Origin of the sequence: Marinomonas piezotolerans (genome assembly GCF_003362755.1) — a bacterium.
Classification (GTDB): Bacteria; Pseudomonadota; Gammaproteobacteria; order Pseudomonadales; family Marinomonadaceae; genus Marinomonas; species Marinomonas piezotolerans.
In genome coordinates, this window is sequence record NZ_QKRA01000005.1 from 57,672 (window position 1) to 173,014 (window position 115,343).

The following is a 115,343-nucleotide window of genomic DNA, read 5'->3' on the forward strand; positions in this document are numbered from 1 at the left end:
ATCGATATCATGTCCTTTTGCAGCTCGAACCCAGCCTTGTTTTGACAACACCACGGTAATCGGATCATTCGACAACAAGTCTTCTTCACTAAAGGCTTGCGCTTCTTTACGCTCGACAATTGGTGTTCGACGCTCATCACCAAATGCCTCAATCGCCTCTTCAATTTCTGTTGTAATAAGCTTTTTCAGTTTACGATCCGATGCAAGTAAGCCTTCAAGCGTCTTACGTTCTTTTTCTAATTCATCTTGCTCACCACGTATACGCATTTCTTCGAGCTTTGCTAAGTGGCGTAACTTTAACTCCAATATAGCTTCTGCTTGCGTATCCGTAAGATCAAATCGGGCCATTAAAACAGGCTTCGGTTTGTCTTCTGAACGAATAATCTCTATCACCTCATCGATGTTTAGAAAGGCAACCAATAACCCCTCTAAAATATGAAGGCGATTCATTACCTTATCTAATCGATATTGCAAACGCTTACGGACCACACCAATACGAAACCGCAACCACTCGCTAATAAACGCTGCCAAAGGCTTCACTTGTGGCAAACCATCCAAACCGATCACATTCATATTAACTCGGTAGGATTTTTCCAAATCTGTTGTTGCAAACAAGTGCGTCATGACGCTTTCAACATCAACCCGATTCGACTTGGGTACAATTACGAAGCGAGTCGGGTTTTCATGGTCTGACTCGTCCCTTAAATCAACCACCATTGGCAGCTTCTTAGCCTGCATCTGTGCGGCTATTTGCTCCAGTACTTTGCTACCTGACACTTGATGGGGGAGTTCATAAACAACTATTTCTCCCTCTTCCATCTGATAACGAGCTCGGGCTTTTACTTGTCCTTTGCCAGTTTCATATAAACGACGCAAATCGGCGCGAGGCGTAATGATTTCGCCACCAGTGGGAAAGTCTGGCCCCTGAATGTACTCCATTAGTTCATCCAGTGTTGCCTTTGGATTTTGCAACATATGAATACAGGCCTGACCGACTTCTCTTAAATTATGAGGGGGTATATCGGTGGCCATACCTACGGCGATGCCAGTCGTGCCATTCAACAGCAGGTTAGGAAGCCTCGCAGGTAATACTGATGGCTCTTGGAGTGTGCCATCGAAATTCGGCACCCAATCTACGGTACCTTGATTAACCTCTTTGAGCAGGACATCAGAATATTTCGACAGTCTGGACTCTGTGTAACGCATTGCAGCAAAGGACTTCGGGTCATCAGGTGCCCCCCAGTTTCCTTGACCGTCCACTAGTGGGTAGCGATATGAAAAAGGTTGTGCCATCAAGACCATCGCTTCATAACAAGCACTGTCTCCATGAGGGTGGAATTTACCCAATACATCACCCACAGTACGAGCTGATTTCTTATACTTTGCCGACGCTTTTAAACCCAACTCGCTCATTGCATAAACAATGCGGCGCTGCACGGGCTTTAAACCGTCACCGATATGAGGCAAAGCACGGTCTAGTATCACGTACATAGAGTAATTCAAGTAAGCCTTCTCGGTATAATCTTTCAGAGAAAGCGTCTCGTTAGCTTCAAAGTTTAACAAGTCACTCAAAAGCGATATCCTTTAATTAACGGGCTGGAGGCGAAAAGCCTAACTATTTCGATAACTTATCAATGCCGACTACTATAATCAGGCGCCATTTAGCCTGCAACCATTGGAGTATTTGAATTAACGAATAGTCAGTTTTTTTTTTACGATGTATGCTCTATGATGCTCGGGCATAGGGAGTACATTACATGAAAACTCAGTTAGGTAAACAAGGCTGGCAATGCATTCTATATAATACCCAGCATTTTAGAGTGTACGAAATACAACTGACGCTGAATGATCATGCAAATCACAATATTGTATTTCCATATGACGCGCTTCTATTCACAGCAGAAGGGCAAGTCTTCATTCAGTCGAATTTAGAAGAAGTATCCTTGAAAGCGAATCAGGCTGTATGGGTGCAACATGCGCTTCCCATACGGTGTGTCACAATATCGCCCATCACACGCTTATTTGTAGTTGTGTTTTTGGGTCAGGCTAAACGAAGCAACCCAAGGTTTGACCGCTTTGCGAGTGGCACTGAAGACAAAAAGCAACACTCTAATGGCACCACGCAATGGACCGCTAAAAATAAAGATGTTGCCAAAATTGACTGGCATATGTTCCCAGCCCTTCATCAAGAGCCATTTTATTACCTTAAAGCATCTGAGCAATTTATCTTGCCGGTTAATACGAAAGATGACCTACATATTCAGCTCCCAAGACAGTCCTCACAAAGCGTCCATGATGCTGGGATCTTGATCGAATCAGGAACCACTCGTCGACTCATCAATCGGTCAGAAAAGCCAATTACCTTTCTGACGATTGCAACCCCATACCCTAAACAAAGCCGGATTATCAAACTTGGTCGATCATCTTAAAGTCAGAGCGGTAAGAATGTGATCTTCCCATTGATTGTTAATTTTAAGGTAATTGCGTGCCACACCTTCTCGCTCAAATTCTAGTTTTTCTAACACCGCAGCACTGCGTTTGTTGCGTGGCATATAACACGCCTGAATGCGATCAATGTTGAGCTCCTTGGATATGTATTCAATACCATATCGTAAACATTCATGCATGAGTCCTTTACCCTGTTCCTCTGCAGCAATGCTGTACCCTAAAAAACACGATTGAGAGACTCCTCGAACAAACTGAGAATAGTTACTGTAGGCAATCATTTTGTCCTGCTCTGGATTTAAAAGACACAGGACACATCCACGATCTTCTATAAAATCTTTACGCATTTCCTTGATACGCAAATAACAAGTTTCTTGAGTATAATAATCGTCGTTCCGCTGTGGCTCCCAAGGAGCTAAGTGCTCTTTTTGGGCATTAACATATCGTAGCAGCAGCTCCGTATCCTCGGTATCGAGCAGCTTCAATATCCCCCTTTCTGTTTGTATTACAGGAAAACGCCCTCGCTGCTCCCAACTAGTTTGATTCACAGAAATGTCCTCCTGCAACACTTCGATCAACTTTAAACGGTATTGGTCAAACCAGCACTGGTTCCCCACAGACAGCGTTCGACGCATCATAGTATGGTCGATCCACGCCGTTGCGTGCTCCTTAGATTGCCAGTAAGTCACAAATTGAGATACTTCTTCAGACACCCAATCGAAATACAAAAATCCCGGCTGACTCTGCGCTAGCTCGATCACCTTTTCTGTCATCACTCGATACATCACATCCTCACGCAATGCTGATGTGGTAACACTCACTGCGTAATAGGGTGTTGGAAAAGTGTCTTCCATGTTATTGATCCTCTACATCAAAAATAAAAATGAACCAACTCTTCAAATGTTTGTCTATAATTTAAGCAATCTGAGATTATGGAGTCAGAGCGATATCTCAGTTGAGGAAACGTTCTAGCGTCATTTAGAAGATTTCCATGAAATGTTTTGCTCCCACATCGTTACGCGGCGCTCCCCTTTGCGCCCCCAGGGAAAGTATATTAGCCCGCTGCATCTGTAGCGGGTTTTTTTTGCATAAAAAAAGCGAGAGGCTACTCGCCGCTCGCTTTCTATAAGTGCGCCATCTAGATTAAGACACACGCTCGCCATGAGCCTGTTTATCAGCATGATAAGATGATCGAACAAGTGGGCCACACGCAGCATGCTTGAAACCCAAGTCCTTCGCCACAGCCTCATAGCGCTCAAACTCTTCCGGGTGAACAAAACGGTCCATTGGAAAGTGATGCTTAGAAGGCTGAAGGTACTGTCCAATAGTCAACATATCCACACCGTGAGCACGTAGATCTTTCATAACCTCTACGATCTCTTCAAACGTTTCCCCCATGCCAACCATTAATCCAGATTTTGTTGGCACATCAGGACAACGCTCTTTGAACTTCTTCAGTAAATCCAACGACCATTGATAGTCAGAACCAGGTCGCACTTGACGATATAACCTTGGAATTGACTCCAAGTTGTGGTTAAACACATCTGGAGGAGATACTTGCAAAATATCTAACGCAACATCCATGCGACCACGAAAATCAGGCACTAATGTCTCTATTTCGATCTCAGGACTCAACGCTCTAGTTTCATCAATACAATCTACAAAATGCTGCGCTCCGCCATCACGAAGGTCATCACGATCTACCGAAGTAATTACCACATATTTTAAGCGCATATCCCGAATGGCAACGGCTAATTCCTTTGGTTCATCAGGACTCAAAGCGTTAGGACGGCCATGAGCAACATCACAAAACGGACACCGGCGCGTACAAATATCACCCATGATCATAAAAGTCGCCGTCCCATTCGAGAAGCACTCTCCCAAATTGGGGCAATTTGCCTCTTCGCAGACAGAAGATAATTTGTGTTCACGCAATGTGCTTTTTATACGTGCGATTTCTGGCGATGCAGGCATCCGCACACGCAGCCAATCAGGCTTACGCGGAATTTCTTCCGTTGGTATTACTTTTACAGGAATACGCGCCATTTTATCGGCACCACGTAATTTTTCTCCCTGTACCACTCGCTTTTGCTGAGTTGTCATTCTAATTCACCCTTGTTGGATAGTCGGATGAGCATATCCGAGACGTTCAGCCAGTATATTTGCTAGCTGAATCTTCACCTGCGCCATAGTCGCTTCTGACTTAAGACGCTTCATATCAATCATTTGTAACCCTTGGTACCCACAAGGATTTATTCGTAAAAATGGAGTCAGGTCCATATCCACGTTAAGTGCTACGCCATGAAATGAACAGCCTCGCCGCACTCTCAACCCCAGTGAGGAAATCTTCATTTCATCAACGTAGACACCAGGTGCATCTGGTTTAGGGTAAGAAGCGATACCATTGCAATGCAGCACATCAACGATGGAGTTTTCAATCAAGGTCACTAGATCTCTAACGCCAATACCCAGACGCTTAAGATCTATCATGATATAAGCGACCAATTGACCTGGTCCATGGTAGGTGACTTGGCCTCCGCGGTCCGCTTGAACAACCGGAATGTCTCCAGCATTTAGCAAGTGCTCCGCTTTGCCTGCTTGCCCCTGAGTAAACACTGATGGGTGTTCAAGTAACCAAATTTGGTCAAGGTCCTCTTTAGAGCGAGTCTGCGTAAAGTCTTTCATATCTTCCCACGTAGACTCATATGGCACCACACCTAAATCGCGGCAAAGAAGTGTTGTCGGCATTTATCAAATAACCATTTTTACAGCAGGAATCGCCATTAGATCCACATGAAGCTCGGATAATTGGCGCTCACTTTGAGCGTGTATACGGAAACTGTAACTGACAAATCGCCCTTTAGAAGAATGCTTCGCACTAATGGTGCTCTCGTCAAAGTCTGCCGCGTGCGTTCGCACACAATCCATGATCGATGCCTGTACGTCGTTAGCATCCATTGCCACGACTTTAATCAGGTAATTTGCACAAGGGAATTCGATCTTAGGTGCTTCTTGAGCACCTTGTGCAATATCACCTGTTTTACTTATTAAAGCCATACTCGCTATTTCACCATCGGTTAGAACAAGTTCATAAAGAACAATTTCACTTTATCAAATAGGCGCTTAAAGAAACCACCTTCTTCCACAGCCTCCAACGCAACGACATTGCGCTCAAGTAACACATTGTCAGAAGAACCCACAATCACCTTTCCAAGCACATCTCCTGCTTGAATTGGCGCTTCAATTTCGGGGTTAAGCTCTAAAGCTGCTGGGATTGAGTCTGCATTTTGACGTGGCATCGTCACTAAAACATCATCTGTAAAACCAACTTTCACAGCATCAGTTTCACCACCCCAAACACGAGCATCCGTTAATACTTGACCTGCACTATACAACTTACGTGTTTCGTAATAGCGAAAACCGTAATTCAATAGCTTTTGCGATTCGGCGGCACGCGCTTCATCTGAATCAGTACCCATCACAACAGTAATCAAGCGCGTACCATTGCGGACCGCAGATGCGGCTAAACAGTATCCTGCAGCGTTAGTATGACCTGTTTTAAGCCCATCTACTGTTTTGTCCCGCCAAAGTAATTTATTACGATTGGGCTGTCGAATATCATTAAAAGTAAAATATTTTTCAGCATACATTTTATAGTTTTCTGGGAAGTGAATGATTGTTGCACGAGACAACAATGCCAAATCGTAAGCTGAGGAGTAATGATTTTCTGCGGGGAACCCCGTTGAGTTCACAAAGCGAGAGTTTTGCATACCCAGTAACTGAGCATGTTGGTTCATCAAGTCTGCGAAGGCTGACTCACCACCTGCAATATGCTCCGCAACCGCCACACTAGCATCATTACCTGATTGAATAATAATACCGCGCATAAGATCTTCTAGGCGTACCTGAGTCCCTTCACGAATAAACATTCGCGATCCTTCCATACGCCAAGCTTTTTCACTGATGGTAACTTTATCATCCATCGTGATATTGCCCTTAGCCAACTCATATTCCGCAATATATGCAGTCATGAGCTTTGTTAAGCTCGCAGGAGGAAGCTCTTCATGACTATTGTGCTCTACTAAAATATCACCAGTATACGCGTCCATGAGTATATAACTCTTGGCAGACAACTGCGGTGGCGCTGGGATTAATGACGGAGCCGCATAAGTAGCGGACGTTACTAAGGATATTGCAACAATAAATAAAGATAACAGTCGTTTCATACTCGTCAACGTTTGGCCTGATACTGGAAGGTTGAATAATACTAGAGCGAGGTTGGAATCTCTAGCCTAGTAAAAGTTCCCTTAGGGTGTTAACGCTACTTTTACACTTTTCCCAAAGCCAGCAGATGCAAGCTTTTGCTGCCAAGCTTCCAGTTTTGCATCGCTGTCGTAAGGCCCGACAAAGACTCTAAATAAACCATCATCAAGTTGCTTCACTTGGATGTTAATAGAGGTATCAAACTGCTCAAATAATGCCTGTTTCAATGAGTCGGCCGAGCTTTCTTTGGAAAAAGCACCCAGCTGTAAATGACTGAACAACAAATCATTTGATAAATCTGGCTTACTCGGCACTGCCGCCACTGGCATTGACCTGGATCCTCCATCCGCTGATGTCGTTTCAACCGATGCTGTGTCTCCGGGTTTTGGAGTAATTGCCTCAATACGCACCCTCGCTAATCCCTTTTTGTGATAACCAAGGCGCGCGGCGGCGGCGTATGAAAGGTCAATCAAACGATCACCATGAAATGGGCCTCGATCGTTCACGCGAACAATGACAGTACGGTCATTATCTAGGTTTGTAACTTTTAAGTAAGTCGGTAATGGTAGGGATTTGTGTGCAGCGGAAAACGTGTACATATCGTACGTTTCACCGTTAGATGTTTTATGCCCATGAAACTTTTGCCCATACCATGACGCAGTTCCCTCAGCTTTATAGCCTTCTGCTGAATCCATAACGTAGTATTTCTTTCCCCAAACCTCATATGGGGACTTATTACCACCGCGGCTTTTAGGTTCATACTTGGGCACTAAGTCTGGTAGATGATCAACTTTTATATCTCCCGTTGGAGCATGATCTTGCAAGATTGTATAACGACCACCCCCTGAAGCCTTCTCGTAGTCTATAGAACTTTCAGATGAACTCGGACCAGAACCATTAATATGCTGAGAACTCATACATCCAGATAGACCAATGGCGCACAACAAAAAGACTAACTTAACTTCCTTCACTCTGAGCAATCCTATTGGCAAGTTCTAAAACAGACATGGCATAACGGCGGCTGGGGTTATAGTCCATAATAGTAAAAAAGTTTTCATAGGCTAGCCAGTACGCGGTCGAGCCCTCTTGATCCCGAAGACCGACCAACCCCGCTTTACCATGCACATAATCCGTCGTAGCCCATACACCAAGCTTGGACCATTCTCTCAATGTAAACATAGGTGAGCGGCCTTTATTGACCCATTCTTCAACATTATCTAAATCATCAACCCGTGCTCGACTAACGGTATAACCGTCACGCTGCCATCCATGGTGCTGTAAATAATTGGCTACACTACCTATGGCATCCGCTTCAGATCCCCAAAGATCAATATGCTCGTTACCATTAAAATCCTTTGCAAGCTTTAGGTAATTGCTGGGCATAAATTGCACCATACCCAATGCACCGCTGTAAGAGCCTTTTGTCTCACCGACGGTCCACCCTTCTTGACGAGCTAGTAATAAATACGACTCCAACTCACTGCGGAAATATTTACCGCGTCGAGGATAATCAAACGCCAATGTTGTTAATGAGGTAAACACATCTCGATTGCCAGTGACACGCCCATAAGCGGTTTCCACCCCTATAATAGACACGATAATCGGCCAAGGGACGCCAAACTCTAATTCAGCTTTATCAAGCCATACTCGATTCCGATTCGCGAATTCAACCCCACTATCAATACGTCCCTGATTCAAAAATCTTGTCCGGTATTCATAATAAGGTGTAATCACTTCTGGCTGATTATTGGATTTAGTAATGACCTGTTCTCTCTTCTTAATTTGGGAGAACACATCAACCAACAGTGCGCGATCGTACTGATGCTTCGAAGCCATGTAATCAATAAACGTTTGTACTTCTGGTACTTCGATATATGTTTGGTCTTGCCGCTCTGCACTCACCTGCTTCGAAGTATTTGAGCCGCCAACTGCAGAGCACCCTGATAGAAGTAAAGCAGCAGCTAAAGAGATCATTTTTATAGACATTACAAAGCCCTTTTATGCGTTTGTATCGACATCAAGATACCAAAGGTCGCCATAATGGTAATAATTGAAGTACCACCATAGCTAACCAAGGGTAACGGTACACCGACCACGGGCAAGATCCCAGATACCATGCCAATATTTACAAACATGTACACAAAGAAGGTCAAAGTAATACTACCGGCCAATAATCGCGCATAGTTATCTTCGGCATACGCAGCAATATAGAGCCCACGTGCGATGACCAACAGATATGCACACATCAACAACACACAACCCAGCATGCCGAATTCTTCAGCTAAAACTGCAATAATGAAATCCGTATGGCTTTCCGGTAAGAAGTTTAATTGAGCTTGGGTGCCTTCAAGCCACCCCTTACCGTATACCCCACCTGATCCAATTGCGGTTTTCGACTGAATAATATTCCATCCAGATCCTAAAGGGTCACTCTCTGGGTCCAGAAACGTCAGTACACGCTGCTTCTGATAGTCACGCATGACGTGCCATAAGCTATAAACAGCCACAGGCGCCGCTGCTGCTGCACCCAGAATATAACGCCAACCTAAACCCGCTAAGAACAGCGCAAAGATACCCGATACACCAACTAATAGTGCAGTACCCAAATCAGGCTGTTTCGCAACCATCAACGATGGCACTGCTATGATAACTAACACCGTAACAATTTCTTTTAGGCTCGGAGGCAATGGGCGATGCGCGAAGTACCAAGCCACCATCATCGGCATCACTATTTTCATGATTTCTGAAGGCTGAAATCGCAGCCCCCCCGGCAATGCTAACCACCGCTGAGCGCCCTTTGCACCAACCCCTGCAACCAAAACTGCAATCAATAGCGCAACCAAAATAACAAACAAAAGCGGAGACGCTCGACGCATATATTTGGGTGGTAGTTGAGCGAGGGCTAAGCAAGTCGCCATGCCAACACCCAGCCTCAGCATTTGGCGCTCAACGGTGGCGATATCCTGTCCGGACGCAGAATACAAAACGAATAATCCACCCGACATTAGCAGTAACAAGGCCAACAGCAGCAGAATATCAACGTGGGCAAGCTGCCATAGTCGAGCATTCGTAAACGCGATCAGCCTTCGATACAGTGAGACATTCATCGACGCCACTCCTCAAAATAGTCATAGCGATCTGGATAATCATCGTATAGATACGCGTCAAAAAGCGCTTTAGTTAAATCCGCTGGCTTAGAACTGCTACCACCGTTTTCAAAGATAGCAAATACGGCTATTTTGGGTGCATCCGCAGGTGCAAAGCCAATAAATAGCGCGTGGTCATGCAAACGCTTATCTAAGCTTTCCGCGTCATATTCCTGGTCTTCTTGCAAACTAAAAACTTGGCCTGTTCCTGTTTTACCAGCGATTGAGTACTCTGTGCCCTGCAATCGTCGGCCCGTGCCAAGTGAGTCTGTTATGACTTTTTTCATTGCATTAACCATGCGCTGCCAATTTCGCTCATCTTTAAGCTTTATCGTATGCTCTGTTATAGACGCCTCATCCTCCAGAAAAGGAGAATGCCCACCAACAGACATTGCCATACGTGGATTGTACATATGCCCTCGAGCTGCTAAAGCAGAGGTGGCTGCCGCTATTTGCATAGGAGTCGCTACCATAAAGCCCTGCCCTATACCCACGTTTACAGAGTCACCAGGATACCAAGGTTCTTTATAGCGAGCTTTTTTCCACTCATTTGATGGTAATAAGCCACGGCTTGCCCCATGAAGATCGAGAATAAGCTCTTTTCCAAAACCAAACTTTGATAAGAAAGTGTGTATTGGGGTAATCCCCATTTTATGAGCCAATTGGTAATAATAGGTATCCACTGACTCGATGATGGAGCGTTCTAAATTAATCCAACCATGCCCGCTTCTTTTCCAATCTCGATAGCGACGCCCATTGGGATTGATTTGATAATATCCGCGCGCATAGTAGCTTTCTTGCCAAGAGGAAAAACCATACTCTAGCCCTGCTAACGCCATGAAAGGCTTTATTGTTGAAGCCGGCGGATAACCGCCACGCAAGGCACGATTAAACAATGGCAATCGTTTATCATTGCGCAATCGGGCGTAGTTTTTAACCGAGATACCACGTACAAATAAATTTGGATCGAATCCAGGTTTGGATACCATTGCGAGTATTCCCCCTGTATTCGGGTCGATTGCAATAACAGAGCCTTTATAATTTCCAAGTAAATCAAACGCATACTGTTGCAGACGTGCATCCAAATATAGTTGGACATCTTCACCGGGAGTTGGGTTCTGTCGCTCGATTTCAGACATGATACGACCACGGGCATTGACCTCAACCTTGGATAAACCAGGCTTACCGAAAAGTGCCTGCTCGTAATACTCTTCTATACCTGTTTTACCAATGAACAACGCGCCTTGATACGCTAGCTTATCAACACGCTCTAAATCTTTAGCCGTAATACGTCCAACATATCCCACGGCATGAGCAAAGGCCTCTCCAAAAGGGTAATAACGAGTCAATTGGGCTTCAACTTGAACGCCGTCCAATTGATAGAGGTCCACAGACACTTTCGCCCACTCCACATCAGACAACTGAGACTTCAATGTGATAGATTGATAAGGTCGGCGGTATTCTTTAAGCTTTGCTCGGAAGTTCTCCCACTCTTCCTCTTTAATATCAATAACAGGATCTAGCTTCTTGCGCAGCTCTTCTATACTGCCAGCTCGTTCGGGAATAACCGTTAAGCTGTGGATCGCTCGGTTGTCGGCCAACACAATGCCATTGCGATCATAAATAAGCCCTCTTGGAGGAGGCTCCGTCACCAACATGACACGGTTTTCATTAGCTTTTGTCTGATATAGGTCGTATTGCATCACCTGTAAATAGAACAGGCGAGATATCAATATTCCCATCATCAATAGAACCAACAACGCAGCGACGATCAATCGACGCTGCGTTAGACGCTGTTCTTGGCGATAGTTACGGAAAACTTGATGATGCTTGCCCAAAATTAAACTCTAGCGATGGTAAGGGTGATTGTTCATTAACGTCCAAGCTCGATAAATCTGCTCGGCTAGTAGAATGCGAACCATTGGGTGAGGTAATGTTAACTTAGATAACGACCACGCTTGATCTGCTCTGGCCGTACACCTTGGATCTAGACCATCAGGCCCCCCCACTAATAGCGAAACATTATAACCATCCATACGCCATTGCTCGGTTCGCTCGGCCAGCTGCTCCGTCGACCAAGTTTTTCCCAATACTTCCAATGCAATGACTTTGTCGCCAGAAGGGATAGCAGCCAACATCGCGTCCCCTTCTTTTTGAATGGCTTTCGCAATATCAGTATTTTTGCCTCGTGGGGACATAGCCAGCTCAACCAGCTCAAGAGCAAAGTCTTTTGGTAAACGCTTAGCGTACTCTTCATAGCCTTCTGTCACCCATTTTGGCATTTTCGTGCCAATAGCGATTAAACGCACTCGCATTTGCCGTGCCTTAACGTTTCTCTGGTTTGATGTCCCATAACTTTTCTAAGTCATAGAAAGAACGAGCTTCTTCGGTCATGACATGAACAACCACATCATACAAATCAACTAACACCCAATCACTCCCCATGTCACGCCCTTCACTGCCCATTGGCTGAAGACCTTTACTTTTCGAGTGTTCAACAACGTTTTGACCGAGTGAGTGCACGTGACGCTTAGACGTACCTGTACAGATGACCATAAAGTCCATCATGTCAGTTAATTCGCTTACGTTAAGCACCGTGATGTTATCGCCTTTCACATCCTCTAATGATTCGATTGCCAATTCGAGAATTTGTTCAGCAGATAATTGATCTTGGTTCATAGTTTCGGATAACCCTATTTATATAAAGAATGCGCTTCTATAAAGCGCTGTATTGTCTCTGGTACAAGATAGGCGATTGATTTGCCTTCTCGACACAGTTTTCGAACTTGGCTAGAAGAAATAGCTAATGGTGTAAAACTCTCCATCCAAATTTTTCCAGCGGGCGCGCATTGTAACTCAGCTACGTGCTCCGCTCGATGTTTTTCATAAAACTCTTCTAAAGATGAAATGAAATCAGGCTCCCAGCCAGGTCGAGAAATAACGAGTATATGAGCAAACTGTAGTAAGTCCTGCCAGTGAAACCAAGTCGGTAAAGATAGAAAGCTATCCATCCCCACGACCATTATAAGAGGCTCCTCGTCACCAAGCTCTTGTCGTAGCTCTTGCAAAGTATCTCTAGTGTAACTAGCACCTTCACGTATTATTTCTCGAGGATCTACTTCCAACCTGACATCGGCCTGAATGCCTAGCTCTACCATTTGCAAACGCTGATCAGCAGTCACTTCAGGCTGATCTTTATGCACAGGCTGAAAACAAGGCAGCATCCGCACCGTTTTAAACTGAAAGTGCTCTAATATATCGACAGCCGATCGCAGGTGACCGTGATGGATCGGGTTAAATGTCCCGCCCATCACGGCAGTACCACAGCGTCCGCTAGGCATTCGCAGAGGCGACTCAGTTATCACGCGTATGCCCATCCCCAAGCACAATGTATTTTTGGCTAGTCAGTCCCATTAAGCCAACTGGGCCACGAGCATGAATCTTATCTGTAGAAATGCCAATTTCAGCACCCAGTCCATATTCAAAACCATCAGCAAACGCCGTCGACGCATTTACCATAACAGACGACGAATCAACAGCGGTCATAAAGGTCCGTGTTTTACTATAATCTTGAGATACAATGGCATCTGAGTGATGAGAGCCATAATGATTAATATGATCAATCGCCTCCTCCATATCAGATACCAATTTAATAGATAATTTTGGGGCTAAGTATTCTGTATGCCAATCTTCTTCAGTCGCTTCGTTTGCGTCAATGATAGATCGCGTAGCTTCACACCCAACTAGCTCAACACCTTTCTGTGTTAGAGCATCCGCCAAGCGTGGCAAAAATTCGTTGGCAACGGACCTATTGACCAGTAACGTTTCCATCGCATTACACACGCCATAACGTCGGGTTTTCGCATTCATCGCAATATTAAACGCTTTATCTAAATCTGCTTGGTCATCCACATAAACGTGGCATATACCATCCAAGTGTTTAATAACAGGCACTCGAGCATCTTTACTAATGCGTTCAATCAAGCTTTTACCACCACGAGGAACAATTACATCAACAAAGTCTGGCATTGCGATAAGATGCCCTACGGCCTCTCGATCTGTTGTGTTAATAACTTGAACAGCTTCCTGAGGTAACGCCGCAGCCTCCAAACCGACTTGAACCGCTTGCGCAATCGCTTGGTTTGAGTAATATGCTTCGCTACCGCCACGTAATATTGTGGCATTGCCCGACTTCAAACAAAGGCTTGCGGCATCAATTGTTACGTTTGGACGCGACTCGTAAATAATCCCAATAACTCCAAGCGGAACTCGCATTTTACCCAAGTGGATGCCCGACGGACGGTAAACCATATCCGTGACTTCACCAATTGGGTCTGGCAAAGACGCCACTTGTTTAAGGCCTTCTATCATGCCATCAATTCGAGCATCGGTAAGTGCCAAGCGGTCTAACATTGCTGGATCAAGGCCTTTGTTCTGGCCGTTCTCTAGATCCTTAGCATTCTCCTGCTTAAGTCGAGGTCGTGCTTGCTCCAATGCTTCTGCCATCGCGTATAGCGCATTGTTTTTCTTTTCAGTAGACGCAAGCGCCAAATGGCGCGACGCTGCGCGTGCCTTTTGACCGACTTCTTTCATGTAGGATTCTAAGGACATTGTTTACTCTCTTCTTTTACCCAGCGATTTGTTTCCCTTATTGGGACGCTAAAAATACAGATAAGCGTTATACTAACACATCTTACTCAATCCCATTCTCAATTATTTTTTGTAATTAATCTTATTCAGCCATGTCCAAACACTTTCAATTTCAACAGATTGGCATTGTCCACTCATGCTATAAAGAGAAATTCGGCATCCCTCGCCAACCAGGTTTGGTAACCGAATCTTCCGCGGCGATTGAACTACTACCTCCTTACAATAGAGCTGATACATTAGACGGGTTGGAAGGTTTCTCACATATCTGGGTGCATTTCGTTTTTCACCAGTGCATACAAGAAAACTGGAAAGCCAAAGTTCGCCCTCCTAGACTTGGAGGTAAAAAAAAAGTTGGAGTCTTCGCGTCTCGAGCAACCCACCGCCCCAATCCAATCGGGCTGTCTGTGGTAGCTTTAAATGGCATTCGTATTGAAGGAAAACGCGTATTTATTGACATACTGGGAATCGACCTACTTGATCAAACACCTGTGCTGGACATCAAACCCTACCTTCCTTATGCCGATTCACTACCGAATGCCACTGGCGGCTTTGCTCCAACTCCCGCACCACTTAAGCCAGTACACTTCACAGAACTCGCACAAAACCGAATCAACGTCTATAAAGAACAATACCATCGAGATTTACGACCACTCATTGAGCAGGTTATAGGGCAAGACCCACGTCCTTCATATCTAATATCTAAGCTAGACAAGAAGCATGGGAACAAACTTTGGAATACAAATGTTATTTGGACGGCAAAAAAAGATGGCCTATGGATAACCGATATAGAATTCCCAGAAGAGGTAAACAATGAACAAGTCAAAAATGCTCAGCGCTTACAAGACTGTGAATAACTTATCAAAAGAGTCCAAAACAATTGATGAAAACGTCTCAAACAAACATCAACTGTATCGCTCTGAATACGACGAAAAACTGATAAAAGAGTACCATTTCGCGAAGTTTAGGAAGAATTTAGACCAAATTCAGAACAATAAAGCACTAGCTGAATTGCTTGAAAAAGAGCATTGGTCTGACGAAGACATCAAAACCTTATTGGCAGCGATGCGTTAAATATCGATCTATACCCACATTTATCCACATCTTCTGTGCATAGTTTATTTGTCAATCGAAGTCTTACAAAAACGCAAAAAAAAGCGGACCCATAGGGTCCGCTCTTGTTAAACATAATTCTAAATTAGAATTAGTTTTGGTTCTCAAGTTGAGCCTTGATTAGGTCACCGATTGTAGTCGGACCACTCGCTTCACTTTGCTGCTTCTCAGAGTGAGACTTGATAGCCGCTTTCTCTTCAGAAACATCTTTTGCCTTAATAGACACAGCGATTGTACGAGCTTTACGATCAACGTTTGTGATCGCAACTTCAACAGATTCACCTTGCTTAAGAACGGTAGAAGCATCTTCTACACGATCACGACTGATCTCTGAAACTTTTAAGTAAGCTTCAACACCTTCAGCCAGAACCACAACAGCACCTTTGGCATCTACTTCACCGATAGTACCAGTAACGATTGCGCCTTTGTCGTTTTCAGCAACGTATGCAACGAAAGGATCTTGCTCTAGTTGTTTAACACCTAGAGAGATACGCTCGCGCTCAGCATCGATAGAAAGAACAACTGTTTCTAACACGTCACCTTTCTTGTACTTACGTACAGCTTCTTCACCTGCTTCATCCCAAGATAGGTCTGATAAGTGAACAAGACCGTCGATACCACCGTCAAGACCAATGAACACACCAAAGTCAGTGATAGACTTGATTGCACCAGAAATCTTGTCGTTTTTGTTGAATGAAGTAGCGAACTCTTCCCATGGGTTTGGAGTGCACTGCTTGATACCTAGAGAAATACGACGACGCTCTTCGTCGATGTCAAGGATCATAACTTCTACTTCATCACCGATCTGAACAACTTTAGATGGGTGGATGTTTTTGTTAGTCCAATCCATTTCAGAAACGTGAACAAGACCTTCTACGCCTTCTTCAAGCTCTGCAAAGCAACCGTAATCCGTTAGGTTCGTTACACGTGCAGTAACTTTAGTACCTTCTGGGTAACGAGCTTTGATTGCAACCCATGGATCTTCGCCAAGCTGCTTAAGACCTAGAGAAACACGGTTGCGCTCACGGTCAAATTTAAGAACTTTAACGTCGATCTCATCACCTACAGCGATGATTTCGCTTGGGTGCTTGATACGCTTCCAAGACATGTCAGTGATGTGTAGAAGACCATCAACACCACCCAAGTCAACGAACGCACCGTAATCAGTAAGGTTCTTAACGATACCTTTAACTTCTTGACCCTCTTCAAGGTTAGCAAGAAGTGTTTCACGCTCAGCGCTGTTAGTCGCTTCCATAACGGCACGACGAGATACAACAACGTTGTTACGTTTCTGATCAAGCTTGATAAGTTTGAACTCAAGTTCAACACCTTCAAGGTGAGACGTGTCACGGATAGGACGAACATCCACCAAAGAACCTGGCAAGAAAGCACGGATGTTAGCGATATCCACAGTGAAGCCACCTTTGACTTTACCGTTGATGACACCCTTAACGATTTCACCTTCTTCGTAGGCTTTTTCAAGTACAGCCCATGTTTCAGCGCGCTTAGCTTTCTCACGAGAAAGTTTAGTTTCACCGAAACCGTCTTCTACCGCATCAAGAGCTACTTTAACTTCGTCGCCGATGTTAAGAGTGAATTCGCCGCTCTCAGATAGGAATTGAGAACGAGGGATAACGCCTTCAGATTTTAGACCTGCATGAACAGTTACCCAATCGCTGTCGATATCGACAACTAGACCAGTAACAATCGAGCCTGGAGCCATTTCTACGGTTTTAAGGCTTTCTTCAAACAGTTCTGCGAAGCTTTGAGTCATTGTGATTCCTATATATACGGAACAAATAAATGCTCCCTGCCACATCACCAGCTATATGTGGGGTTAATTTACATTGAATGCGACGATGGTGGTTGCTGGTCCCAAGGTCGACTTATCCTTACTATTTTAGCACATTATTTGAGTACAAAAATAGATCAAAACCTAAATGTACGATGCTTTAGCCGCTTCCGCCAAAATCATATCAACAACCTGCTCAATAGTAAGCTCAGTGCTATCGATCACTAGCGCTCCTGGTGCAGGAACAAGCGGAGCAACTGCACGATTAGCATCGCGCTCATCACGTTCTTTGATCGTCTTAACAAGCTCTTCAAAATCCACTTCATCGCCTTTTTCCTGCAATTGCAACAATCGGCGCTGAGCACGTTCTTCTGGGCTCGCTGTTAAAAATATTTTGACCGGCGCTTCAGGAAAAACAATTGTCCCCATGTCCCGACCATCAGCAACAAGACCTGGCATTTGCGCGAATGCACGCTGACGCAATAGTAAGCCTTCTCGCACTTCTGGAATGGCTGCAAGCATAGACGCCTGATTGCCTACAAATTCGGTGCGAATTGCTTGAGTAACGACCTCACCCTCAAGAATGATCTCGACCTTCTCGTCGCCTTTTTGCTCAAACTGAATATCCAGATGCTCTGCTAAAACTTTCAATGCATCCACATCTTCGACAGACATACCATGATGTGACACTGCTAATGCAAGCAGGCGATACAACGCACCACTATCAAGCAACTGCCATCCCAGCTTCTCGGCGACTAATTGACTGACAGTGCCCTTACCTGCACCACTTGGGCCATCAATCGTGATAACTGGGGCTTGATTCAACATAATTGTTCCTCTTTATTAGATGTGCAAAGAGCTTTTAAGCCCCAACATCACCATAATTTCTTCTAAATTTGGAATTTGGTTTAGTAATTTTTGGCAGTCTCGAACCGTCCCACCTTGTCGGCACCGAGCGGATAGCAAAAGAAACGCCAAGGCAACTAAATCATTGCCCGCACTATCAAGGTCACCACCTTCTGGTATCTGTCCATTAATTTGCAACATACCTTTATCCCAACGACAGTCACCGCCGACCTGATTAATGCCGTCAACAATCGCCGACATACGGTCTTCATAAAAATATGGCAGTTGTGATACACCAGAAAAAACACTTACTCCTTCTGCATACACAGCCGCTACCGCAAGCTGAGGCAAAACTTCACGAAACTCATAGACTTGCAAGGCACTCAGAGAAACAGGGGTCAACTTACTAAATGACACCCCTAACACTCGTGCCCCAAACACTCCACTCGGATCATCCATCCAATGAAGACGCACCCCCATCTTAGCCAGAAGATCAAACAGCGACTGCATCCGTCCAATTGATGAAACCCCATACAGCCTTATCGAAGACCCTGGCAAGAGGGCTGCCAAAAGGACATTCCATACCACTTGCTGTAGATCTGCAGGCAACTCAAATTGAGCACCGCACAAATTATTGGACTGGACCTTTAACAATTGATCTCCAGATATTGAGACACCGAATGCCTCAAATAGTGCGCGCATTTTAGCGTCTAGCGGAAAATGTGTTTTGAATTCACTTACTTCTTCCGCAAACAGGCTCAGTAAAATAGCAGAAGATATTAAACGTGATGAAGGCTCACCAGGTAATTCGCCGCCTACAGATTTGATATCAGCGGGAGTAACCCTAAATGGCAAACAGCCTGCCGCGGCAGAAGATACGCTCGCACCAGATAAATTCATCAGAGAAAGCAAATGAGTAAAAGGCGTATTCAATAAAACACCCTCACCAATAACCTCTACCGAAAAATCTTGGCCAGCAAGTATAGGCAGCAATAAATACAAACTTGTTGCAGAATCATGAACGTTTATCGGTGCAATAGGCGCTCTTAACCCTTTACGGCCGACTCCGTGAACACGTACCGTGCCATGTCCGAACTCTTCAATAACAACGCCCATATCACGCAAAGCCTGCATAGTCACCTTCACATCACCAACAAGGTCAACATTCGCAAGCTCACTAACACCGTCTGAAAGAGCGCCCATTATAAGCGCTCTATGTGATAACGATTTATCACCAATCAAGGTTATCTGCCCCTGAACTGATGAAGCAGGGGCAACCGCGATAGAAACCTGTTTTTCTTGCGCTTGCCCCAACGTTCTTTGTTCAAGTAGCCGTAAAAAATGATCTCGTGCAGACTTAGCACGAGTAAAAACCCCATACATGGATGCGCCATCTGATTCCTCGATGGCCTTACGCATATCCGCTAGTCGGTCAGTAAATAAGTCTAGTGTCGCCAGTGTAGCGTCTTTATTTGCCAAGAAAACATCACGCCACATAGTGGGGTCACTAGAAGCAATACGTGTAAAATCGCGGAAGCCGCCTGCCGCAAAACGAAAAATATCTTGACTCCGATCAGCATTGGCTAACGCATCAACTAACGTATAAGCCAATAAATGAGGTAAGTGGCTTGAGGCGGCAAGTACATGGTCGTGGTGCTCAACGTCCATACTTACTACATCGGCCCCAACCGCCCGCCACAATCGATGCAGTCGGTCTAGCAAATCAGGATCGGAATAAGGTAAAGGAGTCACGATAGCCATATGCTTTTCAAACAACCGAGGGTTCGCTGCTAGCACACCACTTTTTTCTGCCCCTGCAATAGGGTGACCGGGAATAAAGTTTGCGGGAACCTCTCCAAACACCGCAGCAGCAGCTGCCACAACACTTCCTTTCGTTGAGCCCACATCCGTTAGCAGCGTATCTTCTCGCAAGTAAGGTTTTATTTCAGAAAGCACTGATTCCATAGCCCGCACAGGCGTTGCTAAGATAATAATGTCCATCTTCTGAATAGTTTCACCATCCAGCTGAGCAGGATAATCAATAACGCCGGCAGACACTCCCAGTGTAAGCTCGCCTGACCGCCTATCTGCGCCATATAATGTAGCCAGACCATTCTGCTTTAAACTCTTTGCAAAAGATCCACCAATCATGCCTAACCCAACGATCAGTACATTACCAAACTCTTTATTATCTTGCATAAATAACGTCTTTATAATGCATTAGGAATAACGACTTATAATACCGCGATTGGGTACGAGCCAAGCACCTTAACCTCTGAAGCTCTACCACGAAGCTCCTCTATCACCAGACGGCAACTTTCATCTTCACAATGCCCTACAAAGTCGATATAGAACACGTACCCCCACTTACTGATCAAAGAAGGACGAGTCTCGAGCCTAGTCATATCAACCCCATGTCGCTCAAATGATTCAAGCAAGTGATAGAGTGCGCCCGGCTCATTCTTAGCACTGACAAGCAAAGATGTTTTATCTTTGCCACTTGGTGGTACCTTTTCATTCCCAATAATCAAAAAGCGGGTGGTATTATCTGGCTGGTCCTCAATATTGGAAGACACTACCGTAAGACTGTATAACTCACTGGCTATGTCACCTGCAATCGCCGCAACAGCTTGACCTCGCTTGCCAGCCTCTTCCGCTAAGCGCGCCCCTTCCGCATTAGAACTCACTGCAACACGTTCAACATGCGGCCAGTTTCGATCAAGCCAAGCACGACATTGAGCCAAAGATTGTTGATGCGAATAAATATGAGTGACATCATCTGGGTTGATATTTGGTGCAACCAACAAATTGTGATGGATACGAACTTCTACTTCACCACAGATTTTTAGACGTGAGCCACGAAAACTATCTAACGTATGATTCACAACACCTTCTGTGGAGTTTTCTACTGGCACAACACCGTAGTTTGCAGACCCAGCCTCCACCTCACGAAACACTTCATCTATCGCAGCCATCGGCGCACTGATGATTGATTTACCAAAATGCTTTAACGCGGCTTGCTGGGTAAATGTACCCTCTGGCCCCAAAAAAGCAATTCGCATGGGCTTTTCTAAGGCTAAGCAAGACGCCATTATTTGGCGAAAAATTTTAGCCATTTCCTCGTTATCTAGCGGGCCTTCGTTGCGCTCCATCACCCTACGCAAAACCTGAGCTTCTCGTTCCGGTCGATAGAAAACAGCAGATTGAGCACCCTGTTCAGCCATTTTTACTTCAGCTACTTGTTCCGCACAGATTGCTCGCTCATTTATAAGAGCTTGTATCTGCGAGTCCAAGGCATCTATTCGATCACGCAATATCGGGAGTGTTACAGGCGTCTCACTTTTATTTGTTGTCATGGGATCTCTTCCTACTGCCACTTATCCGTATCGTTTTTCGAATGAGCTCATGAATTCTATTAGCGCTTCAACACCAGACTTCGGCATTGCGTTGTAGATACTTGCACGCATACCTCCAACAGAACGATGTCCCGCCAAAGTTCGTAGCCCTGCACGCTCAGATTCTTCCAAAAATGTAGCTTCCAATGACGCATCAGCCAGAACGAATGGAACATTCATACGTGAACGATATTGCATATCAATTGGGTTGGAATAAAAATCACTTTGATCAATTGCGCTATATAGCAGTTCCGCTTTCTCTATGTTGATCTTCTCCATGGCTGCCACACCGCCTTGAGCTTCTAGCCACTCAAATACAAGATCAGCCAAGTATATAGCGAAAGTCGGTGGTGTATTGATCATCGAGTCATTCTTAGCGAGGGTTTCAAACGACCATACAGTTGGCAGCACTGCATTATTACTACGCGCCAAAAGGTCTTTTCGAATGATATTTATAACTACACCGGCGGGGCCAACGTTTTTCTGTGCGCCAGCATAAATCAAACCATATTTACTCACATCGATCTGCCGAGACAAAATTGTTGACGATAAATCTGCAACAATTGGTAACTCAGTATCAGGCAACGCATCGAACTCCAAGCCGCCAATTGTCTCATTGGGAGTCACATGCAAGTACGCGGCTTTTTCATCTAACGTAAGCGCATCAAAGTCTGGAACCGTTGTATAATTTTGCTCTTTACTGGAACCAGACAAAATAACATCTGTATATTTCTTCGCTTCTTTGATCGCCTTTGACGACCAAGCTCCGGTATCGAGGTAGCAGGCACGGTCAAAGCCATGAGTCAAATTCGCAGGAATTTGCGCAAATAAAGTCGACGCACCACCTTGCGCAAACAAAATTTCGTAATCATCTGGGATGTTAAGCAAACGGGACAATCGAGCTTTTGCAGACGTCAGAATAGAGACAAATTCATCACTACGATGACTCATTTCCATAACTGACACACCAGCGCCATGCCAATCTAGCAATTCTGACTGTGCTTTTTCTAAAACAGCTTCTGGAAGCGCAGCGGGACCAGAACAAAAGTTATAAACTCGGCTCATTCTGCCTAAATCCTCAATAGATAGGTATCTCTATACAAAAGAAGGCGCACTCAAGGTGCGCCATGGAACTCTATAAATCAGAGTCTGGTTCATTATTTTCGGGGGCGTTTTCAGTGACCTCGGCGTTATCTAAATCAACCTCCCCTTCGCTATCAGCAAGCTCAGCATCATCGTCTTCAACAACTCGCTCAACTCCCACAAGCTTTTCTTCATTCGAAAGACGAATCAAGGTAACACCTTGCGTATTTCGACCCTGACACGATATCTCAGAAACACGAGTCCTGACCAAGGTTCCCATATCAGTTATTAGGATCACTTCATCATTGTCTTCAACTTGCGTGGCACCGACTACAGGGCCATTACGATCGGATACTTGGATACCAATAACACCTTGTCCACCTCGACCGTAAACAGGAAATTCATTAATCATGGTGCGCTTACCGTAACCGTTCTCACATGCCATAAGAACAGCGGTTTCAATATCAGCACTAGGCACAATTAAAGAAACAACTTTAGCTTCTTCCGCCAGCCTAATGCCTCGAACACCGGCAGCCGTACGCCCCATTGGTCGAACATCCGTTTCTTTGAATCGAATCGTCTTACCAGAGCTGGATACAAGCATGATGTCATCATTGCCGGAGGTTTGCGCAACCCCAACCAACGCATCGGTTTCATCCAATTTCAGCGCTATCAGGCCACTTGAACGAGGACGAGCAAAGTGCTCCATAGCTGTTTTCTTCACCGTACCGTTTGCGGTAGCCATAAAGATGTAACTGCTTGCAGCAACGTCTTCAGCATCTTCCAATTCAACATCAGCGTCATTATCAACATCTGTTTTTTCAGGTGCGGTAAGTGGCAACAATGCCGATATGTGCTCACCTTCAGCCAATGGTAAAAGATTTACAATCGGACGCCCTTTGGAAGCGCGACTGCCAACAGGTATTTCGAATACACGCAACCAATAGACTTTACCGAAGTTACTAAACAGCATGACGGTATCATGACTACTTGTGACCAATAGGTGACTAATGTGATCTTCATCCTTCATTCCAGACGCTGACTTACCTCGTCCACCCCGGCGCTGTGCTTTGTATTCTTCTAATGGCTGAGTTTTCGCATAGCCCGTATCCGAAATAGTAACAACCATTGGTGCTTCGTCTATTAAATCAGCAATCGTTAAATCTTGCTTAGATGTCAATATTTCCGTACGACGCACGTCACCAAACTGATCTCGAGCATCCTCAAGCTCGTCGCGGATAACTTCCATCAGACGATCAGGGTTGCCAAGAATTTCAAGCAGCTCAGCGATGGTCTCAATAAGAGCTTTATATTCACCAAGAAGCTTCTCGTGCTCTAGCCCCGTCAAACGATGCAAACGCAAATCAAGAATCGCTTGGGCCTGCTCTGGAGACAATCGGTACACTCCGTCGTTGAAACCATATGCTGGGTCGAGATCATCGGGGCGGCAAGCATCGGCGCCCGCACGCTCAAGCATTGCATTCACATTGCCTGGTTCCCAGTTTTCTGCAATTAGTTTCTCTTTCGCTTCGGCAGAGGTTGGAGATTGACGGATTAGCTCAATTACTCGCTCAATATTAGCAAGAGATACTGCCAAACCTTCTAGTACATGACCTCGCTCACGCGCTTTACGCAGTTCATAGATTGTTCTGCGAGTCACAACTTCACGGCGGTGCTTCACGAAACATTCAAGAATCTGCTTGATGTTCAAAAGTTCAGGGCGGCCATCAACTAGGGCAACCATGTTGATCCCGAACACACTCTGAAGCTGTGTCTGTGTAAAGATATTGTTTACTACGACATCTGGGTTTTCGCCTCGTCGAAGCTCAATAACGATACGCATACCATCTTTATCCGACTCGTCGCGGAGCTCGCTAATGCCTTCTAATTTTTTCTCTTTCACCAGCTCAGCAATTTTCTCAATCACTTTAGCCTTGTTTAGTTGATATGGGATCTCGGTAAAGACAATCGCTTGGCGATTCCCTTTATCCATATCTTCTACGTGGTGTCGAGCACGCATGTAGATGCGGCCACGGCCAGTTTTGTAAGCTTCCACAATACCAGCACGCCCATTAATGAACGCACCCGTTGGAAAATCAGGGCCAGGAATAAACTCCATCAGTTCATCGATGGTAATGTCTGGATTGTCGATAACATTTAAGCAACCATCAATCACCTCACCCAAATTGTGGGGGGGAATGTTAGTTGCCATACCCACAGCAATACCTGCCGAGCCATTAATCAAAAGGCCAGGTATACGTGTAGGCAAAACTTCAGGCATGAATTCTGTGCCATCGTAGTTGGGCACAAAGTCAACAGTCTCTTTTTCTAGGTCCATCAGCATATGGTGCGACATGCGCGCCATACGGATCTCGGTATAACGCATAGCTGCTGCGCTATCACCATCTACGGAACCAAAGTTACCTTGACCATCAACTAAGGTGTAGCGCATCGAAAAAGGCTGCGCCATACGTACAATTGTTTCGTAAACTGCCGAATCACCATGTGGGTGATATTTACCTATCACATCACCAACAATACGTGCGGATTTTTTATAGGGCTTATTCCAGTCATTCTTAAGCTCGTTCATTGCGTACAGAACTCGACGGTGAACTGGCTTCAGTCCATCTCGCACATCTGGCAACGCACGACCCACTATTACGCTCATTGCGTAGTCAAGATAAGAACCTTTCAGCTCATTTTCGATACTGACGGGAATAATTTCTTTGGCTAATTCACCCATAGATACGACCGTTCCTTATGTTTGGAGCGCGTTATGCTCGTCATGAAAGGTCGAGCGACTCCGACCATCTTTTTGTAAGCGCGGCATTATACCACAACCATTTGTCGAACACCCATCCTCTAATACCTTTTATTGTACGCCAACTGAGCCACACCCCCACCTCTTGATACCCCTCTAAACCGACTTCAAATGAGAGCTCACCAAAATCAAGACTTAGTGAAAAAGCGACGATAATAATGACGCTTTAGTTTGTGGGTATATCTATTATCTATATAATGCAAGTCATCCAATTCGCAGCAAAGTATCGAATAACAAAGGTAACTAACAACCTTTATGCTGCAACCACAGATTTAATTAGGAAACCAATATGACCACCAAGCAATCACATACAGCCAACGTTGACTTAGATGAAGTTGCAAAATTTGAGGCGCTAGCAAGTCGCTGGTGGGACAAGAACAGTGAATTTAAACCACTTCATGACATCAACCCACTGCGCGCCAACTACATCAACGATCGCGCACAATTGAATGGAAAAAAAGTCATTGACGTTGGCTGTGGCGGTGGAATTTTATCCGAGGCACTTGCTCAAATGGGAGCCTCGGTGAAAGGGATCGATATGGGTGAAGCGCCTCTCGGAGTGGCCAGATTACACCTTGAAGAAAGCAAACTCGAAATCGATTACGAACGCATTACTGCTGAAGAAATCGCAGATCGTGAAGCTGCTCAATACGATGTTGTTACATGCCTAGAAATGCTTGAACATGTTCCTGACCCAGCATCTGTCATTCAAGCTTGCATGAAACTCTGCAAACCGGGTGGACACATTTTCTTTTCTACGATAAACCGCAACCCGAAAGCTTACCTCTTCGCCATTGTCGGAGCTGAATATATTTTGCGAATGCTACCTAAAGGCACCCACGATTACGCAAAATTTATCCAACCATCCGAGCTTAGTGGCTTTGCTCGGGAAGCAGGACTAGAGCTGATTCACATGACAGGGCTAACTTATAACCCATTAACCAAAGTTTACAAGCTTAACGAACGTGATGTTTCTGTGAATTACATGATGCACACACAAAAACCAGAAATACGCTAGGAGGCACTCAATGCTAGATTACCAAGCCCTGAAAGATTGCTTAAAAGACAAAGTCATTCTTGTGACCGGCGCAGGCGATGGCATTGGTAAGGAGGCCGCCCTCACCTATGCGGCTCATGGTGCCACCGTTATTTTGCTGGGCCGAACAACCAAAAAACTGGAAACCGTATACGATACCATTGATAGCGCGGGTTACCCTCAGGCGGCAATTGTCCCACTAAACCTAGATACAGCTGTCGAGCATGATTATGTCGAGCTCGCAAACACCATTCAAAAAGAATTCGGCCGCCTCGATGGAATCCTACATAACGCCAGTATTTTAGGCGCTCGAACACCACTGGCTAACTTTGATCCCAGTACATTTGAGCAAGTCATGCGCATAAATGTGAGCGCTCAGTTTTTACTCAACCAAGCACTCATTCCGCTACTACAAGAAGCACCTAACGGCTCTATCATATTCACTACCTCAAGTGTAGGGCGCAAAGCACGAGCTTACTGGGGCGCCTATGCGGTATCCAAGTTTGCCACCGAAGCCATGATGCAACTGCTCGCTGATGAACTAGAAAACATATCCAATATCAGAGTAAACGCCATTAACCCTGGTGCCACACGAACTAACATGAGAGCGTTTGCCTACCCAGCGGAAGACCCAAACACACTCAAAACGCCAGCCGACTTAATGCCTCTGTATCTTTACCTGATGTCCGACGATAGTCACCAATTAAATGGTCAATCGATTGACGCACAACCCAAATAGCACCATAAAAAACTAAGGTTGCACTGCATCATGAGTTCGAGCTAACCTGAACTCATGATGCAAATTATACGCAACCTTAGAACAATCTTCATTTTTCTAGGTGTTTGCTTGAGCCAAACACTCATGCAATCATCCATAGCAGCCACCTCTATGCAGATCATTCCCGGCGAAAGCCAAACAAGCCTATCTAAGTACGCACACGTCACACTTTCAAATGAACTTGCGGTCATTCTCGTATCCGATCCCAAAGCTGAGCGATTCGCAGCCGCCCTCGCAGTAAACGCAGGCAACTTTCAAGACCCCGACGAACACCCAGGCATCGCTCACCTATTGGAGCACATGCTATTTTTGGGAACCAAAAAATACCCTGAAGCGAACAGTTATCAAGCATACATTCGGCAACACGGTGGCTCGCACAACGCTTTCACCAGCAGCCAAGAAACAAATTACTACTTTGACGTATTACCCGACGCCTACCCAGAAGCGCTTGACCGCTTTGCGCAGTTTTTCATCGCTCCCACACTTGATCCAAATTACATTGCTAGAGAAATCAATGCTGTAGACTCTGAATACCGAGCTAAATTAAATGACGAAACTCGTCGCAGCAATGAAGCCTTCAAAACACTCATTAACGAAAACCATCCAAGCAGCCGCTTTACCGTCGGCAATTTAGATACCTTAGGGAACATGCCTACGGATACTCTAAAGGCTCGCCTGCAAGGCTTTTATGACAACTTCTACACCCCGGACAACATGACCCTAGTATTGGTCGCCAACAAACCATTGAAGACCTTGGAGACTTACGCAAGAACCTATTTTTCAGACATCCCCCTACGCAAGCACACACAGAAAGCTGAGTTACCTGTATTAGTACAAGCCCCCCATAAAATACAAGTCTTTCAAACAGACACTGAAAAGAGCCTTCTGTCTTTATCATTCCCTATCCCAAGTCAAATCCAAAACTATGCCACTCAACCGACGCGCTATATAAGCTACGTTTTAGGGGATGAATCAAAGAACTCACTCTTCTCAGATTTGAAAACAAAGAATTGGGCGCAATCCCTACATACCGGGATCACGAAAGACGATGGCAACAATGCGCTATTTAAACTTACCATTAGACTTACTGACGAAGGCGTTACTCATCGAAATGAAGTGGTTGCTCGAGTTTTCAAAGCAATAGATAATCTAAAGCAAACCGACATTAACCCTGCATACATAAAAGAAACACGTACACTAAGCCAACTTAACTTTGCTTACCATGACTATGTACCACCAATGCACCTTGCCCAACTACTCGCATCCAGATCTAGAGTCGTCTCCCCAAACCAACTCTTAGAAAGCTTTAGAATAACTGGTGATGCAAAGGAAAAAGACATTGAACTGCTACTTAAACAGTTATCAAAAAAGCGGGTACTTGTGCAATGGCAACACCCTAGCATTTCACCTGACGAATGGGCAGCAGCCCCTCTTAAATGGCAAGTAGAACCGTTATATCAAGGCAAATATGCCAATGCCAATCTCAGCGAAAAGTGGGATAACGAAGTGGCACAGGACTTACCCAATAACTACGGCCAACCAAAAGAAAATCCGTACATTCCCGATAATTTAGCTATAACAAACCATAGCGATGCATCTCCAATACATATCGTAAACACACCTAAACTCGATTTCTGGCACAAAACCAATAGTCAGTTCAAAAAGCCAACAGGTATGATTTTCGGGTATCTGGGATGCACACAAAACGACTCAGCACGTGACAAATTGTTGCTTCAGCTTTGGGCGATACTTTTTACAGATGCGATGAGTGAAAGTTCTTACCAACCCTACAATGCCGGCCTAAATTTTAGCTTATATGCACATAAAAATGGGTTAACCTTACGCACAAGTGGATACACTGATAAGCAAATGGTTTTTTTCAAAGACTTACTAAATGAATTATTAGCATTTAGAGCGGAACCAGAGCGACTCACGGTTGCCAAGCAAGAAATCCTGAAAAATTTAAACAATCTAGATAACCAACCGCCCCATGCCTTGGCACGCCATTACTTTTCAAAAGCTACCACGCTTGGCAACTCAACGCGGGACGCCATTCAAAATCATCTTATTAGCGTTACCGCAGATGAAATCAACCAATTCATTCAAAAACACATCCAACGATTTCGTTACATCGGCTACGTGACAGGAAACTTTGAACGACAAGAATCGGAAAAGCTCGCCAACACACTACAAAACACTCTTTCTAATCGATTAAGTGAGCATCAATATCAAACGGTAAAAGTAAAATCACTTGCGCCGAATGGTCGTTACGTCTACCAATTTAATACTCGTAGCTCTGACAGTGTCGTTCTATATAGCTTGATTTCAACGGATGGTAACAACGCCGACCATGTCGAACGCTCTTACTTTCGGATACTAGTACAGCTACTCAGCCCACGCTTTTACAACGAGTTTCGCACCGAGAAGCAATATGGCTATATTGTCGGAGTTACTAACCAAACCATTGATCAAACTCCAGCAATCGGCTTTCTGGTGCAATCGCCTAATACCGACAGCGATACGCTTATATCGGAAATTGGACGCTTCTTGGAAGAAAATAGCGAATGGGGTAATAGACTTTCAGATCAAGAGTTTGAGCAGGCTCGCAGTGCAGTACTCTCTCAATTTTCCCTGACACCAAAAACTCTTCGCGAAAGCGCATTAGAAGAATGGCCCCATATTGTTGAACCTGAGCATAATTTTAACGATAGAGAAACTTGGATTAAAACACTTAAAACGCTGTCAAAAGATGACTTTATCGTCTTTATCGAAAACAAAATAGAACACAATCAGGCCGCCAGAGTTGTCACCACCAATCAATGGCAAGACACCACTAACTGGCAGCAACTTTCGATTCAATAACAAAGAGCAATTACCCGCCAATTAACTGCTCAAGCTTTTGCTCATCCGTCATTTCCGCTTGATTCGGTGGGCTTTCAGGCGCCACTTGAGGCGCAGGCTCACCAAAGACGCGATTACCTGGTGTTACTTCTGTAAACTCACCTTCGCTCGGCTCAACTGATTCTTCTGGATTTAGTGCCTGCTGGTCTGCATTCAGCTTATCAAGCTGATCACCAAAAATACCCACCTCAGGCATCATATTTAGACGACGCTGCTGAATCTCCTCCGGAATGTTCCCTGTAAACAACACCGTAAACGGCGCGTCACGTGTCCTTCGATTCACCTCGTCATAGATTTCCTGCTCTCGCTTGGCTAATGCCGATTCTTCTAGGTAGGAGGACTTATTCGCACTCGCCGACACAACCATGTTAATAGTGGTATCCGGTTGAGGTTTCTCTGCAGGAATGATTGCAACCTCTTCTGGCGAACTGCGAACAACTTGATGTTGACCACGATAGACCTTATTGCCATACAAAACATCAATCGTCTCCACTGATACGGTTTGAGCAATGGCTGAAGAAGCAAACATCGCTAGAGAGCTAACTAAAATCGATTTACAAAAATACATGAACCACTCCGAGACTCTAAACACTATAGAAGAATCTCAAAATAAAAAAAAGGAGGCTTTGTGCCTCCTTTGTTATCGACTAGGGTTCATTTTTCTTAAAGCGAAATGACATCAAACTCTACTTGGGGATCAACATCTGCTTCGTAATCGACCCCATCAATACCGAAACCAAACAACTTCAAAAACTCATCTTTGTATAATTGGTAATCTGTCGCGTCAAATAAATTAGCATCTGTTACTTGAGGCCACAACTCTCGGCATGCTTGCTGCACATCTTCACGCAGCTCCCAATCATCAAGGCGCAGGCGATTTGCATCATCAACCAACTCTGCTGGCTTGTTGCCATTATACAAACGCTCAGCAAACAGACGGTAAACCTGATCCATACAACCTTCATGCAAGCCTTTTTCTCGCATCACTTTAAAGACCATTGACAAATACAACGGCATGACAGGGATGGCCGAAGACGCTTGTGTTACAACGGATTTCAGTACTGCTACGTTAGCACCACCATTACGCTTAGCCAGCTCACCATCAATCGCTTTTGCTGCTCGATCTAAATCCTCTTTCGCCTTGCCTAGCGCGCCATGCCAATAAATTGGCCAAGTGATATCAGAACCGATGTATGAATATGCAACGGTTCGCGCACCCTCTGCTAATACACCAGCTTCAGACAGCGCAGACATCCAAAGCTCCCAGTCTTCGCCACCCATAACAGTAACTGTTTGTTGGATTTCTTCTTCTGTAGCCGGCTCAATCTCTGCATCGATAATCACATCACGATTTGTATCAATCGCCGTAGAGCGGTATGGTTCGCCTATAGGTTTTAGAACAGATCGAATCACTTCTCCAGACTCCGGCATCTTACGAACTGGTGAGGCCAAAGAGTAAACTACTAGATCGATTTCACCCAAATCTTCTTGAATTAACTGAATGACTTTGTCACGTGCTTCATTTGAGAACGCATCTCCGTTGATGCTTTTCGCGTAAAGCCCTGCTTCATGCGCAGCCTTATCAAACGCCGCAGCGTTGTACCAACCAGCAGTCCCCGGCTTCTTCTCTGTTGCAGGCTTCTCGAAAAATACACCAATTGTTGCGGCACCAGAACCAAATGCAGCGGCAATTCGAGACGACAGCCCATAACCACTGGATGAACCGATCACTAGGACCTTCTTTGGTCCATCTTTAATCTCGCCATTAGCTTTAGTTTTGGCAATCTGATCTAAGACGTTCTGTTCACAACCAATAGGGTGAGTGGTTGTACAGATAAATCCGCGAATTTTCGGCTTAATAATCATAGTTAAGTCTCAACGTTATGTTTCGATAGCATGCTGTGTACTCCATCATGGGCACCAACACAAAGTTGCCGCACATGATACAATATCTCATTATCCTTGTCCCTTTTCTTTAACTTCCAAGACCTTACGCTTCATGAACGTTTTAATTATCGGTTACGTTTGGCCTGAGCCAAACTCATCTGCTGCTGGCAGTCGCATGATGCAGCTAATTCACACTCTAAAGGGGGCTCAGGCAAGCATTCATTTTGCTTCCCCAGCACAGACCACTGATCACATGGCAGACCTTTGTGCGCTTGACGTTAGCACATCAGCTATCACTCTTAACTGTGATTCATTTAATAGTTTCATTGAAGATTTGTCTCCCGACATTGTTATTTTTGACCGCTTCATGATGGAAGAGCAATTCGGGTGGAGAGTAGAGAAATACGCCCCTGAAGCATTGAGAATTCTCAATACAGAAGATTTGCATTCGCTAAGAGATGCTAGGCACACCGCTCTCAAAAAAAATAGGCCATTTGCCATTGAAGACATGCACTCTGATTTAGGCGTACGTGAAATCGCAGCCATTCATCGCTCAGATCTAACCCTGATGATTTCAGAGTTTGAACGCGATTTACTGCTAACACATTTCCACGTTCCTGACACACACGTCATGCATCTACCGTTCATGCTTCCAAGCGCCTATACGCCATTTACTCCCTTTGAAAAGCGACACGGTTTTATTTTTATCGGCAACTTCCGCCACGCTCCTAACTGGGACGCTGTTTTACAACTTAAACAGACTTACTGGCCGATCATCCGCAGCAAACTACCCAACACAACACTGAATATTTATGGTGCTTATCCGCCACCCAAAGCGACGCAGCTACATAATGAAAGGGAAGGATTTTTAGTGAAAGGTTGGGCAGAAAACGCCCTTGAAGTTATTGCTGACAGTCGAATTATGCTTAGCCCATTGCGATTCGGCGCAGGCATCAAAGGAAAACTGGTCGAGGCAATGCAAGTAGGAACGCCCAGCATTACAACCACCGTGGGGGCAGAAGCAATGCATGGCAACCTGCCATGGAATGGGGTAATCACCGACGATATCAAAGAGTTCTGCAACGCTGCTGTGAGCCTTTACAATGACCATGAGGCCTATCAGCTTATGCAAAAAAATGGCGAGCAGATAATCCAACTGCACTATCAACAATCACAGTGGGCCAGCAAGTTTCTACAAAGACTTAAAGTTCAACAGCAATTGAAACAGACCCTAAGAAACAATCATTTTTTAGGTAAACTTATGCGCCATCATTCAATGAAAAGCACACAATATATGTCCCAATGGATCACCTTAAAAAACCAAAAAAATAGCTCTTAGCTAACGAAGGCACTGGCTTTTTCTCGCTGCTTCACCAATTCAATTACCGCTAACTGTTGCTCGGGCTTCATTCGCCCCCATTGACTGATTTCTGCGCCGGTTCGGTAACATCCAGAGCACACATCGTTTTCATCAAGAAAGCAAATGTTTACACAAGGTGATTTAATTACCTGATCATTTTCTTTCTTGGTGCTCATCTTTTGGTTCTACCTTTTTTTCAGCGTTACTCAGCTGTTTTTGTTGCTCATTCCACTCGCGCAGATCCTCATAGTAGGTATCCCACACACATGGAGTGCACTCACTTTCACAACACTCCCAATCTTCTGGGGGCGTCGGTCGTCCAGTTATCATTACTTTAAACTCCTAACAGCGATAAAAAAGCCCCCTGTAACCACCATTATGACAAGTGATTGGCGGGGGCTTTCTACAATGATTTGTTTAGTATTCAGCGTTATGGTAAACGTTCTGAACATCATCTAGATCGTTCAACAAATCTAGAAAGCGCTCAAACTGCTCCACATCCTCGCCTGAAATTTGAGTCGTCATTTGAGGAATAAACTGGATCTCGTCAACATCAAACTCCACGCCGTCAAAGGCATCGAGAATGGCTTGACGAGCATGTCCATACTCAGTATTTGGAGTAAAAACCGTCGCTTTACCTTCTTCGTACTCAATATCTGTAACATCAACGTCCGCTTCCAATAACGCCTCCATCACACTGTCTTCATCCTCTGCAGCAAATACAAAAATCGCAGAGTGATCAAACATGTGAGATACGCTACCTTGCGTACCTATTTTGCTCTTTACTTTGTTAAAGCAAGTGCGTACGTCGCCGAACGTACGATTAGGGTTATCGGACAAACAATCAACGATAACCATGGTATTACCTGGACCAAAACCTTCATAACGCGCGGTATCAAAGTCTTCTCCACCGCCACCCTTTGCCTTATCAAGTGCTTTCTCAATGACATGTGCCGGAACTTGGTCTTTTTTGGCGCGATCCATCAAGCTACGCAATGCTAGATTACCGTTTGGATCAACACCTCCTGATTTAGCACACACATAGATCTCACGTCCGTATTTACTATAAACCTTGGCCTTTTGATCCGAGGTTTTTGCCATAGACTCTTTTCGGTTTTGATAGGCTCTGCCCATTACATATTCCTACTGTTCTATTCATTGTGAAAATTGAATTTTACCGTTTACTGCGACGATAGGAAACTACTCGACATCGAAATACTGATTCATACCATGCACTAAACATCAGTTTTTACACTATATAACTGACCAACCCTTATACCTAAGAGCTCATATCCTTTACCTGACAGCTTTCAACACCCTATTAAAATATCGTTATTTCTTTATAATCATCCGTCATAAATATTCCCCCATAACGGAGACTCTTAATGCCTACCGCCCTGTATCGTTGGTTACCTTGGCTTCAACTTGTAAACAAATCAACGATTAAGGCTGATATAATCGCTGGAATTACCTGCGCTTCTATGTCGATTCCTCAGGGTATAGCCTTCGCTGCAATCGCAGGATTGCCGGCTGAGTACGGTTTTTATAGCGCCATGGTTGCGCCGATTATAGCGGTACTGTTCGGATCATCTTGGCATATGGTATGTGGGCCAGCGACTGCAATTTCTGCGTTACTTTTTTCATCTCTATCTGGTTTGTATACGCCAGGCTCCGCAGAATTTATCCAAGCTGCGTTAACCATTACCTTCCTCGCCGGAGCTATTCAATTAGCGTTAGGGTTAGCCAAACTCGGCAATTTAACTAACTTTGTGTCTCATGCGGTTATGGTTGGCTTTATAACAGGCGCGGCATTGCTCATTATGCTGAGCCAAATACAACATGCTCTAACCGCTCAATTACCACGCCCAGATCACCTATGGAGCTTTAGCAATGCTATCTTGCACGTTGCACCCCAAACAAATCTATTCTCTCTGGGAATCTGTGTCGCAACTATTTTATCAGCCATCATTATTAGACGACTGTCTAACAAACTCCCCCACTACCTTTTGGCACTTGTAGCGGGAAGCGTTGTTGGTTATGTCTTACATGCTGGCAAACATGGCGTCCCATTAGTCGGAGAACTTAGCCAAGCTATTCCCCCTTTTGCCTTAATTGATTTTTCAGCATCAACGCTACGGGAACTGATTCCTGGAGCTGTTGTGTTGGCTTTAATCGGTCTACTAGAAGCCGCTTCTATATCTAAAGCCATTGCTTTAAAAACCCAACAGGAAATAGACACCAACAAGGAGTTTGTTGGGCAAGGTATGTCAAATATGATTGGCAGCTTATTTTCCAATTATATGAGTTCAGGCTCATTTACTCGCAGCGGGATTAATGTCGAAGCTGGCGCTAGAACGCCACTTGCGATTATCTTTTCAAGCGCATTTCTGCTGCTTATTCTGTTGCTCATTGCACCACTATTTTCGCATTTACCTATTCCAGCCATGGCTGGCATTATTATCTTAGTCGGCTGGCGACTTATCGAATTCAAAGAGCTATTGCATTATGCTAAAACAAGTCGCAGTGAACTCGCTATCGCCCTCGTAACTCTCTGTAGCACTATTGGCATCAGCTTGGAGTTTGGTATTTTGGTTGGCGTTGGCCTTAGTCTCGCGCTATTTCTAAACCAAACAGCAAAGCCAAATGTACGCATTATGGCACCAATGCAAACTGATGAAGGACGATACTTCCATAATATTGTCCATTTTAATTTAACAACCTGTCCACAGATACACTTTATAAGGCTCGACGGCCCTCTATACTTTGGATCTGTTGACTTTATGTCTAAACAGTTCCAAGAAATTGAGCACTCAATGCCTCATAAAGATCATTGGGTAATACTTTGCCGAGGGATCTCAGCGATTGACATGCAAGGTGCTCATTTTCTAACTCAGCTCATCAAAAAACAAACTGAACGAGGTACCCAAGTACATTTGGTCGCGCGCTATCTCTGGCAACTTGAGCGTTTAGATAGATTTGGAGTTATAGAGGCAGTAGGTGAACAGTATGTGTACCCCGGAAAAGGCATTGCCATTAAGCAAATTGAACGAGTTATGGATTTACAACAATGCGCTCAGTGTGACAAATCTGTCTTCTGGGAGTGCTCAACACGGCGTGAAAAAGGCCAAACGGAGACCCCTCTATCAAACAATTAGAATCAATAGTAATTCCTCATTGTTTACTAATGAAAAGATAGCCAAGAAGACAGATATCTATATATAGTTGCGTCTTAGTAATTGAATTGCTAAAACAAACATTTTGTAAACGCATCGGGACGGCAATAACGACTTTATGATAGGTACCAAAGGTATTCAGATCCGCCACAAGCTATTTGTCGTTTTTGTCTTGAGCAACGTCTTATTGATCGTTTCCATGTGGCAGGTTTTTCAATGGAGTTTTGACCGAGGTTTTGTTACCTACGCAACTGAACGAGATCGAGACTTCCTACAGCAAATGGCAAATCGCACGGCTAACCTATATATCTACTACGACGATTGGTACTTTTTAGTTCAAGAAAGCCGGCTTGAGAAGGAATGGCAAAAAGCTAAACTAGATAATATACGGGATCTCATTCCGCCTCCAAGCACACCTAATTTAGACCTTATTTACCCCTCGCAGTACTATCGCCAGCGTTTTCTTTTATTCGACAAGAATAAGCAACCATTGATTGGTGAAATCCCTTTCCCAGAAGCTGAAACCCACGCAGTTTTAGTTGATGACCAGCTAGTTGGATATGTTGGGCTAAGATCAATGCGGGCGCTTGTTCAAGATCAAACTCTACGGTTTGTGAGACAACAAGGTGAAGCATTCTTATTGATTTCAGCGTTTATGCTTACCATTGCCGCATTACTCACGTGGCCACTAGCACAATGGCTTAGCCGCCCTATTTGCACTGTACGCCAAGCAACCAAGCGCCTTGCTGCCGGTAAATTTGATACTCGAATCAAGATAAAAGGCTCTGATGAACTGGCTGACCTTGGGCGAGACTTTAACCACTTAGCTTCGACACTTGAACACATGCGCGAAGCACGTAAAAAATGGGTTGCTGACACTGCGCATGAACTACGTACACCTGTTGCTATTCTCCGTGGGGAAATAGAAGCTATGCAAGATGGCATCATTAAAGTAACGCCTGATTCATTAGGTTCACTCCAGCAAGAAGCCGTTCATATTGCGCGACTAATAGATGACCTAAACCAATTGTCGATGCATGATATGGGAAGTCTAGATTACCAAATGGATGAGGCCGAGCTAAACGAAATACTTGAACAAACAGTATCGTCTATGCAATTACCATTTGACGAAGCAGGCATAGAGCTTGAACTTGTAAAGGCTAAAAAAGCCCCCATCAAGATCACCGGTGACACTGACAGACTTCACCAATTATTCGCAAATTTAATGAATAACACTTTAAAATATACCAGCGCTCCAGGAAAATTGACGGTTACTCTGACAAAAGAGAATAAAAAAGCGGTTGTTTTAATGGAAGACACTCCTCCCGGCGTTAGCGACGAGGACATGAAACGTATATTTGAACAGTTTTTCCGCGTGGAAAATTCGCGCAATCGTGCAACGGGTGGGCGCGGCCTTGGCCTTGCCATCTGCACGAGTATCGTAGATGGACACCAAGGCTCTATTTCCGCTTATCAGCCAACGAGTGGCGGGCTGGGAATACGTATTGAATTTCCTTTAAATTAAATATGGACTTGAGAACTATGAGCAAAGTACTGATTGTCGAAGATGAACCGAAGTTAGCAGAGTTAATGGCTGCTTACCTTGAGCAAGCAGGTTACGAACATCACCATCTTGACCGAGGTGATCTGGTTGTAGATTACCTGAAAAACAACCAAGCTGACCTAATGCTACTGGATCTTATGCTGCCTGGCTTAGATGGCGTAGAAGTATGCAAACAAGTACGTCAATTTAGTGGCATGCCGATCATAATGGTGACTGCAAAAGCAGAAGAAATAGATCGACTAATTGGCTTGGAAATGGGTGCTGACGATTATGTATGTAAGCCGTTTAGTCCACGTGAGGTTGTTGCCCGAGTGAAAGCGAATCTTCGTCGAGTTGAGCTGGATCAGACAGAAGCACCAAAAACAGACGGGTTTGACTTGGATGCGGACCGCCTACGAGCTACTTACAAAGGCGAGCTGATCGATTTAACAACTGTCGAATTCCAATTATTGCAGTTACTCATTAAAGAACCTGGTCGAGTATTCGGTCGTGATTTGATAATGAAAAGTATCTATACAGATAGCCGAGTTGTAAGTGACCGCACTATTGATAGCCACATTAAAAAGCTACGCAAAAAAATTGCAGCGGTGGCACCAGAGCTTAATGTGATCCATTCCGTATATGGTGCGGGCTATCGATTCGAAAACAACGACTAAATCTGTCGCAGAGCATTAGGCTAAATGGATAGTTTTTTATCAGTGGTGGAGTTTTCCATCTCCATCACTGCACCTATATTTCTCATAATTGTTGTTGGTGCCTTTCTTCAAAAAATTGGCATGATTAACGACAACTTCGTCGAGGTGGCCTCGAAGCTTGTATTCAATGTCACCATGCCTGCACTGATCTTTATCAGCATTACCGAACACTCGAGAGACCCGAGTAGTCACATTTCATTAATGCTATTTGGCATGCTTGCAACATTTCTGGCCTACATTGTGCTTGAGCTGCTCGCGCTAAAATTGATCCCTGTAAAAGCTGATCGCGGCATCGTGGTACAGGGAGCATTTCGATCGAACATGGCGATTGTAGGGCTTGCCTATTGCATCAACGCATACGGTGATGCAGCACTTGCCGTTGCATCGATTTATATTGGCGGAGTCATGGTGCTCTATAACGTACTGTCTGTCATTACGATTAATCGCTCAATGGGCGCTAACAAAAGTATCTCTAGCTCTTTGAAGCCGATTTTGAAAAATCCGCTTATTATTGCCATCGTGCTCGCATTGCTAGCAACAAAAATCAATTTAACGTTGCCGGATATGGTTACCCAAGCGGGCAACTATTTCGCACGCATGACCCTTCCGTTAGCATTGTTGTGTGCTGGCGCATCTCTTAGATTCAAAGAGCTTAAGAAGGACTTTTCGCCTGCTTTATTAGCAACAATAGGAAAGCTAATTGTCATGCCTGTCACTCTAACATTAAGCGGCTATTGGATCGGATTCCGTGACATAGAGCTTGGTATTTTGTTCTTACTATCTTCATCCCCATCCGCTTCCGCGGGCTATATTATGGCGCGTGCAATGAATGGCAATGCCGTTCTAGCCGCAAACATCATAGTGCTGACTACCCTCCTTTCATTAATCACCACCAGCCTTGGGGTTACAATCTTGAGCGCACTTAAAGTAATGTAATTTTCTAAAATTTAATTGAGAATCACTTGCATTAACAAAAACATTGCTATTAAATAGTAATCATTCTCAACCAATGAAGTGATTACTAATGCAGTTAAACGCCAACGAGCTATTTAATGATAACGGAAAGGTTGCCCAACAATGGGCACACTTTATCGTCGGCGAACGCGTAATAAAACAACCCTCTCATGGTCTTCGCTTTACTCGACAATCAACCTATATACAGCGCGCTCTTACTATTAAACAGGGGCTCAAAGCGGGGGTTTATATCACACTGTCACATACCCGAGACACGACTGGCACAAACTCAATCAAGAGCATCCAAGTGACACCTGTTTATTTGGATACCGTGGTAAATTGGTCTGCCGAAGGCGAACAAGCATTTCACTGGTCACAAATATTTATCGAATGGGATCTTCTGAATCAAGTAACGGGAGAATTACCTCACAAAGCTGAGCATTTCTTTGAAAGAGTCACCAGCTTCCACACGGACACGGGGGACTCATTAGAATTGCTACCAACAACAGCCATTCGTTCTGATTTTACCGCAGTGCTTTCTCAAGAGAGCAAGAGCTTGGCACTCGCTGGCAAACTATATGGCCTCATTTTTCAAGTCATTGAACATATCCAAATTAACCACCACTTGTCGCATTGCGAAGGGTGTCAGCATAAGCTATTTAAGAGTCAGAACCTTTTAGAAAGCCGCCCTAAATTGACGTCAAAAGAACTAGCCCGACTTTGTGGATTAACGCAAACGGCCATAGAAATAGGCTATCCACTCATTATTGGAATGACACTTGAAGAATACCAAATCGAAGTCGCTATCCGTAAAGCGCTGACAGAGGCCCATGAACATACGCCTAAAGAATTAAGTCATAAAATTGAGATACAAACAGGACTTGATGCAAATGAAATAGAAGAGGCCTGCCTAAAGCGATTTGGTGTCATGAGCCACCAATTAAGTGGTATACATTAATATTAGAGGACGCTATGGAAGCAACACATACCATCGGACTATTTTATGGCACTGACACTAGCAATACTGAGATGGTAGGCCAAAAAATTCAACAGCAATTCGCAGAGCTTGACCGGGTAGTAGAGCGACACAATATATCCGATGTCGACCTTTCGCTAATGTTGAAATACGACTTTTTGATTCTAGGGATCCCTACATGGGACTTTGGAGGAATCCAAAGTGACTGGGAAGACGCTGGCGATGCTCTGACGGAGTTAAACCTTAGCGGTAAAACCATTGCCTTATACGGTTTAGGTGATCAGTTTGGATATGGTGATTATTTTGTCGACGCAATGGGCTGGCTATATGAACAATTAAGACCAACAGGCGCAAAACTCATCGGCCTTTGGCCAACAAAGGGTTATGACTTTGAAGCCTCATTGGCGGCAAATAAAGACAAATCTGAATTCGTAGGCTTAGCCATCGATGAAGATCAGCAATTTGACCTGACTGATCAACGCGTTGAACAGTGGGTCTTACAACTTTATGCAGAACTGGCACTGGCAGCCACATAGGTTAAAACTGACTGGCTCACTGCGTTACACTCGACTCGTTTGGCTTCCACTCATTCGCTGCCCCGAATGACCAAATCTGTGTAACAATGTGATTAACCTATGAATTTTTCTGCATAAAAACGCGCTTTCTCTTTTCTCTCTCCTGCTTTTTGAGAAAGCGCGTTTCCTTTTTCGGGTACCTTTTGTAAGCTTGTATAACGACACTCATATAATTAGCTGCCATTATGAACTTCACCCTTTTCGAGCTCTTCGTAGCCTTCATTGTTTTGATCGTAGCATCGGCTATTTGGCTAAACCTAACGACTCGAGAGCGAGCACTTAGACTCGTCAAAAGTCATTGTAAACATTTGGATATGCAAATGTTAGATGACTCAATATATGGCGTTTATTGGCGGCCAGACTTTAACAATGGAGCATTTGCAATCAGACGAAAGTACCGTTTCACGTTCACGACCACCGGAGAAAAACGCTACAAAGGTGAAATTGAGATGATCGGTACCAGACAAGTGGGGATTTATTTTGACGCTCATAGGATTTAACCTTAGTGTCCGCAAGCAAATCGACATAAGCACTTGACCTAGCGCGTAAAAATGAGGACTTTGACAGTTTTCTATTTACAAAAACAAAAAAACATTCAATACTCAGTGTATTAAAAAAAAATGTATTAGTGTCTATAGTACATACATAAATAAAAAAAATGACTATATAGGTGATTGTAATGCTGGCAAACCTAAGTTTTAAGGCCAAACTAACGATACTTTTAGGCGGGGCGATACTTGGTTTTATTATCGTAACCGTAGTGGCATTGAACGGGATGAGCGCACAGACATCCGCCTCAGAACGTTTCGAGTCAATAACCAAAGTTCAGAATGACCTTTCCTCCCTTGTGATTTCAAATATGGCTCTTTATGAGCAGCTGGACAGCTTAAATAACGACACATATGAGCAATTCCTAGCTAGTATCAACGCGAGCTCTGATCAGTTCTCAGCCCTTATCAATGAAGATATAGAGCTGGTACAAAACCCTGAGACCGATGAGGTCCTCTCCACCATTAGTAGTTACCTCAATGATTACACCCAAGCTTTGCATGATCTGGTAACGCTTAAACAAAATATAGGCTTTAATGCGACAGCGGGGTTAAAGGGTGAAATTTCCCAGCTTGGAGAAGACGTTGTCGAAAAAGTGTCATTCTTGAGCCTTATGAAACTGGAGTTTTTACCTGTACGGGAAGCCGAGAAGAACTATATCTTTGAGCCGACGGAAGCAAATCAACAAGCATTTGAAGAGCGCTACAGAAAATTCTACAAACGAGTTGAAAACTTTGGATCAGAAGAGCAATTCGGTGAATTCATCGTTGCTTACTACGAAAAAGTTCAAGCCTATGGCAGCGTTATGGGAGAGCTTGACAATCTTGAAGCTGCCTTTGCGGATATCCGTGATAAATACAACAACGCAACGAATCAAGCGCAAGAGCTACTTCGCTCTGAAGTAATTTCCGCTCGTCAGCAAGCCGCCGCGCAGTCACAACAGGCCAGTATTAGTGTTATTGTTGTCAGTGTTATCGTTGCAGTGTTGGCAGGCCTTATGATGATGGGAATTGGCCGAAGCGTTAATCAAACTCTGGGCCAAATCATTCGCGACTTAAGCAAAGTTAAAAACGGTGACCTGACTGCCCAGCTACCCGTAAACTCCAAACGTAATGATGAATTTGATTCATTATGTGGCTCTGTTAATGAAATGACCAATGGGCTGGGTTCCGTTATTGGAGACGTTGTTCATACAACACGTGACGTCAGCAATATGGTAGCCCAACTAAACAGCGCCGTTGGTAATATCGCTACGAGCAACCGATCTGTGAGTGAGCAAACAAGTTCCTTGGCTGCGGCTACTGAAGAGATTTCGACAACAATTTCTAGCATTTCTCATACAACAGACGAATTAAGCGAGCAATCTAAGCACACTTACGAATCTGCAAAAGTGGGCTCAGACACCATTAAAGGCGCCCTACTTAATCTCGGTAAAACCATCGACGTGGTAAACGATACAGGACGACAGCTAAACGAGTTGGGGCAGTTATCAAAAGACATTGATAACGTGATAGCAATGATTAACGATCTTGCCAATCAGACCAACTTACTCGCTTTGAACGCAGCCATTGAGGCGGCTCGTGCGGGCGAAGCTGGACGGGGCTTCTCAGTCGTAGCGGATGAAGTTCGCTCGCTGGCTGAAAAAACAGTAGATGCAACGGCAAAAATCACAGATATTGTCGGAACTATACAAGTATCAACGCAGTCCGCAATCGACACTATGTCAAGTGGCCAAGAAAACCTGCGCTCGATCGAAGAGTTCAGCGAAAAAGCGGAGCTTGCTATAAGAGAGATTGAGCAAAACGCTCAGACAAGCTCTCAATCCTCAAGTGATATGGCTCGCTCGGTACAAGAAGTTGCTAAAACAGCCGTTCATATGAGTGAAGAGATGGATCGCATTGCGCAGCAATTACAGCGTGACAGTGGCGATATCGATAGTATTGAAGGGAACACTCGTCATATCCATGATCAAGTGTCTGCTCTAGACGATAAAACAAGAGTTTTCACTACCCCTTAACTTACTACAGCTATTACGCTCTCATAAAAAAACCGGCCATTTAGGCCGGTTTTTTGTTGCATCACTCCGCCTAACTTAGAGCTCTACGAACTCTTTTTCCCAGCGCTTGGTTTCTTTTTTGGATGGTCCACCCACAGCATTAACCGCATGGCGTATGCGAGCACGCGTCATATCTGGACCTAGAATTGTCATCGAGTCAAATACCGAAACCGATGCCGTTGTGCCCGATATCGCAACAAATAAAGGTGCAAAGAAATCTTTAGGTTTCACTCCCATTGCTTGTGCAAGGTTTTTCATCTCAGTAAAGATTTTATCTTTTTCCCATGAGCGAAGTGCCTCTAGTTTCCATAGCGCGAACTGAAGTGCTTTACGTAAGGTATCTTCTTCCATTTTAATTTCAGAGAAAGACTCCGCAGTAACATCCAGTTGTCCCTTAAAGAAGAAGCCAGCGACATCTGCGACATCTGAGAACGTCTCTACTCGCGGAATAATCAAAGGCAAAATTGCATTGACGTATTCATGGTTTAACCCCCACTCCGCGAATTTCTGAGCAAAGTCGGTAACTGATAAGTCCTCGCGCAGCCACATACCGTTTAACCATTTGAGCTTCTCTACATCAAACACAGGGCCACCAAGGGACACGCGCTGAATATCAAAGTTATCGATCATCGATTCCAAGGTGAATTTCTCACTTTCATCAGGCATCGACCATCCCATACGACCAAGATAATTGATGACTGCCTCAGGTAAGAACCCCATACGTTGGTAATACAGGATAGAAGTTGGATTTTTACGCTTTGATAACTTTGATTTATCTGGATTACGCAACAACGGCATATGGCACAATGTTGGAATGTCCCAACCAAAGTATTGGTACAGCAAGATATGCTTGGGCGCAGAGTTAATCCACTCCTCACCACGGATTACGTGGGTGATCTTCATCAAGTGGTCATCAACAACATTTGCAAGGTGATATGTCGGCAAACCATCAGCTTTCAGCAACACTTGCATGTCAACTTGCGCCCAGTCAATTTCGATTTCACCACGCAGCATGTCCTGTACAACACAAGTCCCCTCTTCTGGGACTTTCATGCGAATGACATATGGCACACCCGCATCGATCTTCTCTTTAATTTCTTCTTTGCTCAAGTTTAAGGCGCGACCATCGTATTTTTGAGGTAGTCCTTGTTCTTTCTGATCAATACGCATTTGATCAAGCTCTTCAGGCGTTTCAAACGCATAGAATGCGTGGCCTTTATCAACTAGCTCTAGTGCGTAATCTTTGTAAATATCGCCACGCTCACTTTGGCGGTAAGGGCCATGTGGGCCGCCTACATCAGGGCCCTCAGACCAATCTAATCCTAACCAACGTAACGCATCAAGGATCATCTTCTCCGATTCTGGAGTACTGCGTGTCTGGTCTGTATCTTCGATACGTAAAATAAATTCGCCGCCCATTTTCTTAGCAAAAGCCATATTAAACAGTGCGATGTATGCAGTACCAACGTGAGGGTCGCCCGTTGGAGAAGGCGCAATACGAGTTCTTACCTCAGACATATCCTATCTCATTAATTAGATTATTGATGCGCGCTATTATATGCCTGTTAGCCTATTGCAGTAAGGGTCCCATAGCATCTTTTACTCAAAGGGTATTAGGATTTCGTAAAGCAACAGGGTTAACGGCTAGTTAGCGCGAGCTGTGATAAACGAATACCGATTTCAACATCCGTTTTTAATGTCACCATAGAACGTGCAAAAAGGCAGTGATCTAATTGTCCATCTAGCAAACGCCGATATTTATCAGGATAACTATCTAATGTCGCAAACACCTCTTCTATGCTGCTTTTGCCTGCTAGCACTTCAACTGAGGATTTGGGGCCAATCCCCTTAATGCCGGGGATATGGTTTGTCGTATCTCCAACCATTGACCAGTAATCTGGAAGCAACGAACAGCTAATACCATACTTCTGCTCTACCCACTCTGTATCGTAGCCTTGCTTTGCAAAGTAGTCGTATTGCAGCACATAATGATACTTCAACAACTGGGTAAAGCCCTTGTCTGTCGACACGATGATAGAGCGAATATGGTTAGCACTTGCCTTAACCGCTAATGTTGCAATAAGGTCATCCGCTTCCCAACCGCTTAGGCGCAAACACGGCCACCCGTTGTAGCGAAATACTTTAGCAAAACCTGACATCGACTCTAGGAGTGAGTCATCCATGGGTACACGCCCCAACTTGTACTCTGGATAAAGCTCGTGCCGCCAAGTTTTCTCAGGCGAATCAAATACAATAGCCATATGCGTAGGAGAAAACTGGTTAACCAACTTCGCTATGACATCAATGCACAGACTCTGCGTCCGCTCGATACGACGGGCGACATCTTGTTCATTATCCAGTGCCGCATGCAATCGACGCGTCAAATTTAAGCCATCAATTAGTAAAAGTTTATTCGACACATCTACCTTCCACGAAGTGTTCTATTTATTGTGACTTATTCTACAGTATCCTGACGTTCAATTAGTTAACCGCAAGCACACCACGCCACACTTAATTGTAAGGACCACAATATGAAAATGAAATTCGAAGCGCCACTACTTGCCGGCCTCTTGCTCAGTGTACTCAATGCTCATGCAGCGCCAAGTGCTGTCGTTATTGAACAGCACAGCAGTCAGATCAGTGAAACACTGACCGCAAAGTCTCCCCTTAGTTTTACGCCGATGGTAGGGAGTGTTGTCCCAATGGAGCATCACTACTCTTCCTTTCAACTGCCTGAAAACACAAACATTGCACTAAAAAATTGGACCGAACATTTAGGGCAGCCAGTTAGAGTGGAGCACAAACAACGAGACCTATCTCTAGAAGGTACTTTAGAAGCCGTGTCGGGCAACCACTTTACACTAAGCGTCCAACGTGTCGCTGCCCAATACCCTATTTCAGATTTTTACCTTATCCCAAAACTCGCTGCGGTCACTAGCCGAAAGAGTGTCAGTTACCAAGGCTTACTAACCTACCGAACGGAAGAGCTAAGCTGGTCCCCAGAACTCTCTTTAATTGTCGAAGACAACCAAGTTACTCTTGTTCAGCAAGCTAATGTACAAAACCGTTCAGCGAATGACCTTGCGCTTAATGAAGCCCTACTGCATTACAAGTCATCGCGACCAGTACTGCGTCAAATGTCAAAGAATGTTGCTATGATGGAATCGATGGCTGTGCCAGATACACAGTATAACGATAGTGAAATAACGATAGAATTGAGTGGACTGTCGTTACCAGCAACATCTGAAACACTGGTCGACTTAGGCAAGCATACTAGCCCAATAAAACAACGTCATAATGTTGCTAACGTTTACAGTTACAGTTCTCGGTCAACTATTGCACTCGACTTTAATCAAGAAATTCAGTTTGATAGCCCAAAAGACCTCCTCCCAGGCTCTTACACGACGCTATGGCACAAAAAACCCTATTTTCTACATGGCAACTCAGTTGCTTTAACAAATACCCGACAAGGGTCTCCTCTCACTGCAACACTGAATAAAAGCTTAGATATAAAGGGTGAGTTAACCTTAATTTCGGAAACCCAAAATGAAGACTTAACAACTCAAACGTGGGAGCTAACTCTTGAAAACCTCTCGCGACAAAATCAAAGTTATCGCATCACACATCAAACACAACAAACCATCAAAGAAGTTTCGCCCAAGACAATTGAACAGAATACCGCCAATTCTTTGGTTATTGATGGTAGTTTATCCCCCAACAACAGTAATAAGATTCGCTATACCGTAAATCTCCAGAATCGCCGTTAACACCCTAAACTTAGAGCCAACATCCATAAATTGTCGGCTCTAAGTACCATTTTTTACACAATAACCCGCAGGGATTTATTGATTCGGTATGATATTGTCAATAGTCATACAAGATATAGCACCTAGGGTAGTGTCCACTACTAGCGCTGTAAGGTAATATAAATTTATTTCATATTAAGGCCAGAAAAACACCCATGAAAAAGCATATTATCGCGTCATTTGTTGCAGCGGCTATCGCTCTGCCCGCTCATTCGGAAAGCTTGATCCAAGTATACAACTTAGCCAAGGCACATGACCCAAGTCTACGCGCTGCAGCCGCCACCTACCGTGCAGACAAAGAGCAAGTCGAAGTCACACGAGGTAACCTATACCCCAATATTAGTTTTAGCGGAAGTCTAGGCTACTCCAAAACAGATCCAGAGAATTTTAGTGGCTCATACAGCAATGTTCAAAATCAACTGGCTGTGAATTTGGACTATCCAATATACTCCCCCGCGCTTGACTATGGTGTTGATGCTGTAGAGATTTCATTCCAAAATTCTGGTGTCGCCTTTGAGCAAGCTGAAGAAGTATTGGCGTTGGACACACTGGCAGATTTTTTTGACGTATTAACGGCACAAGCAACCCTCAATACCACGAGATCTCAAGTAAAAAGCTACTCTGGGCAGCTGGATCGAGTAAAGAAACAATATGAAGTTGGTTTAGTATCCATTACCGATCTACATGACGCACAAGCGGCCTATGATTCTATTCGGGTGTCCGAGTTACAAGCCGAAGCACAATTAACAATCGCATTGGAATCGCTATACCAACGCACTGGACAGCCTATCAACTCAATACCGCGATTGTCTGAAGACTACCCAATCAATGTACCATCAAACCTAAATGTAAATGATCTGATTCAACGGGCAATGCTTAACAACAAAAGCATCAAAATACTCGACCTTTCAGTCAAAGCCGCTGAAACTAATATTGAGATTCAAAAGGCGAGTGGCCGTACCCCCACTGTCGCCATTACAGGGTCACTCTCGCGAACCGATAATAACTACTCTGATGCACCTGCATCGCTGCAAAGTGGCGCAACAAATGTCGCGTCTATAGGTTTAGGCGTTAAAATACCTTTGTACAGCGGTGGCGCTATTAACGCTTCTGTGCGTCAAGCCACGGCAAGATCAGAAGCGGCATTTGAATCCCGTGCCAGCTCAATACAAAATATCGAACTGAATATTCGAAATGCCGTCCTGCAATTGAAAACGATTGCAGCACAGGTCGATGCACAAAGACAACTTATTACCTCGTCAGAAAGTGCTTTAGAAGCGACTCAAGCTGGCTATGACGTTGGCACACGCAACATTGTGGAATTGCTCGATGCTCAATCAACCTATTTCAATGCGAAGAATACATACGAACAATTACGCTATAATTTTGTATTACAGCAAATCACTCTAAATCAACTAACTGGGGATTTGGATGAATCCAAGATCCAAGAACTTGATAAATGGTTAATTTAACACGTCATCAGGATTAAAATTTCAAAAATGCCCAACACACAGTGTGTGTTGGGCATTTTTTATTCATTCTCACTTGCTAATTAGTTGATCGCATTGAGAAAACAGAACTAGAACTTGATACAGGTTAAATGCATCATCACAGCCAGCCAGCTCGCGAATCGAGTGCATAGCAAACGTTGGCAACCCAATGTCGAGTGTGGCCACCCCGATCTCTCCTGCTGTAATCGGCCCTATTGTACTACCACAGGCCATATCACTGCGAACCACGAATGTTTGCACAGCGAAACCCGCCTCAAGCGCTAGATTTTTGTAAACAGCCGTTGTCTCACTGTTCGTTGCATAACGCTGGTTGTTATTAACTTTAATCACAGCTCCCTTGTTAATAAGTGGCGCATGCAATTGATCATGTTTTGATGCGTAATTGGGATGTAACGCATGAGCATTATCGGCCGAAACCAGCATGGAGCGCTGAATAGCTTGAGTATATTGTTCTGGAGACGGTGTTAAGCGACGCAACACGTCTTCTAGAAATGGTCCATTAGCACCGCATGCGGACTGGCTTCCTACCTCTTCATGGTCTGTACAAATTAGCATTGTTGGACGCTTCTCTTCAGATGCTAACAAGGCTTGCAAACCAACGTAGCAACTCAATAGATTGTCCAAACGCGATGCTGAAATGTACTCTTCCTTTAACCCAGTTACTGCCGCTTTCTGTACATCATAGAGACAAAGCTCGAAACTCAAGACTGACGCCACAGAAACATCCGAATGCTCTCTCCTTATCTGCTCAGTTAAAATGGCCTCAAAATCAAAATCATTATCTGCACCACAAAGAATAGGTAAAATTTCTTCCTGCGGATTGACTTTAAAACCGTCGGAGTTGACACCTCGATTTAGATGAATCGCCACGTTTGGCACCAGTGCAATCGGCTCTTTGAAGTCAATTAAACGGCTCGTCAATATACCGTCTTCTGTTTTAAAGGTAACACGCCCAGCAATGGACAAATCACGATCTAGCCAGGTATGCATCAGCACACCACCGTAAACTTCTACACCCAATTGATGATGACCAAAGCGCTCTAGATGCGCGTTTGGCTTAACTTTTAAACACGGGCTATCGGTGTGAGCACCTATCATACGAAACCCTTGATGCGCGAAATCTAAGCTTGGCGCAGTAAATGCGATAATTGAGGAATCATTGCGCGTCACAAAATAACGGCCACCCTCTGAAATCACCCATTCTTGTTGCTCATCTAGCTCTTCATAACCCGCATCCAACAGACTGTACTTCATTGCGGAAACGGCGTGAAATGGTGTTGGAGAGTCATCAAGAAAAGACAACAGAGATTGATTAAAACTAGCTTGATTCATAATTTCCTGCTAAGTCAATGATATAAAAAAAACGACTTTTTCATAACTGGACTGGTCTTGTGAAGACGAGTCTAATATGATTTTAAAATCACAAACACAAAAGTTAAGAGAACCCATTGCGGATGATTTATAAACGCCTGTTGTCATGCTTGCTACCCAGTATCGCGCTTATTTGCGGTCCCGTATCAGCCTACGAAAAGCTTGAACCGCCACACGACTACGATCAGGTAGCAAAAGAAATCGTCGAAATGTTGGAAAGTGTTCACTATAACAAAACTCCGATAGACGACGAAGTCTCACGCAAAGCCTTCGATCATTATTTGCAAGCACTTGATCCATCACGCAGCTTTTTACTTCAGGAAGACATTGATCACCTTTCTCAATACCGAGATCAACTGGATGATGCTCTCCGTAACGGTGATACGCAACTGGCCTATGACGTGTATAACACTTATCTAGATCGAGCTGAGGTCAGGCTGCATAAAGTGCTGGAAGACATTCCCAGCATGGTTAAATCGTTTGATTACGATCTCGTTGAGTCACTCAATGCTGATCCAGATAGCTTGGAGTGGGCGAAATCCGATGCGGAGCTAGACGATTATTGGCGCAAGCGTATAAAAAACCGTGCCTTAACCATGATGCTTAACGGTAGCAGTGAAGATGAAATCATTGAGGCGGTTGAACGTCGTTATAGCAACCAGCTTAAACAAATTGAACAGACCAACGCTGTGGATGTCTTTCAGAGTTTTGCGAATTCTTTAACTTCTGCACTGGATCCACACACGACTTACTTTGCTCCACGCGCATCAGAAACATTCAACATCAATATGAGCCTGTCATTAGAAGGGATTGGTGCTGTATTGCAAATGGAAGATGATTACACAAAAGTTGTACGTCTTATCCCTGGTGGCCCTGCTGAGGCACAGAAGGAACTCGCCCCTAATGACCGAATCATTGCAGTTGGACAAGAAGGCGAAACACCTGTAGACGTGATCGGTATGCGCCTTGACGACGTGGTCGACATGATACGTGGTGAACGGGGCACAAATGTTATTCTTGAAGTGCTACCGGCGAAAAGCAATGACCAAGCAAGCAAGAAAATCGTTATCAAGCGTGACAAAGTCAAACTTGAAGATCAGTCCGCAAAAAAACAAATCATAGAAGTTGAGCGAGAAGGCAAGATATACAAAGTGGGTGTCATTGAGCTCCCTACCTTCTATTCAGACTTTGCTGCCATCCAGCGTGGAGATCAAAATTATAAGAGTTCAACTCGTGACACGAAAAAACTCATCGAGGAATTACGACAAGAAGGCATTACCGCATTAATTTTAGATCTTCGAAATAATGGCGGTGGATCGTTGCAGGAAGCAAACTCGTTAGCTGGGTTGTTTATTCCAGCTGGACCAATCGTACAAATTCGCGACACCTCAGGGCGCGTCAGTATTTTAGGTGATCAAGATCGCAGTGTTACCTACAGTGGACCACTCGCTGTACTGACTAATCGCATGAGTGCATCGGCCTCTGAGATCGTTGCAGGCGCACTACAAGATTATGGTCGCGCCCTTATACTCGGAGGACAGACATTTGGCAAAGGCACGGTACAAGTGCTGCAAGAGCTCGACAAGGGTCAATTAAAAGTCACACAAGCCAAGTTCTACCGCGTATCGGGCGAAAGTACGCAACATAAAGGGGTTATGCCAGACATTTCATTTCCATCTCTTCTCGATGAGAATAGCGTCGGTGAAAGCGCATTAGATAACCCACTCCCTTGGGACAAAATCCATGACACACGCTACCCCATTTATTGGGACTTTGATCAGTACCTAGATAAGCTAACCAAATTTCACGATCAGCGTATCGAGAGCAGCCCAAACTTTGTTGCGTTAGAAAGTCAAATTAAAGATGTTAAAGCACAGCAGGAACGCTTCTCTAAAATTTCACTTAATGAGCGTGAACGACTGAAACAAAGGGAAGAAGGGGACGCTAGGGAGCTGAAACGAGAAAATACTCGCCGTCGAGCATTAGATCTGCCGACGCTAGACAACATCGAAGATATTGAACCCTTAGAAGATGATGTTTATGCTGAGGAAGCGGCTGAAGTACTCCTAGACTTTATTGCGGTCTATCAAGATAGTCAGAACTAATAAAGTTAGTCGCTCCAATGACTGTGGAGCGACTTTTTCCTTATGGGCATTCGAATCAGAACTTCTTTTTTGCTATCTCAGCCCAGAAGTAATTAACAATATTCAACCCCGCTCTCCTTTGCTCGTATGGCGGAGCCATGATTGAAACAGAAGTACTAGACTTCTTATAAGCAGAATCGCACTTTTGCCATTCTATAGAAATTAACCAATTCGTACTAAAATGCTATGGCTAAAGCTTCTTCTGACCGCAACACAATTGACCTATTTGGCACGAATCGCGGTCGCCCTCGTACTCGCCCAATCACTCGTAAAGATCAACTAAAAGCCAATAAACGCATCCAGCGTGAGAAAGAAAAATCACTAGGATTGAAGCGGGTTGAAATGGTGCTCGACGAAGATACAGTTAAAAAACTCGACATGCTCTGCGAACTGTCAGGGGTGAAACGCTCAGACTGGCTTACTATGCAGATAGCCTTGGCATACAACAAGGCTAAAAAAGTCTCTAAAGCCGAATAAGACTTAGCCATTGGTTAGATAAATCTATTCTCAGCGATGTTGATACACTCACAGCGGCAACCAACTAAGCAAGGAAGCTTTGCAAGTGTACTAAACGGGTAGTACCGCAAATTTTCGCGATATAGCCATTCCCTTAACGTAAGCATTATTCTTTTGAGCCGCCAACCTGATAGAATCAGCACACATCTTTGCGTTACCAACACCTCTCTAACATTGAACCAGAGAGATGCGGCAGCGCTACCTAATAAGGAGATGCCTGAATGGACCGTCACTACCGCACCATTTCTGAACTCCAATAACGATTTAGAACAGCGATCAAGGGTTAACATTATATGTGGTTTAAAAATCTACAGATTTTCCAACTTAAAGACACCGAAGACTTTGACAGCAACGAACTGATCGCAAAAATCCCAGAGCACCCCCTACGCGAATGTGGTTCTCAAGATGAGTTCACTTTCGGCTGGATGCCATTGATCCGCAATAGCGAGCAATGGACGATTACAAGTGATCGGTGCCTATTACTACGTGCGGGAAAAGAAGAAAAAGTACTCCCAAGTGCGGTAGTAAGAGAAGAGCTAGAGAATAAGGTCGCCGAAATTGAGTTAGTCGAAGGTCGAAAAGTTGGCCGTAAAGAAAAGTCCGACCTGAAAGAAGAGTTGGTATTCACATTGCGCCCAAAAGCATTCGCAAAGCGCAGTGACATATGGGCCTACATTGATTTGCAAGCGAAATTACTGGTTCTCAACAGCACGAATGCAGGGATGACAGAACAACTATTTAAGTTACTGCAAACAACACTGGGAAGCTTTCCAATGGTGCCGCTTCAGGCACAAGTATCCCCAGCCAGTATCATGACTGACTGGTTAATAAAAAATGAATTACCCGCTAGCTTAGAGACGGGTGATGAATGTGAGATTCAGGACAGCTCCGAGGACAAAGCCAAAATTCGCTTCAAATCACTAGAGCCCTTATCAGAAGACGTAACACGCCACTTAGAACAAGGTATGAGTGTTAAAAACCTAGCTCTACGCTGGACAGATAAACTGACGTTTGTGCTTAATGATGACTTAACACTTAAAAAAGTAAAATTCGACGATACGCTCAAAGAAAGCGCTTTTAATGATTCGCAGGGTGGCAACCTGTCAGATATGGACGCTAATTTTGCGTTGATGTCACTCACGGTTAGAGAGTTCTTTGATTCTTACAAATTATGGTTTGAAATCTCTGACAGTGAATAATCTTTTCCACAGATTGGGTGGATAACATTGGGGAGAACAATGGCGAAGCCAGTAACCGCAACCTACTGTCGATTATTGTCTATTTTGTCTCCTTTTTTGGACTACCATAACTTAATTTTTTGCATGAATCAGGATCACTATTCATGACTGTAAAACAGAAAGAAACGCAAATAGCTCAACGAGTTACCGTTGTCGGTGCAGTTTGGGATGGCCTATTAGGCATACTAAAAATCATTGTTGGTTACCTTTCTCAGTCACAAGCTTTGATAGCCGACGGAATTCACTCCTTGTCAGATCTTGTCACCGATTTATTTGTTTATATTGCGTCCACTAACGCGAGGCAAGCTCCCGATAAAAATCACCCTTATGGGCATTTAAGATTTGAGACACTCACCACCGTAATATTGGGAGTTGTACTGATTGTTGTCGCAACAGGAATTGCTTTTGAAGCGTTTAATAATGATCTTCAGCCAACTGCCACTTGGTACGGTGTTGGAGCGGTAATCCTTACCATCTTAGTAAAAGAAGCGATTTTCCATTACACCAAACGTGCTGGCGAGCAAATCGGTAGCCGCCTCTTAATTGCCAATGCTTGGCATAGCCGTAGTGATGCACTGTCGTCTCTCGCAGTACTAGCGGGGCTTATTGGAGTTTACTTTGGTTATGCTTGGGCGGACAAAGCTGCCTCGGTAGTGGTTGCATTGCTGATAGGTAAGATTGCGGTTGAGATGATCTGGGAGAATTTAGCTGAACTCGTGGACACTTCTCCGGACCCTAAATTGATCGAGCAAATTAAATCTACTGCGGACAGTCTAAAGGACGTGATGGCTCCTCACGATGTGCGTGCACGCTCTATGGCCGGGAAAATCTTTTTAGACATGCATATCCATGTTCCTGCGACCGCATCGGTGAGTGAGGGGCACTACCTTAGTGATTTAGTTGAATACACCATTCGCAAGGCACACCCTCAAGTACAAGATGTTATGGTGCATGTTGACACTAATGACCATATTCAATCAGACAGCTATACAAATGATCACATCGGAACACGACCTCCGGTGTTACAGATGCCAGCTAGGCATCAGGTATTGGCTGATCTAGGTTTTATTCTACGCACACATCGCGACTATTTGGATTTAGAGCAAACGCAACTGCACTACATCAATAAAACCCTGCATGTTCATATTGTGGCGTGTGCCAGCAAAGCACCATCGGACAACTTAAATCAATTAACCCGAAGCATTGAAATGGATCTCAATAATTTACCTTATGGGTCAGATCACAAAGTCTTCTGGCGCGTAAATTAGTCCTTTGTATCAATATCATCGTCTTCTGGGAGTGATAACTGTTTATTGGTTTTTGCTCCCATAAGGCGTAACCGTTCGGCGCGGCTCATCAAGTTACCACGTCCAATCGTGAGTTTTTTCATGGCCTGTTCATGTGTTCGAGTGAGCGCATCAATGCGTCCGCCAATCTCATCCATATCCTGCACAAAGCCAGCAAATTTGTCATACATAGCACCTGCTTGACGCGCAATTTCAATAGCATTCTGACTCTGTTTTTCATTGCGCCAGATATTTTGCACGGTGCGCAACGTAGCAAGTAAATTTGAAGGCCCCGTAATGATAATGTTATGTTCAAATGCTTCGGAAAACAGCCCGTTCTCAGCCTGTAAGGCCAACCCGTATGCCGCTTCAATAGGCACAAACATAATGACAAAATCAAGTGACTCAACGCCCTTAAGATCTTGGTAATTCTTAGCACTCAGCTCTTTCATGTGGCGACGAATCGCTTCCAAATGCTGACGTAACGCTTGCTGCTTAGCTTGTTCGGTTTCAGCCTCTACATAAGCCAAGTAGCTTACCAATACCATTTTTGAATCAATGATGATTTGTTTATTATCCGGTAGATGAACTATCACATCTGGTTGGTAGCGTTTACCCTCTTCCGTATTGAGCGATACTTGAACATCATATTCACGACCTTTCTCCAGCCCAGACCGTTCCAAGATTCGCTCTAAAATGACTTCTCCCCAACCGCCTTGTATCTTATTTTGTCCCTTGAGCGCTTCGGTTAGATTCATCGCATCATCACTAATACGCTGGTTTAGTTGCTGCAAATTTTTAATTTCACGCACCAATGAAAACCTCTCGCGCGCTTCTTCCGCATAGCTGGTTTCAACGCGCTGCTGAAACTGCTGAATCTGTTGCCCTAGCGGTGATAACAGCGCTTGTAGCTGACGTTCATTTTCTGTCGCCAGATGCGCTCCCTGTTGACGCATAATATCTTGAGCCAATTGTTTAAACTGTGCTTCATTTTGATTTTTCTGCTGCTCTAGGTAATGCTCTTTCTGTTGCCACACTTCCTGCGCTGCGCCAAACTGCTGTTCTAAAGTCAGTGCCTCTTTCTCAAGCTCATGTACTTCCTGTTGAGTACGCTCTAACTGAGCACGAGTCATCTCCAATGTCTTCACAGAATTTTCATGCTCAGCCTGCCACTTACGCTGTATTCTCTGTACAATAGCGGTCGCAAACGCAGCAGTGATGGAAAACCCAATCACAACGCCGAGTGCAATCCATACTGATTGCTGAAGCCAGTCTGTCATATATTTTAATCCGTCATTTTCTTTTAAAAACAATCGCTAAGCGAAGTTTACATGGATTACTACCAGAGCCCAACTCACGAACAACGCTTTGACTTGGAAATTAAAAATAGCCAGTTTATTACCACAATTCGACGCACCAAAGGTCGAGATCAAGCCAAAGCATTTATTGATGAAATGAATCATCGCTACCCTGACGCAAACCATAATTGTTGGGCATTTGTTGCGGGTGCCCCCAACAATGTACATCTATGGGACCAAAGTGACGATGGCGAGCCAAAAGGTACCGCAGGAAAGCCAATGCTCAATGTTCTACAACATTCTAATTTTGGTGAAATTACGGTTGTTGTTACGCGCTACTTTGGCGGCATCAAGCTTGGCGCAGGTGGCTTAGTTCGAGCCTATAGCCAAGCCGTTGTGGAAGCACTCGACCAGTTAGAATGGGAAGAAATTTATCCCCGCCAAAGCGTTTCCATAAAAATTGCCTATCCTATGTTAGGGAAAGTTGAGTATTGGCTTGAAAATAGCGATATCGAAGTTGAAGACAAGCAATTTTCAGACGAAATAGAATGCCGCATCGCTGTCATTGAACGCACATGGGCAGCGAATAAACAAGCTCTGATCGATATGTGTCAGGGTAACATCACGATAATTGAAGACGACAAAGAGTAACTATGTACCAAATTGGACAACGTTGGAGCAGCCGAAATGAACCAGATCTTGGTATCGGCATCATCACTGAAAAACAACACAAATCCTTTGTCTTATTTTTCTCCGACGCGGAGTCGGAGCGTAACTATGCAAACGGTCAAACGAGCTTGGTTCGCCGCACACTGACACCAGGCGATCAACTTTTTTTTGAAGGTGAGGCCTACATTGTAGAAGACGTTCGTGAATACGATGGTCTGATGGAGTATTTTTTTAATGGTGAGTGGATTGATGAATCCGAAATCCAATTTCCACGCAATGATAAAAACGAACTGGATGCCATTTTAGCCCTGTCTCCTGCTAGACGAATGTGGTTTGATCTGCGCCGTAAAACTCTAGAGCATCAAGCCGCTCACTCAGCAAGCCCTGTCCGAGGATTGATGGGACTCAAAGCTGAGCTATTACCGCACCAGATTTACTTGGCTCATGATATCGCTAACCGCCCTGCCGCGCGTGCGCTTCTATGTGACGAAGTGGGTATGGGGAAAACGCTGGAAGCTGGCCTGATTTTGCACCACCGAGTCCTCAATGGGCTGTCTCGCAGAGCTTTAATTCTAACGCCAACTAATCTACAACATCAGTGGTTAGTCGAAATGCTGCGTCGCTTCCACCAGCCTTTCACTTTGATAAATGAAGCTGTCTACGAAGATTATATGGAAGGCGATGATAATCCCTTCGATGAACAACCATTTGTGATCGCACCCATTGATTGGGTGGCTTCAAATAGCAAAGCCGCCCAACACATGCTGGCATCAGATTGGGATATGGTAATTGTTGACGAAGCGCATCATTTAGCTTGGGACCCTGAAACTCCAAGCATTGGTTACCAACTCGTCCAAAGGCTTGCAGAAACGTCTGAATCACTTTTGCTATTGAGTGCAACGCCAGAACAAACTGGAGAGCGAGAGCACTTTTCTCGACTACAACTTCTTGATAAAGAGCACTACCATAGCTTTGAGGTATACCAAGCTCAACAAACAGAGTTTGCTCAAGCCGCCAACCTAGCTGAAAAAATACTGCCGTACACCGAAGCAAACAACTCACTCACCACTCCTGATTGGACCTCGATATTTGGTCAATATGCCCCAGAAGTGCAAGCGAAAGAGTGGTTTGCTGGGTTGAGTAACAGTGATAAGCATATTCAAGTTAACGCCGCACTGGATGCCGTCAATTGGCTGATTGATCGTCATGGTACAGGGCGCGAAGTATTCCGTAATACCCGTGCAGCTATTGGCGGATTTCCTGAGCGTCGTCTGCGCACCTATGCGTTAACTAACAACGAGCACTTTGCCTCGGCTGCTCACCACGTCTTACCTGAGTCGAACGTCGATCATGGTGTGTGGGGGCAAGATCCACGCTGGGAGTGGCTGAAAGAATTCCTCGACACGGCGCGCACGAAAGTATTAATCATTTGCCACACCCCTGACATGGCGCAATGGCTCAACGATCAACTCAATTTTGCCGGTTTCCTAAGTGCCGATTTTCATGAGCAAATGCCGCTGATCCATCGTGATCGCGCTGCGGCTTATTTTGCCGATCCTGAAGGTGCTCAAGTATTAGTCTGCTCTGAAATTGGCAGTGAAGGTCGCAATTTCCAATTCAGCCATACCTTAGTGATGTACGACTTGCCTGAGCATCCAGACTTACTGGAGCAGCGTATCGGTCGATTAGATCGACTAGGGCAACGTAACACGGTAGAAATCCATGTGCCGTACCTCGAAAATAGCGTCCAAGAGCGTTTGTGCCATTGGTATCATCGAGCACTTAACGCCTTTGAACGTACGACAGGAGTAGGTGACAAAGTAAATGTCACATTTAAAGAGCCCCTTCAAGCTTACTTGCTAGGACACGATGATGACGAAGCCTTGCTCGACGAGGCAAAAATCTACCATGAAGCCTTGCTCAAACAGATGGAAGAAGGACGCAATCGTCTTCTAGAAATGACCTCTTGCCGCCCTACTGAAGCCAACACCTTGATCGAAAAAATTAATGATCAAGCCACTTTTGGCTTGCACGACTACATTGAGCAGGTCACGCATGCTTTCAACATTCATGCAGAGTGTATGAACGACAACCCTGATCAAGCTGCGTGGTTTGTCCGCCCGTCAACAGACATGATGTTAGAAGCACTGCCTGGCATCGAAGAAGAAGGCAAAATGCTGATGCTGGATCGACGCCAAGCCAGTCAACGCGAAGATGTCGCTTTTGCGACATGGGAACATCCTTTAATCACCATGTTAATGGATGAAGTTCAAGGCTTTGATTCAGGCAAGCTTACGTCAGCGATACTTCCGATTGCAGCACTACCTGAAGGCACAGTGTTAGTTGAAAGTATGTTTGTGATTGAAACCAGCGGCCACCCTCGTTTAAAACTCGCACAGACATTACCCATGACACCCATTTGGCAATTATCAGATGCTAATGGCAAATTCCTACATGGCCAATTCACCGCAGAGAAATGGGCAGAGAAATTAAAAGGGGTCCCAAATCGTGTCGCTGAGCAATGGGTTGCAGCCTTACGTCCACAGTTGCTAGAGATTCTTCAAGCGCATCAACTTAATGCCCAAGATCAATCGCGCCCAACGGTGCACGCTGCAAAAGAAGCTTACCAGCGCAAGTGGCAGTCTGAAATTGATCGTTTGCGTGAACTACAAAAGCAAAACGCGGCCATCAAAGACGAACAGATTGAACTGTTTGAGGGTTACTTATCTGAAGGTTTAACACGAATCGATGACCACCAAGTACGCTTGGATGGTATTCGTATTATCCTAACGACTAAGCCCGAGTAAACAGGTGTTAAACGTCCTCTATGAAGATGATTGGCTGGTTGTGATTAATAAACCAGCCAATTGCCTATCTGTGCCAGGCCGCGGGCCGGATAAATATGATTCGATCTTAACCCGAGCGGTAGAACACTATGGTGAAGCGCATGCGATACACCGCCTTGACTGTGCTACGTCTGGCATCATACTGGTTGCACGCACCCTCGAATGCCAAAAACGTATGTACGCTCAATTTCGAGAACGGCACGTAGAAAAAGAGTATCAGGCCCTTGTGCGAGGAAAGGTCGCGGGGCAATGGGGCGAAATACGTAAGCCTCTAAGGTGTGATTGGGATCAACGTCCCAGACAAATGATCTGTACCCAGTGGGGCAAAGATGCCATCACTCGATGGCGCCCTATAAGCATTGAAGAAGGTTGCACGCGCATTAGCTTAACACCGATTACTGGGCGCTCACATCAACTGAGAGTTCATATGCAAAGCCTAGGTCACTCTATCATCGGAGACGAATTTTACGACCCTGAAAAAACTGACATGGATACCCGTTTGCTATTACATGCTTATCGTATTGAGTTCTTTCATCCGTTTACCAAGGCATGGATAAAATTTGTCGCTCCGTGTCCTTTTTAATATTTTCAGCCTACTTGACCATAGAAAAAAGGGATAGACATGGAGTACAACAGCAATCAGTACATCGGTAAGTTACTAACCACTGTCGGTGTAATCGCCTTGTCTGTCGGACTAATGCTGCTTATATGGCACTTAGCATATGTACTCATACTGCTATTTGGCGGCCTTCTTTTCGGGGTGTTTTTAGCGGGCATTGCGTCTGCACTTCGTAGGATTTTGCCTCTCCCTCACTGGAGTCTTGTTTTATTAGTCACCATCGCACTCATCTCCCTGCTTACTTTAGTAGCCTTTATAGCGGGTCCTGCCATTGCAGAGCAGCTTATTCAACTCAGAACAGAGTTATCTAATGCGATTGGCCAACTAAAAGCTTCTATCCAACATCAATCCTGGGGCCAGCCGCTAATGAACTGGATACAGCAACAATGGGAGAACGCTCCATTATCTCCCAGACGTCTGATGGATCAGGTAACAGGTGCTTTTTCAACCCTATTCGGCTCGTTAGCTGATTTATTGGTGATATTCTTTATCGGTTTTTATTTAGCCCTTCATCCTAAGCCTTATACTGAAGGGACTTTGTATTTATTTTCAAGAGACAAACGTCGGCGACTTCGAGACGTTATGCAAGCGGTTTATCACGCTTTGAAATGGTGGTTAATCGGGCGCGCAACTTCTATGAGCGTAGTAGGTACCCTTACCGCTATTGGCTTGTGGGTCATCGACATGCCATTGATTATGACACTTGCATTACTCGCTGGGTTACTGTCATTTATACCGTTTTTAGGCCCTATCGTTGCCGCTATACCCGCTATTTTAGTCGGGCTTATTGATGGCCCCAGCCAAGCTATCTATGTCGTAGTTATCTATGTTTTAGTACAGTTCTTAGAAAGCAATATCATCACGCCTTATGTACAAATCAAAGCAGTATCTTTGCCACCAGCAGTGATGCTTAGCGGTCAACTTCTGATGGGAGCAATATTTGGGATTCACGGTTTAGCTCTTTCAACACCATGGCTCGTTTCGGTCATTGTTATAGTACAAATGCTCTATATTCAAGATGTGCTAAAGGAGAAGGTATCACCATTAGGTCAACCCTAATCCATAGCTTAGATATCATGACCGTTTCAAAAAACGCTCTTAGCCAGTCGCGTACACCATCACCAACTTGGTCATGGCCTAGCACTTTTTTAAACGTAATTTGAAATCGTCATTTTACGCCAAACATCGGCGGCTGCTTGATGCAGTAAACCATGTCGTGCTGCAATAACATTATGGTCGTGATCATACCCCCCGCCTATAACACAAGCGATTGGAGCGCCATATTCAACGACTTGGTTGATAATGTATCGATCTCGATTAAAAATTCCCGAATCCGAAAGCTGCACATGACCTAACCGATCATCCTTATGAACGTCCACTCCCCCATCGTAAAACACGAAGTCAGGGCAATGCACTTTAAGAAGCTCTGGGATATTAGACTCGATGATTTCTAGGTACTCTCTGTCTTCTGCACCTTTAGGAATAGAAATATTGATACCAGTCGACTGCTTTACCAATGGGTAGTTATCATCGCAATGAAACGAAACGGGCACGACCTGTGACTGATTGCTAAAAAACGCTGTGGTGCCATCGCCTTGATGCACATCGCAATCAATAATCATAATTTTGTTGGCTCGCTTCGTATAGATCAGATCTAATGCAGCGACGGCAAGATCATTAAAGATACAAAAACCAGCACCACGATCAGGAAAAGCATGGTGAGTCCCTCCCGCAAGATGGCATGCTAGACGATGTTTTATTGCCAAATCTGCGGTTAACATGGTTCCAGAGACCGCTCGAAGCGTTCGCTCAACCAACCACTCACTCCAAGGTAAACCGATGTCTTTCTGCTCTTGAGTGCTTAACTTTCCGCGAATAAACCTTTGTACGTACTCTTGATCGTGGGCACGCATTAACGCACTCAACGACAAAGGCGACGGGCTGTAGCAATTTTGCTCAGTAAGAATCCCTAATGCTTCCAAGTGCTCAGCCAATAAACGGAACTTTGGCATTGGGAAGCGATGGCGGTCAGGAAAAGGAATGCTGTAATGAGGATGGTAGACAAGTGGTAAGTTCAAAATCTTCTTTTATTAATTCAGTCGCAAATGTGTGTTTACCATACCGCTAGCGTCGTTTAGCTACCAGTAGTTTTCTAACGGCAAGATTAAAGGAATCTACTAAATGTGGCGGTATCCCTTTACCACTTTCAAAATTGACTTTTTGGATGGCTCGCATCGCGCTTTTCTTGTATTCATCACCCGATTTGCCCCACACAACGTCTATAAACTGAACCGCCATGGACAAGATAAAAGCGCCTTGCGGGATCATGCCTCCAACCAGCCCCTCCGGGTACCCTGTTCCATCAAAGCGCTCTTTGTATGAACTAACAATATCAATTGCCAATTCCCAGCCAGCGTGTTTGCTAAGCAATTGGGCACCAACCATCGGATGATTTCTTTCTGCACGCAATTTTGCTTCTTCATCGTCTTGGCATTTTAAAATCATCGCCATGCCCATATTATGCATATACGCCGCAGCCGCAAGCTGTGCTTTATCTTCTGGATTACGGCATTCGTTATTAATCAACTGACAAAGCTTTAGAATTCGCTCTCCGCGCTCGGGAGCATAACCAAGTAAGCGGTTAAGTCGAGCACTGAATTGACGAAATTGCTCAATATCAGACAGCTGGGCGTCAGTGTATTCAACACGAATAATTAAATCGTCTTCTGAAGCGGTAGTTGCTGTTGGGGCTGGATCGTCGCTCAACAATCGAAGCAGCTCGTCGGCATAATGACACCTTTGAGACTGCTCTTCTTGAGCATAAATTTTATCAAGATAGGACTGCAACAAATTGAGCAACTTACTATCTGCACCATGATGCTGATGTAACTGATTAAATAATAAGAGAATCTTATCTAAGACAGTATTAATTAGCTCACCCAGTACAGAATCGTACTCGATGTATCCCCCGCGCATCCCATCTACAATCTCCTCTAGACGATGAAGAGCATCGACAAGAGGGTCTAAAAAGCAAACTGAGCAGTTGCCCTTCATACTATGTAAAGAGCGAAAAAGATTATCGAGCTTCTCATGGCTGAAACCCGTTTCTTCAATATCATTGATGATACTCTCAATCTCTTGTTGCGCTTCTAGGTAGCACTCCAACAAATCATCTTTCAGCTCTTTATCTAAAGCAGAAAACTCTTTACAGGCAAAATGCTCCATATTCTCCGTCCAACGGCTTAATTAATCATCATGAGATGTACATCTCACTTAATTGTAGTGTCTATCTAAGACATAATGAACAAAACGAATGTATCTTTCTGAAAATACCTACGAGGAAATATGGCTATTTGGTTAATGAAGTCCGAACCGGATGAGTTCTCGATCAATGATTTAAAAACAAAACAACGCGCGAACTGGGATGGTGTACGCAACTTTCAAGCCCGAAATTACATGCGAGATATGGCTCAGGGAGATTTGGTGCTGTTCTATCATTCGAGTTGCAAGGTACCAGGAATCGTTGGCACGGCAACAGTATCGAAAACCGCTCATCCTGATCCAAGCTGTTTAGATCCTAACAGCCCTTATTTCGATCCAAAGTCGACTCAAGAATCCCCGCGCTGGGTTCAAGTAGAGCTCACATTTGAGTCGAAATTTGCCAACCCTATTACTTTAGCAATGATGAAAGCCATGCCAGAGCTAGAAGGATTCCCATTAGTAAAGAAAGGAAATCGCCTTAGTGTTATGCCGGTCGCAGATGGTTATTGGGCCGCACTGCAAGCATTATAACTTAGTGGTAGCCACGGTCGCGGGCTTTCGTCCCTAAGCCGCGATCAAAGTAATAACGCAACTCTAATCCCATATACGGTAAAATATCAGATCCGCCATCACGAATCAGAGCACCAACCGCTAAATGTTGCCGATATTTTTCAGGCTGAATAAACGTCTCTAATCGCCATCCTTCACGGTTATCAAAACGCTCACGATAAAGCCCTATGCGACGATTACTATCGGGATACCAAATTACTCCAGCCTTCACTGATGTAAACTTTTCAAAAGTGTCGCTGTAGCTTGAATAACGCCAATCTATCGTGACATCTTCAGCGTAATACGATGCAAGTAAATGAGTCACGGGCTTCTGTTGAGTCTCAAATGCTCCTGAACGAGATTTTTTCTGTAATGTTCCAAACCCGAGCCCGACTCGCCCTTCTGAAACACGCACAAAACCAAGACCGTTAAACTCAGACAATGCAAAATCGCCATACACGTTGTCACCGAAGATATAATTGCTATCAAGGTTTATTTGCGCTGAAAAATACTCTAATACAGGAATATTGACAGTAAAATCTATATTAAACAGCTCAGCACCAATGGCTGTACCTCCCCCTAAACTTAACTCAAAGTTAGGCAGTTCACGCTCTGCTGATGCATAGCTTGATAGTACAATGCATGCAGTTACCGTAAACAGTTTGGCAAATTTCATAAAGCATCCGTTACTTAAAGGCGATACTAAATGGTATGCGTTTTTGAGGTGCGAGTCATGGTGCAATTGCAGAGTTGTATGGATTTCATGTTTTCACAGACAGACACCTATGGGAATCGAGCCAAAACCCCAATATAATGTGCGCCAAAGTCATCAGACTCACATATTTACTAGGTTTACATTTTCACATGGCTAAGAAACTCTTTATCCAGACACATGGCTGCCAAATGAACGAATACGATTCTTCTCGTATGGCTGATTTACTTGGCGACTCTCACGAGATGGAGCTCACCGACAATGCAGAAGAAGCAGATGTTCTACTGCTAAATACCTGTTCAATTCGTGAAAAAGCGCAAGATAAGGTGTTCCACCAACTTGGTCGGTGGAAAAAGCTCAAGGAAAAGAATCCAAACCTAAAAATTGGTGTAGGAGGCTGTGTTGCATCGCAAGAAGGTGACAACATTCGTAAACGCGCCAAGCATGTCGATATGATTTTTGGGCCACAGACGCTGCACAAGCTACCACAAATGGTCGATGCCGCTGCAAACTCAATTCCGATTACAGACGTTACCTTCCCTGAAATTGAGAAATTTGACCATTTACCGGCACCACGTGTAGACGGCGCAGAAGCATTTGTTTCTATCATGGAAGGATGCAGCAAATACTGCACCTTTTGTGTTGTCCCTTATACACGAGGCGAGGAAGTCAGCCGACATTTTGAAGACATTCTAAAAGAAGTCGCTCAACTCGCTGAGCAAGGTGTTCGCGAAATTCATTTATTAGGGCAAAACGTAAATGCCTACCGCGGAGAAGATGCTAACGGCGAGGAAATGGATCTAGCAGACATCATTCACGCAGTAGCGAACGTCAATGGGGTCGAGCGCATTCGCTTCACGACATCACACCCTGTTGAGTTTACCGACAGCTTAATTGAAGCTTTCCGTACACAGCCTAAGCTAGTCAGCCATCTACATTTACCTGTACAAAGCGGCTCAGACAGTGTTCTATCGAACATGAAACGTGGGCATGATCGTCAGTATTACATTGACAAGATTAATCGAATCAAAGCGGCCCGCCCAGGTATTAGTTTATCGTCCGACTTTATCATCGGCTTCCCTGGCGAAACCGATGAAGATTTCATAGACACCATGAATTTGATCCAAGAAATCGGTTTTGATCACTCGTTTAGCTTTGTTTACAGCCAACGACCTGGTACGCCCGCAGCACAATTAGATGACACAACGCCCGAAGAGGTTAAAAAAGAGCGGTTAGCGATTTTACAGCGTCGTATTGTTCAACAAGCCTATGACATCAGCCTTAGCATGGTTGGCAACATCGAGCGTATTTTGGTTAGCGGCTATTCGCCACGTGATCCAGGCAAATTGCAGGGTCGTACAGAAAACAACCGCATCGTGAATTTTCAAGCAGATGATCCACAACTCATCGGAAAGTTTGCCGATGTCGTGATCACCGATGCATACCCTAATTCTCTTCTCGGCGAACTTGCCGGTTCGGAATTGGATTCAGACTTCGAATTATCTAAATAAGGTAAACTTTGGACAATACATCCGTAACATCCCAACAATTTCGCCTAGAGCCCGCCGATGCAACGGCATTGGCGGCTTTGTGCGGACAATTCGACGATCACTTAAAACAAATCGAACATCGACTAAGTGTCACAATTCAGCATCGCGGAGAACTTTTTGAAGTATCTGGTGAAGACAGCGATCATGTTGCCGCGGCAAAGGTTCTGCTCGAAAGCATATATCGTGAAGCACTAGCCCAGAAAGAAATCACCAAAGAGGCCATTCACTTGTATTTACAAGAGTCGGCGATAGAGGCGCTTTCAAAAGGTAAAGCTGAACGTGATCAAGTGGTCATCAAAACACGCAAGGCCTACATCAAACCAAAAGGCAAAAATCAGCAAAGTTACGTACAACAAATTCGTAAACATGACATTAATTTTGGAATAGGCCCTGCCGGGACAGGTAAAACCTACTTAGCGGTTGCTTGTGCCGTAGAAGCATTAGAAGCTGATCGTGTAGAGCGTATTATGCTAGTTCGTCCTGCCGTCGAAGCAGGAGAAAAATTAGGCTTCTTACCAGGCGATTTATCTCAAAAAATTGACCCTTACTTACGACCGTTGTACGACGCTCTTTATGAAATGTTAGGTTTCGAGCTAGTAGATAAACTAATCGAGAAGAATGTGATTGAAATCGCACCTCTCGCGTTCATGCGAGGACGAACACTCAATAACTCTTTCATCATTCTCGATGAAAGCCAAAATACGACGCGCGAACAAATGAAAATGTTCCTTACGCGGATCGGTTTTGGTTCCACAGCTGTGATTACCGGTGACCGTACTCAAGTTGATTTACCTCGAGGTACCAATTCAGGCCTAGCCCATGCAATGCACGTACTGGATAACGTCAATGGCATTAGCATGACTCATTTTGCGGCCTCGGATGTGGTACGTCATCCTCTGGTTCAGCGCATTGTTGAAGCCTATGACAAATTTGATGACCAGCAGGAAGCTGAGCGCAAAGAACGTGAGGCAAAGCGTCAAGCTGAGCGCGATGCCCAAAACACTGATCAAGGTCAATAAACGTGGCAAATCTAGATTTAGACTTACAGCTAGCTTGTGCGCTGCAAACAGAACTTCCAAGTGAGACTCAATTTCACGCTTGGTGCGTGGCTGCCCTACCTAAAGATTGCGAATTCGAAATGACGATCCGCATTGTTGACGAGGCCGAAAGCCAAGCTCTAAACCATGAATATCGTGGGAAAGACAAGCCCACCAATGTTTTGTCTTTTCCGTTTGAGGTACCTGACGGCATTGAGCTTCCATTACTCGGTGATTTAGTGATCTGTCGTCAAGTCGTCGAGCAAGAAGCCATTGAACAGCGTAAAGACTTATCACACCATTGGGCGCATATGGTCGTACATGGTGTATTGCATTTATGCGGCTATGATCATATAAAGGACGATGACGCAGAGGAAATGGAAGCCCTTGAAACAAAAATCTTAGCCTCCATGTCTATCCCTGACCCATATTTAGTAAATGAGTGAGTTTCTCCCACTATGAGCGAAGACCGATCGGGAAGTTCTAGCGATCAGCAGAAATCTTGGTTTGAACGTTTAGCGCAAGCCTTTCATGACGAACCACGCAATCGCAAAGACATCATTGAGCTTTTGCAAACAGCGGTTAAATCCGAAGTAATTGATCGTGATGCCTATTCCATTGCAGAAGGCGCACTGGAAGTATCTGAAGTTCAGGCGCGCGATATCATGATTCCACCTTCTCAAATGGTGGTGATTAAGTCTGAAGATGACCCTAAGACATCTATCCGTAAAGTGATTGATTCTTCGCACTCCCGTTTTCCCGTGGTAGGTGAAGATTCTGATGAGATTCTAGGGGTTCTATTAGCAAAAGACTTACTGCCATTGCTGTTTAAAGAAGGGGAAGTGACTCTGGAAGATATTCTAGACCGCTTGCGCCCTGCTAACTTTATTCCTGAAAGTAAGCGGCTTAACGTTTTGCTCAATGACTTCCGTACTAAACGGTATCATATGGCGATAGTCCTTGATGAATACGGCAGTGTTTCTGGGCTGGTCACGATCGAGGATGTGCTCGAACAAATCGTAGGTGAGATAGAAGACGAAACTGACCGCCTAGAAAATGAAGACATCCAAGCCACTGAGCAGGAAGGTATTTTCCTCGTTCCTGCGCTAGTGTCGGTGGAAGACTTTAACGAATTCTTCAACGCCCAACTTAGTGAAGAAGAATTTGACACCATCGGTGGAATTATCGTTCAGCAATTTGGCCATGTGCCAACGCGCGGAGAGGATATTACGTTCGAAGGGTTCCATTTTAACGTAGTCAAATCCGATGGTCGTCGAGTTAAAACTCTCCAAGTCACTAAAGCAACAGACCAAGACGCGACCTAAATATGACGACTAATGCCACCTTGGACACATTAAACGTTACAGGGTGGCGTTTACGCATCCTAAACTCTATTCTGCGCTCCCCTGCTCGTCATATCATTATTAGCTTGTTGCTTGGCGCCCTAAGTACACTCAGCTTTGCACCTTTCTATATATGGCCACTCTATCTGCTCAACATCGCCTATTTATATGTATTGCTTCACTGTTCAGCAAATAAAAAGCATGCATTCTATTTCGGTGTTAGCAATGCATTCGGTTTATTTGGTAGTGGTATTTCTTGGATTTATGTCAGTATTGCTGATTTCGGCCAAGTCGGATTACCGATAGCGATCGGAATCACCTTTGGTCTAATCGCCGTAATGTCTATCTATTGGGGGTTAATCGGTGTTGGCCTCAAAGTAGTACAAACAAATCTTTCTCCTAAGTTTTGGGCGGTGGCGTTCATCACACTGTTTCTGATGTTTGAATGGCTTCGCAGCTGGCTGTTTACAGGTTTTCCATGGCTATTGCCAGGTTATATTAGTGAAAAAAGCTGGTTGTTTGAGTGGCTACCGCTGGGCGGAATATGGTTGGTGAGCGCATTATGCTTACTGACAAGCGTATCTGTAGGGCACTTTTTTCTTCAACCTTCGCGACGCTTATTAGCTATCACAAGCCTAATTTGGTGCATCTCTGGTGGGCTCAGCTTATATTCTCCAGAATATGTAACCGCTTCGGATCAGCATACAATAACGCTGGTTCAAGGGAATTTAGCTCAAGACGAGAAATGGCTAGCGGATAACGCCGCTCCGACACTCTCTTACTATCAGCAAGCGACGATAGAGAACCTACAAAGTGACCTTGTCGTTTGGCCTGAGACCGCCATCACGTATCTGTTAAGCCAAGTAAAACCGTACCTTGCTTCTTTTTCTGAAGAACTCGCACAACAAGGCACGACGCTCATTACGGGGGTGCCCGTTTGGGATCAAGATAAAGATACTTATTACAATAGCGTCTGGGCGACAGGCAATGGCTTTGGGCTTTACCAAAAGCAAAAGCTGGTACCGTTTGGTGAATACATCCCACTTGCTAATTGGTTTGGGCCAATCTTTGATCTTTTCGGCATGCCAATGTCTCAGTTCAGCCGAGGGGAACCCAACCAGCCGACATTGCAAGCAGGAGAATTAAGCGTTGCCCCATTCATATGTTACGAAGTGGTCTACCCTGGATTAGTTCGCAATATGGTAAGAGATAGCGACGTTCTACTAACCATCAGTAATGATGGTTGGTTTGGTGACTCAATTGGCCCATTACAACATATGCAGATAGCGCAATTCAGAGCGAAGGAGTCAGGGCGATATATGATTAGAGCCACCAATACAGGTGTGACAGCTATTATTGATGAACATGGTTCGGTACAAGCCCAGCTACCACAATTTACACGAGCAACTTTAACTGGAGCATTCAAGACATTTTCAGGAAATACACCCTATGTCATGTGGGGAAACAGCGCCCTGTGGATCTGTCTTATTTGCCTGTTAGCTGTTTGCTTAATTCCTAGCCAAACTCGCAGTAAATAGGTCACATAAAGACGATGGTGCCGGAGACCTGTCACCATCGTCTGACATAGTAACTACAGCTCTCCTTGAAAATACAGAACACCATAATGACAAACGTCACAAGTAGCTAATATTCCCTGCTCATGAGTATTTTCATGACCACAATCCATACAAATATACCGTCCAGCTTGAGCCTCTTGCCCCGCTACAGAACAACGCTCTAACGGTACTGGGTTATTATTTGCATGATTAAGCAACCAGAGTAAGGCGGCATCTTCTCGTTTATCAAGATCTTCTAATAGCTCCTCACTCTCATCTTTCACCAGATGCCAGTTTGCATCGACCCATGCCTCAACATAACCCATTTGATCATGCCAGTACGCTCGCATTAACTCGACATCCTCTAAGAACCAGTTTTTAGCACCTGCTAAGGTTTTTTTTGCTTCTTCGACCAAATCAAGGTCTGTATTGGGTTCTTTTTTCATAGAATCTACAACTCCATCGTTATGTGCCTTCTAATCAGAGCGGCATCTATATAAAATAGCGGATAATTATATTTTCTGTTGGCGAAATCGAAAAACCAACAACGCAAATCAAATTATTTATCAATTTGCGCATTATTCGCCAAGCACACTTAACGCCTATTCACGGGATGACTGAAACACATGCAAGAACAATATAGTCCGCAGCACATTGAATCTGCTGCACAAAGCTATTGGGATGAAAACAAAGTCTTTAAAGCTGTAGCCGATTCTTCCAAAGAAAAGTACTACTGCCTATCCATGTTCCCTTACCCAAGTGGTCGACTCCACATGGGGCATGTGCGTAATTACACGATTGGCGACGTCATCTCTCGCTACCAGCGTATGCTTGGAAAAAATGTTTTGCAACCAATGGGTTGGGATGCTTTTGGTATGCCAGCTGAAAACGCAGCGATCAAAAATAAAACCGCGCCAGGTAAGTGGACCGACGAAAATATCGCATACATGAAAGGCCAGCTTAAGAAGTTAGGCTTTGGTTACGATTGGGATCGAGAAATCGCCACATGTAAACCGGAATACTACAAGTGGGAACAATGGTTCTTTACTCAATTAGTAGAAAAAGGCTTGGCCTACAAGAAAACGTCAGCCGTAAACTGGTGTCCTGAAGACCAAACGGTATTAGCGAATGAACAGGTGGAAGATGGCGGCTGCTGGCGCTGTGGAACCCAAGTGGTCCGCAAGGAAATCCCTCAATGGTTTATTAAAATAACCGATTACGCAGAAGAGCTACTTAATGATTTAGACCAACTCGATGGATGGCCAGAAAAAGTCAAAGCGATGCAACGCAACTGGATCGGTCGCTCTGAGGGGTTAGAGTTCAGCTTTGCAATCGAAGGCAAAGAAGAGCGCTTATCCGTTTATACGACTCGTCCTGACACCATCATGGGCGTCACATACGTCGCCGTCGCGGCAGGTCATCCTCTGGCTCAAGAAGCAGCAGCGCAAAGCGAAACATTCGCAGCATTTGCGGAAGAATGTAAACACACCTCTACCACTGAAGCAGACCTTGCGACGGTCGAGAAAAAAGGTATGGATACTGGCTTCAAAGCCATTCATCCGATTACAGGCGAAAGTGTTCCAGTTTATGCAGCCAACTTTGTTTTAATGGAGTATGGCTCAGGTGCAGTAATGTCTGTTCCCGCTCATGACCAACGCGATTTTGAGTTTGCTCTTAAATATGGCCTCCCAATCAAGCAAGTCATTCAACCTAGCAATGACGAATCCATTGATTTAGCCAAAGAAGCGTTTACAGATAAAGGGACACTGTGCAACTCAGGCGAATTTGATGGTTTGGCGTTCAAAGAAGCATTTGATTCCATTTGTGCTTGGATGACAGAAAAAGGCATCGGTGAGAAGAAAGTAAACTACCGCCTACGCGATTGGGGCGTTAGTCGCCAGCGCTACTGGGGAGCACCGATCCCTACCATCAACTTAGAAGACGGCTCGGTTGTTACGACACCTCATGACCAACTACCCGTTGTACTACCTACGGAAGTTGTTATGGATGGGGTCAACTCCCCCATTAAGAACAACCCCGACTTTTCTGCAACAACATACAATGGGCTGCCTGCGGAACGTGAAACAGATACTTTTGATACGTTCATGGAGTCGTCTTGGTACTTTGCTCGCTACTGCTGCCCAGATTCAGATGAGGCGATGCTGACAGACGAAGCAAATTACTGGCTACCTGTTGACCAATACATAGGCGGAGTTGAGCACGCGATTCTTCACTTGCTCTACGCTCGTTTCTTCCATAAGTTGCTTCGTGATGCAGGGCTCGTTACATCTGATGAACCATTTAAGCGCTTACTCACACAAGGCATGGTCAACAAAGACGGTTCCAAAATGTCCAAATCTAAGGGCAACACAGTCGATCCACAGGAAATGATCGAGCGCTACGGTGCTGATACTGTTCGTCTATTTATGATGTTTACCGCACCACCTGAGCAGTCATTGGAGTGGAACGACGCGGGCGTTGATGGCTCATCACGCTTCCTTCGCCGCCTATGGGCTCTGTGCTACCGCCACTTAAATGCAGGCACGCCTAGTAAGTTGGACATTGAAAACTTATCTGGTGAGCAAAAAACTCTGCGCCGTAAGACTCACGAAACCATCAGCAAAGTCAGTGATGATGTTGAACGTCGCCAAACCTTTAACACCGCCATTGCAGCGGTAATGGAACTATGCAACGAAATAAGTAAGTTCGAAGACACCTCTGAAATGGGCTTAGCGGTTGAACGTGAAGCGTTAGAAGCAGCAATACTTCTTCTATCTCCTATTGTTCCGCATATTGCTCATCAGCTTTGGAGTGAGCTTGGCCATGAAGGTGATATCGTAGACGCTGGCTGGCCAACGACCGATGAAGCAGCACTAGTGAAAGATGAGCTGACAATTGTTGTACAGGTTCTAGGCAAAAAGCGTGCAGAGATCACTGTATCTGCCAAAGCGGATAACAAAGAAGTAGAAGCGCTCGCACTTGCGAATACAAACGTTCAAAAGTTCATTGAAGGCAAAACAGTACGTAAAGTCATTGTTGTCCCTGGACGATTAGTTAATATCGTTGCTAACTAAGCTCTAATTTAGCAACATTGGGGGTGGTCATTCCATCCCCATTCAATTTGATGGATGGAACATGTATCAACGCCGGTCTACTTTTTGGTTCGCTTTACCTTTCATAGCTTTTCTACTCACAGCTTGCGGGTTTCATTTGCGTGGGCAAGCCCCTGTGCCAGCAGCTCTACAACAGTTAACTTTAAACTTGGATTCAGGGTCTGCCGCATTTGAAAGAGAGCTGCGCACTTCATTGTCTCAATCGGGAATTAAAATTGTCGACTCGTTGAATGCAAGCAAGGACGTCTATGAATTGAAAGTGAATAGGCTAACCACAAGTGACACAGTTTTAGCGCGTGACTCGAGTAACGATGTTACTCAAATTGAGCGTCGCTTAAACGTTAACTATTTTATTCGAGATAACGAAGGCAAGTCTGTTTACGGCCCTCGAAATGTGAGTACTTCCATTACACTTAGTAATCAAACGGCCGAACAAAGCACAAAATCTGCGTACAACACACAACAAATGGAGCGTGCTGGCAGCCAACTGGCGAATGAACTAGTGTATGACCTAAGTTACGCGCCACTGTAATGAAAATCCGCCCTGATCAACTACCAAACGCTTTAGAAAAACAACTACAGCCAATTTATATCGTTTCAGGCGACGAAGTGCTACTTTGCCAAGAAGCAGCTGACAGCATTCGAAAAGCGGCTAGTCACTACGGTATTGAAGAGCGCCTACGTTATGTTGCAGATGCTCAATTTGATTGGCAGGAGGTTCTGAACGAACTGCAAGCCTTGTCTCTATTCTCTACTCGTCGGTTATTCGATATCCAAATCGACAAGCTTGGAGAAAAGCACTCTAAAGCACTGACTCAACTTGCTGAGTACGTAGGACAGGACAACGTTGTCCTTCTATCTCTCCCAAAAGTAGACAGCAGAACTCAACGCGCCAAATGGTTCCAAAAACTGGAGCAACAAGGTACTTTTCTACAAGTTTGGCCAATTGATCAATCACGTCTTCCCGCTTGGGTACAACAACGAGCTAAACAGCTTAACCTACATTTATCTCGTGAGGCTGCGGCTATTTTATGCGAGCGTGGTGAAGGCAACTTATTAGCCTTGTCTCAGGAGCTGGAAAAGCTTGTCCTCAGTCATGGTCCTGGCACTCAATTAGACGCCGAAACAATCACTGAAAGCGTCGCAGATTCTAGCCGCTACTCTATCTATGACTTAAGTGACCGATTATTGACAGGGAAATTAAAAGAAGCGCTGCATTGCCTTCATCAATTACGGTCCGAAGGCATTGAAGACAGTATTCTACTTTGGCTCTTTAATCGCGAACTAACCACTCTTAATCAACTAGGTGCGTTAGCGCACACCCACGGTTTACGGCAGGCATGCCAACAATTAAAAATTTGGGACAAACGCATTCCCGTTTACGAGAGTGCTTTTAGCCGACACAACGCACATACGCTAGGGTATATGCAGCGCTACGTCGCATTACTAGACCAAAGTATCAAAGGCTTATCTGGCCCGGACATCGAGCTTGGCTTTCGTAACCTTGTACTCATGTACTGTGGTGTAAAGCCCGTTGCCACAGAACTAGATATTTAAAACCCCCCTAGTAATTGAGTGACGAAAATTCGTGAAAAAGTCGCTTGTGTATCATTTTACCAACCAATTTTCTACACATCGTCTGATTCACCAGTATCACATTTGTATGACTGAGCTAGATTATCTCCATCCCAAGACTCTAGAATGACGTCAAATCCCCAAAGCCGCTTAAAGTGTTTGATAACTTCGATCGTATCATCATTTAACGGCCGTCCATTATCCATTGTATGTCGCAATATCAAGCTTCTATCACCGTACAGCTCTACTCTCTGAACCTGAATATTGGGTTCGCGATAACTTAAATTATACTGCTGCGCTAACCGCTCACGAAGAGCCTTATAACCTGAGTCGTTATGTATTTCCTTGATTTCAACATACGGGTCTAGAACGTCATTTTCTATCCCAAAGAAGCGGAAATCGCGCATTACTTTAGGTGATAAAAATTGTAAAATGAAACTCTCATCTTTAAAGTTGCGCATCGCAAAATCCAAGACTTCTCCCCAAGGCTTGTCAACGACACTTGGAAACCAGTAACGGTCTTCCTCTGTTGGTTCCTCACACATACGTTTTAAATCAGTGTATATGGCGAACCCTAACGCATAGGGGTTAATGCCAGAGTAATATGGCGAATCAAAGCTAGGCTGCGCGACAACATTGGTATGTGATTGAAGGAACTCAAGAATAAACCCTTCTTTAACCTTACCTCGGTTATACAGCTCATTCATAAGCGTGTAATGCCAAAAGGAAGCCCAACCTTCATTCATCACTTGTGTCTGGCGTTGAGGGTAGAAATACTGCGCCATTTTACGAACAATACGGATCAACTCCCTCTGCCAAGGTTTCAGTAATGGGGCGTTTTTCTCCAGAAAATAAAGCAAGTTCTCTTGCGGCTCACTAGGAAATACCCGTTCCCTCAGAGCTTTTTCTTCACTCTTGTCCGACATGGGTATCGTACGCCACAAATCATTGACCTGTTGCTGCAACACTTGCTCGCGTTCATCTTGTCGCGCTCTTTCTTCCGCCAGCGATATCGGCACCGGGCGTTTATAACGATCAACTCCAAAGTTCATCAATGCATGGCACGAATCCAACGTCAATTCGACTTCTTCAATGCCATACTTCTCTTCACAATCAAGAATATATTTTTTAGCAAACACTAAGTAATCAATGATTGCCGTTGCATCGGTCCATGTTTTAAAGAGGTAGTTTCCTTTAAAAAAGGAATTATGCCCGTAGCAGGCATGCGCAATGACTAATGCCTGCATCATCATATTATTCTCTTCCATTAAATACGCGATACAGGGTGAGGAGTTGATCACAATTTCGTAAGCAAGTCCCATCCGACCGCGCTTATAGTTCTGCTCAACTTCTAAGAATTGTTTGCCATAAGACCAATGATGGTAACCCAAAGGCATCCCAACTGAGGCGTAGGCATCCATCATTTGCTCGGAGCTAATAATTTCAATTTGATTAGGATACGTATCCAGCCCAAACTCTGCGGCAATGGCTCCAATCTCTCGGTCATACTGTTCAATGAGCTCAAATGTCCAATCAGGGCCTTGAGACAGTTTTTCAGTCTTATCTGCTGTTTGACTCATTTGGCCTCCTTTGAAATAAATCACGGAACACGGGATAGATGTCTCCGATTTCAACAATATGACGCATAGCAAAACTCTTCGGGTGAGTAGATTGTATCTGCTCATATATACGCCACAGACTTTGATGCTCTCGTTGAGTTATTTCGATATAGGTAAAGTGCTGAACTATATCGATAATATCGTCCTCCAAAACTTGTTTACAGACCCTAGAATCGTCGTCCCAGTTATCCCCATCCGAAGCTTGCGCAGCATAGATATTCCATTGATCTGGTGGATAACGATCTTTGACAATTTTGTCCATGAGCTTTAATGCACTCGAAACAATGGTACCGCCTGTTTCTCGAGAGTAGAAAAATTCTTCTTCGCTGACTTCTTTGGCACTGGTGTGATGTCGAATGAACACAACATCAATTTTTTCGTAGTTACGATTTAGAAATAGATACAACAAAATAAAGAAACGCTTAGCGACATTCTTGGTTTCTTGCGTCATAGATCCGGAAACATCCATAATGCAAAACATTACTGCCTTACTACTAGGTCGTGGCTCCTTAACGTGATGGTTGTAACGTAGGTCGTAAGTATCCAAAAAAGGCGTGCGCTCTATTTTTTGCTTCAATAGCGTAATTTGTTCATCTAACCAAGCTATACGGGCAAGTTCTTCTGGTGCCTCACCATGATCTAAAAGCGCTTCGCGCTCAGCCTCAGCTTCTGCAAGCTTTTTCCGTGCTCCGCTACTCATCACTCGCCTACGAGCATAGGCATTACGCATCGATCGAACGACATTAAGTTTAGATGGGGTACCCTCTGAGACGATCCCCGCATGCTTCATGTTAAATTCTTTGATTTCTTTGAGGTTTTTGCGCACTAGATTTGGCAGAGCAAGATCCTCGAACACGAAATCTAAAAACTCTTCTTGAGATATCTGAAAGACAAAGTCATCTTCACCTTCGCCTTGATGTGATGCGTCACCATTTCCAGCCCCTTTACCTTGCCCACCCTCTGGTTTGGGAATACGATCACCAGGAGAAAACTCTTTATTTCCAGGGTGCACAATGGATCCCTTGCCGCCAGACCCATGACCAAAGGTTGGCTCATGGATATCACGTTTCGGTATGGTTATTTGCTCTCCTCGATCTAAGTCTTTGATACTGCGCTCGTTTACTGCTTCTTCTACCGCTTTACGGATATGTTCGCGGTAACGTCTTAAAAAACGCTGACGGTTTACACTACTTTTGTGCTTCCCATTAAGGCGGCGATCAATAATGTAAGACATACTTGCACCTCCTATCTCGACCGTTTTTAGGCAACATCTAACAACTACCTATTGGGATTTGCGCACACGTAGGTACCATTCTGAAAGCAAACGAACCTGTTTCTCTGTGTAGCCACGTTCAACCATTCGCTTCACAAATTCATTGTGCTTACGCTGGTCTTCGCTTGAAGATTTTGCACTGAACGAAATCACAGGTAATAGATCCTCTGTGTTAGAGAACATCTTACGCTCAATAACAACGCGCAATTTTTCATAACTCAACCAGCTAGGGTTCTGGCCTGCATTATTTGCTCGCGCACGCAGTACAAAGTTCACCACTTCGTTACGGAAATCTTTAGGGTTGCTAATGCCTGCCGGCTTCTCAATCTTCTCTAACTCGTCATTAATCGCAGATCGATCCAAAATATCCCCTGTCTCTGGATCGCGGTACTCTTGATCTTGAATCCAGAAATCAGCATAAGTGACATAACGATCGAAAATGTTTTGCCCATATTCAGAATAGGACTCTAGGTAGGCGGTCTGAATTTCTTTGCCGATAAACTCAATGTATCGTGGTGCAATAAACTCTTTCAGTGCACGTAAATATCGGTCATGACGTTCTTGATCGAATTGCTCTTGCTCAATTTGTTGCTCTAATACGTACATCAAGTGCACTGGGTTTGCTGCAACTTCAGTTGGGTCAAAGTTAAACACTCGAGACAAAATTTTGAATGCAAAGCGAGTCGACAATCCGTCCATCCCTTCATTGACACCAGCAGCATCTTTGTACTCTTGCAATGACTTGGCTTTTGGGTCGACATCTTTCAATGATTCGCCATCGTAAATACGCATCTTTGAAAAAACACTCGAGTTCTCAGGCTCTTTAATGCGAGATAGCACCGTAAACTGAGCCAACATTTTTAGGGTATCTGGGGCACACGGAGCATGATTAAGCGAAGAATGTTCGAGTAGTTTTTTATAGATACTCATTTCCTCTGTTACGCGAAGGCAGTACGGCACTTTCACGGTGTAGACTCGATCTATAAATGCTTCGTTGGTCTTATTATTTTTAAACGCCTGCCACTCAGATTCGTTTGAGTGCGCTAAAATGATGCCATCAAACGGAATACTACCTAGCCCTTCGGTACCATTAAAATTCCCTTCCTGAGTGGCTGTTAGCAATGGGTGCAACACCTTAATCGGTGCTTTAAACATCTCCACAAACTCCATGATGCCGCGATTACCGCGACACAAGCCGCCGGAATAGCTGTAAGCGTCCGCATCGTTCTGTTCAAAAAACTCTAGCTTTCGAATATCGACTTTACCCACTAACGCAGAAATGTCTTGGTTGTTTTCATCACCTGGTTCTGTTTTAGATATGGCAATTTGCTTAATAGCAGAGGGATACACTTTCACAACACGAAACTGCTGAATGTCACCGCCAAATTCCTTCAGACGCTTAGACGCCCAAGGCGACATGACGCTCTTCAAGTAGCGTTTTGGAATGCCGTATTCTTCTTGAAGAATGTCACCGTCTTCATTGACATCAAACAACGACAGCGGTGATTCAAACACGGGCGACCCTTTGATCGCGTAAAAAGGTACAGATTGCATTAGCTCTTTGAGCTTCTCGGCGAGGGAGGACTTACCGCCCCCCACAGGCCCTAGGAGATAAAGAACCTGCTTGGACTCCTCTAAACCTTGAGCCGCATGCGTAAGAAACGAAACAATACGCTCTATTGCCTCCTCCATTCCGTAAAAATGCTCAAACGACGGATATCGCTTGATCACCTTATTTGAAAAGATACGGCTACTACGTGAATCTTTCGACGTGTCCACCACAATTGGCTCTCCAATTGCAGTCAATAGTCGCTCAGGCGCCGAAGCATAGGCAGTAGGATTGGACTTACACAGAGTCAAATACTCGTCGAGTGACATTTCTTCTTCTTGTTGCGCATCAAAACGAGACTGGACATGATCAAAAATACTCATCGCGGCATCCCCTTATTTCGTATATGGGCTCGTGCACATCGCAACGGTTACCCAAAAAATCTAACTGGGCTCTTAGGTAAAAAGAGCACTAGAAAATCAGCGAAGATACGTTAGGTTTAGCATAGTCTGACGACTACTCAAGGAAGAAATACGAGGTTTTACAATTATAATTTCCCCTTAAAACAAAGTGATATGATTTTAAGTAACTGAAAACTAAGCATTTCAAAACACAGTTAAAGAGATTAAGGAATTTATAAGACGCGTCTAGCTAACAAACCTTCACACACCTTAGTACTTTCGCTACAAAAAATACGTCGATCCTGAGATTAACTTCCCTAAACTGGGCAATTTGTAGTAATTTAACGAAATAATTATTGCAGCATTTCTTCAAACCAACACTCAGACTGGAATGCTATTTGCAAATGAATCAGGATAAAATCGTTTTAGAAGCGATTTGAGATGAATCGACATCTGACCGTTACAATCATTTTGTAAGATCATCCCCAATCATCACAATTAAGGTGGCTTAATGGATTTATCAAACTATGTAAGCGATTTCCCTTTTCTTCAGGACGCTTCCGACAACATCATTCAAGCCCTTGCAGAGCAAGCAGACTTAACGACACTCTCGGCGGGAGAGATGCTCGCAAGACAATTTGAAGTTGGGCACAATTTGTACTTTGTCTTATCAGGTGAGATATCGATTTCGATCCCTCTTCAGGACTCTGGAAAATCCTATCATGTGGGCTTAATTAACCAAAAATACGCGCCGATTGGGTGGTCTGCGTTTCGACATCCATCACGCTATGCAACAAGCTTTCAAGCAACCAAATCGACCCAACTTATCTATTGGCCAATTCATAAGCTGCAAAAATTATTAGATGCCGAAACAGAGTTTGCTCAAGCATTTCTCTCTTTTGTGTACAAACAATCACTTCCTGTACTGACAAACATTCAGAACTTAACGCGACCTTTTTTCGCCAATGAATCGCTTGCTTTCGAAGAGACACGTCCACTAATCAACCCTGAGAAGCAAACACAGACGTTAAAGGAATCTATCGCTCTACTTGCGAACACGGCGTTTTGCGAAAGCTTTTCACAATCAGAAATTCACGCCATCGCGAAGCATGCAACCATTATTTTGGCGCATCAAGGGGACATCTTGTCTCAACAAGATCAGCCCGAAGACGGGCTTTATATCTTAATCAAAGGCAAAGCCATCGTAAGCTATCAAACCGAAGCAGGGGATATTTTGACCACGCGCACGATCGCTCGCGAAGGCACCATTCTCGCTTGGTGTACCTCTGATGCGGATCAGCGCAATCGCGCAACCATCATATCTTCTCGTGATAGCACGGTATTGTTCATCAAGCGAGAAGACCTCCTTGCGGTTTTCGAACAAATGCCAAAGCTCGCGATCAAATACTGGTATCGCCTCATATGGCTAATCGGCACGCATCTTGTTTCCGCTCGCATGCGGTACCTTTCTCAAATTGCAGGAGATGAAGTGCTTGCGGTAAATAGCATGATAGAACAAAGCGCTGCGGTACTGCCCGTCAGCTCTCCGTTGTATAAAGTAGGAAATTTGCTTAAGCATGCGGTAACCACCGACGAAGCATTTGGCGTGCTTTACAGATGCCTGCATTTTGGTCAGCGCATAGAGCGAACGGTCGCCGGTATGAGCTTAGACATCCTTAAAGATTTACAGCGGGAAAATGCCTTCTACCGCAAGCTCGCTTCAATTTACGATAACGTAAACACTGCACCAGAAGAACTCAGTACAATGGATGTACGTAGACTAGGAACTGAACAATTTAAACAGGCTTTCCAACAGGTTCCGTATATAATAAAGGGCATGGAGAACTTACCAAAGAAACAAGGTAGCCTCTTCATCTATAACCATTTACTGGGCTCTCACAGTACTCAGCTACCAAACGGCTTCCGCTACTCCCTCGACGCCCAATTTATCAGTTCAATGATCATTTCACAGCAGTACGGCGTTGCCGCGCAACGTGTTGTTCGACGAAGCAAACAACACGAATATTGGCGTGACGCGTATTATGAGCGCTTTGGTAATATTTTTGTTGATAGCTGGGGAACGCTAACTCAGGGGACTGCCAGTTATGATGAGTTTATTCATAAAAGCCAAGCGACGCTGCGTAGCGACACACCACTGATCGTCTCACCCGAAGGCAAAAGCTTCCCCACAAATGAATCGCCTGGCGAACTACTACCTTATGTTTTTGAACTCGCAGGATCCTTTGACGCCAGTGAAGAACCTTGGATTGTGCCAATCGCGGTTGCTAATTTCGATAAGCGGGCTGATCACAACATCTACAGTGTCGTGATTAAACCTGCGTTTCGCTTGTCTGAACGTGTCGATATCAATGATAAAGACGCATTATGTACTTTCTTAAAAACATACCAAGAAGAATTTCGTGCTGCGGTAGAAGAAGCAGAGCAACTTGCTATTGAAGTTAAAAAGTACCCTGTTCTAAGTGGTCAAAAAGGGTGCATATCAAACGTATTGAGTGTCAACCAAATTGATATAGAATTTGAGTCAGATGTACGTGAGCTTGAATATCGACTTGCCCATCGATCCTACCAACAACCACCTGTTGCTTTTTATGGTAGTTCTACCATCAAACAATGGGAGAATTTCGATGGCATATTTGGTAAGCACAACGCTGTAAACCTTGGTTTTAGTGGTGCTACGATTGAGGCATGCGTCTATTATTTTGAACGCATCGTACTACCGCACAAACCCCGCGCGATTGTGCTTTATGCAGGTGATAATGATATCGGTAACCAGCATAGCAGCAATAAAGTCATCGCAATGTACGTGGATTTACTCGAAAAAATTGATCATCACCTTCCGGGCACCACCGTAGTGCTACTTGGTATCAAACAAAGTCCAACTCGACTGCATATGAAAGAAACGCTAGCCGACGCGAACAATATGCTGGAGCAACTTGCACATACACGACCTAATACTCAATTTGTTGATATGAACAGTTTATTGTTAAATGACGATGGGAGCGTGAATGAAAAGCTGTTTGCGCAAGATCGACTTCATTTAAATACCAAAGGTTATGAAAAATGGAGCGATGCTTTGATAGATAGCGCCACCTGCATTTTTAATCCATAGTATGGACGGCAGCTCGCCGGACTATTTTTAAGAATCGGTAATGCTCACAACTTATGACAAGTTTCTCTTGCCTATGTTGTGGGCAAATTCCTGTCAAACTTTAGCGGATCTGCACCAAGATAAATCTCTGCTATTTCCGCCGCGGATTTTGGCCTAGAAAAGTAGTACCCTTGCAAGTACTGACAACCAAATGAACGCAATAGATCCCATTGCTCCATCGTCTCAACCCCCTCTGCAACGACGTCCATGGACATACTGGTAGCTAAGGCAATGATGGCACGAGCCACATCTCGGTCGTAATCGTCTGCCGTTATTCCATCAATGAAACTTCGATCAATTTTGAGCGTATTCGCATTTAACTTTTTCAAATATCCCAACGATGTGTAGCCAGAACCGAAGTCGTCGACCGAAGCCTTAACCCCAAGCGCTAGCAAGCAGTTCAAAACCTCTGTCGCACGATCTGGATTCGCCATAATAGCCGTTTCGGTCAGTTCGACATCAATACAATGAGGCAAAAATGGGTATCGTTGAAATAACTCTTCGAAAATTGTAACCAACTCCATACGCGTGATGTGAGACGCCGATATGTTTACCGACACCGTCATCAATGGTAACCCCATTTCTTTCCAGATTTTTTGCTGGTACGCAACAGCATTAATGACCCAACGGTCCAACTCAAGGATAATGTTCGACTCTTCGGCAATAGAAATGAAACTATCCGGATAAATCAGTCCATGGCGGGGGTGATTCCACCGCACCAACGCTTCTAACCCTGTCACCTGACCTGTTTCAGCATCGATTTTTGGCTGGTAATGCATGAGCAACTGGTTGCCATCGATTGCATCTCTTAATTCCGACTCTATGCGCATTCGCTCTGGGGTAGAGTCCTTCAAGAAAGAGCGTTGCCAGAAAACAAAGCATCCTTTGCCTGACTTCTTTGCCTCATACAAAGAAATATCTGCGTAGCGCATTGCCGTCACGAGATCATCAGCATCATCGGGCAAACTGACTATTCCCATACTAGCGCCAATGTATACTTTATTTGTTAACACCAGAAACATCTTCGTTAACGCTGTGATGATATTTTCACCGATAGCTATTTTTTCATCTTTCGACAGCACACCACTGACTAAAACGACAAACTCATCTCCCCCTTGGCGAGCAACAAGGTCCGCGTTTGGTACCGTTTCTTTAAGTCGATCACCTACTAGACACAATAATCGATCACCAGCGTGATGGCCTAAAGAGTCGTTAACGAATTTGAAACGATCCAGATCAAGATAAAACAATGTGGTGGGGTGCTGCTTAAGCGTTTTCGAAGAAAGCCTTTGACTTAGAAACTGTTCAAATTGGAATCGATTTGGCAACGAAGTTTGAGCATCAAAATAGGCCATCTGATGTAACTGCTCTTGTGCCAGCTTAGACTCGGTAATGTCATTAAAGATGGCAATAAAGTTGGTTATCTTACCTTGAGCATCACGCAGGGCTTCAAGCGACAGCCAAAGAGTTTTGTCCTGCATCACTGAATTAGTAAAGTAAACTTCGCCAGCCCAATGGCCGTGCTCGATAACATACCGCCAGATATCATGAATAGACATATCATGGGTCCAAGCTGTACTCAGACGCCCATCAATTTGATCTGCAAAAACGTCCATATCTAAGGCAAAAATTTCGCCAGCGACCTCGTTAAAGTCAAGGATATTACGCTGGCGATCCATCAATACATTGCCCTGCATTGATGATTGAAAAAAGTGAGACGATACTTTCACTAAGTGCTCCGATGTTCTCAGATCAGAAATATCCTGAATAACACCGAAGATCTGTTCGACTTCGCCATGAACCCCAACCGCTATCCCACCTCGCAAGATAACGTAATAATCTCTACCTTCAATGAGCAATTGAAGCTCTGCACTAATCGGAGCACCACTTTGTCGACAGTTAGCAAACTTTTTTCGTAATTTTTGACGCTGTTCACCTGATGCCCAGAACATCACACTTTCGAAAGCACAGACATTAAGCTCGTTAGGGATCCCTAAAAGACTGATCAATTCATTTGAAAAATGAAAGTGATTGCTTTCTAAATCTAGCGACCATTCACCCATCTTAGCTAACTCATGGGCACTTCGAAGCTCATTTTGTATCACTTCAATAGAACGCTTAGTTCGCTTCTCTTCGGTAATGTCCATGACCGTCCAAAGTCGGCCGATTAGCGTATCTTTGCGAATTCGGGGACGCACGTCATAGCGAATCCAACGCCCATCTTTGAGTAGCAACTCACCATCAAATGCAGAGAGATGAACATGGCTTTGGTTGAGAAAATTAAGAAAATTTTGAGGCTGTTCAAGATGCTGGCTCAGTACATTAAAAAAACCTGATATGGACATTTCGCCGCCATAAGATTCAGGTAATTGCCAAATAGAGCCAAATACTTGGTTGTATATTAGATTATTATTTTCAAAATCAACCAGCAGTAATCCTTCAGCTGCAGAGAAAAACGTTTCTTCAAATAATTCAAAATGAGAAATGGCGAAACCATCACGCTCTTGAATTACATCAGACGCTAGATCGACGGAACGCTCAAGTAGAAGTATCTCATCATCTTTTTCTTCAATGAGCGCCGTTAATTCCTCAGCGAACTCCGATACTTTTTTCGGCCTATCCTGCTCCGGAAAGTGCTTTTGGAGCAGCTCTTCTACTTTCTTGTGCATAGCGCCCTCAAACAGCTGACTGAACCTGAGTACGACAATCGTCAGGGACGAATATGCTAATTAAATTTGTAAAGAAATTCTAATATTATTCGAAGTATTTCTGGTTTTATTTATTGACTCAATAATAAAAAAGCGTCAGCATTATCCAATCAATAATCAAGACTTTTAGAGAATTATGTCCCTAGTGATTTTTTCATTAAAACGTAACGGCGATAAACGTAAGCTGAAAAAGCTTTGCGGCGCTGGCGTGTGGATGTAATTAACTCAAGAATTCCCCGGCAGCATGTTCGCTGACGGGTACCCGCTCAGACTTTCATGCTGCTAATAATAAATAAGAGGTAGCAGTATGTTTCACGGCGCGATCACAGCACTTATCACACCCTTTCAAAACAACCAGTTAGACGAAGATGCCCTGCGTCGTATTGTTCGTTGGCAGGTAGATTCTGGTATCGATGGTCTTATCCCGGTAGGCACAACTGGTGAAACACCGACATTAAGCGCTAAAGAACACAAACGCGTCATTGAAATTACAGTAGAAGAAACCAATAGAGCTGTACCTGTTATTGCCGGCGCAGGCTCCAACAACCCGATCGAGGCGGTCGGATATTCTCGCTACGCATCGGAAGCTGGGGCTGATGCAACACTACATGTAGCAGGGTACTATAATCGACCTAATCAGCGCGGCATTTATGAACACTTTAAATATGTACACGACAATACAGATTTGCCAATCGTTGTTTACAATATTCCTCCACGAGCAGTCGTAGGCGTCGATGTTTCCACCTTAGCGGAGCTGGCAAAACTACCAAGGATTGTGGGTGTTAAAGACGCAACAGGCGACTTAACACGCCCCATTCGCGAGCGAGCACTTATAAACAAACCTTTCTGTTATCTAAGTGGTGATGATGTAACGAGTGTTGCTTATAATGTGGGCGGCGGCAATGGTTGCATATCTGTGTCAGCAAACATTGCACCGAAACAAATCGTTGAGCTTCATCGCCTCTGCCGTGAAGGTAAATTTGCAGAAGCAATGGCATTGCAGGATCGATTGTTTGCGCTGCATGCTGCGTTATTTATTGAACCGAACCCTACTGGAGCAAAATACGCCATGTCGCTACTTGGGCTCTGTTCCGAAGAATGCCGTCTACCAATGATGCCACTAGAGGATAATACCAAAGCAGCGATACGTTCTGCGATGGAAGCACTAGAGCTGCTTTAACCTACATCATTATTAGACGAAAATGGCAGTCTAAAGACTGCCATTTTTTGTGTATTTCACATATTTAACAAAGAGATAACTTACTCGCCAATGTGCCAACCGTTCGTCATGGGATAACGGCGATCACGACCAAATCCACGAGCGGTAATACGAACACCTGTTGGAGCCTGACGACGTTTATATTCGTTCACATCGACTAATCGCAATATTCGATAAACAGTGTCACGGTCAAAGCGCTCGGTCGCCAGAATAGCCTCTGCACTCAGATCTTGCTCTATGTACATTTGCAAAATTTGATCTAGAACCTCATAGCTTGGCAAGGAATCTTCATCCACTTGATCAGGTGCTAATTCCGCGCTCGGCGGCCGAGTAATAACTCGCTCGGGGATAACATAACCCAGAGTATTCCGATACCAACTCAATCGAAACACCAACGTTTTGAACACATCTTTAAGTACGGAATAGCCACCGACCATGTCGCCATATAATGTGGCATACCCTACGGCCATTTCACTTTTATTACCTGTCGTCAATACCATATAGCCTTTCTTATTTGAAAGAGCCATTAACGTAACGCCACGTGTACGCGCCTGTAAATTTTCTTCAGTCGTATCCCGGCCGTACCCTTTAAATTCGGGCGCTAACGTTTCCATAAATGCAGTGACCATTGGCTCTATTGGCAAGACACTGTATTCAACACCAAGCAATTTAGCCTCTTCTTCAGCATCCTCGATACTCATTGAAGAGGTGTAACTGTAAGGCATCATCACTGCTTGAACTCGATCTGCACCAATCGCATCTACCGCAACAGCCAAAGACAATGCTGAATCAATCCCTCCACTCAGACCAAGTACAATCCCTTTAAAGCGATTTTTCTCGATGTAATCACGTAGTCCTCGGACCATGGCTTGATAAACACTTGCCTCCACATCCAGTGAAGGCGCTATATCACCTGGCATAGGCGCTACACGACAATCGCGGTCTTCAGCGATCGTAAAGTCTACAGTGTATAGACCGCTTTCAAACCAAGGCGCTTGGCGCACTTTTACGCCTTTAGAATCCACAACGAACGAGCCACCTTCATACACCAATTCGTCCTGTGCGCCCATATAATTGACATACACAATAGACACAGCATTCTCTGTTGCACGCATATGTAATAGCTTTTCGCGCACTCCCATTTTTTCAATATGGAAGGGGGATGCATTCAAATTAAGAATTAGTTCTGCTCCTGCTGCCTTAGCTTGAGCAATGGGTTCGGGATGCCAAACGTCTTCACATATACTCAAGCCAACCTTTGCACCTTTTATGTCTACGACACATGCCTCACGCCCTTCACTAAAGTAGCGTTTATCGTCAAAGACCTGAAAGTTTGGCAGCTTTTGCTTTGCGTATTCACCAATTAAAGCTCCCTGATAAATAACACCAGCGCAGTTAAAAAGCTCACCATCGATAACGCGTGGATAGCCGACTACAACATAAATGTCATGAACTCTCGCTAAGATTTCGCGCAGTGCAGATTCGATGCGAGTAGAAAGGCTTGGACGCAGCAATAGGTCCTCGGGAGGGTAACCTGTTAAGGTTAACTCTGGAAAAACAATTACATCCGCTTGGTGCGTATCTTTAGCAATTACCGATTGCTCAATCACAGATTCGGTATTGTTCTTAATATCGCCCACTAGCATATCTAGCTGGGCCATTGCTACTCGTATGGTCATTTCGTTGCTATCTCGCAAACTCTGTTAGATGATATGAGTATTATTGTCGTGGAATTACATCACTAAGGTAAAGAGCATGATCGTACGTTTGTTATTTTTTATTCTAGTTTTTGCGATTGGGTGGGTAATTTATCGACAATTTATGAAAGTCATTACCTCAAAAAGCCAGTCGCCAGTAAAACGCACTGACACAGACAAAAACGAAACTATGGTCAAATGCGCAGAATGCGGTATTTTTGTGCCCAAAAGTCATGCCGTTTTTGACCACAATCAGACGCCCTACTGCAGTATTGAGCATAAACAGAACTCGTAGTCATTCTATGTATACAGTTGCATACGAGCGACGGTCATTGCGAAGCCACCAACAATGAGCCCAGCGCTGATCTTCGGTCACACACCAGCGCTCAATGTCTTTGCTGTCGTTATAAACCAATTGATAAAGAAAGGGCTTTTCATCGATTAACATAGAGCGCCAGTCAACGACACTCAGTGAACAAAAGCTTTCACAAGGACTGGTATCCATAACAGTAGATTGACGTAGCTGTACGAGAGACAGATAAACTTCCTCCCTATCTCTGATAGAATTGAGTTGTTCATGTTGTATCAACAAATGACGATCATCACTCATCATTTTGCTTTGTTTCATTAGACTCCAACTGAACACAGCCACAGCGAATAAAATGGGAAGTGACACCCACCCCTTACATTGCGATCTCATTTTGCTCCCCCAATGCAATGATCGCTTTACCTATTGAATGGCAAGCTGGATCGTAGCGCCACGTATCTCCCCGCAACGTGTAGTACGTTTTAGCAAGTGGCGAAGACAACACACACTCCGCTATTTCGTATTCATATTCAACTAGCAACGCCTTTAATTGATGAACACTAAATTGACCATAATGAATGGCAATTTCCTCGGCAACCCCATTCATGTCTCGATCTAAGATAGGGTAGAGTCGCATGCGAAATAAACTTGGGAATAGCTCTAGAGCATTACCCGTTTCGAAAGGTTTGCGCCAAAGTGCATTGGCGCCTGATTTTCCTTTTCCCACATACCAGTAGAATGTCCTCTGTGTGCCGACCAACACGGTGCGGTCAAACAGCTGCTGATTCATTAATTGTGCGGTGACAACACCCTTTTCAGAGCTTATCACAGAGGCTTGCTCAGCTGCGTAACATGAGTCCACCTGCAGCCCATCCCCAGCATCTACTCCAGCACAAGGTAGGGTTACGATTAGCATCCTTTCTTGTGTTCGGCCATACCCTGCACATTGCCCCGTATCACTACCACGTAACCAATCGGATGCATTGTCTAAATTTGCTTTCGATATTCTCTGGGGCTGGCTTACGCTATCACCTATTTCAATTATCCGGTCGCTATCCGTACAGCCGAATTGCCCTAAGCGATTCCAGTGTGCACTGAGCTGATCTCGCATCCCTCGATCGAGCGCGATGTCATCAAACGTTCTGCGTTTCGAATCCACGGCATGAGTTAATGTTTGGACCATTGGCAGTAAAACGGTCGTTAACACCGCAACGATCGCAATCGACGCCATAACCTCCCACAACACATAACCGCCATGATATTTACAGTTCATTGGGACAACTCGTATGCAAGCACTTGGCGCAACCCCGCCCCCTGACAAACCCTACAACGTGGAACTGAAACAGGGCTCTTCGGTAGTTCAATGTCTACATTGAAGATTTCTTTTATCTGCTTCTGAAGATGCATCCTTTGTTGCTGACGATAGGCTTCCTGTGTCGCAATAACGCTCTGGTTAAGCTGAGCATGTTGAGTTTGAAATACGGACACCACCGTGGCCAACAACGCAGCCGCCGCAATGACTTCAATCATAATCCAGCCGCGCTGATGTGACGTTAAACGTCTTTTTATGAGCATAGATTCTCTCCATACTCTTTCCTATCAAGGTAGGCTCGCCCACTTTGATTGATAATGATACGCTTCGTTTTTGTATACTCTCGACACAAATAGAAAGATCCATTTTGATAGCTCGATAAGCCAGAAGGCAGGAAGACAATATAGTCTCGAGATAGCGGAAATCCTTGCCAACGAATGGTAACGTCATGGGAAAAGCTTACCGAGAAAAATGCATTTGAGGACGCATCCCCATCGCTTAGAAACGCCAAAGATGACCATTTGCCGTTGCAGTTTTCACCCCCACACAGGTATACAGGGTCCCCTGAACTGATGGACAAGGATCTTGCTCGAGCAATGAGGGCTAATAGTGTTTCAGTATCGTCAGCAAGAGCGTTACTCTGATGCCAACGTTGATAGCTTTGATAAACCTGGCTGGAAAAGCTGGAGGCAGCTAACGTAGACAGTATCGCCATGACAAGCAATACTTCAGGCAACGAAAAACCGCCACGAAGAGACAAATACATGCGACATTTTCCTTATGTCTGGCCTTTGCGTCCTTGCAAAGGGTTTGAATAAAAAGTTTTTAATTACGAAGCAGCAGGTTCAACCCCTGGACTTTCCTCAGCATTGTTGACGAATTGCTCAGGTAAGAACAACTGACTGATACGAGACATCATTTCTTGTTGATATTGATAAGCTTGTTGCATATTTTCAAGTTTATCAGATTGCTGCTCGCGCATTTTCATAATTTCGTTGAGCACGGTATCCACGACAGCTTGAAAGTCATCAAAAATCTCTGAAGCTTTTTCCGCCATGGTTTCTAAAGTCTCTCGATATTCCGCAAGTGGCTCCTGAATCGAACGCATTCCGGTATTTTGATCATAAGCCGAGACCGCTTGGGTAGACTTCATTGTCTGCTGAGTTTGCAGGGACATAGAGAAACTAGCCAAGGCTGATGCGTCAAACCCTTTATCAAAGCCTTTCTGTAATGCTCCCATGACATCGCCACTAAAAAACAAATCAGACACCTGACCCGCTGCATTCATCATATCATTGATGGCTTTTAGCTCTATATCACTCAGATCTCCCTCAACCGAGAAGTCAAAGGCAAATGCTTGTGTCTGACTTTGATAACGAAGGAAGTTAGCGTTATTGTCACCACTGCTTATCGATGACTCAGCACTTTCAGACGCTTGCAATGAATACATACTAACATTCACCCTGTCGCCTTCTTGAGTCACCAACTCGAACGATGCAGTATCTTGGCGGCTATAAGAGGTTGACGACACCTGCTCCACTGCAGAAACATCTTTTGCCCCTAAGAAAAAGTCTTCTAAAGAATCAAAGCCCTCGCTAATTAGAGACTGAGTTTCCTCAATGCCTTTCTCGACACTCTCATTTAACCACCCCAGTGCTTTGAGTTTTTCGTTAGCATCCTCAATACCTTTTTGTACCGACGATTTCGCAATCTCAAACACATCACCAAGACGCTCATCCGAAGCACCTTGCTCCTGTAGACGCTCAAGATAATTCCCCACATGAGATAAAATACGCTGAGCCACGTTTTCAGGTGAGTACGTGTTTTTCGATGTCGCTGCTGTAGCTTGATCTGAAGCCTGCTCATTGGGGGTCGCAAAGCTAGCCTGCAAACGTGCCGTTACCGTTTGCTGCATAATGCTCATTGTACGAACGGTATTAGATGTAGGACTGTAGCCATCGCCACCCCACGTCTTTGACGCAGAGGGCGCAGACTGGCTTTCTCCAGACTTATGACGAGGCAAATATGCTGACGCGATATCACCCAGTCCTTTCAATGAATCTGACATACATCCTCCACCAATAGTTCTTCATTTGTTTACTTATCGACCAATAAACTAAAACCTTTAGAACATTTTTTAAACAAAAAACCATTTTTCTAATTGGCGTGCTACTTGACGAGGCTTTTGAAAAGGTAATGAGTGGTCACACCCTGTTATTTGAATATGCTGCCACCCTTCTCTCTCCTGTGCTAACACATCGTAATGCTCATGCAATAGCTCATGACTCAACCCGCCCGATAAAAGTAGAACTTCTGGCGCTGCAGACAGTAATGCTGGCCGAATCGTCTCATCCTCCGACATTTCTTCCACAAAATGGGTGACCGCATCCAATGCATAACTAAATCCTATTGGCCGATGAGCCAAACGACTTTGAGTGGTCGCTTCTGCTACAGGATGTTTACGGCGATTAGGGGCCACACCGTCCATAAAATGCGCGATCCCTAGCTCGACATCCCCTGTTTCGCGTATCGTATTGGATGCCAATTTATAACGCTGCCGAAACGTTGCTAATGTCTCGACACATGCACGGTCTAACCCTGCTGGCTCCATTAACGCCAGCTTATGAGACTCCTCGCCACGAGCTTTTCTGATAGCATTTAATTGTAAAGCGACCAAACCACCAAGCGAGTAACCAACCAAATCAAAGTTACGCCATCCCAAATGTGTGATGAGTGCATCCATGTCGTTCGCTAAGGTTTCGATATCTAAAGGCCCCTCTAACTGCCCCTCATGATAGGATTGCCCCATCCCATTCAAATCAGGTATCAAAACCCAACGCCAAAGTGAACTAAACTCCACAATCGGTTTGTAAGTCAGCTCCCCTGCGACCCCAGCCCCATGCAGCATCACGCAGCATTTATCTGATTTGCTATCGGGAATCTCAACCACTCGATAAGCGATCTCAGCATTAGGTAAATGTAAAAATTTTGTTTGTAGCACTTTAATTCTTTCCTATTGATCCCACATTTCAGGATACTATGCGTAGCATTAAATACATGAATATTTGAAAAACTTAGATGGTCCTTATTATGGCAGAAGTCAAACTCATAAGTTTGCCTTACGAAGCGTCTCTTGCAGTGCTTTTTCCACTTGTTAGTGATTTACCTTATCCCATTCTCTTGGATAGTAATCATGCCCATTTCCAAGACACGCGCTTTGATCTCTTCAGTGCTGCGCCTCGAGCAGTCATTAGCGCCCAAGATGATAATCATCAGTTGGAATGGCTGACAGAGCCCTGCCTTGACCTACAACCTAGCTCAAACCCGTTGGATACCATCAGTCAAATCGTGGATCAAATGGCAGCACAGCCTTGGGCAAATGACACCTCGATTGGTTTCAATGGTGGATTATTAGGGTACTACGGATATGAAGCGGGGCGATATGTTGAGCAACTTCCTCGAACGGTTGAGGAAGACGTTGGCATGCCAACCATTTTATTAGGTTTATACGGCTGGGCTGTTATAAGTGATCACCAATCTAAGACTACCTCACTGATCATCACACCTTGGTGCCAGATATCAGAGGACGAGTTGGTTAAACGACTACAGCAAACGCCCGTTAATCCCAGCCCAACATTTAGTTTATTAGAACCTTTTAAAGCCAATATGTCCGCTAAGGGCTACAAGCAACGTTTTGATCAAATACAAGCTTATATCCAAGCGGGTGATTGCTATCAAGTGAATCTTGCTCAGCGTTTTAGCAGCCCATACCAAGGCAACCCGTGGCAAGCATATTTGGCATTAAAGAGCACGTGCCCCACACCATTTAGCGCTTATATCCAATTGCCAGATGGTCGTGCTGTATTATCTCACTCTCCAGAGCGTTTTATACAGAGCCATGACGGGCGAGTAGAGTCTAAACCCATTAAAGGAACTCGCCCACGCGGTGCCACAATCGAGCAAGACCAAGCATTGGCGGAAGAGTTATTAAATTCCGAAAAGGACCGAGCAGAAAATTTAATGATCGTCGACTTACTGCGTAACGATCTAGGACGTAATTGCATTACAGGTAGTGTCAAAGTACCTAAACTTTTTCACTTAGAAACCTATGCCAACGTCCATCATATGGTTTCTACCGTAGTAGGTGAGGTAGACCACCCTAGCCATGCAATTAATGTTTTCCAAGAGAGTTTCCCTGGTGGATCCATCACAGGAGCCCCAAAAGTACGCTCTATGGAAATTATCGACGAATTAGAGCCACATGAACGCAGTGTCTACTGCGGTTCCATTATGTATTTCAGCTGCAACGGGCAAATGGATTCCAGCATTACCATTCGCACGTTGGTTGCCGACGGCCAGTCCATCCATTGCTGGGCAGGCGGTGCATTGGTCGCTGACTCAGATTGCGAGTCTGAGTATCAAGAAACCTTTACCAAAGTGGGTAACCTGACACATACTCTAGAGATGGAATTTCTAAGGTAATTGATTAATGATTGACATAGCACGTTTCTTAGAATCACCAGCGCTTTCTCCGACGATTGAGCAAATACGTGCGGCGCTTGATGCGCTCAATACACAACATATCTATAACCCTGATCAGCATATTGCGCCAGAAGCCTACCAACATGATTACCGCGCCGCTGCCGTCCTTATTCCGATTCGATCTTGCCCTGATACGGGTGAACTGAAAGTTTTGCTTACGCAACGGTCTCTCAATATGCGCAACCACCCTGGCCAAATTGCTTTTCCTGGTGGGAAACACGATACGGAAGACAGCAGTATTCAATACACTGCATTACGGGAAACATTAGAAGAAGTAGGGCTGGCACCGGACTGTTTTGAGCTCCTTGGCGAACTAGGAGAGTACTGTTCGATCTCAGGTTTTTGCATTAAACCCGTGGTAGCAGAGATGATTCGCACAAGTGAATTAAGCCTCAGTGAAGCCGAAGTAGAAAGTGTCCACTGGGTTCCGTTGTATCATCTACTCGACCCTAATAACTTTAAATATATCGAACGGACAATAGGGAAAATCACTCGCGGCTACTTCGAAATACATTATGAGGATCTTCGAATTTGGGGGGTCACCGCTGGCATCATATTTGGCCTGTACCAAGCAATTGAAAATCATTCTCGCAGCTAGCGACTTTGCATTATAAGTTTAGGTTGCATTTGTATTTTATCTCCTGCATCGAACTTGCTAAGGTACAGCCAATTTGATTAAGAGCAGGATGAAACTGAATGTCCCAATTTGATTTAAACGCCTTTATCTCTAGCCATAAAGCAGATGAAGCGCAAAAGATTATTCACAGCGCACTGGAACAATTCGACAACATTGCCATTTCGTTCAGTGGTGCAGAAGACGTTGTATTAATTGATATGGCCGTTAAAGCCAAAAAAGATGTCAGCGTTTTTTCTCTCGACACGGGTCGCTTACACCCTGAGACCTACCGTTTTATCGAAACGGTACGTAAACACTACAACATTAACATCGACATCATGTCACCTGATGCCGCGAAGCTTGAAGCATTCACTCAAGAGAAAGGACTTTTTAGCTTTTTTGATGATGGTCATAAAGAATGTTGCGGCATTCGAAAAGTCGCCCCCCTAAGACGCAAATTAAATACCCTCAATGCTTGGATAACCGGGCAACGCAAAGATCAAAGCCATGGTACCCGCAACGAGTTAGCCTTTGCTGAAGCAGACGCTGCATTTAGCAACGAAGAGCGCACACTATACAAGTTCAATCCACTTGCAGAATGGTCGTCTGAGGATGTATGGAATTACATCAAAATGTTTGACGTTCCATTCAATGAATTGCATCAAAAGGGTTACATCAGTATTGGTTGCGAACCCTGTACTCGCCCTGTTTTACCAAACCAACACGAGCGTGAAGGTCGCTGGTGGTGGGAAGAATCAGAACACAAAGAGTGTGGGCTACACATAGGAAACATCATCCCCACGAAACAAGGTTAAATCCTAACCATCACCAACTAACAATTGGATACGCACCCGAGCCTACTTATGCAGTGGTGCGTATCTCTTCTCTACTCGCTACCCGTTGTTGCCAACGCGTAACAAACGCTTCATAACATTGATTCAAGTCGATCACATGTTGATACAGCAAGGCGCCCGCTTCAGTCAGTTCCGTCGTTCGTCCATGACGTATCAGCAGCGCTTCACCCAAGCCCTTCTCTAGCTTTTGGATATGTTGACTCACCGCTGGCTGAGTCAACCCCAGCTGACGCGCAGTTTGTGTAAAGCTGCCCGTTTCAACGAGCGTCCGAAATGTAATGAGATGTTGAGTATTTAGCATAATGTTTCCTTATAAGTTCTAACATTATGCCGACAGTACGTGCCGGAGGCATTGACCTACATCGTGTTTTAATGAAAGACTGCTTTCTCTGGATTGAATCGGCATATAAATCAATGAGCAGTTACCAAGACCTAGACATCTGGATGGAGCGCCGCTCTGGCCCTCGTATCGAACGTAGTAATGATCATCGCAACGTTTACCAACGTGATCGAGCCAGAATCATTCACAGTGCAGCATTTCGGCGTTTACAATCCAAAACGCAAATTCTCGCCATCCGCCAAAATGATTACAGTCGGACTCGCCTAACTCACTCACTAGAAGTGGCTCAAATCGGAGGCGGCATTGTTTATCATCTACAGTCATCTCAGTCACAAAATGCGCCTTTTCAAATATGGCTTGCGTCAGAATCCTTGATGGAAACTGTGTGTCTCAGCCATGATATCGGCCATCCCCCGTTTGGTCATGGTGGCGAAGTAGCCCTTAACTTCATGATGGTGGAGCACGGAGGCTTTGAAGGTAACGCTCAATCTCTTCGAATACTTGGCAAACGAGGATCTTATTCAGATAAATTTGGTATGGATGTTTCCAGACGCACCATGCTAGGCGTGATGAAATACCCTGCACTGCATGACAGTGTCGTGGGCAAGTATCCCGATAAGCCCACCAATTTGAGACTATTTAAAGCAAAAGATTGGCATCCTCCAAAATGTATCTATAAAGAAGAGGAAGAACTGCTAGATTGGGTGTTGTCGCCCTTTAGTACGTCAGATCGTGACAATCTTCTTACCGTTATGCGGCCGTCCTCAACAGGTCATGGCCGAACGTCTCACGCCAGCTTCGACACCTCGATTATGGATTTGGCAGACGATATTGCCTACGGTGTGCACGATCTCGAGGATGCTATTGTGTTAGGAATGGTGACGCGTGATATGTGGCAAGCTCACTTAGTTCCAAAACTAAGTGCATTGGATACGCCTTTCTTAACTCAAAATCTATCTAGACTAGAAGATCAGTTGTTTAGCAAACAAAGTCATCTACGTAAAAAGGCCATTGGCGATTTGGTTAGCTGGTTCATTACGTCATGTGAAGTACAAGAAGTTCCCCAATTTGAGCACGCTTTATTACACTACCAAGCCGTGCTACCAGACCAACAACGCCTGGCATTGGATTACCTAAAGGACTTTGAGATGACGCATATTATTATGCGCCCAGAAGTTCAGATGCTGGTTTATAAGGGCCAACAAATGCTTTTAGAAATGTTCGAAGCACTTGCCGCAGACCCTGCTAGATTGCTGCCTAAGGAGCTGGCGAAAGAATGGCAAGAAACAGAAATAAATGGTGGTAATAGTTATAGAATCATTTGCGATTACATGGCTTCAATGAGCGATGATTACGCCAGCCGCATGTACAAAACGTTATTTGTGCCGAGCTCAGGATCAGTTTTTGAGCCAATCTAATCCGCTTGTAGAGTCTTACCTAACAGCAGCAAATGCCCCCGAATGTCACAATTTCGAGCGACATTCGGAAGACACCCCCATTGCTCAAAATCATTGGAGATAAAGAAAGCACGACTAACAACATTACCCGAGAGCACGTATGCTACTAATGTGTGCAATCCAATGCGGGCAGCCTCTTGTTCAACATATTTAAGAGCATGAGTGGCTATCCCTTTTCTCTGGTATTGCGCTTTAACGTAGATACTCAGTTCAACAGCACCATCAAAGGCTGGCAGCCCATAAAAAGACTCCAAGGCAAACCATCCGATCACACAAGACTCTGTCGTTTCTATTACCCAAAATGGACGCTGATCGTTTGAGGTCTCAATCCAATCAATAACAGTAACTATATCAACGCCACCTTTGAAATCCGTTTGAGCTTCGGACTCCAAGAAGATAGACAATATACACGGCGCATCATCAATATTGGCATGACGCGCCTTGAGTTCAGGATACAGCACCGATAGCTTAACCTTGTTCTAATAATCGTCTCAGATCAATCAGTGCCGCATTAGCACGAGAAATATACGACGCCATCACTAATGAATGGTTCGCAAGCAATCCAAAACCACTCCCATTCAGAATAATAGGAGACCACACTGTTTCTTGAGTGGCTTCTAATTCTCGAATAATTTGGCGTAAGCTCACGAGCGCATTTTTATCTTGCAGAGTAAAAACAAAATCGATCTCTATCGCTTTCAAAATATGAATCAACGCCCAACTTGCACCGCGCGCTTCGTAAAACACATTGTCAATTTGTGTCCAAGACGTCTTAACATATTGAAACTGACCAGCATCCGTAGACTGACGTGCATTAGCGTCGCCTGCTAAGTCGGTATTTTCTCGAACTTTAGCGACACTTGCAGACAGGCGCTGAGAAAGGCTCCCTAAACGCGTTGAAACATCAGATAAGTAGTCTGCCAAGTTATCTGCTCGCGAATAAAATTGAGCATTTTCAGATTTGTTGGCTAATCGATCAAGGTAACCTAACAACTCTTTGTTTCCTCGACGGTATTCGCTCTCACTCGAAGGTAACGCCCAACTGTGATTATCGAAATTATATTGCGGTTCTGCGACTTTTAAGTTCACATCTTCCGTCGATTGAGATTGCGAACGACTGAACTCTTTTCGAAGCGCTCGAGCTAGATCACGGGACTGCACCAACACACCAAACTCCCATGAAGGCATGTTATCCATCAACACACCTGGAGGCAGAATGTCATTTGTTATAAACCCGCCGGGTTTCTCAAGCAGAGTATCAACCAAGGTATATAAAGTGTTTGTTGTGGTGTAGCCCGTAACAAGCTTCTTACTATTATTTAAGTAGCCGCGTTCTTCAGCACGCTCTTTTGCGACCGCAACAACATCAAATTGATCGGGCTCACCACTCCAATACATACCAAGCCCCCCTAACAAAATGGCAAGCAAAGCAATGCCAACAGCCACCCACTTCCCAATCCCAGGAAGCTGTCCCAGTGACCTCCAAAAGGCTATCTTATCGATTATTTTCGCCATGATTCATTCCCATGCTAATTAACTTCTACTGTGTAACGCGCCCGATGAAAGATCATGGCGCGCACGCGAAATTCTGGTGTTCGGCTGTTTATGATTTGATATATCAAACGCCCTTCTTTATCGCTCGGCCAATTAATATCAATAGCTCGTTGTGTTTTGGTGACACGATCAATAATAGGTTGCATTTTTGCAAGAATCTCGTCATCACTCAATTGAAAAAGATCTTTAGGCAAAATGAAAATATCTTCAGATGCTTCAATGATTGGCTTCTGTGATGCCTTTTTAGAAGTACTTTGATGACGGGCGCGAATTTGCTTTATACGCTCTTCCGTCTCTTCAATACTGGGATCATCCGGACTAACAAAGTTTGCATTAGCGACGTATTCTTCGGCTTTACTATATTGCTGCCGTTCGGCCGATGCAACGGCCCACTCTAAATAGGTATCAACGATGGCAGCAATGCCTATGATGGCCTCATAGTTGCCAGGATCTCGACCCAATGCAATTTGGAAATACATATTGGCATTGTCCTCTTCTGGAGTCAGTAGACGCTGCTCAGACAATGCATATTCGCCCTGCCGAATTAATCGACGAGTCACCTTATCTGCACTTGATTCAATATCATCATTTACAGTCTCTACGGGAGTTGATGAGGTATCATTTTGTTCTATCAACACTGCATCCCCTTGATCAACAACAGAGCCTTCCGAGTCTTCAGGTGTTACGGTTGTTGGGGACGCATTTGGTACCGGTGTTCCTGCACAGGCCGCTAGAAAAAGAGGCAAAGTCAGCAAAAAAAAAGCTTTTTTAAACAAGTGGACTCCTAGACATTTGGAAACTTCTAACTCGATTGGTAGTCTATAGCGCCTTCGGATGCGAAGAAACCTTCATCGTACATATATTAAGGCCCGCTGCATGTTGCGACACATTTTCGCTCTTTTCACACTCACTTTCTCTAGTCTTGCGCTTGCACTTGGGCTTAGTTCACCATTTAACTCTGAGCCAGAATTTCTACCCGCAGATCAGGCGTTTAGTGTCTCAGTTTATCGCGACAGCAACAATCAAGTTGTCGCGCATTGGGATATTACTGACGGTTACTACCTTTATAAGCATCAGCTGAAGATCAAACAAAACTCTGGGCCGACTGTATCTTTTGTAGAAATCCCAGCGGGCGAGGTCAAAGACGACCCTTATTTTGGGGCAGTAGAGGTGTACCATGACGAACTAACCGTCCCCTTATCTGCCGAAGGAGACACAGCTAGCCGCCGACAAATTGACTTTATGATCGGCTATCAAGGGTGTGCTGAGCGAGGACTCTGTTATCCACCGCAATGGATTCCTATGTCCACTGAGTTTCCTGCCACAGAGTCAGCCAATAGCCTCAAACCTAATAACCAAAACCCGACTGTGAGCCAATCTAAAGCGTCGGACGTTGCTGACCTTATCACCAATGCAGGCTTCCTTCAGACGATAGCAGTTATGTTTGGGCTAGGTTTACTACTTTCTTTTACTCCATGTGTACTACCAATGATTCCTATTGTTAGTGCCATTATTGTGGGCAGTAAGGTACGCGGTTGGAAAGGTTTTTATTATTCTCTCATTTATGTTTTTGCCATGGCACTTACCTATTCGGTAATTGGCGCCTTAGCGGGCTGGTTTGGTACCCAGCTAAACCTTCAAGTATCTCTTCAAAACCCTGTCATTCTAATGCTTAGCGCTGCCTTGTTTAGCGTGCTTGCTCTAGCGATGTTTGGTGTATTTGAACTTCGCTTGCCTTCTGCATTGCAAGCCAAGTTAGATGCCTTGTCTAATAAAACTCAAAGTAATCGCTCTCGGTTCATTGCTATTTTCATAGCTGGGGCGCTTGCTACCCTAATCGTCTCGCCTTGTGTGTCTGCCCCACTTGCGGGCGTGATACTTTATATCAGTGCGAATTCTGATCCCGTGTACGGCGCTTGGGCGTTATTCTTTATGGGGCTAGGCATGGGGACACCACTTTTGCTGGTTGGGATCTTGGGAAGCACTATTCTTCCTTCTCGCGGAGAATGGCTAGAAGACGTCAAAAAGGCAATGGGGTTTGGACTGGTTGCCATGGCCATTTGGCTTGCAACACGCTGGCTTCCAGTTGAAACTCACTTGTTGCTTTGGGGATTGCTAGCTCTTGCAATCTCAGCCTATTTTTTACATCGTACCGTGACGGCTACCTCTCACCCTTTACGCTGGTTTATTGGATTGCTCACCTTTATGATCGCTATTTTACAAATAACCGGCGCTGCACTAGGCAACACAAACCCTTTATCGCCTTTACATAGTTTAGTAGCTTCGAACGTGCGTACGTCATCAACAACCAATGACGTCCCTTATTATGCGAAAATCCAATCTTTAGATGCATTAGAAACAATCAAAAAACAGACCACTATGCCCATTGTGGTGGATCTCTACGCAGACTGGTGCATTAGCTGTAAAATTATCGAAGAAGAGATTTTCAAATCACCGGAAATCCTGCCTTTACTTAAACAAGTAGCGTTTGTTCAAGTAGACGTCACGGACAACTCAGAACAAAGCCGGTCCTTTTTAAGCGCATTCGGCCTATTTGGTCCACCGTCCATGCTCTTTTTTGATAATAAACAACAGCATATAGAAACCTTCAAATTGGTTGGCGAACCTTCTAAAAGCGAGGTTTTAGAGCGCATTTCTGCACTACTACCATCCGACAGCGCCAAACAAGTTTACTAGAGGTTGTTTTTTAATCATAAAAGCGAGTTTCAGGTTTTTCGCCCTCAAAACTGGACAAAATCACGCTTTTTACTGATAATTTCCCGCTAGTTACGATTTTAAGCGGCTCGTCTGGTTTCTTATCGATTTCCGACGAGTGCGCACCAAGCCTGCCTAGGATTCCATCCCTTGTGCAGAAATAGACTGATTACTTAGACACAAAAGAGAGTCAACATGGATATTCGCAAAATCAAAAAGCTAATCGAACTACTGGAAGAATCCAACGTATACGAAATTGAGATTAAAGAAGGCGAAGAAGCAGTTCGAATCAGCCGTGGTGGCGCGCCAGTTGCAGCCCCTCAAATGTATGCAGCTCCAGCCCCAGCGGCGGCACCAGCACCGGCAGCAGCCCCCGCACCGACTGAAGCAGACGCACCAGCGGCAGTATCAGGACACTCGGTCAACTCACCAATGGTTGGTACTTTCTACGCGTCTCCTGCTCCAGGTGCTAAAGCGTTTGTTGAAGTAGGTCAGAAAGTTAATGTCGGTGACACAATCTGTATCGTTGAAGCGATGAAGATGATGAACCAAATCGAAGCAGACAAAGCAGGGACAATTGGTGCAATCTTGGCTACCGACGGTGAGCCTGTAGAATTTGATCAGCCTCTTGTTACCATCATTTAATCTATTGCCAAAGGTTTCATCATGCTAGATAAAGTATTGATTGCTAACCGGGGCGAAATTGCACTGCGTATTCTTCGCGCTTGTAAAGAACTCGGTATCAAAACGGTTGCGGTTCACTCTAAAATTGACCGTGAACTATTACACGTACGCCTTGCAGACGAATCCATCTGTATTGGGCCAAACCCGTCAAAGGATAGCTACCTAAACATTCCAGCCCTGATCAGTGCTGCGGAATTAACTGATACATCAGCCATTCACCCAGGCTACGGCTTTCTTGCTGAAAATGCTGACTTTGCAGAACAAGTGGAGCGTTCAGGCTTTGCGTTCATAGGCCCCAAAGCGGAAACTATTCGCTTAATGGGTGACAAAGTATCGGCAATCAAAGCGATGCGCGAAGCAAATGTACCAACCGTACCTGGTTCAAATGGTCCAGTACCTTCCGACCCAGATGAATGTATGCGTATCGCCCGCGAAATTGGCTACCCAGTGATTGTTAAAGCAGCGGCTGGTGGTGGCGGACGAGGCATGCGCGTAGTTCACAACGAAGGCAGCCTACTAAAATCGATCAGTGTCACTCAGTCTGAAGCAGGTTCTTACTTCGGTGACAGCACGGTTTACATGGAAAAATTCCTAACTAACCCTCGCCACGTTGAAGTTCAAGTTCTTGCAGACGGTCAAGGCAATGCAATTCACCTTTACGACCGTGACTGTTCGCTACAGCGTCGCCACCAAAAAGTATTAGAAGAAGCGCCAGCACCTCATCTAGACCCTGAGTCTCGAGCTCAATGCCTAAAAGCTTGTGTGGATGCTTGTATTAAAATTGGTTATCGCGGTGCTGGTACGTTTGAGTTTCTATACGAAGACGGCCGCTTCTACTTTATCGAAATGAACACGCGTGTTCAGGTTGAACACCCGGTTACTGAAATGGTCACCGGTATCGATATCGTGAAAGAGCAATTACGGATAGCGAGCGGACTGCCACTTTCCATCAAGCAAGAAGATGTGAAATTGAATGGTCACGCAGTCGAAGCACGTATTAACGCTGAAGACCCTAAAACATTCATGCCAAGCCCAGGTAAAGTGAACTACTTCCACGCCCCTGGCGGTATGGGTGTGCGTGTCGATTCTCATCTTTACAGCGGCTATACAGTCCCACCTACATATGACTCTATGATCGCAAAAGTCATTTGTTTTGCAGACACACGAGAAGGCGCTTTGAAACGTCTTGAAGTCGCGCTGGATGAGACGTTTGTAGATGGTATAAAGACCAATATCGACCTGCAAAAAGATCTGGTTACAGATTCCAACTTCATTGCAGGTGGCGTCAACATTCACTATCTAGAAAAGAAACTCGGGCTATAATAAGCACGAAAACTACACCTCCGAACGGAGGTGTAGTACCCTCCTATTTGTTTCAAAAACCGACTTACTAGAAGTCTCAAACGGACGATTATTCAATGCCTTGGCTGCAAATTCGCGTTCACACGACGCCAGAACATGTTCCTTCTTTTGAAGACACTTTACTCGAGTGCGGCGCTTTGGTCGTCACATTTGAAGATGTGCACGATGACCCAGTTTATGAACCGGATTTGAATACCACCCCACTTTGGAAGAACACTCGCGTGACGGGGCTTTTTGAAGCTGATGCAGATTTAGAACATATCCGCAGTGCACTCAAACACAAGGCGCAATTGGTTAATCAGCCAGATATCGACCTAAAAATCGAAATTCTTGAAGATAAAGATTGGATACGCGAATGGATGGACAGCTACCATCCAATACCATTTGGGAAGCGTTTATGGGTATGCCCAAGTTGGCGAGACGTACCAGACAAATCCGCCGTTAATTTAATCCTTGATCCAGGCTTGGCATTTGGTACGGGGACACATCCTACCACCGCTCTTTGCCTTGAGTGGCTCGACTCAATAGACTGCGCTCAAAAATCTATTATCGATTATGGTTGCGGTTCTGGTATTTTAGGTATTGCAGGATTACTACTTGGGGCGAGCACCATGATTGGTATCGATATCGACCCGCAAGCCGTACAAGCAACTCAAGCTAATGCTGAGCGCAACCAAATTAGCGAAGATCGTTATGAAGTTAAACTGCCACCTTATGAAGGTGACTTAGAAGCAGACATCGTCGTTGCTAATATTTTGGCTGGGCCGTTGGCAGAACTCTCTGGCACAATATCTAAATTAGTTAAACAAGGCGGACTACTTGCACTGTCTGGTATTTTAGAGAGTCAAGCCCATTCGGTTGTCGAGGCTTATAAACCTTGGTTCAAAATTGAATCCATTACAGAGAAAGAAGAGTGGGTTCGCATTGTGGCCAAGAAGTTGTAACCCTTAAGGAAGTTTTTGGACTATGTCACAAAGTATGATTACTCGCTGCCCTAAATGCTCCACGACTTTTCGCGTGACAGATGACGTGCTAAAAATGGCCAAAGGCAAAGTGCGTTGCGGGCAGTGTTTTCATATTTTCAGTGCCGAAGCGATCCCCCCTTCTACAACAAATGCCACGCCCAAAATGGCGCAACCCAAGCCTGAATCTAAAGAAACACCCCAAGAAACTTATGATGAGGTTTCTACCGTACACCACGATGGTACGGTTAATCCTGAGTGGCTGGATACACTTTTTAATGAAAGTGATCTTGAACCCTACACGCCACCCGAGCAGCATGCAGAAAAGCCGAAGCCTAGAAAGCAAGCTAGTGAGTCAACGCCCTCCCCTGCTCAAGAACACTCTGGTAATGATGAGGATTTAGCTCCATGGGAGATGGAGCTAGCTGAAATAGAGGACCAATTTAGTGCTAACCGCCCCTCTGAGCCAGTATTTAGTGAAAGCTTTGTACCGCCGAACGCTCCTTCTAATAAACCAACAAAAAAAAATACGCGCTTGCCTGAGACCCTGACGACAAGCCAAACAACCGCTGAGCCAGACTACATGCAAGCACTGCATACGCTAGCCAGCGATATCTCCAAGCATGATACGTTGTCCGATTCGGAATACTCCTCTAAAGAATCCATGAAACAACTAGCCGCTGAATACAGTTTAGCATCGCTCACGGACTCAGATACTTACACGACAGACAAGCGGTCTCGCTATGGCTGGCTTTGGAGCATAGCCGTATTTTTGTCTCTCGTTATTCTTGCCCTTCAGGTCAGCCTACATCTCTTTGAATCGGGCAGTCGTTCTAGTGAGTTTAGAGGTTTTTATCGAGCCGCCTGTTCCTATATAGGCTGTACTCTTCCTGCGTTTGAAGATGTATCCAAGATAAACATCGAGCATGTTCGGGTTCAAAGTCACCCGACGCAAGCAAACATATTGCAAGTCAACGCCATCATGACTAACGAGAGTTCATTCGCACAGCCAATGCCAAAACTCGCACTCGAGTTCTATGACCTCAATGGGAAGCCTGTTGCTGCTCGACTTTTCGCTCCACGTAATTACTTACACAAAGACTTTCTAGACATCACTTACATGCCACCTAACACGCCTATTCATATCGTTATTCCGATACAAGACCCTGGTGCAAGAGCCGTCACCCATCAAATCAAAGCTTTCTCTAGTGAGACTCGGTCTTACTAAATTGTGCATTTAATTGTTTCATCGAAAATAAGCACAAAAAATAGACAATTTAACCGTTGTCAAGACTTCAAAAAAACGATTCCCCTAGGTATTATTCACGCCCGCTCGACGGTGTAGCAGATCCTAAACAACAGATTCAGGTATACGACGCACATGGCCTTTAACATTGGCAATTACAGCATTGAAAAGCCTGTCATACTTGCGCCAATGGCGGGAGTAACGGACTTACCTTTTCGACGCCTTTGCCACCAACACGGTGCCGGCTTAGTCGTCTCAGAAATGGTCACCTCTGATGTGCGCCTATGGGATACCAACAAAAGTCGAATGCGCCTTGTTCATGATGCAGAAGTATCGCCTCGCTCAGTACAAATTGCTGGTGCCGACCCTGAAATGATGGCGCAAGCAGCACAACAAAATGTGATGCTTGGTGCGCAGATCATTGATATCAATATGGGCTGCCCAGCGAAAAAAGTATTGAACAAGGCGGCCGGGTCCGCGTTATTACGCGATGAAGCTTTAGTTCGGAAAATTCTCGAATCTGTTGTAAGTAGTGTTGATGTTCCAGTTACGCTAAAAATTAGAACAGGATGGTCTGAGGACGAGCGCAATGGTCTAAATGTTGCGCGTATTGCCGAACAATCAGGCATACAGGCGCTAGCCGTTCATGGCCGCACCCGTGCTTGTAAGTTCAAAGGGAAAGTCGAGTACGATACGATTGCTAAAATTAAGCAATCTATTGCGATTCCAGTTTTCGCTAACGGCGACATTCATGATGCCCAAAGCGCAAAACATGTACTCGATTATACTGGCGCTGATGCCGTTATGATCGGTCGTGCCGCTCAAGGAAAACCTTGGATATTCCAAGAGATCAATCACTACTTAGAACACAACGAACAGTTACTTGCGCCCACCAAGGAAGAAATCAGAGACATCGTCTTGAACCACGTAAAGGCGCTGCATAATTTTTATGGTTGCTATATGGGAATACGCATCGCACGCAAACATGTTGGTTGGTATCTGCAAACATTGGCAGACACAACGCCATTTCGCAGCCAGTTTAATCGCATCGAAGATGCACAAGAACAGCTCGATCTGTTGAATGAATTCTTTGTTTCTTAGCGCATTAAGAAGCATCTCTGGTAACTGAATAGTTCTCTTTGCTTAATGCAACAAGAGCCTCTATTCAAAAATGGTTAGCTTTAATATAGAAGGTTATTCTGTGGTAGATCAAACACATACTCAAACGTTTCAAACGACTTCTTCTGAGCAAGCGCAAACACTACGTGACAATGTAGAAAAAGCTTTGCAAAATTACTTTGCTCATTTAGACGGTCAACCGGTTACTGACTTGTACCAACTAGTGTTAGCTGAGGTTGAGGCACCTCTTCTAGAGTCCGTTATGAACTACACTAAGGACAATCAGACAAAGGCATCCGCGATCTTAGGCTTAAACCGCGGTACGCTTCGTAAAAAACTGAAGCAGTACGGTATGCTGTAAATAAAAAAGGGCGTCTCGCCCTTTTTTCGTTTTACCCGTTCCCCCACTTTAATTGACGTTAATCACATTGCGAGAAGCATAATGGCAAACTCAACCACAACCCCTATTAAACGCGCTCTTATTAGTGTTTCCGACAAATCAGGCATTGTTGAATTCGCTCGCGAATTAGCAAGCCAAGGCGTGGAAATTCTTTCTACTGGCGGCACTTACAAACTGCTACTTGAAAACAATATCAAGGCGGTCGAAGTATCTGATTACACTGGCTTCCCAGAAATGATGGATGGCCGCGTCAAAACGCTTCACCCAAAAGTGCATGGTGGTATCCTTGGCCGTCGTGACATCGATGGCGCGATCATGCAGGAGCATGGCATCGATGAAATCGATATGGTTGTAGTAAACCTTTACCCATTTGAGGCAACCATCGCTCGTCCTGACTGCGACCTGCCAATGGCGATCGAAAACATCGATATCGGTGGTCCGACTATGGTTCGCTCGGCGGCCAAAAACCACAAAGACGTTGCAATTGTTGTCGATCCAACTAGCTATGAAGACATCTTGTCGTCGTTAAAGGCAAACGGCGGTTTGACGTACGACCAACGGTTTGACCTAGCAGTAAAAGCGTTCGAGCATACATCGAACTACGATGGCAACATAGCAAACTTCTTAGGTAAGAAAGTTGAAGGTGGTAGCGAAGACTTCCCACGTACTTTCAACCTACAATTCAACAAACAAGAAGAAATGCGTTATGGTGAGAATCCACATCAGAAAGCGGCCTTCTACGTTGAATCAAACCCACAAGAAGCCTCTATCAGCACAGCTAAGCAGCTACAGGGTAAAGCGCTTTCTTACAACAACATTGCCGATACTGACGCAGCACTAGAATGTGTTAAGAGTTTTGATGAGCCGGCTTGTGTCATCGTCAAACATGCCAACCCATGCGGTGTAGCCGTTGCCGACAACCAACTAGAAGCATACGATCTTGCTTTCAAAACAGACCCAACGTCTGCATTTGGCGGCATCATCGCTTTTAACCAAGAACTAACAGCTGAAACAGCACAAGCAATCGTTGATCGCCAATTTGTCGAAGTTATCATTGCCCCAAAAGTAAGCCAAGGTGCAATCGATGTCGTGGCAGCAAAACAGAACGTTCGTTTACTTGAATGCGGTGAATGGTCAAAAGACAAGCCTGCAGCACTAGACTTTAAACGCGTAAACGGCGGTCTACTGGTACAAGACCGTGATGACGGTGCAGTGACCTCTGACGAGTTGAAAGTTGTGTCCAAACGTCAGCCATCTGAAGAAGAATTAAAAGACCTGTTATTCGCATGGAAAGTCGCTAAATTCGTTAAATCTAACGCCATTGTGTATACCAAATCAGGTCAAACGATTGGCGTAGGCGCAGGTCAAATGAGCCGTGTTTACTCTGCTAAAATCGCCGGTATCAAAGCCGCGGACGAAAACCTACAAGTTGAAGGCTCCGTTATGGCGTCTGATGCGTTCTTCCCGTTCCGCGATGGAATTGATGCTGCTGCAGCTGCTGGCATTACAGCCGTTATTCAGCCAGGTGGTTCTATGCGCGACGAAGAAGTGATCGCTGCTGCGGACGAAGCGGGTATGGCCATGGTATTCACTGGCATGCGTCACTTCCGCCACTAATAGATTAATAGGACCCAGACATGAAAGTTCTTGTAATTGGAAACGGTGGTCGCGAACATGCGCTTGCTTGGAAAGCGGCCCAATCAAATGATGTTGAAACAGTATTTGTAGCGGCAGGTAATGCCGGCACAGCATTAGAGCCGAAAGTCGAAAACGTCGCCATTAACGGTGAAGATATCAGTGCGTTGGTAGACTTTGCTAAAGCAAATGACATAGCACTAACAATTGTTGGACCAGAAGCACCGTTAGTCATTGGTGTCGTTGATGCGTTTGAAAAAGAAGGATTGGCGATTTTCGGCCCTACTCAAGCTGCCGCTCAGCTTGAAGGCTCTAAAGCGTTCACAAAAGATTTCTTAGCACGCCATAACATCCCAACTGGATCATACGGTAACTTTACCGAGATTCCCGCTGCAATCGATTACATCAAGCAGCATGGTGCTCCGATTGTTGTTAAAGCTGATGGCCTGGCCGCTGGTAAAGGCGTCATCTTAGCGCAAACAGAAGAAGAAGCGATCGCTGCTGTCGAAGACATGCTAGCGGGCAACGCGTTTGGCGATGCTGGATCACGCGTAGTGATTGAAGAGTTTCTTGTCGGTGAAGAAGCTAGCTTTATTGTTATGGTTGACGGCGAAACCGTGCTTCCTATGGCATCCAGCCAAGACCATAAAGCCCGTGACAACGGTGATTCTGGCCCGAATACAGGCGGCATGGGCGCTTACTCACCTGCTCCAGTGGTTACACCTGAAATCCATGATCGAATCATGAATGAAGTTATCATGCCGACGGTTAAAGGAATGAATGCAGAGGGCAACCGCTATCGTGGCTTTCTTTATGCTGGCGTTATGGTGGCACCAGATGGCACACCAAAGGTATTGGAATACAATTGCCGCTTTGGTGATCCAGAAACACAACCTATCATGATGCGCCTACGCTCTGATTTGGTTCAAATGTGTTTAGCCGCCGTAAATGGGCAACTTGATACTGTTGAAGCAGACTGGGATCCTCGTGCGAGCCTAGGCGTTGTTTTAGCGGCTGGCGGGTACCCTGCCTCCTATAATAAAGGCGATGTCATTTCAGGACACGACGCCAAGCTACCAGCTCATCAAAAAGTGTTCCATGCGGGAACATCTGAGAAAGGCGGTAACGTGGTCACAAACGGTGGCCGAGTTCTTTGTGCCGTATCACTAGGTGATTCTGTTGCACAAGCCCAAGCGGGTGCGTACGACGTCGTAAACAAAATATCATGGGATAACGTTTACTTCCGCACCGATATTGGCCATCGCGCGGTATCACGCGAACAGTCAGAGTAAATATCCACTCCATCAAAAAAAGGCTGCATTTCTAAATGCAGCCTTTTTTATAATCTAAGAACTGATCTAGTGTTGGCGAATAACTTATTTGAGACTCGCCTGTTTAGCATCTAACCATGCTTTAAATTTTTTACCAAGTTCCAGCACTATCAGACCAAAAATTACGCCGCCCATCCAATCTAGATCCAACAAAAAACCGATGGCTGCTAGCATGCCGTAAAAATACATTAAGTTTGTTCGAGTTTGTCCCGTTCTAACACGTGTAAACCAAGTGATCACAAGTAAGGCGATACACCACCAAACATAATACTCCACCAAGATTGGATATAGCATTTCACACCCTAACTAGTTAATAATGTAGCCCTCATGGAGGCTCTTTTGACTAAATCTTTTATACAGACAATTATTCTACTCGCTCTCATGGCGTTAACCAACTACGTCCAAGCGAACCCTCGCATGGCGATTCTAGACGACCAGAATCAAGAAATTAATATTGGCTATATTGGCAGCTACTACATTGATGAGTCAGGCAGACTCTCGCTTGCCGATATTGATTCCGAGCAGCTTCTAAAACGTTTTATCCCTCTTAACGAGCCATTTCTACAGTTTGGTATCGTCAAAGGGAGCGTTTGGCTTCGTATTGATATAGCTCAAAAAATCACTCATTTACACCCTATTGCTCTACATGTTAAAGCCCCTAGAGTTCAATCTTTAGAAGTCTATGCTCCGGGGTTAATCAGTCAAAAAATATACACTGAAATGGGTGAGGCTCACCCTTTTAGCAATCGGCTAGTCTCTTATCCAGACTATATTATCCCGCTACCAGCTAACGCCCCTCCCGTGTATACCTTGTATTTGAAAATAAATTCACGATCCCCCATTAATTTGATTGGTGAAGTGAAGTCTCTTTCAAAGCTCACATTAGACATCCAAACCGACACCATGCTAACCGGGTTTCTGCTCGGTATATTACTCCTGTTATTTGGTAGCAATGTATTCTTCTACATCAAGACTCGGCACCCCATGTACTTTGTCTATGGTTCTCTACTTATTGGTATTGCGTTTCTGCATTTGGCGTTACATGGCTATATTTTCCAGTTGTTACCAAACTTTGTCGGCTTACAAGAACGGGTATACAATCTCTCCGCGCTTGGTTGTGCCGCAGCCATAACGTATTTCTCAAGATTGTATTTAGAAACCCCGATTTACCTACCAAAAATTGATCGTTATTTGCTGGGTTTGGGGTTTATGAATATCGCGTTGGCATTGATGTTCGTTGCATCACCAAGTCAACTTCCGATTGCACTATTATCACTGAGTGCCTTTGCAACGTTATCCATTTTATTCGTTATTTCCATCTACGCAGTCATCAAAAAGGTTCCGTACGCCCCATACTATCTTGTCGCTAGAATGACTCTCACCATCGGCCACACCGGATGGTTACTCAGCAACTATGGCATTGTGCCGAATATCCTTTGGTTCGAGTGGGGCCTTACTACATCAATCATCTTAGAAGCCCTCGTACACTTTGTGGGTATCTTGACTCGCCTGAAGCCTCTTATCGGTAGCACTGTTAAAACTGAATCCACCGTGCAACATAACAGTGACGTATTCGAAGACATTGCTGCGAGGATGAAACGACAAGTAGCAACCTTGAAAGAATATCAAGGGCAAATCGATGCTAAGAGCCAAGAGCATGTTAACAAAGCACAAAAAAACCTTGAGCATATTTCTGAGCGTATTCACTTATTACATAAGATCCATACCGGATCCGTTTTGTCTCCCCCTACGCCCGCAATGAACCTACTATTACTGATTGATCGTGCCGACAGTGAGTTCAGAGCGATGGACTTGGACGACTCAGTCATTGAACTCAATTCACACTCCACAGCCAGTTGGGAAATATACAAAGATACGGCGCTCATTTCGCACCTTTATCTCACTATAATGAACGAGTTGAAGCACTACACCGATCAAACCCTACTGATCGAAAGCGACATTATTAGCAATGAAAGGGAAGGCCAAAGATGGCTACAAATTACCGCTAGTCCAATTCCGGGGTCCGCCATACTCAATAGCCAAAAAGGCTTGGGCTTGCGTTACCTTGAAGAGGTTTTTGAATATCTCGGTGGCCAAATAACGACTACAGGAGATGGCCGGGACCGTTCCATGGATTTTCATATTCCTGTTTCAGCTCGCTATCTCGAGCCGAGTGCACTGGCTAAGAAAACCCATACAGAAGAAGTTAACTTAGTCCTAATTGGTCAGTACTCAGAGCTTCTCGCGTACACTCAAGACTACCTTACCTCTAAACTCTTTGCGGTATCACATATCGATCAAGTCGAAGACATTCACCGATTATTTCAACACAGAGCAAAACAAACTCGATTCGCCGTACTACTATTTGATGACCATATTAACTTTGGCGCCTCGGACCTCTCGAACTTCAAACGTGAGTTGGGTATAAAAGATCGCTGCCTGCTGATTTCAAACAATGTTAAAATGTCGGTGAAGCATGCCCAAGCGCTTGGTTTTGACAATTGTATCGCTAGCACGCACATTGAATCTAAACTCATTGTTGAGCTTGAGCGTTTAACGTAACGTCTTAAATAGACTTGCCAAAGATCAATAGAAAACCACTACGTTATTGAGAATACAGTGAAGCAACTCGATAATGTACTTTAACTAGGAGCTCCCATGGATTGTTTATTTTGTAAACTTGTGAAAGGTGAAATACCTGCCACCATTCTTTATCAAGACGAAGATGTCATTGCATTTGAAGATATTGCTCCGCAAGCTCCTACTCATTTTTTAGTTATTCCAAAACGCCATATAACAACACTGAACGACATCACTGAAAGCGATACAAATGTGATCGGCAAACTTACGCTCGTCGCTGCAAAGGTCGCCAAAGAAAAAGGCATTGCAGACGACGGCTACCGTGTCGCGATGAACTGCAACGAAATGGGTGGACAAACTGTCTACCATATCCACATGCATGTTCTCGGTGGACGTAATATGACTTGGCCTCCAGGCTAGCAAGGAACTCTATGATCCAATTTAATCGAATAGACAAAGCAGTGCTTCAACTTGATAGAGCTTTGCAAACACTGGTCCCAAAAACGGCTAAAGCGGCACGAATCTCGCCTGCATCGCAGCATCAAGACACGCCACTAGCCCCCGATAGCCTCAAGCACGCAGCGGGGTTAATGCGTATAAACCATACTGGGGAGGTCTGTGCACAGGCACTCTATGC

General features: G+C 44.6%; 102 protein-coding genes (2 of these 102 cut by a window edge). 53 read left to right on the forward strand and 49 right to left on the reverse strand.

The features are described from left to right. Window positions 1–1,572, reverse strand: partial view of a DNA topoisomerase IV subunit A gene (gene parC, locus DN730_RS11750; RefSeq protein ID WP_115468337.1) — the 5' portion only. The gene continues 696 nt to the left of window position 1, outside the view; 1,572 of the gene's 2,268 nt are visible here — the first part of the coding sequence; it begins with the start codon at window positions 1,570–1,572; the stop codon falls past the left edge of the window. A gap of 185 nt (window positions 1,573–1,757) precedes the next feature. Here parC and DN730_RS11755 point away from each other — a divergent pair, with 185 nt between their 5' ends. Next, a complete protein-coding gene (locus tag DN730_RS11755; RefSeq protein ID WP_115468338.1) occupies window positions 1,758–2,429 on the forward strand; it encodes a hypothetical protein in 672 nt (223 codons plus the stop codon). Here DN730_RS11755 and DN730_RS11760 read toward each other — a convergent pair. From DN730_RS11760 to DN730_RS11820, 13 genes are all read right to left on the reverse strand, one after another. Continuing rightward, on the reverse strand, window positions 2,421–3,299 hold the full coding sequence (locus DN730_RS11760; RefSeq protein ID WP_115468339.1) for a GNAT family N-acetyltransferase: 879 nt from the start codon (window positions 3,297–3,299) through the stop codon (window positions 2,421–2,423). The genes DN730_RS11755 and DN730_RS11760 overlap by 9 nt on opposite strands. Window positions 3,300–3,588: 289 nt before the next feature. Then, window positions 3,589–4,548, reverse strand: coding sequence for a lipoyl synthase (gene lipA, locus DN730_RS11765; RefSeq protein WP_115468340.1), 960 nt, complete (start codon window positions 4,546–4,548; stop codon window positions 3,589–3,591). Between the two features lie 6 nt (window positions 4,549–4,554). Further along, window positions 4,555–5,193 carry a lipoyl(octanoyl) transferase LipB gene (gene lipB / locus DN730_RS11770; protein WP_115468341.1) on the reverse strand — a complete coding sequence of 213 codons (639 nt, stop codon included), beginning with the start codon at window positions 5,191–5,193 and terminating at the stop codon, window positions 4,555–4,557. A gap of 3 nt (window positions 5,194–5,196) precedes the next feature. Beyond that, window positions 5,197–5,502 (reverse strand): HP0495 family protein, encoded by a 306-nt coding sequence (locus DN730_RS11775; protein WP_115468342.1) that lies wholly within the window; start codon window positions 5,500–5,502, stop codon window positions 5,197–5,199. Between the two features lie 20 nt (window positions 5,503–5,522). Next, entirely contained in the window at window positions 5,523–6,671 is a 1,149-nt protein-coding gene (locus DN730_RS11780; protein ID WP_115468343.1) for a D-alanyl-D-alanine carboxypeptidase family protein, read from the reverse strand. Window positions 6,672–6,752: 81 nt separating this feature from the next. After that, window positions 6,753–7,625: a septal ring lytic transglycosylase RlpA family protein gene (locus DN730_RS11785; protein WP_115468480.1), complete on the reverse strand. Its 873-nt coding sequence runs from the start codon at window positions 7,623–7,625 to the stop codon at window positions 6,753–6,755. 40 nt (window positions 7,626–7,665) lie between these two features. Continuing rightward, on the reverse strand, window positions 7,666–8,694 hold the full coding sequence (gene mltB / locus DN730_RS11790; RefSeq protein WP_245957953.1) for a lytic murein transglycosylase B: 1,029 nt from the start codon (window positions 8,692–8,694) through the stop codon (window positions 7,666–7,668). Continuing rightward, window positions 8,694–9,815 carry a rod shape-determining protein RodA gene (rodA, locus tag DN730_RS11795; RefSeq protein WP_115468344.1) on the reverse strand — a complete coding sequence of 374 codons (1,122 nt, stop codon included), beginning with the start codon at window positions 9,813–9,815 and terminating at the stop codon, window positions 8,694–8,696. Before rodA ends, mltB begins: the two co-directional genes overlap by 1 nt. Next, window positions 9,812–11,692, reverse strand: coding sequence for a penicillin-binding protein 2 (gene mrdA / locus DN730_RS11800; protein WP_115468345.1), 1,881 nt, complete (start codon window positions 11,690–11,692; stop codon window positions 9,812–9,814). The genes rodA and mrdA overlap by 4 nt, the downstream gene beginning before the upstream one ends. Before the next feature lie 9 nt (window positions 11,693–11,701). Beyond that, on the reverse strand, window positions 11,702–12,169 hold the full coding sequence (gene rlmH / locus DN730_RS11805) for a 23S rRNA (pseudouridine(1915)-N(3))-methyltransferase RlmH (protein WP_115468346.1): 468 nt from the start codon (window positions 12,167–12,169) through the stop codon (window positions 11,702–11,704). Window positions 12,170–12,179: 10 nt separating this feature from the next. Beyond that, window positions 12,180–12,533 carry a ribosome silencing factor gene (rsfS, locus tag DN730_RS11810; protein ID WP_115468347.1) on the reverse strand — a complete coding sequence of 118 codons (354 nt, stop codon included), beginning with the start codon at window positions 12,531–12,533 and terminating at the stop codon, window positions 12,180–12,182. A 14-nt stretch (window positions 12,534–12,547) separates the two neighbouring features. After that, window positions 12,548–13,195 (reverse strand): nicotinate-nucleotide adenylyltransferase, encoded by a 648-nt coding sequence (nadD, locus tag DN730_RS11815; protein WP_115468482.1) that lies wholly within the window; start codon window positions 13,193–13,195, stop codon window positions 12,548–12,550. Window positions 13,196–13,208: 13 nt separating this feature from the next. Beyond that, window positions 13,209–14,465, reverse strand: coding sequence for a glutamate-5-semialdehyde dehydrogenase (locus tag DN730_RS11820; protein WP_115468348.1), 1,257 nt, complete (start codon window positions 14,463–14,465; stop codon window positions 13,209–13,211). Between the two features lie 131 nt (window positions 14,466–14,596). On the opposite strand from DN730_RS11820, the gene tsaA reads away from it, so the two are divergent. Both tsaA and DN730_RS11830 read left to right on the forward strand, forming a co-directional pair. Further along, window positions 14,597–15,358, forward strand: coding sequence for a tRNA (N6-threonylcarbamoyladenosine(37)-N6)-methyltransferase TrmO (tsaA, locus tag DN730_RS11825; RefSeq protein WP_115468349.1), 762 nt, complete (start codon window positions 14,597–14,599; stop codon window positions 15,356–15,358). Continuing rightward, the gene (locus tag DN730_RS11830) at window positions 15,315–15,575 is read left to right on the forward strand and encodes a hypothetical protein (RefSeq protein WP_115468350.1); all 261 of its coding nucleotides are present in this window, start codon (window positions 15,315–15,317) and stop codon (window positions 15,573–15,575) included. The genes tsaA and DN730_RS11830 overlap by 44 nt, the downstream gene beginning before the upstream one ends. A 130-nt stretch (window positions 15,576–15,705) precedes the next feature. Here the strand turns inward: DN730_RS11830 and rpsA are convergent, their stop codons facing one another. The 6 genes from rpsA to gyrA all read right to left on the reverse strand — a co-directional run bounded on the left by rpsA (window position 15,706) and on the right by gyrA (window position 25,473). Continuing rightward, window positions 15,706–17,388: a 30S ribosomal protein S1 gene (gene rpsA / locus DN730_RS11835; RefSeq protein ID WP_115468351.1), complete on the reverse strand. Its 1,683-nt coding sequence runs from the start codon at window positions 17,386–17,388 to the stop codon at window positions 15,706–15,708. Between the two features lie 162 nt (window positions 17,389–17,550). Next, window positions 17,551–18,234: a (d)CMP kinase gene (cmk, locus tag DN730_RS11840; RefSeq protein ID WP_115468352.1), complete on the reverse strand. Its 684-nt coding sequence runs from the start codon at window positions 18,232–18,234 to the stop codon at window positions 17,551–17,553. A 15-nt stretch (window positions 18,235–18,249) separates the two neighbouring features. Beyond that, a complete protein-coding gene (locus DN730_RS11845) occupies window positions 18,250–20,451 on the reverse strand; it encodes a prephenate dehydrogenase/arogenate dehydrogenase family protein (protein ID WP_115468353.1) in 2,202 nt (733 codons plus the stop codon). A 35-nt stretch (window positions 20,452–20,486) separates the two neighbouring features. Then, the gene (gene pheA / locus DN730_RS11850) at window positions 20,487–21,608 is read right to left on the reverse strand and encodes a prephenate dehydratase (RefSeq protein WP_115468354.1); all 1,122 of its coding nucleotides are present in this window, start codon (window positions 21,606–21,608) and stop codon (window positions 20,487–20,489) included. A 21-nt stretch (window positions 21,609–21,629) separates the two neighbouring features. After that, complete coding sequence (serC, locus tag DN730_RS11855) at window positions 21,630–22,712, reverse strand: 3-phosphoserine/phosphohydroxythreonine transaminase (protein ID WP_115468355.1); 1,083 nt, start codon at window positions 22,710–22,712, stop codon at window positions 21,630–21,632. Between the two features lie 70 nt (window positions 22,713–22,782). Further along, on the reverse strand, window positions 22,783–25,473 hold the full coding sequence (gyrA, locus tag DN730_RS11860; RefSeq protein ID WP_115468356.1) for a DNA gyrase subunit A: 2,691 nt from the start codon (window positions 25,471–25,473) through the stop codon (window positions 22,783–22,785). Window positions 25,474–25,840: 367 nt separating this feature from the next. Between gyrA and ubiG the strand changes: the two genes are divergently transcribed. The 3 genes from ubiG to DN730_RS11875 all read left to right on the forward strand — a co-directional run bounded on the left by ubiG (window position 25,841) and on the right by DN730_RS11875 (window position 30,227). Then, window positions 25,841–26,569: a bifunctional 2-polyprenyl-6-hydroxyphenol methylase/3-demethylubiquinol 3-O-methyltransferase UbiG gene (gene ubiG, locus DN730_RS11865; protein ID WP_115468357.1), complete on the forward strand. Its 729-nt coding sequence runs from the start codon at window positions 25,841–25,843 to the stop codon at window positions 26,567–26,569. Window positions 26,570–26,579: 10 nt separating this feature from the next. Further along, window positions 26,580–27,326, forward strand: a complete 747-nt coding sequence (locus tag DN730_RS11870; protein ID WP_115468358.1) for a YciK family oxidoreductase — start codon at window positions 26,580–26,582, stop codon at window positions 27,324–27,326. A 108-nt stretch (window positions 27,327–27,434) separates the two neighbouring features. After that, a complete protein-coding gene (locus tag DN730_RS11875; protein WP_158541207.1) occupies window positions 27,435–30,227 on the forward strand; it encodes an insulinase family protein in 2,793 nt (930 codons plus the stop codon). A gap of 10 nt (window positions 30,228–30,237) precedes the next feature. On the opposite strand, the gene DN730_RS11880 is transcribed toward DN730_RS11875, so the two are convergent. Beyond that, window positions 30,238–30,834, reverse strand: coding sequence for a hypothetical protein (locus DN730_RS11880; protein WP_115468360.1), 597 nt, complete (start codon window positions 30,832–30,834; stop codon window positions 30,238–30,240). A gap of 95 nt (window positions 30,835–30,929) precedes the next feature. Further along, entirely contained in the window at window positions 30,930–32,132 is a 1,203-nt protein-coding gene (gene fabV / locus DN730_RS11885; RefSeq protein ID WP_115468361.1) for an enoyl-ACP reductase FabV, read from the reverse strand. Window positions 32,133–32,265: 133 nt separating this feature from the next. Here fabV and DN730_RS11890 point away from each other — a divergent pair, with 133 nt between their 5' ends. After that, a complete protein-coding gene (locus tag DN730_RS11890; protein WP_115468362.1) occupies window positions 32,266–33,492 on the forward strand; it encodes a glycosyltransferase family 4 protein in 1,227 nt (408 codons plus the stop codon). Here the strand turns inward: DN730_RS11890 and DN730_RS11895 are convergent. The 3 genes from DN730_RS11895 to DN730_RS11905 form a co-directional block, all read right to left on the reverse strand. Further along, window positions 33,489–33,689 carry a DUF1289 domain-containing protein gene (locus DN730_RS11895; protein ID WP_115468363.1) on the reverse strand — a complete coding sequence of 67 codons (201 nt, stop codon included), beginning with the start codon at window positions 33,687–33,689 and terminating at the stop codon, window positions 33,489–33,491. The genes DN730_RS11890 and DN730_RS11895 overlap by 4 nt on opposite strands. After that, window positions 33,667–33,843 carry an oxidoreductase-like domain-containing protein gene (locus tag DN730_RS11900; protein WP_115468364.1) on the reverse strand — a complete coding sequence of 59 codons (177 nt, stop codon included), beginning with the start codon at window positions 33,841–33,843 and terminating at the stop codon, window positions 33,667–33,669. The genes DN730_RS11895 and DN730_RS11900 overlap by 23 nt, the downstream gene beginning before the upstream one ends. Window positions 33,844–33,930: 87 nt before the next feature. Further along, the gene (locus DN730_RS11905; protein ID WP_115468365.1) at window positions 33,931–34,647 is read right to left on the reverse strand and encodes a YebC/PmpR family DNA-binding transcriptional regulator; all 717 of its coding nucleotides are present in this window, start codon (window positions 34,645–34,647) and stop codon (window positions 33,931–33,933) included. Between the two features lie 251 nt (window positions 34,648–34,898). On the opposite strand from DN730_RS11905, the gene DN730_RS11910 reads away from it, so the two are divergent. The 8 genes from DN730_RS11910 to DN730_RS11945 all read left to right on the forward strand — a co-directional run bounded on the left by DN730_RS11910 (window position 34,899) and on the right by DN730_RS11945 (window position 44,016). Then, window positions 34,899–36,668 carry a SulP family inorganic anion transporter gene (locus tag DN730_RS11910; protein WP_115468366.1) on the forward strand — a complete coding sequence of 590 codons (1,770 nt, stop codon included), beginning with the start codon at window positions 34,899–34,901 and terminating at the stop codon, window positions 36,666–36,668. Window positions 36,669–36,804: 136 nt separating this feature from the next. Then, window positions 36,805–38,211, forward strand: a complete 1,407-nt coding sequence (locus tag DN730_RS11915; protein WP_115468367.1) for an ATP-binding protein — start codon at window positions 36,805–36,807, stop codon at window positions 38,209–38,211. Between the two features lie 17 nt (window positions 38,212–38,228). After that, complete coding sequence (locus DN730_RS11920) at window positions 38,229–38,906, forward strand: response regulator (protein ID WP_115468368.1); 678 nt, start codon at window positions 38,229–38,231, stop codon at window positions 38,904–38,906. Between the two features lie 24 nt (window positions 38,907–38,930). Further along, complete coding sequence (locus tag DN730_RS11925; RefSeq protein ID WP_115468369.1) at window positions 38,931–39,881, forward strand: AEC family transporter; 951 nt, start codon at window positions 38,931–38,933, stop codon at window positions 39,879–39,881. Between the two features lie 88 nt (window positions 39,882–39,969). Then, window positions 39,970–40,857: a hypothetical protein gene (locus DN730_RS11930; RefSeq protein WP_115468370.1), complete on the forward strand. Its 888-nt coding sequence runs from the start codon at window positions 39,970–39,972 to the stop codon at window positions 40,855–40,857. 14 nt (window positions 40,858–40,871) lie between these two features. Then, entirely contained in the window at window positions 40,872–41,411 is a 540-nt protein-coding gene (fldB, locus tag DN730_RS11935) for a flavodoxin FldB (RefSeq protein ID WP_115468371.1), read from the forward strand. Window positions 41,412–41,635: 224 nt separating this feature from the next. Beyond that, complete coding sequence (locus DN730_RS11940) at window positions 41,636–41,950, forward strand: DUF3301 domain-containing protein (RefSeq protein ID WP_115468372.1); 315 nt, start codon at window positions 41,636–41,638, stop codon at window positions 41,948–41,950. A gap of 179 nt (window positions 41,951–42,129) precedes the next feature. Then, a complete protein-coding gene (locus DN730_RS11945) occupies window positions 42,130–44,016 on the forward strand; it encodes a methyl-accepting chemotaxis protein (RefSeq protein WP_115468373.1) in 1,887 nt (628 codons plus the stop codon). A 75-nt stretch (window positions 44,017–44,091) separates the two neighbouring features. Here DN730_RS11945 and gltX read toward each other — a convergent pair whose 3' ends face one another. Beyond that, window positions 44,092–45,573, reverse strand: a complete 1,482-nt coding sequence (gene gltX / locus DN730_RS11950; protein ID WP_115468374.1) for a glutamate--tRNA ligase — start codon at window positions 45,571–45,573, stop codon at window positions 44,092–44,094. 119 nt (window positions 45,574–45,692) lie between these two features. Continuing rightward, window positions 45,693–46,475 carry a 5'-3' exonuclease H3TH domain-containing protein gene (locus DN730_RS11955; protein WP_115468375.1) on the reverse strand — a complete coding sequence of 261 codons (783 nt, stop codon included), beginning with the start codon at window positions 46,473–46,475 and terminating at the stop codon, window positions 45,693–45,695. Between the two features lie 111 nt (window positions 46,476–46,586). Here DN730_RS11955 and DN730_RS11960 point away from each other — a divergent pair, with 111 nt between their 5' ends. Continuing rightward, window positions 46,587–47,822: a hypothetical protein gene (locus tag DN730_RS11960; protein WP_115468376.1), complete on the forward strand. Its 1,236-nt coding sequence runs from the start codon at window positions 46,587–46,589 to the stop codon at window positions 47,820–47,822. A gap of 194 nt (window positions 47,823–48,016) precedes the next feature. Beyond that, a complete protein-coding gene (locus DN730_RS11965) occupies window positions 48,017–49,333 on the forward strand; it encodes a TolC family outer membrane protein (protein WP_115468377.1) in 1,317 nt (438 codons plus the stop codon). A gap of 69 nt (window positions 49,334–49,402) precedes the next feature. Here DN730_RS11965 and DN730_RS11970 read toward each other — a convergent pair whose 3' ends face one another. Then, the gene (locus tag DN730_RS11970) at window positions 49,403–50,704 is read right to left on the reverse strand and encodes a M18 family aminopeptidase (protein ID WP_115468378.1); all 1,302 of its coding nucleotides are present in this window, start codon (window positions 50,702–50,704) and stop codon (window positions 49,403–49,405) included. 122 nt (window positions 50,705–50,826) lie between these two features. On the opposite strand from DN730_RS11970, the gene DN730_RS11975 reads away from it, so the two are divergent. From DN730_RS11975 to DN730_RS11990, 4 genes are all read left to right on the forward strand, one after another. Next, a complete protein-coding gene (locus tag DN730_RS11975; protein WP_115468379.1) occupies window positions 50,827–52,848 on the forward strand; it encodes a carboxy terminal-processing peptidase in 2,022 nt (673 codons plus the stop codon). A gap of 225 nt (window positions 52,849–53,073) precedes the next feature. Continuing rightward, window positions 53,074–53,364, forward strand: a complete 291-nt coding sequence (gene ybfE, locus DN730_RS11980; protein ID WP_115468380.1) for a LexA regulated protein — start codon at window positions 53,074–53,076, stop codon at window positions 53,362–53,364. Between the two features lie 332 nt (window positions 53,365–53,696). Then, window positions 53,697–54,602: a recombination-associated protein RdgC gene (locus DN730_RS11985; RefSeq protein ID WP_115468381.1), complete on the forward strand. Its 906-nt coding sequence runs from the start codon at window positions 53,697–53,699 to the stop codon at window positions 54,600–54,602. A gap of 143 nt (window positions 54,603–54,745) precedes the next feature. Beyond that, window positions 54,746–55,909: a cation diffusion facilitator family transporter gene (locus DN730_RS11990; protein ID WP_115468382.1), complete on the forward strand. Its 1,164-nt coding sequence runs from the start codon at window positions 54,746–54,748 to the stop codon at window positions 55,907–55,909. On the opposite strand, the gene rmuC is transcribed toward DN730_RS11990, so the two are convergent. Beyond that, window positions 55,906–57,207, reverse strand: a complete 1,302-nt coding sequence (gene rmuC / locus DN730_RS11995) for a DNA recombination protein RmuC (protein WP_115468383.1) — start codon at window positions 57,205–57,207, stop codon at window positions 55,906–55,908. The two genes, DN730_RS11990 and rmuC, sit on opposite strands and share 4 nt — an antisense overlap. 51 nt (window positions 57,208–57,258) lie before the next feature. Between rmuC and DN730_RS12000 the strand changes: the two genes are divergently transcribed. From DN730_RS12000 to DN730_RS12015, 4 genes are read left to right on the forward strand one after another with little or no spacing between them, the layout of a single operon-like run. Next, entirely contained in the window at window positions 57,259–57,876 is a 618-nt protein-coding gene (locus tag DN730_RS12000; protein WP_115468384.1) for a YigZ family protein, read from the forward strand. Window positions 57,877–57,878: 2 nt separating this feature from the next. Beyond that, entirely contained in the window at window positions 57,879–60,701 is a 2,823-nt protein-coding gene (gene rapA, locus DN730_RS12005) for an RNA polymerase-associated protein RapA (RefSeq protein ID WP_115468385.1), read from the forward strand. Between the two features lie 4 nt (window positions 60,702–60,705). After that, window positions 60,706–61,323 (forward strand): RluA family pseudouridine synthase, encoded by a 618-nt coding sequence (locus DN730_RS12010; RefSeq protein WP_115468386.1) that lies wholly within the window; start codon window positions 60,706–60,708, stop codon window positions 61,321–61,323. 39 nt (window positions 61,324–61,362) lie between these two features. Then, complete coding sequence (locus DN730_RS12015) at window positions 61,363–62,418, forward strand: AI-2E family transporter (RefSeq protein WP_115468387.1); 1,056 nt, start codon at window positions 61,363–61,365, stop codon at window positions 62,416–62,418. An 89-nt stretch (window positions 62,419–62,507) separates the two neighbouring features. On the opposite strand, the gene DN730_RS12020 is transcribed toward DN730_RS12015, so the two are convergent. After that, on the reverse strand, window positions 62,508–63,437 hold the full coding sequence (locus tag DN730_RS12020; protein ID WP_245957954.1) for a histone deacetylase family protein: 930 nt from the start codon (window positions 63,435–63,437) through the stop codon (window positions 62,508–62,510). Between the two features lie 46 nt (window positions 63,438–63,483). Beyond that, window positions 63,484–64,584, reverse strand: a complete 1,101-nt coding sequence (locus DN730_RS12025; protein WP_115468388.1) for an HD domain-containing phosphohydrolase — start codon at window positions 64,582–64,584, stop codon at window positions 63,484–63,486. A gap of 120 nt (window positions 64,585–64,704) precedes the next feature. On the opposite strand from DN730_RS12025, the gene DN730_RS12030 reads away from it, so the two are divergent. Beyond that, window positions 64,705–65,151 (forward strand): EVE domain-containing protein, encoded by a 447-nt coding sequence (locus DN730_RS12030; protein WP_115468389.1) that lies wholly within the window; start codon window positions 64,705–64,707, stop codon window positions 65,149–65,151. Window position 65,152: 1 nt separating this feature from the next. On the opposite strand, the gene DN730_RS12035 is transcribed toward DN730_RS12030, so the two are convergent. Next, the gene (locus tag DN730_RS12035; protein ID WP_115468390.1) at window positions 65,153–65,845 is read right to left on the reverse strand and encodes a hypothetical protein; all 693 of its coding nucleotides are present in this window, start codon (window positions 65,843–65,845) and stop codon (window positions 65,153–65,155) included. 188 nt (window positions 65,846–66,033) lie between these two features. On the opposite strand from DN730_RS12035, the gene miaB reads away from it, so the two are divergent. The 5 genes from miaB to lnt are packed head-to-tail and all read left to right on the forward strand — an operon-like array spanning window position 66,034 to window position 71,349. Then, entirely contained in the window at window positions 66,034–67,392 is a 1,359-nt protein-coding gene (gene miaB / locus DN730_RS12040; protein ID WP_115468391.1) for a tRNA (N6-isopentenyl adenosine(37)-C2)-methylthiotransferase MiaB, read from the forward strand. Between the two features lie 8 nt (window positions 67,393–67,400). Beyond that, window positions 67,401–68,450: a PhoH family protein gene (locus tag DN730_RS12045; protein WP_115468392.1), complete on the forward strand. Its 1,050-nt coding sequence runs from the start codon at window positions 67,401–67,403 to the stop codon at window positions 68,448–68,450. 2 nt (window positions 68,451–68,452) lie between these two features. Beyond that, on the forward strand, window positions 68,453–68,914 hold the full coding sequence (gene ybeY, locus DN730_RS12050; RefSeq protein WP_115468393.1) for an rRNA maturation RNase YbeY: 462 nt from the start codon (window positions 68,453–68,455) through the stop codon (window positions 68,912–68,914). Between the two features lie 12 nt (window positions 68,915–68,926). Next, window positions 68,927–69,793 (forward strand): CorC family transporter, encoded by an 867-nt coding sequence (locus DN730_RS12055; RefSeq protein WP_115468394.1) that lies wholly within the window; start codon window positions 68,927–68,929, stop codon window positions 69,791–69,793. 2 nt (window positions 69,794–69,795) lie between these two features. Then, on the forward strand, window positions 69,796–71,349 hold the full coding sequence (lnt, locus tag DN730_RS12060) for an apolipoprotein N-acyltransferase (protein ID WP_115468395.1): 1,554 nt from the start codon (window positions 69,796–69,798) through the stop codon (window positions 71,347–71,349). Window positions 71,350–71,402: 53 nt separating this feature from the next. Here the strand turns inward: lnt and DN730_RS12065 are convergent, their stop codons facing one another. Further along, window positions 71,403–71,813 (reverse strand): Rpo12/RPC10 RNA polymerase subunit family protein, encoded by a 411-nt coding sequence (locus DN730_RS12065; RefSeq protein ID WP_115468396.1) that lies wholly within the window; start codon window positions 71,811–71,813, stop codon window positions 71,403–71,405. Window positions 71,814–71,993: 180 nt separating this feature from the next. Between DN730_RS12065 and leuS the strand changes: the two genes are divergently transcribed. From leuS to holA, 3 genes are all read left to right on the forward strand, one after another. Continuing rightward, the gene (leuS, locus tag DN730_RS12070; RefSeq protein ID WP_115468397.1) at window positions 71,994–74,441 is read left to right on the forward strand and encodes a leucine--tRNA ligase; all 2,448 of its coding nucleotides are present in this window, start codon (window positions 71,994–71,996) and stop codon (window positions 74,439–74,441) included. Between the two features lie 61 nt (window positions 74,442–74,502). Then, entirely contained in the window at window positions 74,503–75,012 is a 510-nt protein-coding gene (locus DN730_RS12075) for an LPS-assembly lipoprotein LptE (RefSeq protein ID WP_115468398.1), read from the forward strand. Further along, complete coding sequence (holA, locus tag DN730_RS12080; RefSeq protein ID WP_115468399.1) at window positions 75,012–76,037, forward strand: DNA polymerase III subunit delta; 1,026 nt, start codon at window positions 75,012–75,014, stop codon at window positions 76,035–76,037. Before DN730_RS12075 ends, holA begins: the two co-directional genes overlap by 1 nt. Before the next feature lie 71 nt (window positions 76,038–76,108). Here holA and DN730_RS12085 read toward each other — a convergent pair whose 3' ends face one another. The 3 genes from DN730_RS12085 to DN730_RS12095 are packed head-to-tail and all read right to left on the reverse strand — an operon-like array spanning window position 76,109 to window position 80,879. Then, a complete protein-coding gene (locus DN730_RS12085; RefSeq protein ID WP_115468400.1) occupies window positions 76,109–77,635 on the reverse strand; it encodes a SpoVR family protein in 1,527 nt (508 codons plus the stop codon). Next, the gene (locus DN730_RS12090; protein ID WP_115468401.1) at window positions 77,616–78,908 is read right to left on the reverse strand and encodes a YeaH/YhbH family protein; all 1,293 of its coding nucleotides are present in this window, start codon (window positions 78,906–78,908) and stop codon (window positions 77,616–77,618) included. Before DN730_RS12090 ends, DN730_RS12085 begins: the two co-directional genes overlap by 20 nt. Window positions 78,909–78,956: 48 nt before the next feature. Next, window positions 78,957–80,879 carry a PrkA family serine protein kinase gene (locus tag DN730_RS12095; RefSeq protein ID WP_115468402.1) on the reverse strand — a complete coding sequence of 641 codons (1,923 nt, stop codon included), beginning with the start codon at window positions 80,877–80,879 and terminating at the stop codon, window positions 78,957–78,959. Window positions 80,880–81,408: 529 nt separating this feature from the next. Between DN730_RS12095 and DN730_RS12100 the strand changes: the two genes are divergently transcribed. After that, complete coding sequence (locus tag DN730_RS12100; RefSeq protein WP_115468403.1) at window positions 81,409–84,027, forward strand: cyclic nucleotide-binding domain-containing protein; 2,619 nt, start codon at window positions 81,409–81,411, stop codon at window positions 84,025–84,027. 71 nt (window positions 84,028–84,098) lie between these two features. On the opposite strand, the gene DN730_RS12105 is transcribed toward DN730_RS12100, so the two are convergent. After that, entirely contained in the window at window positions 84,099–86,735 is a 2,637-nt protein-coding gene (locus DN730_RS12105; RefSeq protein WP_115468404.1) for a sensor domain-containing protein, read from the reverse strand. A 346-nt stretch (window positions 86,736–87,081) separates the two neighbouring features. Here DN730_RS12105 and dapA point away from each other — a divergent pair, with 346 nt between their 5' ends. Beyond that, complete coding sequence (gene dapA / locus DN730_RS12110) at window positions 87,082–87,954, forward strand: 4-hydroxy-tetrahydrodipicolinate synthase (RefSeq protein WP_115468405.1); 873 nt, start codon at window positions 87,082–87,084, stop codon at window positions 87,952–87,954. An 80-nt stretch (window positions 87,955–88,034) separates the two neighbouring features. Here the strand turns inward: dapA and DN730_RS12115 are convergent, their stop codons facing one another. Beyond that, window positions 88,035–89,672 (reverse strand): NAD+ synthase, encoded by a 1,638-nt coding sequence (locus DN730_RS12115; protein WP_115468406.1) that lies wholly within the window; start codon window positions 89,670–89,672, stop codon window positions 88,035–88,037. 76 nt (window positions 89,673–89,748) lie between these two features. Here DN730_RS12115 and DN730_RS19465 point away from each other — a divergent pair, with 76 nt between their 5' ends. Then, window positions 89,749–89,985 carry a PP0621 family protein gene (locus DN730_RS19465; RefSeq protein ID WP_115468407.1) on the forward strand — a complete coding sequence of 79 codons (237 nt, stop codon included), beginning with the start codon at window positions 89,749–89,751 and terminating at the stop codon, window positions 89,983–89,985. On the opposite strand, the gene DN730_RS12125 is transcribed toward DN730_RS19465, so the two are convergent. From DN730_RS12125 to DN730_RS12150, 6 genes are all read right to left on the reverse strand, one after another. Beyond that, entirely contained in the window at window positions 89,986–90,318 is a 333-nt protein-coding gene (locus DN730_RS12125; protein WP_115468408.1) for a hypothetical protein, read from the reverse strand. A 55-nt stretch (window positions 90,319–90,373) separates the two neighbouring features. Beyond that, window positions 90,374–91,270 carry a hypothetical protein gene (locus tag DN730_RS12130; protein WP_115468409.1) on the reverse strand — a complete coding sequence of 299 codons (897 nt, stop codon included), beginning with the start codon at window positions 91,268–91,270 and terminating at the stop codon, window positions 90,374–90,376. Then, window positions 91,267–91,572, reverse strand: a complete 306-nt coding sequence (locus tag DN730_RS12135; protein WP_115468410.1) for a hypothetical protein — start codon at window positions 91,570–91,572, stop codon at window positions 91,267–91,269. Before DN730_RS12135 ends, DN730_RS12130 begins: the two co-directional genes overlap by 4 nt. Then, window positions 91,563–92,075 carry a GspH/FimT family pseudopilin gene (locus tag DN730_RS12140; RefSeq protein ID WP_115468411.1) on the reverse strand — a complete coding sequence of 171 codons (513 nt, stop codon included), beginning with the start codon at window positions 92,073–92,075 and terminating at the stop codon, window positions 91,563–91,565. Before DN730_RS12140 ends, DN730_RS12135 begins: the two co-directional genes overlap by 10 nt. Window positions 92,076–92,138: 63 nt before the next feature. Beyond that, a complete protein-coding gene (locus DN730_RS12145) occupies window positions 92,139–93,377 on the reverse strand; it encodes a DUF5610 domain-containing protein (RefSeq protein ID WP_115468412.1) in 1,239 nt (412 codons plus the stop codon). 69 nt (window positions 93,378–93,446) lie between these two features. After that, entirely contained in the window at window positions 93,447–94,310 is an 864-nt protein-coding gene (locus DN730_RS12150) for an alpha/beta fold hydrolase (protein WP_115468413.1), read from the reverse strand. Between the two features lie 89 nt (window positions 94,311–94,399). On the opposite strand from DN730_RS12150, the gene pabB reads away from it, so the two are divergent. From pabB to DN730_RS12165, 3 genes are all read left to right on the forward strand, one after another. Further along, a complete protein-coding gene (gene pabB / locus DN730_RS12155) occupies window positions 94,400–95,791 on the forward strand; it encodes an aminodeoxychorismate synthase component I (RefSeq protein WP_115468414.1) in 1,392 nt (463 codons plus the stop codon). Between the two features lie 7 nt (window positions 95,792–95,798). After that, window positions 95,799–96,449, forward strand: a complete 651-nt coding sequence (locus DN730_RS12160; RefSeq protein WP_115468415.1) for an NUDIX hydrolase — start codon at window positions 95,799–95,801, stop codon at window positions 96,447–96,449. Between the two features lie 98 nt (window positions 96,450–96,547). Then, the gene (locus DN730_RS12165) at window positions 96,548–97,282 is read left to right on the forward strand and encodes a phosphoadenylyl-sulfate reductase (protein WP_115468416.1); all 735 of its coding nucleotides are present in this window, start codon (window positions 96,548–96,550) and stop codon (window positions 97,280–97,282) included. Between the two features lie 46 nt (window positions 97,283–97,328). Here DN730_RS12165 and DN730_RS12170 read toward each other — a convergent pair whose 3' ends face one another. Beyond that, a complete protein-coding gene (locus DN730_RS12170; protein WP_115468417.1) occupies window positions 97,329–97,622 on the reverse strand; it encodes a LysR family transcriptional regulator in 294 nt (97 codons plus the stop codon). Window positions 97,623–97,648: 26 nt separating this feature from the next. On the opposite strand from DN730_RS12170, the gene DN730_RS12175 reads away from it, so the two are divergent. Then, entirely contained in the window at window positions 97,649–99,079 is a 1,431-nt protein-coding gene (locus DN730_RS12175; RefSeq protein WP_245957955.1) for an anti-phage deoxyguanosine triphosphatase, read from the forward strand. Here the strand turns inward: DN730_RS12175 and DN730_RS12180 are convergent. Genes DN730_RS12180 through DN730_RS12190 form a run of 3 tightly spaced genes read right to left on the reverse strand, consistent with a single transcriptional unit; the run spans window position 99,076 to window position 101,448 of the window. Then, the gene (locus DN730_RS12180) at window positions 99,076–99,579 is read right to left on the reverse strand and encodes a GNAT family N-acetyltransferase (protein WP_115468418.1); all 504 of its coding nucleotides are present in this window, start codon (window positions 99,577–99,579) and stop codon (window positions 99,076–99,078) included. The two genes, DN730_RS12175 and DN730_RS12180, sit on opposite strands and share 4 nt — an antisense overlap. Window positions 99,580–99,586: 7 nt before the next feature. Then, on the reverse strand, window positions 99,587–100,633 hold the full coding sequence (locus DN730_RS12185; protein WP_115468419.1) for a DUF2333 family protein: 1,047 nt from the start codon (window positions 100,631–100,633) through the stop codon (window positions 99,587–99,589). A gap of 14 nt (window positions 100,634–100,647) precedes the next feature. Beyond that, on the reverse strand, window positions 100,648–101,448 hold the full coding sequence (locus tag DN730_RS12190) for a hypothetical protein (protein WP_115468420.1): 801 nt from the start codon (window positions 101,446–101,448) through the stop codon (window positions 100,648–100,650). A gap of 100 nt (window positions 101,449–101,548) precedes the next feature. On the opposite strand from DN730_RS12190, the gene dsbD reads away from it, so the two are divergent. The 9 genes from dsbD to purD all read left to right on the forward strand — a co-directional run bounded on the left by dsbD (window position 101,549) and on the right by purD (window position 112,087). After that, window positions 101,549–103,369, forward strand: coding sequence for a protein-disulfide reductase DsbD (gene dsbD, locus DN730_RS12195; RefSeq protein WP_245957956.1), 1,821 nt, complete (start codon window positions 101,549–101,551; stop codon window positions 103,367–103,369). Window positions 103,370–103,582: 213 nt separating this feature from the next. Beyond that, window positions 103,583–104,032, forward strand: coding sequence for an acetyl-CoA carboxylase biotin carboxyl carrier protein (accB, locus tag DN730_RS12200; RefSeq protein WP_115468421.1), 450 nt, complete (start codon window positions 103,583–103,585; stop codon window positions 104,030–104,032). Between the two features lie 21 nt (window positions 104,033–104,053). Beyond that, window positions 104,054–105,394: an acetyl-CoA carboxylase biotin carboxylase subunit gene (gene accC / locus DN730_RS12205; RefSeq protein ID WP_115468422.1), complete on the forward strand. Its 1,341-nt coding sequence runs from the start codon at window positions 104,054–104,056 to the stop codon at window positions 105,392–105,394. A 95-nt stretch (window positions 105,395–105,489) separates the two neighbouring features. Next, entirely contained in the window at window positions 105,490–106,377 is an 888-nt protein-coding gene (prmA, locus tag DN730_RS12210) for a 50S ribosomal protein L11 methyltransferase (RefSeq protein ID WP_115468423.1), read from the forward strand. A 22-nt stretch (window positions 106,378–106,399) separates the two neighbouring features. Further along, entirely contained in the window at window positions 106,400–107,623 is a 1,224-nt protein-coding gene (locus DN730_RS12215) for a zinc-ribbon and DUF3426 domain-containing protein (protein ID WP_115468424.1), read from the forward strand. A gap of 153 nt (window positions 107,624–107,776) precedes the next feature. Next, window positions 107,777–108,742: a tRNA dihydrouridine synthase DusB gene (gene dusB / locus DN730_RS12220; protein WP_115468425.1), complete on the forward strand. Its 966-nt coding sequence runs from the start codon at window positions 107,777–107,779 to the stop codon at window positions 108,740–108,742. A 100-nt stretch (window positions 108,743–108,842) separates the two neighbouring features. After that, on the forward strand, window positions 108,843–109,121 hold the full coding sequence (fis, locus tag DN730_RS12225; RefSeq protein ID WP_115468486.1) for a DNA-binding transcriptional regulator Fis: 279 nt from the start codon (window positions 108,843–108,845) through the stop codon (window positions 109,119–109,121). 81 nt (window positions 109,122–109,202) lie between these two features. Further along, window positions 109,203–110,777, forward strand: coding sequence for a bifunctional phosphoribosylaminoimidazolecarboxamide formyltransferase/IMP cyclohydrolase (gene purH, locus DN730_RS12230; RefSeq protein WP_115468426.1), 1,575 nt, complete (start codon window positions 109,203–109,205; stop codon window positions 110,775–110,777). Between the two features lie 20 nt (window positions 110,778–110,797). Next, window positions 110,798–112,087, forward strand: coding sequence for a phosphoribosylamine--glycine ligase (gene purD, locus DN730_RS12235; protein WP_115468427.1), 1,290 nt, complete (start codon window positions 110,798–110,800; stop codon window positions 112,085–112,087). An 84-nt stretch (window positions 112,088–112,171) separates the two neighbouring features. Here purD and DN730_RS12240 read toward each other — a convergent pair whose 3' ends face one another. Continuing rightward, on the reverse strand, window positions 112,172–112,420 hold the full coding sequence (locus DN730_RS12240; RefSeq protein WP_115468428.1) for a hypothetical protein: 249 nt from the start codon (window positions 112,418–112,420) through the stop codon (window positions 112,172–112,174). Window positions 112,421–112,465: 45 nt separating this feature from the next. On the opposite strand from DN730_RS12240, the gene DN730_RS12245 reads away from it, so the two are divergent. The 3 genes from DN730_RS12245 to coq7 all read left to right on the forward strand — a co-directional run. Further along, window positions 112,466–114,688: a 7TMR-DISM family protein gene (locus tag DN730_RS12245; RefSeq protein ID WP_158541208.1), complete on the forward strand. Its 2,223-nt coding sequence runs from the start codon at window positions 112,466–112,468 to the stop codon at window positions 114,686–114,688. Window positions 114,689–114,784: 96 nt separating this feature from the next. After that, the gene (locus DN730_RS12250) at window positions 114,785–115,126 is read left to right on the forward strand and encodes a histidine triad nucleotide-binding protein (RefSeq protein WP_115468430.1); all 342 of its coding nucleotides are present in this window, start codon (window positions 114,785–114,787) and stop codon (window positions 115,124–115,126) included. Window positions 115,127–115,137: 11 nt separating this feature from the next. Beyond that, on the forward strand, window positions 115,138–115,343 hold the start of the coding sequence (gene coq7, locus DN730_RS12255; RefSeq protein WP_115468431.1) for a 2-polyprenyl-3-methyl-6-methoxy-1,4-benzoquinone monooxygenase. The gene runs 433 nt beyond the window's last position; the window shows 206 of its 639 coding nt (coding positions 1–206); its start codon is at window positions 115,138–115,140; the stop codon falls past the right edge of the window.

Coding starts and splice junctions, on each gene's coding strand:
- tsaA (WP_115468349.1), top strand. CDS start 14,597: ATGTCCAAACACTTTCAATTTCAACAGATTGGCATTGTCCACTCATGC.
- DN730_RS11755 (WP_115468338.1), top strand. CDS start 1,758: ATGAAAACTCAGTTAGGTAAACAAGGCTGGCAATGCATTCTATATAAT.
- DN730_RS11940 (WP_115468372.1), top strand. CDS start 41,636: ATGAACTTCACCCTTTTCGAGCTCTTCGTAGCCTTCATTGTTTTGATC.
- DN730_RS11925 (WP_115468369.1), top strand. CDS start 38,931: ATGGATAGTTTTTTATCAGTGGTGGAGTTTTCCATCTCCATCACTGCA.
- cmk (WP_115468352.1), bottom strand. CDS start 18,234: ATGTTGAATCAAGCCCCAGTTATCACGATTGATGGCCCAAGTGGTGCA.
- DN730_RS11890 (WP_115468362.1), top strand. CDS start 32,266: ATGAACGTTTTAATTATCGGTTACGTTTGGCCTGAGCCAAACTCATCT.
- DN730_RS11930 (WP_115468370.1), top strand. CDS start 39,970: ATGCAGTTAAACGCCAACGAGCTATTTAATGATAACGGAAAGGTTGCC.
- DN730_RS12025 (WP_115468388.1), bottom strand. CDS start 64,584: ATGGAGCATTTTGCCTGTAAAGAGTTTTCTGCTTTAGATAAAGAGCTG.
- DN730_RS12085 (WP_115468400.1), bottom strand. CDS start 77,635: ATGAGTCAAACAGCAGATAAGACTGAAAAACTGTCTCAAGGCCCTGAT.
- DN730_RS12125 (WP_115468408.1), bottom strand. CDS start 90,318: ATGAAACAAAGCAAAATGATGAGTGATGATCGTCATTTGTTGATACAA.
- DN730_RS12165 (WP_115468416.1), top strand. CDS start 96,548: ATGTCCCAATTTGATTTAAACGCCTTTATCTCTAGCCATAAAGCAGAT.
- DN730_RS11905 (WP_115468365.1), bottom strand. CDS start 34,647: ATGGGCAGAGCCTATCAAAACCGAAAAGAGTCTATGGCAAAAACCTCG.
- DN730_RS11915 (WP_115468367.1), top strand. CDS start 36,805: ATGATAGGTACCAAAGGTATTCAGATCCGCCACAAGCTATTTGTCGTT.
- DN730_RS11845 (WP_115468353.1), bottom strand. CDS start 20,451: ATGCAAGATAATAAAGAGTTTGGTAATGTACTGATCGTTGGGTTAGGC.
- gyrA (WP_115468356.1), bottom strand. CDS start 25,473: ATGGGTGAATTAGCCAAAGAAATTATTCCCGTCAGTATCGAAAATGAG.
- DN730_RS11985 (WP_115468381.1), top strand. CDS start 53,697: ATGTGGTTTAAAAATCTACAGATTTTCCAACTTAAAGACACCGAAGAC.
- DN730_RS11990 (WP_115468382.1), top strand. CDS start 54,746: ATGACTGTAAAACAGAAAGAAACGCAAATAGCTCAACGAGTTACCGTT.
- DN730_RS11965 (WP_115468377.1), top strand. CDS start 48,017: ATGAAAAAGCATATTATCGCGTCATTTGTTGCAGCGGCTATCGCTCTG.
- DN730_RS19465 (WP_115468407.1), top strand. CDS start 89,749: ATGATCGTACGTTTGTTATTTTTTATTCTAGTTTTTGCGATTGGGTGG.
- DN730_RS11900 (WP_115468364.1), bottom strand. CDS start 33,843: ATGATAACTGGACGACCGACGCCCCCAGAAGATTGGGAGTGTTGTGAA.
- DN730_RS11880 (WP_115468360.1), bottom strand. CDS start 30,834: ATGTATTTTTGTAAATCGATTTTAGTTAGCTCTCTAGCGATGTTTGCT.
- fldB (WP_115468371.1), top strand. CDS start 40,872: ATGGAAGCAACACATACCATCGGACTATTTTATGGCACTGACACTAGC.
- mltB (WP_245957953.1), bottom strand. CDS start 8,694: ATGTCTATAAAAATGATCTCTTTAGCTGCTGCTTTACTTCTATCAGGG.
- DN730_RS11970 (WP_115468378.1), bottom strand. CDS start 50,704: ATGAATCAAGCTAGTTTTAATCAATCTCTGTTGTCTTTTCTTGATGAC.
- DN730_RS11830 (WP_115468350.1), top strand. CDS start 15,315: ATGAACAAGTCAAAAATGCTCAGCGCTTACAAGACTGTGAATAACTTA.
- DN730_RS12065 (WP_115468396.1), bottom strand. CDS start 71,813: ATGAAAAAAGAACCCAATACAGACCTTGATTTGGTCGAAGAAGCAAAA.
- gltX (WP_115468374.1), bottom strand. CDS start 45,573: ATGTCTGAGGTAAGAACTCGTATTGCGCCTTCTCCAACGGGCGACCCT.
- DN730_RS12250 (WP_115468430.1), top strand. CDS start 114,785: ATGGATTGTTTATTTTGTAAACTTGTGAAAGGTGAAATACCTGCCACC.
- lnt (WP_115468395.1), top strand. CDS start 69,796: ATGACGACTAATGCCACCTTGGACACATTAAACGTTACAGGGTGGCGT.
- miaB (WP_115468391.1), top strand. CDS start 66,034: ATGGCTAAGAAACTCTTTATCCAGACACATGGCTGCCAAATGAACGAA.
- ybfE (WP_115468380.1), top strand. CDS start 53,074: ATGGCTAAAGCTTCTTCTGACCGCAACACAATTGACCTATTTGGCACG.
- rodA (WP_115468344.1), bottom strand. CDS start 9,815: ATGAATGTCTCACTGTATCGAAGGCTGATCGCGTTTACGAATGCTCGA.
- DN730_RS12090 (WP_115468401.1), bottom strand. CDS start 78,908: ATGTCTTACATTATTGATCGCCGCCTTAATGGGAAGCACAAAAGTAGT.
- DN730_RS11760 (WP_115468339.1), bottom strand. CDS start 3,299: ATGGAAGACACTTTTCCAACACCCTATTACGCAGTGAGTGTTACCACA.
- pheA (WP_115468354.1), bottom strand. CDS start 21,608: ATGACAACAAATAAAAGTGAGACGCCTGTAACACTCCCGATATTGCGT.
- dusB (WP_115468425.1), top strand. CDS start 107,777: ATGGCCTTTAACATTGGCAATTACAGCATTGAAAAGCCTGTCATACTT.
- rpsA (WP_115468351.1), bottom strand. CDS start 17,388: ATGACTCAAAGCTTCGCAGAACTGTTTGAAGAAAGCCTTAAAACCGTA.
- rmuC (WP_115468383.1), bottom strand. CDS start 57,207: ATGACAGACTGGCTTCAGCAATCAGTATGGATTGCACTCGGCGTTGTG.
- purD (WP_115468427.1), top strand. CDS start 110,798: ATGAAAGTTCTTGTAATTGGAAACGGTGGTCGCGAACATGCGCTTGCT.
- ubiG (WP_115468357.1), top strand. CDS start 25,841: ATGACCACCAAGCAATCACATACAGCCAACGTTGACTTAGATGAAGTT.
- DN730_RS12030 (WP_115468389.1), top strand. CDS start 64,705: ATGGCTATTTGGTTAATGAAGTCCGAACCGGATGAGTTCTCGATCAAT.
- DN730_RS12035 (WP_115468390.1), bottom strand. CDS start 65,845: ATGAAATTTGCCAAACTGTTTACGGTAACTGCATGCATTGTACTATCA.
- rlmH (WP_115468346.1), bottom strand. CDS start 12,169: ATGCGAGTGCGTTTAATCGCTATTGGCACGAAAATGCCAAAATGGGTG.
- lipA (WP_115468340.1), bottom strand. CDS start 4,548: ATGACAACTCAGCAAAAGCGAGTGGTACAGGGAGAAAAATTACGTGGT.
- accC (WP_115468422.1), top strand. CDS start 104,054: ATGCTAGATAAAGTATTGATTGCTAACCGGGGCGAAATTGCACTGCGT.
- DN730_RS12175 (WP_245957955.1), top strand. CDS start 97,649: ATGCCGACAGTACGTGCCGGAGGCATTGACCTACATCGTGTTTTAATG.
- holA (WP_115468399.1), top strand. CDS start 75,012: ATGAAAATCCGCCCTGATCAACTACCAAACGCTTTAGAAAAACAACTA.
- lipB (WP_115468341.1), bottom strand. CDS start 5,193: ATGCCGACAACACTTCTTTGCCGCGATTTAGGTGTGGTGCCATATGAG.
- DN730_RS12160 (WP_115468415.1), top strand. CDS start 95,799: ATGATTGACATAGCACGTTTCTTAGAATCACCAGCGCTTTCTCCGACG.
- DN730_RS12185 (WP_115468419.1), bottom strand. CDS start 100,633: ATGGCGAAAATAATCGATAAGATAGCCTTTTGGAGGTCACTGGGACAG.
- DN730_RS12130 (WP_115468409.1), bottom strand. CDS start 91,270: ATGAACTGTAAATATCATGGCGGTTATGTGTTGTGGGAGGTTATGGCG.
- DN730_RS11820 (WP_115468348.1), bottom strand. CDS start 14,465: ATGTCCTTAGAATCCTACATGAAAGAAGTCGGTCAAAAGGCACGCGCA.
- accB (WP_115468421.1), top strand. CDS start 103,583: ATGGATATTCGCAAAATCAAAAAGCTAATCGAACTACTGGAAGAATCC.
- DN730_RS12215 (WP_115468424.1), top strand. CDS start 106,400: ATGTCACAAAGTATGATTACTCGCTGCCCTAAATGCTCCACGACTTTT.
- DN730_RS12015 (WP_115468387.1), top strand. CDS start 61,363: ATGGAGTACAACAGCAATCAGTACATCGGTAAGTTACTAACCACTGTC.
- dapA (WP_115468405.1), top strand. CDS start 87,082: ATGTTTCACGGCGCGATCACAGCACTTATCACACCCTTTCAAAACAAC.
- DN730_RS12135 (WP_115468410.1), bottom strand. CDS start 91,572: ATGCTCATAAAAAGACGTTTAACGTCACATCAGCGCGGCTGGATTATG.
- fabV (WP_115468361.1), bottom strand. CDS start 32,132: ATGATTATTAAGCCGAAAATTCGCGGATTTATCTGTACAACCACTCAC.
- DN730_RS11960 (WP_115468376.1), top strand. CDS start 46,587: ATGAAAATGAAATTCGAAGCGCCACTACTTGCCGGCCTCTTGCTCAGT.
- purH (WP_115468426.1), top strand. CDS start 109,203: ATGGCAAACTCAACCACAACCCCTATTAAACGCGCTCTTATTAGTGTT.
- DN730_RS12100 (WP_115468403.1), top strand. CDS start 81,409: ATGGATTTATCAAACTATGTAAGCGATTTCCCTTTTCTTCAGGACGCT.
- DN730_RS12105 (WP_115468404.1), bottom strand. CDS start 86,735: ATGCACAAGAAAGTAGAAGAGCTGCTCCAAAAGCACTTTCCGGAGCAG.
- DN730_RS11775 (WP_115468342.1), bottom strand. CDS start 5,502: ATGGCTTTAATAAGTAAAACAGGTGATATTGCACAAGGTGCTCAAGAA.
- serC (WP_115468355.1), bottom strand. CDS start 22,712: ATGAGCCGAGTTTATAACTTTTGTTCTGGTCCCGCTGCGCTTCCAGAA.
- DN730_RS11920 (WP_115468368.1), top strand. CDS start 38,229: ATGAGCAAAGTACTGATTGTCGAAGATGAACCGAAGTTAGCAGAGTTA.
- leuS (WP_115468397.1), top strand. CDS start 71,994: ATGCAAGAACAATATAGTCCGCAGCACATTGAATCTGCTGCACAAAGC.
- DN730_RS12000 (WP_115468384.1), top strand. CDS start 57,259: ATGGATTACTACCAGAGCCCAACTCACGAACAACGCTTTGACTTGGAA.
- DN730_RS11975 (WP_115468379.1), top strand. CDS start 50,827: ATGATTTATAAACGCCTGTTGTCATGCTTGCTACCCAGTATCGCGCTT.
- DN730_RS12140 (WP_115468411.1), bottom strand. CDS start 92,075: ATGTATTTGTCTCTTCGTGGCGGTTTTTCGTTGCCTGAAGTATTGCTT.
- DN730_RS12115 (WP_115468406.1), bottom strand. CDS start 89,672: ATGACCATACGAGTAGCAATGGCCCAGCTAGATATGCTAGTGGGCGAT.
- DN730_RS11780 (WP_115468343.1), bottom strand. CDS start 6,671: ATGAAACGACTGTTATCTTTATTTATTGTTGCAATATCCTTAGTAACG.
- DN730_RS11870 (WP_115468358.1), top strand. CDS start 26,580: ATGCTAGATTACCAAGCCCTGAAAGATTGCTTAAAAGACAAAGTCATT.
- pabB (WP_115468414.1), top strand. CDS start 94,400: ATGGCAGAAGTCAAACTCATAAGTTTGCCTTACGAAGCGTCTCTTGCA.
- DN730_RS12145 (WP_115468412.1), bottom strand. CDS start 93,377: ATGTCAGATTCATTGAAAGGACTGGGTGATATCGCGTCAGCATATTTG.
- rsfS (WP_115468347.1), bottom strand. CDS start 12,533: ATGAACCAAGATCAATTATCTGCTGAACAAATTCTCGAATTGGCAATC.
- dsbD (WP_245957956.1), top strand. CDS start 101,549: ATGTTGCGACACATTTTCGCTCTTTTCACACTCACTTTCTCTAGTCTT.
- DN730_RS12075 (WP_115468398.1), top strand. CDS start 74,503: ATGTATCAACGCCGGTCTACTTTTTGGTTCGCTTTACCTTTCATAGCT.
- DN730_RS12095 (WP_115468402.1), bottom strand. CDS start 80,879: ATGAGTATTTTTGATCATGTCCAGTCTCGTTTTGATGCGCAACAAGAA.
- prmA (WP_115468423.1), top strand. CDS start 105,490: ATGCCTTGGCTGCAAATTCGCGTTCACACGACGCCAGAACATGTTCCT.
- DN730_RS11945 (WP_115468373.1), top strand. CDS start 42,130: ATGCTGGCAAACCTAAGTTTTAAGGCCAAACTAACGATACTTTTAGGC.
- DN730_RS11895 (WP_115468363.1), bottom strand. CDS start 33,689: ATGAGCACCAAGAAAGAAAATGATCAGGTAATTAAATCACCTTGTGTA.
- rapA (WP_115468385.1), top strand. CDS start 57,879: ATGTACCAAATTGGACAACGTTGGAGCAGCCGAAATGAACCAGATCTT.
- DN730_RS12055 (WP_115468394.1), top strand. CDS start 68,927: ATGAGCGAAGACCGATCGGGAAGTTCTAGCGATCAGCAGAAATCTTGG.
- DN730_RS11910 (WP_115468366.1), top strand. CDS start 34,899: ATGCCTACCGCCCTGTATCGTTGGTTACCTTGGCTTCAACTTGTAAAC.
- DN730_RS12170 (WP_115468417.1), bottom strand. CDS start 97,622: ATGCTAAATACTCAACATCTCATTACATTTCGGACGCTCGTTGAAACG.
- nadD (WP_115468482.1), bottom strand. CDS start 13,195: ATGCCTAGCGGACGCTGTGGTACTGCCGTGATGGGCGGGACATTTAAC.
- DN730_RS12240 (WP_115468428.1), bottom strand. CDS start 112,420: ATGCTATATCCAATCTTGGTGGAGTATTATGTTTGGTGGTGTATCGCC.
- DN730_RS11785 (WP_115468480.1), bottom strand. CDS start 7,625: ATGAGTTCTCAGCATATTAATGGTTCTGGTCCGAGTTCATCTGAAAGT.